General features: G+C 46.7%; 59 protein-coding genes and 1 pseudogene. 32 read left to right on the top strand and 28 right to left on the bottom strand.

The genetic code is table 11. The features are described 5' to 3' along the window. Positions 1-68 precede the first annotated feature (68 nt). Both A4R26_RS24150 and A4R26_RS24145 read left to right on the top strand, forming a co-directional pair. The gene (locus A4R26_RS24150) at positions 69-620 is read left to right on the top strand and encodes a M23 family metallopeptidase (RefSeq protein WP_081169104.1); all 552 of its coding nucleotides are present in this window, start codon (positions 69-71) and stop codon (positions 618-620) included. Between the two features lie 371 nt (positions 621-991). Next, positions 992-2,239: a sialidase family protein gene (locus A4R26_RS24145; protein ID WP_081169103.1), complete on the top strand. Its 1,248-nt coding sequence runs from the start codon at positions 992-994 to the stop codon at positions 2,237-2,239. Positions 2,240-2,378: 139 nt separating this feature from the next. Here A4R26_RS24145 and A4R26_RS24140 read toward each other — a convergent pair whose 3' ends face one another. The 3 genes from A4R26_RS24140 to A4R26_RS24130 all read right to left on the bottom strand — a co-directional run bounded on the left by A4R26_RS24140 (position 2,379) and on the right by A4R26_RS24130 (position 6,241). Continuing rightward, positions 2,379-3,128 (bottom strand): DUF542 domain-containing protein, encoded by a 750-nt coding sequence (locus A4R26_RS24140; RefSeq protein ID WP_081169102.1) that lies wholly within the window; start codon positions 3,126-3,128, stop codon positions 2,379-2,381. A 78-nt stretch (positions 3,129-3,206) separates the two neighbouring features. Next, on the bottom strand, positions 3,207-5,417 hold the full coding sequence (locus A4R26_RS24135) for a sensor histidine kinase (protein ID WP_165760398.1): 2,211 nt from the start codon (positions 5,415-5,417) through the stop codon (positions 3,207-3,209). A gap of 272 nt (positions 5,418-5,689) precedes the next feature. Further along, positions 5,690-6,241 (bottom strand): GNAT family N-acetyltransferase, encoded by a 552-nt coding sequence (locus A4R26_RS24130; RefSeq protein WP_081169100.1) that lies wholly within the window; start codon positions 6,239-6,241, stop codon positions 5,690-5,692. A gap of 337 nt (positions 6,242-6,578) precedes the next feature. Between A4R26_RS24130 and A4R26_RS24125 the strand changes: the two genes are divergently transcribed. From A4R26_RS24125 to A4R26_RS24095, 6 genes are all read left to right on the top strand, one after another. Continuing rightward, positions 6,579-9,644 (top strand): SusC/RagA family TonB-linked outer membrane protein, encoded by a 3,066-nt coding sequence (locus A4R26_RS24125; protein WP_081169109.1) that lies wholly within the window; start codon positions 6,579-6,581, stop codon positions 9,642-9,644. Positions 9,645-9,678: 34 nt separating this feature from the next. Then, on the top strand, positions 9,679-11,085 hold the full coding sequence (locus A4R26_RS24120; RefSeq protein ID WP_081169099.1) for a SusD/RagB family nutrient-binding outer membrane lipoprotein: 1,407 nt from the start codon (positions 9,679-9,681) through the stop codon (positions 11,083-11,085). 669 nt (positions 11,086-11,754) lie between these two features. Then, positions 11,755-12,339: an RNA polymerase sigma factor gene (locus A4R26_RS24110; protein WP_081169098.1), complete on the top strand. Its 585-nt coding sequence runs from the start codon at positions 11,755-11,757 to the stop codon at positions 12,337-12,339. Between the two features lie 64 nt (positions 12,340-12,403). Then, complete coding sequence (locus A4R26_RS24105; RefSeq protein WP_081169097.1) at positions 12,404-12,742, top strand: hypothetical protein; 339 nt, start codon at positions 12,404-12,406, stop codon at positions 12,740-12,742. Beyond that, positions 12,739-13,248, top strand: coding sequence for a periplasmic heavy metal sensor (locus A4R26_RS24100; RefSeq protein ID WP_081169096.1), 510 nt, complete (start codon positions 12,739-12,741; stop codon positions 13,246-13,248). The genes A4R26_RS24105 and A4R26_RS24100 overlap by 4 nt, the downstream gene beginning before the upstream one ends. Before the next feature lie 236 nt (positions 13,249-13,484). Further along, the gene (locus A4R26_RS24095; RefSeq protein ID WP_133054763.1) at positions 13,485-14,165 is read left to right on the top strand and encodes a TapB family protein; all 681 of its coding nucleotides are present in this window, start codon (positions 13,485-13,487) and stop codon (positions 14,163-14,165) included. A gap of 331 nt (positions 14,166-14,496) precedes the next feature. Here the strand turns inward: A4R26_RS24095 and A4R26_RS24090 are convergent, their stop codons facing one another. The 7 genes from A4R26_RS24090 to A4R26_RS24060 all read right to left on the bottom strand — a co-directional run bounded on the left by A4R26_RS24090 (position 14,497) and on the right by A4R26_RS24060 (position 24,571). Further along, entirely contained in the window at positions 14,497-17,955 is a 3,459-nt protein-coding gene (locus A4R26_RS24090) for a T9SS type A sorting domain-containing protein (protein ID WP_081169094.1), read from the bottom strand. Positions 17,956-18,292: 337 nt separating this feature from the next. Further along, the gene (gene rfbD / locus A4R26_RS24085; RefSeq protein WP_081169093.1) at positions 18,293-19,171 is read right to left on the bottom strand and encodes a dTDP-4-dehydrorhamnose reductase; all 879 of its coding nucleotides are present in this window, start codon (positions 19,169-19,171) and stop codon (positions 18,293-18,295) included. Between the two features lie 9 nt (positions 19,172-19,180). Beyond that, entirely contained in the window at positions 19,181-19,741 is a 561-nt protein-coding gene (rfbC, locus tag A4R26_RS24080) for a dTDP-4-dehydrorhamnose 3,5-epimerase (RefSeq protein WP_081169092.1), read from the bottom strand. A gap of 167 nt (positions 19,742-19,908) precedes the next feature. After that, positions 19,909-20,982, bottom strand: coding sequence for a dTDP-glucose 4,6-dehydratase (rfbB, locus tag A4R26_RS24075; RefSeq protein WP_242675003.1), 1,074 nt, complete (start codon positions 20,980-20,982; stop codon positions 19,909-19,911). Positions 20,983-21,072: 90 nt separating this feature from the next. After that, positions 21,073-22,056: a UDP-glucuronic acid decarboxylase family protein gene (locus A4R26_RS24070; RefSeq protein WP_081169090.1), complete on the bottom strand. Its 984-nt coding sequence runs from the start codon at positions 22,054-22,056 to the stop codon at positions 21,073-21,075. 14 nt (positions 22,057-22,070) lie between these two features. Then, the gene (locus tag A4R26_RS24065; protein ID WP_081169089.1) at positions 22,071-23,399 is read right to left on the bottom strand and encodes a UDP-glucose dehydrogenase family protein; all 1,329 of its coding nucleotides are present in this window, start codon (positions 23,397-23,399) and stop codon (positions 22,071-22,073) included. Between the two features lie 38 nt (positions 23,400-23,437). Then, entirely contained in the window at positions 23,438-24,571 is a 1,134-nt protein-coding gene (locus tag A4R26_RS24060; protein WP_081169108.1) for a DegT/DnrJ/EryC1/StrS family aminotransferase, read from the bottom strand. A 291-nt stretch (positions 24,572-24,862) separates the two neighbouring features. On the opposite strand from A4R26_RS24060, the gene A4R26_RS24055 reads away from it, so the two are divergent. After that, the gene (locus A4R26_RS24055) at positions 24,863-26,314 is read left to right on the top strand and encodes a 3-deoxy-D-manno-octulosonic acid transferase (protein WP_081169088.1); all 1,452 of its coding nucleotides are present in this window, start codon (positions 24,863-24,865) and stop codon (positions 26,312-26,314) included. Here the strand turns inward: A4R26_RS24055 and A4R26_RS24050 are convergent. Continuing rightward, positions 26,287-27,135: a DUF8457 domain-containing protein gene (locus A4R26_RS24050; protein WP_133054762.1), complete on the bottom strand. Its 849-nt coding sequence runs from the start codon at positions 27,133-27,135 to the stop codon at positions 26,287-26,289. The two genes, A4R26_RS24055 and A4R26_RS24050, sit on opposite strands and share 28 nt — an antisense overlap. 72 nt (positions 27,136-27,207) lie before the next feature. Here A4R26_RS24050 and A4R26_RS24045 point away from each other — a divergent pair, with 72 nt between their 5' ends. From A4R26_RS24045 to A4R26_RS24020, 6 genes are all read left to right on the top strand, one after another. Continuing rightward, positions 27,208-27,780, top strand: coding sequence for a thymidine kinase (locus A4R26_RS24045; RefSeq protein ID WP_081169086.1), 573 nt, complete (start codon positions 27,208-27,210; stop codon positions 27,778-27,780). Positions 27,781-27,902: 122 nt separating this feature from the next. Beyond that, positions 27,903-28,553, top strand: a complete 651-nt coding sequence (locus tag A4R26_RS24040) for a heme exporter protein CcmB (RefSeq protein WP_081169085.1) — start codon at positions 27,903-27,905, stop codon at positions 28,551-28,553. A 167-nt stretch (positions 28,554-28,720) separates the two neighbouring features. Continuing rightward, positions 28,721-29,407, top strand: a complete 687-nt coding sequence (gene ccsA, locus A4R26_RS24035) for a cytochrome c biogenesis protein CcsA (protein WP_081169084.1) — start codon at positions 28,721-28,723, stop codon at positions 29,405-29,407. A gap of 8 nt (positions 29,408-29,415) precedes the next feature. Beyond that, entirely contained in the window at positions 29,416-29,628 is a 213-nt protein-coding gene (locus tag A4R26_RS24030; protein ID WP_081169083.1) for a CcmD family protein, read from the top strand. Positions 29,629-29,812: 184 nt separating this feature from the next. Beyond that, positions 29,813-31,222 (top strand): Glu/Leu/Phe/Val family dehydrogenase, encoded by a 1,410-nt coding sequence (locus A4R26_RS24025; protein WP_081169082.1) that lies wholly within the window; start codon positions 29,813-29,815, stop codon positions 31,220-31,222. 307 nt (positions 31,223-31,529) lie between these two features. Next, the gene (locus tag A4R26_RS24020) at positions 31,530-32,057 is read left to right on the top strand and encodes a 3'-5' exonuclease (RefSeq protein ID WP_207625807.1); all 528 of its coding nucleotides are present in this window, start codon (positions 31,530-31,532) and stop codon (positions 32,055-32,057) included. A gap of 25 nt (positions 32,058-32,082) precedes the next feature. Here A4R26_RS24020 and A4R26_RS24015 read toward each other — a convergent pair whose 3' ends face one another. Further along, positions 32,083-34,422 carry a DUF2339 domain-containing protein gene (locus A4R26_RS24015; protein WP_081169080.1) on the bottom strand — a complete coding sequence of 780 codons (2,340 nt, stop codon included), beginning with the start codon at positions 34,420-34,422 and terminating at the stop codon, positions 32,083-32,085. A gap of 51 nt (positions 34,423-34,473) precedes the next feature. Then, a complete protein-coding gene (locus A4R26_RS24010; protein WP_081169079.1) occupies positions 34,474-34,914 on the bottom strand; it encodes a type I restriction enzyme HsdR N-terminal domain-containing protein in 441 nt (146 codons plus the stop codon). A 200-nt stretch (positions 34,915-35,114) separates the two neighbouring features. Between A4R26_RS24010 and A4R26_RS24005 the strand changes: the two genes are divergently transcribed. Then, the gene (locus A4R26_RS24005; protein ID WP_081169078.1) at positions 35,115-35,885 is read left to right on the top strand and encodes an AMP nucleosidase; all 771 of its coding nucleotides are present in this window, start codon (positions 35,115-35,117) and stop codon (positions 35,883-35,885) included. 117 nt (positions 35,886-36,002) lie between these two features. Here A4R26_RS24005 and A4R26_RS24000 read toward each other — a convergent pair whose 3' ends face one another. The 3 genes from A4R26_RS24000 to A4R26_RS35135 all read right to left on the bottom strand — a co-directional run bounded on the left by A4R26_RS24000 (position 36,003) and on the right by A4R26_RS35135 (position 38,466). Next, on the bottom strand, positions 36,003-37,718 hold the full coding sequence (locus tag A4R26_RS24000; protein ID WP_081169077.1) for a M14 family metallopeptidase: 1,716 nt from the start codon (positions 37,716-37,718) through the stop codon (positions 36,003-36,005). Between the two features lie 253 nt (positions 37,719-37,971). Continuing rightward, positions 37,972-38,229, bottom strand: a complete 258-nt coding sequence (gene rpsT / locus A4R26_RS23995) for a 30S ribosomal protein S20 (RefSeq protein WP_081169076.1) — start codon at positions 38,227-38,229, stop codon at positions 37,972-37,974. 87 nt (positions 38,230-38,316) lie between these two features. Then, positions 38,317-38,466 carry a hypothetical protein gene (locus A4R26_RS35135; RefSeq protein WP_165760397.1) on the bottom strand — a complete coding sequence of 50 codons (150 nt, stop codon included), beginning with the start codon at positions 38,464-38,466 and terminating at the stop codon, positions 38,317-38,319. Between the two features lie 75 nt (positions 38,467-38,541). Here A4R26_RS35135 and A4R26_RS23990 point away from each other — a divergent pair, with 75 nt between their 5' ends. Both A4R26_RS23990 and odhB read left to right on the top strand, forming a co-directional pair. Continuing rightward, entirely contained in the window at positions 38,542-41,298 is a 2,757-nt protein-coding gene (locus A4R26_RS23990; protein ID WP_081169075.1) for a 2-oxoglutarate dehydrogenase E1 component, read from the top strand. Between the two features lie 213 nt (positions 41,299-41,511). Then, positions 41,512-42,753 carry a 2-oxoglutarate dehydrogenase complex dihydrolipoyllysine-residue succinyltransferase gene (gene odhB / locus A4R26_RS23985; protein WP_081169074.1) on the top strand — a complete coding sequence of 414 codons (1,242 nt, stop codon included), beginning with the start codon at positions 41,512-41,514 and terminating at the stop codon, positions 42,751-42,753. A 127-nt stretch (positions 42,754-42,880) separates the two neighbouring features. On the opposite strand, the gene A4R26_RS23980 is transcribed toward odhB, so the two are convergent. Both A4R26_RS23980 and A4R26_RS23975 read right to left on the bottom strand, forming a co-directional pair. After that, positions 42,881-43,507 carry a response regulator transcription factor gene (locus tag A4R26_RS23980; RefSeq protein WP_081169073.1) on the bottom strand — a complete coding sequence of 209 codons (627 nt, stop codon included), beginning with the start codon at positions 43,505-43,507 and terminating at the stop codon, positions 42,881-42,883. 120 nt (positions 43,508-43,627) lie between these two features. Beyond that, the gene (locus A4R26_RS23975; RefSeq protein ID WP_165760396.1) at positions 43,628-46,714 is read right to left on the bottom strand and encodes a ligand-binding sensor domain-containing protein; all 3,087 of its coding nucleotides are present in this window, start codon (positions 46,712-46,714) and stop codon (positions 43,628-43,630) included. Positions 46,715-46,880: 166 nt separating this feature from the next. Here A4R26_RS23975 and A4R26_RS23970 point away from each other — a divergent pair, with 166 nt between their 5' ends. Then, positions 46,881-48,065 (top strand): RsmB/NOP family class I SAM-dependent RNA methyltransferase, encoded by a 1,185-nt coding sequence (locus tag A4R26_RS23970; RefSeq protein ID WP_081169071.1) that lies wholly within the window; start codon positions 46,881-46,883, stop codon positions 48,063-48,065. 8 nt (positions 48,066-48,073) lie between these two features. Here the strand turns inward: A4R26_RS23970 and A4R26_RS23965 are convergent, their stop codons facing one another. From A4R26_RS23965 to mnmA, 3 genes are all read right to left on the bottom strand, one after another. Beyond that, on the bottom strand, positions 48,074-50,035 hold the full coding sequence (locus A4R26_RS23965) for a S8 family peptidase (RefSeq protein WP_081169070.1): 1,962 nt from the start codon (positions 50,033-50,035) through the stop codon (positions 48,074-48,076). A 14-nt stretch (positions 50,036-50,049) separates the two neighbouring features. Next, positions 50,050-50,823, bottom strand: coding sequence for a hypothetical protein (locus tag A4R26_RS23960; RefSeq protein WP_081169069.1), 774 nt, complete (start codon positions 50,821-50,823; stop codon positions 50,050-50,052). 140 nt (positions 50,824-50,963) lie between these two features. After that, entirely contained in the window at positions 50,964-52,058 is a 1,095-nt protein-coding gene (gene mnmA / locus A4R26_RS23955) for a tRNA 2-thiouridine(34) synthase MnmA (RefSeq protein WP_081169068.1), read from the bottom strand. Positions 52,059-52,471: 413 nt separating this feature from the next. On the opposite strand from mnmA, the gene A4R26_RS23950 reads away from it, so the two are divergent. Continuing rightward, complete coding sequence (locus tag A4R26_RS23950) at positions 52,472-55,060, top strand: M14 metallopeptidase family protein (protein WP_081169067.1); 2,589 nt, start codon at positions 52,472-52,474, stop codon at positions 55,058-55,060. 181 nt (positions 55,061-55,241) lie between these two features. Next, a complete protein-coding gene (locus tag A4R26_RS23945) occupies positions 55,242-55,691 on the top strand; it encodes a single-stranded DNA-binding protein (RefSeq protein WP_081169066.1) in 450 nt (149 codons plus the stop codon). A gap of 216 nt (positions 55,692-55,907) precedes the next feature. Here the strand turns inward: A4R26_RS23945 and A4R26_RS23940 are convergent, their stop codons facing one another. Next, on the bottom strand, positions 55,908-57,224 hold the full coding sequence (locus A4R26_RS23940; protein WP_081169065.1) for a hypothetical protein: 1,317 nt from the start codon (positions 57,222-57,224) through the stop codon (positions 55,908-55,910). 334 nt (positions 57,225-57,558) lie between these two features. Here A4R26_RS23940 and A4R26_RS23935 point away from each other — a divergent pair, with 334 nt between their 5' ends. From A4R26_RS23935 to A4R26_RS23925, 3 genes are all read left to right on the top strand, one after another. Continuing rightward, a complete protein-coding gene (locus A4R26_RS23935; protein WP_081169107.1) occupies positions 57,559-58,968 on the top strand; it encodes a Gfo/Idh/MocA family protein in 1,410 nt (469 codons plus the stop codon). A gap of 672 nt (positions 58,969-59,640) precedes the next feature. Further along, positions 59,641-60,720 (top strand): Ldh family oxidoreductase, encoded by a 1,080-nt coding sequence (locus A4R26_RS23930; RefSeq protein ID WP_081169064.1) that lies wholly within the window; start codon positions 59,641-59,643, stop codon positions 60,718-60,720. Between the two features lie 411 nt (positions 60,721-61,131). Next, on the top strand, positions 61,132-62,457 hold the full coding sequence (locus tag A4R26_RS23925; RefSeq protein ID WP_081169063.1) for an aspartate kinase: 1,326 nt from the start codon (positions 61,132-61,134) through the stop codon (positions 62,455-62,457). A 186-nt stretch (positions 62,458-62,643) separates the two neighbouring features. Here the strand turns inward: A4R26_RS23925 and A4R26_RS23920 are convergent, their stop codons facing one another. Then, positions 62,644-63,561 carry an alpha/beta hydrolase gene (locus A4R26_RS23920; RefSeq protein WP_081169062.1) on the bottom strand — a complete coding sequence of 306 codons (918 nt, stop codon included), beginning with the start codon at positions 63,559-63,561 and terminating at the stop codon, positions 62,644-62,646. Positions 63,562-63,782: 221 nt separating this feature from the next. Here A4R26_RS23920 and A4R26_RS23915 point away from each other — a divergent pair, with 221 nt between their 5' ends. After that, complete coding sequence (locus A4R26_RS23915; protein ID WP_081169061.1) at positions 63,783-64,205, top strand: hypothetical protein; 423 nt, start codon at positions 63,783-63,785, stop codon at positions 64,203-64,205. A 140-nt stretch (positions 64,206-64,345) separates the two neighbouring features. Here the strand turns inward: A4R26_RS23915 and queA are convergent, their stop codons facing one another. Beyond that, positions 64,346-65,395 carry a tRNA preQ1(34) S-adenosylmethionine ribosyltransferase-isomerase QueA gene (gene queA, locus A4R26_RS23910; RefSeq protein WP_081169060.1) on the bottom strand — a complete coding sequence of 350 codons (1,050 nt, stop codon included), beginning with the start codon at positions 65,393-65,395 and terminating at the stop codon, positions 64,346-64,348. Positions 65,396-65,964: 569 nt separating this feature from the next. Between queA and A4R26_RS23905 the strand changes: the two genes are divergently transcribed. Next, a complete protein-coding gene (locus A4R26_RS23905; protein ID WP_081169059.1) occupies positions 65,965-69,861 on the top strand; it encodes a TraB/GumN family protein in 3,897 nt (1,298 codons plus the stop codon). 126 nt (positions 69,862-69,987) lie between these two features. Beyond that, positions 69,988-70,530, top strand: a complete 543-nt coding sequence (locus A4R26_RS23900) for a DUF1415 domain-containing protein (protein ID WP_081169058.1) — start codon at positions 69,988-69,990, stop codon at positions 70,528-70,530. A 127-nt stretch (positions 70,531-70,657) separates the two neighbouring features. Here the strand turns inward: A4R26_RS23900 and A4R26_RS23895 are convergent, their stop codons facing one another. Continuing rightward, positions 70,658-72,376 (bottom strand): ABC transporter ATP-binding protein, encoded by a 1,719-nt coding sequence (locus tag A4R26_RS23895; protein WP_081169106.1) that lies wholly within the window; start codon positions 72,374-72,376, stop codon positions 70,658-70,660. Positions 72,377-72,463: 87 nt separating this feature from the next. Then, a complete protein-coding gene (locus A4R26_RS23890) occupies positions 72,464-77,887 on the bottom strand; it encodes an alpha-2-macroglobulin family protein (RefSeq protein WP_081169057.1) in 5,424 nt (1,807 codons plus the stop codon). Positions 77,888-78,143: 256 nt separating this feature from the next. Between A4R26_RS23890 and pbpC the strand changes: the two genes are divergently transcribed. Beyond that, positions 78,144-80,534 (top strand): penicillin-binding protein 1C, encoded by a 2,391-nt coding sequence (gene pbpC, locus A4R26_RS23885; RefSeq protein WP_081169056.1) that lies wholly within the window; start codon positions 78,144-78,146, stop codon positions 80,532-80,534. A 72-nt stretch (positions 80,535-80,606) separates the two neighbouring features. Here pbpC and A4R26_RS23880 read toward each other — a convergent pair whose 3' ends face one another. Continuing rightward, positions 80,607-81,329, bottom strand: coding sequence for a head GIN domain-containing protein (locus tag A4R26_RS23880; RefSeq protein ID WP_081169055.1), 723 nt, complete (start codon positions 81,327-81,329; stop codon positions 80,607-80,609). 28 nt (positions 81,330-81,357) lie between these two features. Further along, positions 81,358-82,080 carry a head GIN domain-containing protein gene (locus A4R26_RS23875; protein WP_081169054.1) on the bottom strand — a complete coding sequence of 241 codons (723 nt, stop codon included), beginning with the start codon at positions 82,078-82,080 and terminating at the stop codon, positions 81,358-81,360. 817 nt (positions 82,081-82,897) lie between these two features. On the opposite strand from A4R26_RS23875, the gene A4R26_RS23865 reads away from it, so the two are divergent. The 4 genes and pseudogenes from A4R26_RS23865 to A4R26_RS23855 all read left to right on the top strand — a co-directional run bounded on the left by A4R26_RS23865 (position 82,898) and on the right by A4R26_RS23855 (position 84,577). Then, complete coding sequence (locus A4R26_RS23865; RefSeq protein ID WP_081169052.1) at positions 82,898-83,734, top strand: hypothetical protein; 837 nt, start codon at positions 82,898-82,900, stop codon at positions 83,732-83,734. A gap of 88 nt (positions 83,735-83,822) precedes the next feature. Continuing rightward, positions 83,823-84,178, top strand: a pseudogene (locus A4R26_RS36305) (pyocin-S2/colicin E7-DNase domain-containing protein); the annotation flags it as partial. A gap of 47 nt (positions 84,179-84,225) precedes the next feature. Then, positions 84,226-84,384, top strand: coding sequence for a pyocin-S2/colicin E7-DNase domain-containing protein (locus A4R26_RS36300; RefSeq protein WP_369332940.1), 159 nt, complete (start codon positions 84,226-84,228; stop codon positions 84,382-84,384). After that, entirely contained in the window at positions 84,368-84,577 is a 210-nt protein-coding gene (locus tag A4R26_RS23855) for a bacteriocin immunity protein (protein WP_081169105.1), read from the top strand. Before A4R26_RS36300 ends, A4R26_RS23855 begins: the two co-directional genes overlap by 17 nt. Positions 84,578-85,157 lie beyond the last annotated feature (580 nt).

The raw sequence follows: 85,157 nt of genomic DNA, 5'->3' as shown, positions 1-85,157 counted from the left end.
AGCAAAAAATTATTAATAGTGAAATAGCGAGGAGGTCTCTAAAATCAAAATAAACTAAACAAACAACTATGAAAAGAAACACCACAGGCAAACTGTTTTCAGGTCTGTTATTATTAGCAGTACTCTCTTGTAACAAAGCAGAGAATTCAACAACCACACCGGGCGCCAATGATTCAGAACCGGAACAAACACCGGTTACCGCACCCGTAGAAGAAGCAACCGCCGCAGCAGCAGCCCGGGTAGCGTCACCGGTTCCCGGTTATACGGTAACCTATCCCTATGGCATAAAAAATCCACGGTATGCGGCAGGTTACCATACCGGCGATGATTATGCCGCACCTACCGGCGCCAAAGTAGTAGCCGTGCTGGGTGGCACCATTGTATGGTCGAACAATAACGGCGGCGCCTACGGCCGCTGGATCGGTTTGCGCGCCACCAATGGCCGCGATTATGTGTATTGCCATCTTTCGGTTCGCTCTGTAAGCACGGGAACCAAAGTAGTGGCCGGACAAAAAATAGGTGAAGTAGGCGCTACCGGTAATGTTACCGGCCCACACCTGCATTTTGAAGACAGGCCGAAAGGTGGTGGATACGGACAGGTAAGGAAGCCTACATGGTAGTTGGGGAAAACCGCTGCAAGCTGCAAGCTGCAAGCAAATACAGCCTAAGGCCGAAAGCTTAAAGCCTAAGGCGAATACAGAAATACAGCTTAAAACCCAACAGGCGTTCCTAAATTTCAGCATTCGATATTGGGAGTTTAATATTCATCTGTTTTCTGTATTCCCTTTCTTATTATTCATTTTTAATTTTTCATTTCTCATTTTCCGTCCGCCGCCGGTTGGCGGCGGCAGGGCAAACAACCGATATAAGGGATTCACCAGTGCTCTTTTAACCGGTTTGTTTCAAAGGAAGCTATGTTCATTAAACATGTGTTCGGTTTGTTCGCCGGGAACGCCGGACACATATGCTTCATAACATTAAAACCTAACAAATGAAACAAACAACATCCCGGGGCGCAACATGCGCCAACAGATCACACGGCCTTATTACACTGGCTGCCTTTGTACTTTTATCAGCTACGGCCTGCAAAAAAGGAACCGCCGATCAGCCGGCATCCACCAATGAAGAACGGCAGCCTGTTACGGAAGCCACACAAACCCACACGTATGTAAAGATCTTCGATGGCGGCAGCGATGGCTACCATTCCTTCCGTATTCCTTCCATCGTTCGCACCAATGCCAATACGCTGCTTGCTTTTGTAGAAGGGCGTATGAGCATGAACAAAGACCATGGCAATATCAATGTAGAATACAAACGAAGCACCGACAATGGATCTACGTGGTCGTCGATGCTGGAAGTAGTGGGCGCAGGCCAGGGCACCTGGGGTAACCCCACGGCCGTGGTTGACCGCAATACCGGCCGCATTTGGGTATTTATGAACTGGAACTCCGCCACCAAGAATATTGGCGGTACCGATGGTTACGACAAAATAGATACCTGGGGCGATCGAAAAGTATATTATTCCTACAGCGATAATGACGGACTTACTTTTTCTACCCCAACCGATATGACCAGTACGCTGCTGCCGCCCAATTATACCTGGGACGCCATCGGGCCCGGTGTTGGCATTCAAACCAGCAACGGCACCCTGGTCATTCCCGCACAGGGCAGAAATATCTATAGCACCGATCATGGCGCTACCTGGCAATACAAACTGATACCCGGCGGAACCAGCGAAGGCGCCATTGTAGAACTGAACGATGGCCGGCTTATGCGCAACGACCGTGCTACCAGTACGGTTTGGGCTAATGCCAAACGCCGGCATGTATCACGGGGCACACTTACCGGCAGCTTCAGCGCTTTTGCCCCCGACAATGTATTGCTCGACCCTGCCTGCCAGGGTTCAATAGTACGGTATACCGGTTCACCCGACCGTATTATGGTATTGAATTCGGCCAGCACGGAAACACGCTGTAAAATGCGCGTGCGCATTAGTTATGATGGCGGGGTAACCTGGCCCATCAGCCGTAAGATATATGACTGGTTAACCGACAGTGAGGCTTTTGCACAAGGCAAGGGTGGTTATTCAAGCATGGTGAAAACAGCCGACTACACCATCGGCGCGCTTATTGAAATAAATGAGAATACCGGCGACAGCGGTAACAGCCATCGCTCGATTGAGTTCCATAAATTCAATTTGCCGTGGATGACAAGCGGCGGTGCAGAACCGATACCTTAATTAGTTAATTAGTTAATGTGATAATGTGATAATGAAATGCTAATACAGTTCGAAAGATAATCTAATATTGCGCTATTGAGGCCTTGCCGTTTTTTGAGGCTTTGGAAATACAGCCTGCCGCACAGCATGCATTATCACATTATCTCAATTTCAATTCATTTTCTATCAGCAGCACACGCGGCAGCATCACTGCTTTTTCGAGGTACAGGTGCTGTACGAGATCATTATCAAGCTCGCGCAACTTCATGAACACCACATAATGGCTGCGGCAGGCGTTGGCCGGCAGCGTGTAATTATCGGTAAGCGCACGCATTCGCCGCAATACTTCCGTTACCAGCTGGTGCTCCTGTTCAATTACTTTTTCAACCGGTTTGCGTAAAGTGCGGGTGTATAAACCGGCCAGGGAATCATTTGAGGTATATGCCCGGTGTGTTTGTTTTATATAGGGGAATATGCTTTCTTCTTCCTGGATCATCAGCAACAGCATTTGCGTATGCAGCAGTTTGAATTGTTGCCCGAGCTCATCGAGCCACGGAAATTTTTTCCGGTGTTCGGCTATAAAGTGAGTGAGATGATTGTCCAATGCCGGCAGCGTGCTACGCAAATAAGCATGATGAACATGTATAATATAATCGGTCAGAAAATCGAGCGGCCAACGGTCAAAAGGCAATGAGGTTGAAATATGTACGGTACGGGTAGCTTCTTCCAGCTCCTGCTTTACAACGGCGGTATCGAGGCCGCGCAGCTCGCAGGCTGTTTGCAAAGGCCAGCGGGCCCCGCAGCAATAATCAATATTATACTTTTTGAAGATATCGGCAGTGCGGTAATCTCCCATCAGGATCTCTGTCACCAATGCCTGCTCATCAATTTTTTTTAGCGGATTCATCATACTCCCGGGCTTTCTTATTTGTGCTAATCAATTAGCGACAAATAAAACCCTTTGTAAGCACATTCTACCTGATTTTCGTCATGCCACCGGGATCTGCACCAATAAACGGCAGCCACCTCCCTGCCTGGAGTCGATTGAAAGGGTTCCGCCCAGCGTTTCGGCGCGGTTCAGAATGTTCAGCAAACCAATGCCTTTTGTTTGTTTTTTGGCATCGAACCCTTTTCCGTTATCCTGGATCAGCAGGGTCAGTTGATTGCCAATTTGTTCAATGGCAATTCGTACATAACCGGCTTCGGCATACCGCATAATATTGTTGGTTTGCTCCTGTATGATGCGGTAGATCATCAGCTGCACATCGTGCGACAGTTCGTCTTCCAGGGCCGGGTCGCATTCAAAGTCAACCGTAACAGGGCGTACCAACTGCATGTTCTTGATAATATCTTCTACGGGGTCAATTAAACCCACTTCCCTGATGATGGATGAGTTCAGTGATTTTGAGATCTTACGTATTTCCTGGATGGCCAGGTCGATGTACTGCGTGGTTTTATCTATCAGAAATTCTTTATCATCGGTATTTCCGCGGGCGGTAGACAACATGATCATGGCCGATGACAGGATCTGGTTCACATTATCGTGTAACTCTTTCGAAATTTCATTGCGCTCATATTCCTGACCGGTGATCATGGCCTGGTTAATGCGGATGCGCTCTTTCTCCTTTTGCTGCGCCAGCTCTTCTTCCAGTTTTCTTTTTTCGGTAAGGTCCTGTATGGCGCCAATGGCCCGTACAGCAACTCCATCTTTATAAATGATATAGCCCTTATCGGATAAATATTTATAGCTGCCATCGGCGCAACGGAAACGGTATTCATCGTGCCAGTAATTATTGCGCGCCATTAAACAGGCATTGATATGCTGCATCACCCGCTGGCGGTCGTCGATATGAATTTTTTCAAGCAGCCAGTACAGGTCGTTCTCCATATCGTTTTGCAAATACCCTGTCAGCTGGCTGAAGGGTTCGCTGCGGTAGATGGTACCGTTCTCTATGTTCCAGTCCCAGATATAATCTGATGTGGCCTTGGTTGTATAATAAAAACGTTCGTTCACTTTTTCAATTTCCTGCCGGGCCCTTTTCTCTTCGGTGATATCGATCGACTGGCCGCCGATAAGTTTCTTTGGCGTTGAGGTTTGCAGCAGGAACTTGAACACCAGGTATACGCCGGGCGTGCCATCGCGGCGCAGGGAATTTTCTATAGTGATCAGCGGCTGGCCCGAATCGAGTACACGGCGGTTGTTGTTCATATACTGTTCTACCATGTGCTGCGGCATAAGGTCGCGCATATTGCTGTACAGGTGGCTGTCGTTCAGGTTCCACACGCTTTTGAAAATATCATTCATGTAAATGATAAAGCCGTCCTCGTCGATGATCCAGGCGGGACTATGGGTATTGTTCATGAACGATTGAAAGATGTACTCACTTTCAGATAACCGCGACTCTGCCTCCCGGCAGGCAGTGATGTCATTAAAAGTTACCGCTATCAGTCCGGGCACCGCGCCATTGAACTCTTCCAGCAAACAGGTATTTACCGATAACCAAATAAGTTTTCCTTTGGCATTTATTAAACCTACAATCGATTGCCGGAATACCACGCCGGTTTTCAGGGTTATCATCGCCGGGTATTCATTCACCGACATAGGCGATCCGTCTTCCCTGAACGCTTTCACGCCTAACTCGGTAAGGTTTTTACCTATGATCCGTTCATGGGTAATACCGATAATATCGCAGGCTTTGTTATTAGCGGAGATGATGGTGCCCTGGTCGCCCTGCATCAGCATTACCCCTTCTTCGAGGGAGTTGAGCAGGGTTTTATATAAGATGCCGGGTTTTATATCTTTTTTGCGGTGAATGGCGGCCTGCAGATCGCGCAGGATGATCACCACATCGAGCAGGTATTGTGTGCCGGGGAACTTATGCGTATAACATGAAATGCGAAATGTGCGGTCGTCGGGTGTGGAAACAAAAATATCTTCTACCTGTTCATCGAGCGAGATGGCCCTTTGCAGCTGCGAATGCACTTCTACATGCCCCGGGAACAGTTGGTATATAAAATCGATGATATTTTTTTTGGCAGGCCTTTTAGGTTGTCTGAACCACAATTCTTCTGCTGATACATTCCAGTGTACGAGGTTAAAATGCCTGTCGGTAATAAATACGGCGTCCTGGCAGTCGTTGAGTATTGCTTCCAGCCAGGGGGCCATTTCACGGTAATTGGTTGTAAAGGACGAGTTCATAGGGCTCTCAAATATATTATGGTCAGGGAAACGATTCATGCTTTATTACCCGAAACTGTGCCAATATGTAATGTCTTTACAATCAACGCTAATCGAATCAGGCACCGGGTTTTTATTCCCACAAATAGAAAAACGTTCCCATGTATTAGTATCTTATATAGCGCCCTTGTTTGTGCATAAAATTTTGTTTGTTATACAATTACATAGTTCTACTTATAAGTATATACATAAAAGTTCACCAGGTATAGACAAATGTCAAACTGCAAAGAAGGTTAGCGCCGGCTCTCCCACTCTTCCTTTAGCAGGGAATAAACATACAGATCAACAAACTGGTTGTTCACGAACTCGCCCTGCCGTATTATTCCTTCCCTGGTAAAACCCAGCCTTACGGGAATGGCCTGGCTTTTAAAATTCTCTACAGCGGCCCTTATTTCTATGCGGTTCAGGCGCAGGCGTTTGAACCCGTCATCGATCATTGCTTTACAACTGCGGGTGATAATTCCTTTGCCCAGCCATTGCTTATCGAGCCAGTAACCTATAGAGGCGCTCTTATTCACAGGATCGATATTGTAAAAACCTATACGCCCTATCATGACGTGATTGACCAGGATAACATAACCCGTTTCGGTATGATTGGTATAGCGCTGTTTTGAGTTGTTGATATATTTTTTGAAATCTTCCACTGTGCGCATGTGATCGACCCAGGGAAGCCATTCACGCAGGTGCAGCCGGTTGATTTTCACCAGCTGGTACATCATTTCGGCATGATGATAATCTATCAGTTCGAGTACAATTGTGTCGTCGACTTTTATTTTAACCGTCATACGCAATAACCGATTTTGAGATTTTGGGATTTAGTGATTACCTCTTCGAGACAAATTGAATTTACTGATTTATTGGAGGGCACAAATATTTAATTCTCAAAATCGCGAAATCCCGAAATCAGAAATTCAAATCAATATCTGTAAACAAGTCGTCAAGAACCATCAACACATTCTTCATCCATAAATATAAATTCGTACACTAAGGGAATGCACATACGCGCATTCCGAGAACGTCTCCCCAAAAGCCTGGTCCTGTACTCTAACGATTGTACAAACCATTCGGATAACCGAAATGCCCGCCGTAGTTTTTTACGACACAAACCAAAACATCACAACAATGCAATCAAAACTGCTAAGTATCATCGCATTTACGGTAACGCTGTTCATTCATTCCGGTGCATGGGCGCAGAACAAACTGGTAAAGGGCAAGGTGCAGGATGAGAACGGGGCGCCTTTACCCAAAGCCTCCGTTCTTGTAAAAGGCTCACAAACCGGCACCAGCAGCGGCGACGACGGCTCCTTCGAGCTGAGCGTTCCGGCCAAAGCCACGCTGGTAATCTCTGCCATCGGTTACAACAAAAGCGAAGTAAAAACGGGTACGCAGGATTTCCTGACCATTACTTTAACTGCCGACAACAGGTCGTTGAACGAAGTGGTGGTTACAGCCCTCGGCGTAAAACGCGAAAAAAGAAACCTAACCTTCAGCTCGCAGGAATTAAAAGCCGATGAACTGGTAAGGGCTAAAGAACCGAACGTACTCAATGCCATGACGGGTAAAGTAGCCGGGGTACAGATCACCAGCTCTTCCGGTACACCAGGTTCTTCGAGCCGCATCGTGATCAGGGGCGTTACTTCCATTATTGGCAATAATGAAGCGTTGATCGTTGTTGACGGAATCCCTATCAACAACTCCGAAACCGGCGCGGTGAACAGCGGCCCCGGCAGTAACCGCCTTATCGATATCGATCCGTCCATTATAGAAAGCATGAACGTTTTAAAAGGCGCCGCCGCTACGGCCCTGTATGGTTCAGCAGGCGCCCGGGGCGTGGTTATGATCACCACCAAAAGCGGCGCTAACAGTAAAAAACCGGCGATAACGCTTTCGCAGGACCTGTCGTTCGAAAGCGGCATCTTTCCTGAAATACAAAGCAAATACGCACAGGGCGACCGGAAAGAGATCGGCGGCGTTGTTTATGACAATGTATATTATGATGGCGATATAGACAAAGCCAGCAGCTCCTGGGGACCATTAATGGATACGCTGCGGGTGAACGGAGCACCGGTGCAAAAGCGCAACCAGGTGAAAGATTTTTTTCAAACCGGGGTAACAAGCAACAGTACTATCAGCTTTTCGGGCTCGAACCATGCAGGCTCCAATTATTTTGCATCCTATTCTTATTTCGATCAAAAAGGGATCGTTCCTACCACCTCGTTGAAAAGGCATTCGGTCTTTACCAAGTTCACAACAAAACTTACCGACAAGATCACCGGCACTTTTCAATTCAATTATGCCAACAGCCGCACCAATCGCATGCCCGAAGGGTATATCCTGGAAAGCCCTATCTGGACCATTTATTCAGCACCCGTATCCTGGAACCCGCATCCTTATGTTAACCCCGACGGCTCGCAACGTGTTTTCCGGTTCTCGCGAAACAATCCCTACTGGGTACTTGACAATATTTATACGAAGGGTACCGTCAACCGCTTTATTCCAGTAATCACTTTAACATACTCGCCTTTCAGCTGGCTGAACATTACCGAAAGAATGGGCCTCGATACATACAACGAGCAGGTGAAATACTATGAGGCCCGCGGGTCGGCAGCCAACCTGAATGGTGTGGTGGTCGATCGCGTAAACACGTTCAGGCAATACAATCACGATCTTATTATCGACGCCCATAAACAGTTCAATAAATTCAATGTGCAGTTGTTATTGGGAAACAACGTTCTTTCAACCTATTCGCAAAATGTAGAAGGCCGGGGTGTAGGGTTATCTATAACCGGCGGCTATGATAACGTAGCGAACGCTTCTACCCAAACCTATAGCGAAAAAAATTACCTTACCCGTAAAACAGGTTTCTACGCCCAGGCGAATATAGAATACAACCGTTTCCTCAACCTGGCGCTGACAGGCCGGTATGATGGCAGTTCGGTGCTGGCAAAAAACAATAACTTCTATCCTTACGGTTCTGCAGCCGCGGGTTTTGTATTCTCTGAACTGCTTTCACCCAACATCACAAACATTATCAACTTTGGTAAACTACGCGTTTCCTACGCTACCGTTGGCAATGACAATGTGAATGCCTATTCCTTAACAACCCCTTATTTAAGTATAAGCTCCACAAACGGCAATACGATTGCCGGTATTTCATTTCCTTTCAAAGAGCAGAACGGTTTTCTGTTGAACCAGGTACTGGGCAACCCCTTTCTGAAGAACGAGCTGGTGAGCGAATTTGAGACGGGCATCGAGTTGAAAGCATTGAACAACCGCATCGGCGCCGAGATCTCATGGTTCTACAAAAAAGTAAAAGACGGATTGATACCGGTTACCATATCGCCCGCTACCGGTTACAATCAAACCACCATCAATACGGCGCGCATGCAAACAAAAGGAATTGAAATACTTTTGAACGCAAACCCCATCAGAAGCGGAAAATTCAACTGGGACCTGGTATTCAGCTTTACAAAACTCAACAACAAAGTGCTGGCCCTGCGCGATGACCTGAAAAGCGTGAGCGTTGGCTTCACGCAGGCGATCGTTGGTGAACCCTATGGCGTTAAGTTCGGCAACCGTTTTGCCCGCGACAGCGCAACCGGTCAGTTACTGATCAATGCAAGCGGTGTTCCTTTCACCGCTACCCAACAAGGCATACTTGGCAATATTTCGCCCGACTGGCTGGCCGGGCTAACCAACAACCTGAGCTATGGCCCGTTCAGCCTTAGTTTCTTTTTTGATATGCGCAAAGGCGGTGTTACAGAAAATAACGTCGATGGCTACGGTTATTTTTATGGCACGCCAAAAGTTACGGAAGACCGCGAGGTGCGCGTAGTACAGGGCATCAGCACCGTTGACGGTAAAGCCAATACCGTTCCGGTAAAAGGGCAGGATTACTGGCGTGCGGTTTCCGGCGTTGTGGAATCTGTTATCCAGGACGCTACCTATCTCAAACTTCGTAACGTAAGCATCGGTTATGTACTGCCGTCAAAACTTATTGAGAAAACCCCGCTAAAGTCGGCTTCATTGACACTTACCGGCAGGAACCTGTGGATCCATAGTCCGCACTTTACCGGTGGCGATCCCGAAACCAATTCATTTGGTTCATCGAACGGGTCGCTGGGGATCTACTCTTTCTCTACCCCCACCGCCCGCTCGTTCAATATCAGTTTGAAAGTCGGATTATAAAATGCTCATCGTTCTAACAACTAAAAAAGAAATCATGCGCACATTATCATATATCCTGTTTGTCGCCATCTGCATTATACACATCAGCGGGTGTAAAAAGTTCATCGATGTAAATAACGATCCTAATAACCCGCTCACCGTGCAGGAGGCGCTGATACTGGCCCCCGTTGAACTAAATATATCCTCTGTAATTGCAGGCGGCGCGGGCGATAACGGTATGGCCGGCATATTGATAAACCACTTTATGCAAAATGTGGCACTGAACCAGCCCGTACCCAACCATGGCACTTACTGGATCTTCAATGCCGACCTCGACGGCTCGTGGCGGAATATTTATGTAACCAGCCTCAACAACCTGAAGGTGATGAACGATAAAGCCGATCTCAACGGCAATCATAATTATTCGGGGATTGCAAAAATACTGACCGCGCTTTGTTTAGGCGTTGCAACCGATTACTGGGGCGATGTTCCCTACAGCGATGCCTTTAACGGCAGCAGCCAACTGCAACCAGCATACGATTCACAGGAAAACATTTACAAATCGATACAACAACTGCTCGATGACGGCATTGCCGCCATTGACAGGAACGCCGTTATAAAACCCGGCGATGATGATTATTTCTATAAGGGAAATATGGACAAATGGAAAAGGCTGGCCTATACGCTGAAGGCGCGGTATTATATGCATCTTACCAACGCCCCGGGTTATACACCAACCGGCCAGGCCGAGCTGGCATTAACGGCTTTACAAAATGGGATGACCGATAACAGTGACGATATGAAGCTGGAATACCCGGGCGGGGCCGGTGAGGAAAGTCCTTGGTTTATGAATACACGCCCGGTATCGACGCTGGTGTTATCATCGGCCTGTATAGATACGCTGGTAGTGCGTAATGATCCCCGCCTGCCGAAGTTAATAGCACCGGCCAAACAAACGGGTATGTACAATGGCCGGCCGATAGGTTCGGTAAATATCAGTGGCAGCCTCGATGTATATTCGCTGGCCGGACCAGCCATTGGCAATACCAGTTCACCCATGTATGTTTTTAATTATTCGGAAGCCCTGTTCCTGAAAGCGGAAGCTACATTGATAAAATCAGGCTTTGCGGCAGCGGAGCCGGTTTACCAGGATGCCATAAAATCGCACATGAGCAAACTGGGCGTCGATAATGCCGATGTAAATGCTTACCTCGCCAGCAGGGGCACGCTTACCGCAGCCAATGCATTGCAGCGGATCATGGAAGAAAAGAAGATCGCGAACTTTTTATCGATAGAGAATTTCAATGACTGGCGGCGGACGGGTTATCCGCAGCTGACAAAAGTGCCAAATGCGCTTTCGGAGATCCCGCGCCGGTTGTTGTACCCGCAGGTGGAGATCACGTCGAACCCGCAGAGCGTGCAGTCGGCAAGATTGACCGACAGGGTTTGGTGGGATAGATAACACCTGGAAATGAAAAATGAGGAATGAGAATGGGAATACAGAAGAATATTGAATATCGAATGCCGATGAAGCTCCGCCTGCCGGGTCTGATGAGTATCAGACTCCGTCAGAGATGCCGACCGAAGCGTCGGCATGTAAAACTTTAAATGTAGAAGTGGAAGAAGTTTGAGCCAGGCTTCGCTACGCCCGGCGGCGAATTGCCGATTGCCGTTTGCCGATTTACGATTTTAGGCAGTTGGTAATTACATGGCAGCGTTTGCGGTGGGCCTCTTAAGGCTCACCGTTTTTTATTTCGGCCCGGTTTTTCGTTCAGCCGCCGCTTTCCCAGCCTAAATATTCTTTTTTTGCTGCCATCGAGATTATTTCTAAATTTGTACCCGCCTTTTTACAAAAGGTGTGGTCTTATAAAATTGCCCGATAGTATAACGGTAGTACCGCAGATTCTGGTTCTGCTTGTCTTGGTTCGAATCCAGGTCGGGTAACAAAAGCCTCGCACGTAAGTGCGGGGCTTTTTTATTTGGCAGCGACCCGGGCCTGCCCCTTTACCGTCCTTATGTGAAAACCGGTAGTTTAATCAAGCCATTTGTCCGGTCTGTCTGCTTTTATATTTACATATCGCAGGATTTCGTAAGTTGTAGGCTCAAATTCAAACATTAAACGGCCGTTTTTTTGAACGAACTGGAACTGATACAACAACTCCGGGCAGGAGACGAACAGGCATTCAAATCATTGGTAACGAACTATCAGGACCTGGTATATAACACCGCATTGGGTGTTGTTCAAAACAGTGAGGACGCCGAAGACGTTGCGCAGGAGGTATTTATTCAGGTATTCAGGTCAATTGACCAGTTCAAGGGGGATGCCCGGCTTTCCACCTGGATCTATCGCATTACCACCACCAAGGCCCTCGATCACATCCGCAGCCGCAAACGGAAAAAACGTTTCGCCTTTATAACCAGCCTTTTCGGGCCAAATGACGAACTGGTGCATGATCCCGTTGATTTTCAACACCCGGGCGTAGCGCTCGACAGAAAGGAACAGGCGGCGCTGCTTTTCCAAATGATAAATCAACTACCTGAAAATCAGAAAGTAGCATTTACATTACACAAAACGGAGGAGTTGAGTTACCAGGAAATTGCCGATGTTATGGAATTGTCGGTATCGGCGGTGGAATCCCTGTTGTTCAGAGCGCGGCAAAACCTGCGGAAACTGCTTGAAAAACATTATCAACAGAATAATTCACAAGACAAGTAAAGCATACGAAGGATTTGTGAATTATTAGCGTCAAATGTATAAGTTTACATCGTAAATTAGATTTATGTCAACCGATCCAAATAACGACTCCCGGATAGATGCGGTGCTGAATAGCCTGGAGGGCATACAGCGGGCCAAAGCGCCTGACTTTATGTATACCCGGCTCAAAGGCAGAATGGAGCAGGAGTTTGATCAGGGCGGCCCGCTTGGCCGCTTGCTTACCAGGCCCATACTGGCTTTAACGATTGCCGCAATCATAATTATTGCAAACGCCACCACCGTTGTGAAAATGTGGGAGCAAAACAACCATTCCAATAGTAATATTGAATCAGGACAAATAGTTGCCGCCGAATACCCGGCCGGTGTGTACCCTGTATATAATGAAAATTTTCTGGAACCATGATCAGGCCCCCCCGTCAAAAATGGCTGTTGGTACTTGTAGCGATCTTACTGTTAACCAATATAGCCACCCTTTCTATTTACTGGTTTAAAAAACCCGCGCATTATGGCGGTTCCGGCCGCGATGGCGGCCACCGGGAAAAACGGATGGGACAATTCCTGGTTGACCAGATGCAATTCGATGCCGGCCAGGAAGCCGCTTACTGGAAGCTGCGCGATTCAATGATCGCCATTCAAAAGCCGGTGATGGATTCCATTCGCAGCACAAAAAAAAGATTCTTCGATCTGTTGAATCACGCCGAAACAACAGATTCCACGCTTATAGCTCACAGCAACGAAATTGCCGAAATGCAGAAAAAACTCGACCTCGTCACTTTCCGTCATTTCCAAAAAGTACGCGCCATCTGCCGGCCCGACCAGTTGCAAAAATTCGATACGGTCATTAAAGAGATCGTAAACAGAATGACAATGTTCCGCCGCAAACTGGGCGATTCTACGTTTAAGAAGTAAAAAGAATGGCAATGAGCAGCTCAATGAACTACACTTATGCGCTGCCTCATAAGCTTCAACTACGCTCTAATAAATAGAGGATCGCTCAGGTACTAAATCATTTAAGCAGATTTATTCTACCCAAACCCGCCACCGCCGGGGTGTTGAGCGGGCATAATTTTACCACGAAAAGGGTATAACGCGATACTATTTTTGGTTGTTACTTTGCTCTTTCCTGTAACACCAAAAAATTGTTTATGCGAGCAACTCTTCTAACGACTGTTTTTATTGGCCTGCTTTCAACCGCCAGCTTTGGCCAGGATTGCAACTCATACTACTTCCTGCAAGAGAACAAGACAATTGAAATGACCATCTACAATAAAAAGGGCAAGCCCGATGGCAAGCAGGTGTATACAGTATCGAATGTTTCGAAGAACGGCGGCAACACTACAGCTACCGTCAATACAGAAATGTTCAGCGAAAAAGGAAAATCAATTGCAAAGGGTCTTAGCGAAATTGCCTGCAGCGGCGGCGTTATGATGGTCGATATGAAAATGAAATTACCCCAAATGCAACAGGAGCAGTTTTCAAAAGCCGATGTAAAAGCCGATAAGATCTATATAGAATACCCCGCTAACATGAAAGCGGGCGATAAATTAAAAGATGCCACTTTAGATATGACCATAGACAACTCTGGCATGAAACAGAACGTAAATATGGTGACCAGCGACCGCACCGTGGCAGGCAAAGAAACTGTTACGACTTCTGCAGGCACCTGGGATTGTTTCAAGATCACGTATAAGAGCAAGATCACAATAAAAACAATGGGCATTGGAATGCCATTCAACATCGAAGGAACAGAATGGTTTGCACCCGGGTTCGGCATTGTTAAAACAGACAGCAAACATGGCGGCACGGCCATAACGGCCATCAAATAAGTAATATCCTCAGTACGGAAACCAGGTCCCGCTTCACTAAGCGGGATTTTTTTATCCCCCAGCCCCTTAAAGGGAATTATAAATGAGAAATAAGGAGTTTAAAAATCAGAAAGTAAATACAAATACAATACAGTAATAACACGTGCAATTACCCGATCCTGCTCCATTCGAAATTCATTGACTGATATTCATCTGTTTTTGTATTCCCTTTTTTACTTCTCATTTCCCTAAAAACAAACAGGGCCATAAAAATGGCCCCGTGTTGTATTTGTGTATGTATGAATTGTTAACTGAACTGTGGGTAAGGGACCACTTTCCCTCATATAACCGATTATAGTTTCGACATCTTCAACCCGAAATGCTTGCTTCCCTGCTGTATGTTTACATAATACATACCTGCAGCAAGTTGTTGCACATTCACTGGTTGCAGGTGACGCACGATCTGTTTGTGCACCAATATTCCGGCGGCATTATAAATAGTCATTGTTGCGTTTTGCGAATTATCGGGCAATTGAATGCGGAAGCTTTGCTGAACCGGGTTGGGTTGTATACGCGCTGCCGTTTCAGCTGCGGTTTGAACAGTCACTATTTTTGAATAACTATATGAACCGTCTTTATCTGTTTGTTTCAACCGGTAATACATTTTCTGCTCAACGGGAACAACTTCAGTAAAACTGTAATGCTGATCAACGGTGCTGTTCTCCCTCGCAGCAACCCTTCCTGCCTCCATAAAGTCAATGCCATTTGAACTTCTTTCTACAATAAACCAGGCGCTGTTCATTTCTGCCGAAGTTCCCCAGGTGAGCACTACCCTATCACTCTTTTGGGTGGCATTGAAGTACAACCAGGTCACAGGCAATGTTCCGGTGGCTATGCTACCACTCAACACAGCAGCAGTATTGTATACCGGCGCTGTTGAACCATTGTATTCAAAAACCTTGTAGTAATACACATCGCCTGCGGTTAAACCGGTTACAGTAACATTGTTACCGGCGCCTGCATATACCACATATTCGTCGATGGCAATTTGTGATCCTGACTTAAAGATCGCATTGGCTGGGTATACCCCCAGGTTGGCGGGTGAAGCCATTATATCACTTCCTTTCTTTACAACAACCAGCCGGTTCTCTCCATTACCATTGGTCCAGTTAAGGGTGATGCTGGTGGTGGTTGAAGAAGCAACCGCATTGCTTGCCGCTACAGTAGGAACAGCAGCGGTAGCGGCGGTGGCAGCCAGTACGCTGCTGGTGAGGTATCGTTGTAATGTACCGGTACCATTGTATTCAAAAACGGTAAGGTGATAAGTTGTTGCCGGTTGCAGACCGGTAATGGAAACTGTGTTACCTGTTCCATTATACACCACATACTGATCGCTGCCGAGGTTGGCGCCGCTGCCAAATGAAGCATTGGCGGTGTAATTGGTGGCGCTGGCCGGTGTAAAGCTCACCGCACTGCCGGCACGCATCACTACAATGCGGCCAGCTCCGTTCCCGCCGGTGAATTTAAAAGTGAACTTATTGCCATCCACAGCTGAAATAACCGGTGCAGCAGCCGCTACGGTTGGCGTGGTAGCGCCGGGCACATCGGTAGTGGTAAAACTATACGTGCTGCCAGGCTCCAGGTAAGCTGGCGCCGATGAACCGTTGTATTCCCATGCCGATACATAATAGGTTGTATTTGGCGCCAGGTTGGTTACAGTGAAATTGCCGCTGGCTCCAGAACTGCGATATACCAAATAGTTGCCGGTGCTTCCTACCTGTACGCCGCCATACGAAGTGCTATAACCTGCGTATACCGATATATCCTGCGGGAAAGCATCAACCGGTGTATTGGCTTTCATAAAGAACAACCTGTTGCTGCCATTACCAACTACATAGCTGATAGTAGCCTGTGTTCCCTGAATACCCGTTGCGTTCAACCCGCTTGTTTGTACCGTTGGCCACGGCAAGGTAGCGGCATTACCGGTTAAAAAGGCAGTTGTTAAATAATCATTGTCGCCGGCATCGGAGGTATTGTATTCATACACGGCGAAGTGGTAAGTAGTGTTCGTTTCCAAACCGGTCAAATCGAAATAATAACCCGAACCATCGTATACCACATATTCACCTGTAGCTACTTCTGTACCCGTACCGAAAATGCTATTGGCGGTATGACTGCTGCCGTCGGCCGGTTTATAGGTAACCGCCTGGTCTTTGCGCGCAACTATTATTCTTTTACCGCCGTTGCCGCTTGTCCACAATACCCGCATGCGGTCGCCATCTCTCGATTGTTGCGATAATGCGGTGGCCGCCTGCGTTGGTTCTAAAGGAATGGAAAAACTGATAGTGGCCGGTGTTTTATTATAAACGGGGTAATTGGTTCCATTGTAATCAAAAATAGCTATGTGATAGGTTTTACCGGCCTTGAGCGAGTTAAGAGAGAAAGCACCTCCATTCATTTGTCCGGCTATAGAATAATTACCGGGTGATAACTGGGTACCCTGCCCGAAATTCGAATTGCCGGGATATAATATCAGGTCCTGCGGAATGGCATCTACCGCACTTCCTTCTTTTATCACCGCCATATGGTAACTGCTGCCGCCGGGTGTATAACTTACAGAGGCCGTTGAACCGGTAATATTCTTTACAACCAGGTTGGTTGCGGTGGTAACCGGTGCAACAGCGGTGCTTCTGTTGCCATCCCTGGGCGTGTTTAAATAATAGGGATAGTTATCGCTGGTGATATCATATTCAATGAGCCGGAAATAATAAACGGTGGCGGGCTCAAGGTTTGTAACTGTAAAGTTGCTGCCGCCATTGCTGCCAACAACAAATTCACCGGGTTGTATTTCGGCGCCGGAACCAAATGCGGCATTTGCGGTATACACCGTTCCGTTTACCGGTAAAGCCGTTACGGGCGCTCCCTTACGGGCAATAAGCATTCGCCGGCTGCCATTACCAATACTGCTTCCCACCGTTAACCTGTTTCCTTCAATAGAAGAGAAAACCATGGTTTGGGTTGGTTTCGTTGGTCCCGCATTGGTAGTAACGTTTGCGGTAGCGGCCGGTTTCAAATACACCGGGGTTGAATTACCATTGTATTCAAAGAAGGCAAAATGATAACTGGTATTGGGTTCCAGTTTCGAGATGATTACGCCTGAACCTGTACTTTTGTATACAGTATAGTTGTCGCCATTAACGACGGTGCTTGTTCCAAACTCACCGTTGTTATAAGGCTGGTAAAATTTCAGGTCTTCCGGTTCTGCATTTACCGCGGTTGCTTTACGTGCAAAGATCAACCGGCCGGCGCCGTTACCATTCGTCCAGTTTAGTTTGGCGGTATTACCTGTAATTTCTGAAAAAACGCCGTTGCTGGCTTGTACTGTTGGCGCCACTACCGTAGCCTTTTCGCCGTTCAATGGAATGGCCAGGTATTTGGTGTTTACGCCGGTACCGTTGTATTCAAACACCGCCACATGATAAGTGGTGCCGGGTTTTAGTTTACTTACCGAAACAGAGTTCCAGTTATTCTTCTGCACTACATATTCGCCGGGAACCGAAAATTCAGAACCTGCTGTTGCGAAGTTTGAACTGGAGGTATAATCTTTTCCATTCTCGGGTAAACCGGTAACCGCACTTCCTTCTTTTATCACAACAAGATGATTGGTGCCATTACCTACATCGAAACCGACGGTGAAACTGCTGCCATCGACAGATGTAAAGCGGATGTTGCTGGCCGGCACCGTAGGGGTTGTTTGTGCATTTGCCAATACACTGAATAGCACAAACAGGAGTGTACACATTTGTTTCATGGGTCAACTATAATTGTATAATAAATGATTGATCGCGCCCTGGTACGGGGCAATGCATGAATTGTTCGGTGTAATCTGCGCAGGATCACATAGCGGCTTACCGCATCTTACTGATGGTAGCCATAACCGGTATGTGGAAGCAAATGTAGCGGGTTACACAGGGCTTAATACAGCCTTGATGATGGAATGTAAAAAAGGAGTATTGAATTGTGTGAGGGAGCGATTGGAATGGGTTGATAATTGAAATCGGTGATAAAGAAAATACATAAAGGCCCGGCGACAACTGGCCGCACCAGTGCAACCAATCTCAATTTACCAGGCATTAGAACTGAACAACTCAATAACTCAACAACTTTATACACTGCTGCAGCGAATCTTTCCAGTCAGGAATGGTACAATGAAATGTCTTTTGAATTTTGTTCGTATCGAGAATTGAAAACGCGGGCCGTTTTGCGGGTGTGGGATATTGCTCGGAAGGAATGGGATTCACCATGCAGGCGCTGCCGGTGAGTTCTTTTATGGCAACGGCAAATTCATACCAGCTTATGCGGCCCTGGTTGCTGTAGTGATATATTCCGGGCAACCAATTAGCAGTTGACAACTGGCAATTGGCAATTATCTGCATCATACATTCTGCCAGATCGGCTGCATAGGTGGGCGCGCCCACCTGGTCGCTCACGACGTTGATGGCCGTACGGTCGTGCATCAGCTTCACCATGGTCTTTACGAAGTTTTTGCCAAATGAAGAATAAACCCAGGCCGTTCTGATAATGATGGCTTCGGGGTTATGCTGCAAACACAACTGCTCGCCTTTTAATTTGGAAGCACCGTACAGGTTCACCGGGTCGGTTGGCGCATCTTCTGTATAAGGCGCCGGCGACTGACCATTGAATACATAGTCGGTTGAAATATGAATAAAGCGGGTATTGAAAGTTTTACATGCAGCAGCCAGGATGCGGGCTCCTTCAGCATTCACCTGGTAGGCGATGTCCTGTTCCGATTCTGCTTTATCAACAGCCGTATAGGCAGCGCAGTTGATACAATAAACAGGTTGGTGTGCGGCAAATACCTTTTGTACTGCAGCCTCATCATTTACCGGCATATTATCATGCGAAGTGAAAACGAACTCAAATGTGGGATACGATGCCGCCAACGCACGTAATTCCTGTCCTACCTGTCCATTGGCGCCGGTTACCACAATCACTGGTTGCGACATACTGCAATATTATCCTTTGTATTCAAATGGGTTTACACAATGGGCAAAATCAGGAAGCATCAGGTCTTTATCCGATACGATGGCTTTATCGAGAGGCACCTGCCAGTCGATGTTCAAAGCGGGATCATTATATATAATGCCATGTTCACTGGCCTTGCTGTAGAACTGATCGCATTTGTACAATACTTCAGCCACTTCGCTCAAAACGGAAAAGCCGTGCGCGAAACCGGCCGGAAGGAATAACTGCTTTTTATTGGCTTCGGATAGTTCAATTGAAAACACTTTACCGAATGTGGGCGAGCCTTTTCTGATATCAACCGCAACATCGAGAATGGAACCTGATAATGCCCTTATTAGTTTTGCCTGAACAAAGGGAGCAACCTGATAATGCAATCCCCTGATGACACCATAGGTTGAGCGGGATTGATTATCCTGTACAAACTGGTTTTCAATTCCTGCCCCGCCAAAGATCTTTTGATTATATGCTTCGTAAAAAAATCCCCGGCTATCGTCAAATACAACAGGTTCAAAAACCAACAGCCCCTGAATTCCTGTTTCAATAAAAGGCACTATAATATATTTTGAGATTTTGTGATTTAGCGATTTTGAGATGTTCTCAAAACCACTAAATCAAAACTTGTATTTATCGCTTTGAAATTTATTGATTTTGAAACTAAAGGGATTATCGAATGTTTTGAAATCCCGAAATCCCAAAATCCCGAAATCAGAAATTGTATTTATCTCTTAGCGTATTGCTCCTGGTAGTAATGCTGATAATCGCCCGAAGTTACGTGTTTTATCCAGTCGCCGTTTTGGAGGTACCAGTCAACCGTTTTCTCAAGGCCTTCTTCAAACTGAAGTGAAGGTTTCCAACCCAGTTCCCTGTTCAGTTTGGAAGCATCGATGGCATACCGCATATCATGCCCGGGGCGGTCGGTTACATAGGTGATCAGTTTGGCCGAAGTGCCTTCGGGGCGGCCCAGTTTGGCATCCATGATCTTACATAACAAATGCACCAGGTCGATATTCTTCCACTCGTTAAAACCGCCCACATTGTACTTCTCGCCCGTTCTTCCATTATGAAAGATCACATCGATGGCGCGGGCATGATCTTCAACAAACAGCCAGTCGCGCACATTTTCGCCTTTGCCATATACGGGAAGCGATTTGTTATTTACGATGTTGTTGATCATTAAAGGAATGAGCTTTTCGGGGAAATGGTAAGAACCGTAGTTATTGCTGCAGTTACTCATTACCACCGGCAATTTATAGGTATGATACCAGGCCATTACAAAATGGTCTGACGATGCTTTGGATGCAGAGTAAGGAGAGCGGGGGTCATAAGCGGTTTCTTCGGTAAAGAAACCTTCTTCGCCAAGTGAACCATACACTTCATCGGTTGAAACGTGCATAAAACGTTTTCCTTCCATTTTGGTTTCGCTGTTTGCCCAATACCTGCGGGCGATATTCAACAGGTTGACAGTACCCAGTACGTTTGTTTTTACAAATGCCAGCGGATCTATGATCGATCTGTCTACATGGCTTTCCGCAGCGAGGTGAATAACCGCATCAAATGCATATTTTTCGAATAAAGCTTCTATAGCGGCGGCATCGGTGATATCGGCTTTTTCAAAACGGTAATTGGCTGCTTTTTCAACATCTTTCAAATTCTCGAGGTTGCCGGCATAGGTCAACGCATCGGCATTCACAACCAGGTAAGATGAGTATGTATTTACAAACAACCGCACCACGTGTGAGCCTATAAAACCTGCCCCACCGGTGATCATGATCGTTCTTGTGTGTTTACTCATAGTATATTATTAATGCTGAACGCCGAACGCAAAACGCTCAGTAAATCTGCTGCGTTAAGCGTTCAGCGTCGGACTTTTAGCGTTTGGGATCTATTTCTTAGCCACAAACTCTTTTGGCTGTTTGAACCATTCTTCTTTAGGCAAGGATTTAAAATACTCGTACGTCACTTTCAACCCGTCTTTACGGCTTACTTTGGGCGACCAGCCAAGTACTTCTTTTGCCCGGGTAATATCGGGCTGCCGTTGTTTTGGATCATCAACAGGCAACGGTTTATATACGATCTGTTGTGTAGTGGCGGTAAGCGCAATGATCTCTTCGGCAAAATCTTTCAGTGAAATTTCATCGGGGTTGCCCACATTCACCGGCTGGGCATAATCGCTCATCAGCAAACGGTATATACCCTCAATAAGATCATCTACAAAACAAAAACTGCGTGTTTGTGAACCGTCGCCAAATACTGTCAGGTCTTCACCACGTAAGGCCTGGCCAATAAATGCCGGCAGGGCGCGGCCGTCGTTCAACCGCATGCGCGGGCCGTATGTATTGAAGATACGTACAATACGGGTTTCAACGCCATGGAATGTATGATAGGCCATGGTCATCGCTTCCTGAAAACGTTTGGCCTCGTCGTATACGCCGCGTGGACCAACCGGGTTTACATTACCCCAGTACTCTTCATTTTGCGGGTGCACCAGCGGATCGCCATAGATCTCGGAAGTGGATGCAACCAGAATACGGGCATTTTTCGCTTTTGCCAACCCAAGGCAGTTATGGGTACCCAACGATCCCACTTTCAGGGTTTGAATAGGGATCTTCAGATAATCGATAGGACTGGCGGGTGAAGCAAAGTGTAAGATATAGTGCAGTTCGCCGGGAACATGAATGAATTTCGATACATCGTGATGATAGAATTCAAAATGCTCCAGCTTGAACAAATGTTCAATATTGCGCAGATCGCCGGTGATGAGGTTGTCCATACCAATAACATGGAAACCTTCTTTTATAAAGCGGTCGCATAAGTGTGAACCAAGGAAACCGGCAGCTCCGGTAATAAGTACTCTTTTCTTTGACATGGGAAAAAGGTTGTTTATTTATGTTTATCTGCCGGATCAGCTACAGCACGGCCCACACTTTCATAATAAAATCCTAATTCTTTAATGGCGTCTGCTTCAAACAGGTTGCGGCCATCGAAGATCACTTTATTCTTTAACGCAGTTACAATTTTCAGGAAGTTCGGCGTACGGAACTCATTCCATTCGGTGGCGATAATGAGTGCGTCGGCGCCATACAGGCAATCGTACTGACTTTCGGCATATTCAATTTTATTGCCTACCAGTGCACGTACGTTATTCATTGCTTCGGGGTCATACGCACAAACAAGCGCTCCTTCCTTTACCAGCTCGTCGATGATATATAAAGCCGGAGCCTCGCGAATATCGTCGGTATTAGGTTTGAAGGCCAGCCCCCACAATGCAAAACGTTTTCCTTTCAGGTTGTCTTTGAAATATCTTTTTATTTTGGGGAGCAGGTGCAGCTTTTGTTTTTCATTCACATCCATAACGGCATTCAGGATCTGGAAATCGTATCCTGCTTCATTCGAGGATTTTACCAGTGCCTGCACGTCTTTGGGGAAACAGCTTCCGCCATACCCGATGCCCGGGAACAGGAAGCGTTTGCCAATGCGTTCGTCGCTGCCGATACCTCTGCGCACCATGTCAACATCGGCGCCGAGCCGTTCGCACAACTGGGCAACCTCATTCATAAAGGAGATCTTGGTTGCCAGGAATGAGTTGGCGGCATATTTGGTAAGCTCGGCAGAGCGAACATCCATATAAATAACAGGGTTGCCTGAACGTACGAACGGAGCATACAGTTCACCCATTACCTTGCGGGCTCTTTCAGAAGAAGCGCCGATAACCACGCGGTCGGGTTTCATAAAATCGTCAACAGCAACCCCTTCACGTAAGAATTCGGGGTTTGAAACCACATCGAAATCGCCCACATAGGTTTTGGCAATTGCGGTATATACTTTTTCGGCGGTACCTACGGGAACGGTGCTTTTATCAACGATCACTTTATAGTCGGTCATCAGTTCGCCCAGGTCTTTGGCAACACCAAGAATATATTTAAGATCAGCACTGCCGTCTTCACCGGGCGGTGTAGGCAACGCGAGAAAAACGATCTCGGCATCTTTTACGCCCTCATACAAACTGGTGGTAAAGCGCAGGCGCTCTTCCTTTACATTACGTAAGAACAATTTTTCAAGGCCTGGCTCATAAATAGTGATCTGGCCGGAAGAAAGTTTTTCAACCTTCTTTTTATCGATATCTACGCAGGTAACATCATTACCAGTTTCGGCAAAACAGGTTCCGGTTACCAGTCCAACGTAGCCTGTGCCTACTACAGCAATTTTCATTTTTAGGATGTTTTAATAGTGCCCTTTAGTAAATAAGGTTACTGTTTATTAATAAACTCCAATACTTTACTGGTAATAAACTGGAGCTGTTCATTACTCAGTTCGGTATGCATAGGCAGGGATATTACACGTTCGGTAAGCCAGTCTGTAGTTTTCAACTCGAAATTTGCACCGCCGAAAGTTGCAAACATTTTCTGGCGATGGGCCGGAACGGGGTAATAGATCATAGACGGGATACCCTCACCAGCAAGGAACTGGTTCAGGCCATCGCGGTCAACTCCTTCAAGCAACAGCGTGTATTGATGAAATACGTGGTTGCTGTAAGAAGCCCTGTATGGCACGGTGATCTTTGGATTTCCGGCAAAAGCCTTATCGTAAAAATCAGCTGCGCTGCGACGTGCCGCAATATATTCATCCAAATGAGGGAGCTTTACGTTAAGAACGGCGGCCTGTATGGTATCGAGCCGGCTGTTACAGCCAACGCGATCGTGGTAATATCTTTTAGCACCACCATGATTGGCTATCATTTTAAGAGCTACAGCCAACGCATCGTCGTTGGTAAAAATAGCGCCGCCATCTCCAAAGCAACCCAGGTTCTTCGAAGGGAAAAAAGATGTGGTTCCAATTGTACCCAGTGTGCCTGTTTTCTTTACGGTTCCATTGCTCAACTGAATATCGCCACCAATAGCCTGCGCATTGTCCTCTATTACGGGGATGTTATGGCGGTTGGCTATTTCCATAATGGCTTCCATATTGGCAGCGTGGCCGTATAAGTGTACGGGGATAATTGCTTTTGTTTTAGGCGTAATGGCCTTTTCTATAGCAACAGGATCGATGCAGAAGGTTTTTGGATCAACTTCTACAAAAACGGGGGTCAATCGCAACAGGGCGATCACTTCGGTTGTTGCGATAAAGGTAAAAGAAGGGGTTATCACCTCATCGCCCGGTTGCAGGTCGAGCGCCATTAAAGCTATCTGCAGGGCATCGGTACCGTTGGCGCAGGGGATAACGTGTTTAACATCGAGGTATTTACCCAGCCCGGCAGCAAAGTCCTGCACCGCTTTACCTGCTATGAAGGCGGTACTGTTTATAACTTCCTGAACTGCTAAATCTACTTCAGATTTGATTTTTGCATATTGCTGCTTTAAATCAACCATTTGTATGGGCTGCATACCTATTCCTTTTTTATTAAAACGGGCACAAACGTACAGTAAAAAAATGGTGTTAGCAAGCGGATAAGTCAGCACTGCACCCCAAAACCCATGCACAACAACCATATTTAAATATTTTGTGGTGTAAAACCGGTGCCCGCCGGTTGCAACATCAAATACCGGCAAATTGCGGCAGGTAAAAATGATGCATTAAACACACAATAAAAACATATTTTAAACCGCTAATTTGCGCTATTTGACAATTCTCGTTATAAAAACGACATTTGTTTTTTTTGAATTCAATTTATTACCGTGCACCTGTTCATTTACAATATCTTTTTGTTTCTATATTCTGTAGGTATCCGTATTACATCACTATGGAACCCCAAGGCCCGTAAATGGCGTGAAGGGCGGCTGCATATTTGGGAAGAAATACAATCGGCAATCGGCAATCGGCAAACGGCAGGGCCTGCTGCGAACAGATCGCAGAAAGTGGTAATAGCGCCAAAACGCGGCAAGGCAGGCGCTGAAACCGGCGAGCAGAAACAGGATGAGACCAATTCATCCCGCCTTCGCGATGCTACTGACGCGCAAGCATTGACCATTGACCATTCACCACTGGTTTGGATGCACTGCTCTTCGCTTGGCGAATTTGAACAGGGCCGGCCGGTAATGGAAGCCATCAGGCAACAATATCCACAGGCAAAGATCCTGCTTACCTTCTTCTCCCCCAGCGGTTATGAAGTACGAAAAAACAACTCCGGCGCCGATTATGTGATGTACCTGCCGATGGATTCAAAAGCCAATGCCCGTAAATTCATAAGCCTGGTTCAACCCAGCCTGGTTATCTGGATCAAGTATGAATACTGGTTCTATTATCTCACCGAACTGAAGAAAAAACAAATACCCCTGTTGCTGGTATCGGGCATTTTCCGGCAGGATCAGCCTTTCTTCAAATGGTATGGCCGCCTGCACTGGTATATGCTGGAGAGCTTTAATCACCTGTTTGTTCAAACTCCAAGATCAAAACAATTACTGGGCACTATCGGGTTCAACAACAACGTAACCATTAGCGGTGATACGCGGTTCGACCGGGTGGTGCAGATAGCCGAACAATTTCAGCCCATAGATAAGATAGCCCATTTTTGCGGCAATAGCGTTGTGGTCGTTGCCGGCAGCACCTGGCCCGAAGATGAAGAAGAGATGGACCATTATGCCAATACGCATCCGGAAATAAAATTCATTATAGCCCCGCATGAAATAAATGAAGATCACCTGAAGGAGATAGAGAAGTTATTCAAACATACCGTGCGCTTTTCGCGGCTGCCCGACAACCCCGAGGCGCCAAGGCCCGTGCCCCGCAACCGGCAGCCAGAAAGCAGCGCGCAAAAGCCCAATGTGCTGATCATCGACAATATTGGCATGTTATCGAAACTGTACAAATACGCCACTATAACCTATGTGGGCGGTGGTTTTGGCGATGATGGCGTACATAATGTGCTGGAAGCTGCGGTTTATGGCAAACCGGTAGTATTCGGGCCCGTATACGATAAATACATTGAAGCGGTTGAACTGGTTGAACAGGGAGGCGGCTGGGTTATCGATACCGCCCTTGAACTGGAAAAAGTCTTTACTCACTTAATAGAAGATACGAGCGCCTGGCAGAAAAGCTGTGAGGCGGCCCGTAACTATGTATATAATAATAAAGGAGCAACAAACAGTGTGATGCAGTACATTCAGGAGAACCGTCTTTTAACCAGTTGATAAAAGTGGCGGGTGCTTTCTTTGTTTTCATCCCAACCCAGTTTTACCTTCAACTCCCTTTCGATCCAGTACTGGGCTTCGGGTAGTATGCGAAAACTGTTGATGGTCTTTATACTGCGTTCGTACATTACTTCGTCGTTGCGGAAAAGTTCGCTGATAAAAACAAAACGGTCGTTTATGCCAATGGCCCTGCGCAGGTCGCGTACAGGCGCATCATTGAGCACGTGAGCCACTTCTTTTACTTCAGCTTTTAACTTTTCATTAAGGGAAGCTTCTTTTGAAGCCATCACCTCGTTAAGTTCTTTTACCGCCTGCTGATGGGCCAGCGTAGGAATTTCACGCAAAGGATCGATATTCCAACCATTGTTTTCCGTATGTTCTACATGGTGGCCATTTCCATTTTTTTCCACATGCCCATTAATGCCATTCACTTCAACTACCGGGGAAGTTACAACGGCCGGTTCTGTTTCCGGCGCCTTTTCAACCACAACAGGAGGAGCTTCTACAACAACCGGGGGCGCCTCAACCTCTGCTGCAGGCGGAGCTTCCGCCACAACGGGCTTATTTACCACTTTGGCAGGTGTTTGGGTAGTTACCTCTTCCTTTATATGTCGATTGTGCTGATAGCCATGACCATTAGCCGCCGTAGCCGCAGGCATCATAACTGCCACTTTTGAGGTGTGAACAGTTCGATGTGTGGACGTAGACATCTGTACCAATTCTGTTTCAATTAATTGGGTAGTAACTAATAGTTGAAACGGATCGGCGTTTTGTGCAAATTGTTCATTTAATTTGCCAATAAGTTGTGCTAAACGTTCCATAATAAGCGGGTACTTTTTTATGGTTAGAGTTAATTGCTAAAGTTAACAATTATTGTACCTATTTCCGTTAACATGTTTATAGAACCTAATATATCGGGTGAACGCCGGGGCAGTATTGAAGTAATTTGCGGGTCTATGTTTTCCGGAAAAACGGAGGAACTGATCCGGAGACTAAAACGGGCAAAGATCGCCAACCTGCGGGTAGAAATCTTTAAGCCGAAGCTGGATGTGCGGTATGATGTTCAGAACATCGTATCACACGATACAAACGCCATTCTGAGCTCTCCTATTGATAACTCCCAAACCATATTATTATTGCACGGCGAAGCCGACGTAATTGGTATTGACGAAGCGCAGTTCTTCGACGATCAGCTGCCCGAGGTTTGCGATCAGCTGGCATTAAAAGGCATACGCGTAATAGTGGCGGGGCTCGATATGGATTTTACCGGAAAACCGTTTGGACAAATACCCTTTCTGTTAGCCAAAGCCGATTATATAACCAAGCTGCATGCCATTTGCGTAAAATGCGGCCATATTGCCAATTATTCGTACCGCAGGCAACAGCACAATAGTGCGCAGTTCCTGCTGGGTGAAAAAGACCTGTACGAACCCCGGTGCCGGAAGTGTTATTATGAAAAGGCATAAAGGCAACAGGGCAACGAGGCATAAGGATATAGTGAGTCTGGGAAATTAGAACCACAAACGATAAACCACAAACCATAAACAGTCCATTCTATGTATGGGCAAACAAATCAAAAACACAATCTTTGAATCACATTCTTGCACTTATAAAGAAAGACCTGCTGCTTGAAATAAGGCAACAATACACGTTCTACGGGATCGTATTGTATGTAGCGTCGACCATCTTTGTTCTATACCTGGCCATGGGCCAGCCTGAAGAAAAAGTGTGGAACGGTTTGTTCTGGATGATACAGTTATTCATTTGTGTGAATGCGGTAGCCAAAAGTTTTTTGCAGGAAAGCCAGGGCCGCATGTTATATTTTTATACCGTTGCCGGCGCCCGCGATTTTATTCTATCCAAATTACTGTTCAATGCCGGCTTAATGATCCTCATGAGCATCGTGAGCCTGTTGTTGTTTCAATTGCTGATGGGCAATCCCCTGCAGAATCCTTTCCGGTTCATTGGTTTTGTTTGCCTTGGCGGATGCAGTCTGAGCCTGGTATTCACTTTTCTGGCAGCCATTGCCGCCCGTGCCCGCCAGGGAGCGGCGCTGATGGCCATACTGGGTTTTCCGCTGATCATTCCGCAGGTTTTGTTGCTGATGAAAATGTCGAATACCGCTTTTGCCGATGTGATCCAGGCCAGTCTTACCCAGATAATACTGTTGCTGGTGGCGCTTGATGCACTGGTTATTGCGCTGGCAGTCATCCTGTTCCCCTTTCTGTGGAAAGATTGAGCAGGGGCCCGCTTACCAGATGCCGGTAACAGGGTGCTGGTAACTGGTTACCGGAAACCGGTAACTATTTCCCTCCTTTCCCCTAATTTTGCCCCACCTATTTTGGATCATTGGGTCATTCGATCGCTTTCAGGTACCAATGATCATTCAACAAACTACAGCACGCTATGCGCCGGCACTGGTGGAAAATACTGTGTATTATATTACTGATCTATACTTTTATTGCAGGTCTTTTGATTCCGCTTCCCTATGAAACAGCCTATGTGAACAGCAACCTGTATGAAACCATGCGCAATTTCTTCTTTCATGTGCCCATGTGGTTCAGCCAGCTGGCATTGATCTCTGTTTCACTTTACTACTCTATCAGGTACCTGCGCTCACCCAATCCCGTTTACGACATTTACGCCACGGAATTTGCCCGTACGGCTACGGTTTTGGGATGTTTGGGCCTTGTTACCGGTTCTATTTGGGCCAACTATACCTGGGGTACCTGGTGGAGCAACGATCCCAAACAAACAGGCGCCGCCATCGCCCTGCTTATTTACGTTGCCTATTTTGTACTTCGCAATTCAATGCCCGATCTTGATAAAAGAGCAAGGGTAGCTTCGGTTTATAACATATTCGCGTATTTTATTTACATACCCATGATACTTATATTACCCCGGTTAACAGAATCACTGCACCCCGGTGGTAAAGGGTCTGAAGGTAATCCCGGTCTTGGGGGCAGCAGTCTCGATGCTACCATGCGACTTGTTTTCTGGCCCGGGGTTTTGGGCTGGTGCCTGTTAGGCACATGGATCTCTACCCTCAGGCTGCGCGTTCGATTACTGGAAGAGAAAAAACATTCTGCATAATTTTTAGTATGAAGCAACTAATTCTAACCCTGATCGTTTTATTTGTCCAATTACTGGCCAAAGCCCAGGATACAACGAACCATGCGGGGCAAACGCCAACCGGTTTACATGTTGGCAACAAGATCTACGTAGTGCTGGTAGTGGCGGTAACGATCCTGATCGGTTTATTCCTGTATGTAATCCGGCTCGACAGAAAGATCTCAAAGCTTGAAAAAAGCTAGTGATTAGTGGCGAGTGGCAAGCAGGTATCTCCACTGCCATTCACTATTGACAACTAGCCGTATTTTGAATTTTAACAGCTGGTTTTACGTGGAAAGATCCGGAGGAGTATTCCCCACTGGCCATTTAACACCAGCTACCAGCTTGCCATATACTGCTCAATACATAAACAAAAACAGCTTAGTCATGTCAGATTACAGTTTTTTTGGCGCGGTGGAAAAGAGTTTCGATAAAGCCGCGCAATTCACTACCTGGGATCCCGGTATCCTGGAACAGATCAAACAGTGCAATGCCGTTTACCGCATGCATTTCCCGGTTAAGATAGGCGATAAGATAGAGGTCATCAAAGCTTATCGCGTACAACACTCACATCATAAACTGCCCTGTAAAGGCGGTATCCGTTTCGCCCTTTCGGTTAACCTCGATGAGGTAATGGCCCTTGCCGCCCTCATGACCTACAAATGCGCCATCGTAAACGTTCCGTTTGCCGGCGCCAAAGGCGGTATCACCATCGACCCCAAAAAGTATACGCCCTACGAACTCGAAAAGATCACCCGGCGCTATACATCAGAACTGATCAAAAAGAACTTCATTGGCCCCGGCATCGATGTACCCGCACCTGATTATGGTACCGGCGAACGCGAAATGGCCTGGATAGTGGATACTTATGCCAGCATGCGCCCCGGCGAAATAGACGCACTGGGTTGCGTAACCGGAAAACCCGTAACGCAGGGTGGCGTTCGCGGCCGGCGCGAGGCAACCGGCCTGGGCGTTTTCTATGGCTTACGCGAAGTATTGTCGATGAAAGATGTAATGGATAAACTCGGTTTACCGGTTGGCGTGGAAGGCAAACGCGTAGTGGTGCAGGGCCTCGGTAACGTGGGTTACCATACCGCAAAATTCTTCCAGGAACATGGCGCCAAAGTCGTAGGCCTGAGCGAATATGAAGGCGCTATTTACAATATGGACGGTCTGGATATTGAAAAAGTAGTTGAACATCGCAAAACAAAAGGTTCCATCCTGAACTTCCCCGGCAGCACCAACTTCGCCAAAAATACCGATGCGCTGGAAATGGAATGCGATATCCTCATCCCTGCCGCACTGGAGAATGTGGTGAACGGGCAAAACGCGCCCAACGTAAAAGCAAAGATCATTGGCGAAGCAGCCAACGGCCCGCTGACCCCCGAAGCCGATGAAATATTTGCCAAAAGAGGCATCCTGGTTGTGCCTGATATGTACCTCAATGCAGGCGGTGTAACGGTATCATATTTCGAATGGCTTAAAAACCTTAGCCATGTGCGTTACGGCCGTATGGAAAAACGCTTTACAGAAAACCTGAACACACATATACTGGGACAAATTGAATCGCTTACCGGCAAAAAAGTAAACGGTAAGGATAAAGAACTGATCCTGCATGGCCCCGAAGAGGTTGACCTGGTACGCAGTGGTTTGGAAGAAACCATGATCACCGCTACCCGTGAGATCATGGATGTATGGAAGAAAAATCCGCAGATCCCCGACATGCGTACGGCCGCTTATGTGGTAGCCATCAATAAAGTTGGTACCAGCTATGCCGAGTTGGGTATATTCCCATAGGCCTGGTTATAAATTTTAACTGAATCCCTCCGGCGCAACCGGGGGGATTTTTTTTATACCTGCCTGCTATTTAAAACTCTTTTATCTGTACGCATTTCCTACCTTAAAAGAAAGCAGGAATTTTGTAAACCAACTGTTTTCAGTAAGGCTTAACCCTGCTATGTTTTTAAGTACTTCCAGTCCTTTAAGCCTGATCACTTCGGGCAAATTAACGGAACAGCAAATTAATTTTATTAAAGACAATCAGAGAATCATCCTGCTTTTCCATGGTTCATTGTCACCGATATGGCAATTGCATACCACCCGTATGGATGAAATCATGAGCCTCGAAGTGCTTTTTGACGAATTCATAGAGCATAATAAAGTAACATTCCAAATCAAACAGGAAGATCACAATAAGGAGTTGAAAGAATACCAAAAACTGAAATTACACATACAACATGCCTGCTCACCGCTGAAGTTGAAAAGTTTACTGGAAACCTATGTTACGCAATACAGGGTTTATAAAGAATCTGACCTGCTGTTGGGCAATGAACAGGTGATCGTTTCAACAGTTCATAAAGCAAAGGGGCTCGAATTTGATAATGTTATAGTAGCAGAGTGCATTGGCGATAACTATCCCTTTTTTAATTCAAGAACGGAAGACGAGATCCGGGAAGACGCCAGGACCCTGTATGTAGCTATTACCAGAGCCAAAAGAAGGTTGTGCATAACCAGCCATACTTTTTATTACACCCCCAATGGTGACAGATATAACAAATCAAGATCGCCCTTTCTTCACGGCATAGCTTCCCGATTTGAATGCTATCCTGTTAAAAGGGTGAGCAACAACTAACCAAATATAACCATGAGGGGATGAATCACAATTCATCTTTTGGCTCCCCGTTGCCGAACAACACATCCTTATACTTATTGTACAGGAACGATACCACCAACAACAACACTCCAAGCGAAATGAACGATATGGTTTTGGTAATGGTACCGGCGCCGGCGAGGTCGTAAATAAACAGTTTTATCAGCGTTACCATAAACAACACAATGCCGGCCAGCCGCAGGTGTTTTTGCTTTTTCCAGATGCCCAACACCACCAGCATCATGGCATACAATCCCCATAAAATGCTCAACCCTAATTTATACTGATTGTCAGAACCGCGCATGGTGGTCCAGCACAAATATTCTGCACTTAGAAACCCAAGAGCAACCATATGCACCATCAACAACCAACCCCTTTGCGCCCAGGGTTCGGGAAAGAATGCTTTTACGCTTTGCCGGCTGGTATATAACATAAGAGCGGTAACTGCTATCACCACATACCTTATCGCAAACTCAAACGAACCAAAATAAGCGTAGCCTTTTTCAAAATATGCGATCGTTAATTCGTTTAGCAGTTGTAGCACGCCGGTGAGTAACGCCACCATCATCAAAGCAATGGCGGCTGCCGAAAATGCAGCCAGCGTTTTATTACGCACCCATCGCCGGTTCACCAGCATACAACCAATAGTGAATACCATGGTGTACAACAGCAACACTACAAAACCGAATGCACCGACTCCGGTATCATAGAAAATATTACCTGAACCGCCATGTTGTTGCGAGCTGAATTGCCTGAAATAGCCGTTTATCTCTACCTGGAAAACAAAATATAACGTAATCAGGAAGATACCCGGGAACACATAATTATAAAAAATGAGGACCGGGCTTCCTGCCTCCAGGCCCGTTCGATACTTGCTGTTCCGGTTGATATAAATGATGGCGGCATAGGCTGCTGCAATCAACAAACCTGAGGCAAACACGATATTGATAAACGGATGCACTCTCCCGCTTTCAGGAAACGTGAACCGGTCGGCATGGTTGAACCAGTCATGCACAAGGCTTAAAAAACTCAACAATGATAATCCCACGCTCAGTTTTTCATAAGCCGGCGCCTGCCTGGTGCGGCCAATCCAGAAAACCAGCACCGCTTCTGCCGTCCATAACAATGTAACCCAGTTACCATCTAACTGAACGGGAACCGCAATGGTACAAAATACGATCACCAACCCCAGCAGCAGGTAATACAGCGATCTGTCGGCCAGTTGCAGCCGCCTGATCACCTGGCTTACCGTCAAATGAATGGCTGCATTGATGATCGTAAACAGGCCTGCATAATTGGCCGGCTCATGATCTGCCAGCTTAAATCCCAACAGGTAAAATATAAATGCATTGCTCAACAGTACAAATACATCGTGCAGGCCATACTGTTCTTTTTTAATGATCTTATAGGCCAGAAAGGTGATATAAAATATCAGGAAGTAGCTTCCCAGGTAGCTCCAGGCTATGAACTTATGCTGATAGTAATTGAAACTGAAAACAAACCATGATATATATATTATCCAGGTGAGCGCAAAGGCCGTATAATATAACGACTTCCAGTATTTGCGCAACGACACCACCAGTATACCTGTATTGATAATGGCAATGTACCCGAAGAATACAGCATAGCGGCCTGAATTATCGCTTAGTAAAAAAGGGATGGCATAGGCGCCTATCAGCGCAAGGTGGGCAATGATAACACGGTCATATAACAGGGCTGCGTATACGGTACCCGCGGTAAACACCAGCATCATGCCAAAGGCCGCGCCCGGCGGCATCATATGATAATAGCTGTAGGCGATAAATGTGATAAAGTATAATACCGCCAGTCCGCCCCCCATTAACACGCTGCTATAGGCCTCGTATTTCTTTTTCAACCAAATGGCTACCCCTATCAGTGCGGCGCCGCAAACATAACCGTTGATGACCCGAACAAGCGGGCTTACCAGGTCATGATCGATGGCGTATTTGGCGCCGATAAAGATGCCTATAATGGTAACCAGGATACCCACTTTGCTGGCTACGTTCTTTCCAACAAATTCTTCAAATGAGGAAGATGTGCGGGAAGCAGTTGCAGGCCTTGTTGCCTGTTTGGCCACCGGAGTTGGCGGCGCCGCGAAGCGGGTTGGCGCTTCAATTACCTCTTTCACTTCAACCGTTTTTACCGGTTGTTCTATGGATTGCTGTGTTACCGGTGTAGTGACTATAGCGCCGGCGGCCTGTTGTTTCAGTGCCTCGATCTCATTGATCAATTGCACCAGTTGGTTGCTGATGGTGGTTTGCTGTTGGGCAAGCTGCTGAACACGGCGGGTTAGTGCTTCTATCTTCTCAGAGATAGCATTATCCATAAACAGGTTGTTGGTTAAGCTAAAGAACGCATAAAAAGCGTTAACAACAACTTAAATTCCAAATTCAGGCAAGGCTTCAAGCAGTTGAAGCTGGTTATTTTTTCTAATATAAGCGAAACAGGATGTGCCATTGGTGATAACCAGGTAAGGAACGGGAACGGCTATGTTATAACGCAGCACCTGTTGCAGCACGGCATCGTTCAACGCTATTTCCATACCCTTGCACTCAACCATCAACCAGGGTTGATGTTGTTTATCGTATACCAGGATATCGAAACGCTTTTTCAACTCCCCCAGCCTGATCTCCTTTTCCACAGCCGTTAGCGAAGCGGGGTATTTCAACACCTGTAACAGGTATTGCAGCAAATTCTGCCTTACCCACTCTTCAGATGTAAGCCTTAACCAAAGCCGGCGGTGCTCATCAAAAATAAATTCTTTCCCTTCTTCCTCTTTCATCCGAAAGGGAAAGCGGGGATATTCGATCCTGATCATAGCGTCAAAACTACTATCCGTAACTAAAAAACAACAGCTTTTGCTTAAAATAAACGAAATTTATTGACTATCTTAAACCTTATCGCTGCTGACCGGCCAGGTACATACTTCGCGTGCCGTAGCCTTTGGCGCAGGCGGGCTTACCCTCACGGCAATTCCCTACCGGGATAACGATTGACCCAATTAAAAAGAAGAAACAGATGAAAACAAAAGAAGAAATAGTCAAAAACTGGCTACCCCGCTACACAGGAGAAACCCTGGATAATTTCGGTGAATATATCCTCCTCACCAATTTCAGCGGTTATGTGAAAATGTTCGCTGAATGGAACAACGTTCCTGTTACCGGCATCGACCGGCCCATGCAATGCGCTACCGCGGAAAATATCACCATCGTAAATTTCGGCATGGGCAGCCCTACCGCTGCCACCGTTATGGACCTGCTCACAGCCATCGAGCCCAGGGCCACGCTGTTCCTGGGTAAATGCGGCGGACTGAAAAAACGCAACAATATCGGCGATCTTATTCTTCCCATTGCAGCCATTCGTGGTGAAGGTACTTCCAACGACTACTTTCCGCCCGAGGTGCCTGCCCTGCCCGCATTCGCCCTTCAAAAAGCGGTTTCCACCACCATCCGCGATTATGGCGTCGATTACTGGACCGGCACCGTTTACTCAACCAACCGCCGCGTATGGGAACATGATGAAAACTTTAAAGAGTACCTGCAAAAGATCCGCGCCATGGCCATCGACATGGAAACAGCCACCATCTTCTCGGTAGGGTTCTATAACAAAATACCTACCGGTGCGCTGCTGCTGGTAAGCGACTCGCCCATGATCCCTGAAGGGGTAAAAACCGAGGAAAGCGACAAAAAGGTTACCGCCAACTTTGTTGAACGGCATGTGCGCATCGGCATCGATTCGCTGAAACAATTGATCAATGACGGGTTAACGGTAAGGCATCTTAAATTTTAAGATTCGCTATAATCCGCGATATTTCCGGGTATCAGTTGTTCAGTTATTCAGTTGTTCAGTTATTCAGTTGTTCAGTTCTTAGTTTTCCATTGACTGAATAATTCACAAACTGAATAACTAAGGAACGCGGTACACCGGATACCTCAGATAGTCCGGTTCAAAATACGGGGAGTTCCGGTAAATGAAATCCAGTTGGGCCGATGCGCTTTTGGCAAAAGCGGTATCGCTTGCGCGGCGCGCGGTTAGCTGCGCTTTAAGTTCCGGATGTTCATTCAGATATTGCGCCGCCAGGTCTTCAAACGCATACGGACTATACCCTTCCTTTCTGCCCAAAATGCCATCGAAATAATTCCAGGCAAAATAAGAATCATCGCCCTGCGGCTCCAGCACTTCTACCAAAAACCGGTTGGCCGGCTGATTCAATGGGATATAATAATCACCCTTACGAAAACGCACCACCTGTTTTCGGCTACTCACTGTAACACCGGTATTCAAATGATGCATTTCATACTGCCGGGGCATGGTTTTGTAATCATCTATCCGGTAAACCTCCACTTCAATGCTGGTATCTTTTGCCAGCGCCTGCATATTCACCTTATTGATCTTCAACAGGTCGATCACCGTCCACCAGCCCTGCGGAATAATATAGGCCGCCGGTTTATCGATGGCGATGCGGGGCGCATAAGTGTTGAAATACCTGATCTGTTTTTCATACGGTTTGCTGCGGTCATAATACAACCGGGGCAATCCTGAGATCTCGCTGGGTTTATACCCCGCCTCGTACCCTTTGAACCGCACCTGCTCTACCTGCGTGGTATCGAGCTTCCAGCTTACCGGAAAGCTGGATTGTTTTTTTACGCTTTCTTTGGTTTGCCGGCGTAACTGGTGAATAATGGCGCTGTTCTTTGAGGTAAAGGCAATCATCGATTCCATAAGCGCCAGGGTGGCGGCCACCCGTTGCCCGTAGGGTTTCAGCATATGGGTTTCGGGCACAAATGCAAAGCTGTGCCACAAGGTGGCGTAACCGCTGCTGTACCGGGCGCCATCGAAATAAGCCGTCATGCCGCTTTCGGGAGTATTACCGGCAAAATCAACATACGGCACCAGATCGAACCCTTTTTCCTTCATCAGTTTATACAGGGCCGGCTCAAACTCGTTGTGCAGGTATTTGCCCATTACACCGCCCAGTTTGCTGTGCTGACTGGTGAGCAGGGTCATTATATGCTGGTAATCGGCCCCATTGCTTACGTGGTTATCTATAAATATGTCGGCATCGCACTGGTGAAAGATGGCCGCAAAGGAGCGGGCTTCTTTTGAATTGCATTTTATAAAGTCGCGGTTCAGGTCGAGGTTCTGCGAATTGCCGCGGGAACCAAAATCGGCCGGACCGTTCTGATCGGCACGGTACCAGGGGCTACGGTTGAGGCAGCCGCCGATATTATATACCGGAATAATGGCCAGCACCACGTTATCGGGCAGTTTTGATTTGCGAACGGCAATGTCGCGCACCAGCAGCATGCTGGCGTCGATACCGTCGGGTTCGCCGGGGTGAATACCGTTATTAATAAGTATGATGCGTTTGTTCTTGCGGCGTAAACCGGCCAGATCGAAATCGCCGTCGTTCGAAACCACCACCAGGTGCAGCGGGTAACCGGCATCGGTTGGCCCCATGGTGAGCATTTTAATGGCGGGAAAGCGGGCGTCCATCATTTTCCACCAGGTAATAATTTCGTGGTAAGTAGGCGTTTCCTTTGCCTGGCTTTGCTCGAATTTGGTGGTAATTGACTGGCTGAACAGGGATAAGGGCAATAATAAAAGAAGCAATATTCTCATAGTGTGACTGTTGGAGCCTAAAAATAATGTAGAATATTGAATGTTGAATATCGAATGTAGAAGGGGAAAGGCAGGAAATGAAAAATGAGAAATGAGAAAGTAAAAGGCAGGTTGATGGCGACAATGAACCCCTCGATGCCTGGTTGCCTTGATGCCTTCTTTCAAATAAAAAAACCTCCCGCGTAAACGGGAGGAAAAAACAAAAAAAATAATCTTATAGTCGCACTATCAAATGATTTGATAGCAATTCAACTTATTTCGCCAGGGTATTGATCTTCTTAGCCAGCTTGCTTTTCAGGTTAGCGGCTTTGTTCTTATGGATAATACCTCTTTTTGCTAATTTGTCGATCATAGAAGCTACATCAGGAAACTCTTTCGTAGCTTCAGCGCCAGTCTTAATAGCTTTCAGATCACGAATAGCATTACGGGTGGTTTTACCGTAATACTTATTTCTTTCACGTCTTTTAGCGGCTTGACGCACGTCTTTTTTGGTAGCTTTATGATTTGCCATTTCGTTCCTAGTTTAGACCCGAATAATTTTCGGGGATGCAAAGGTAGGGATTTGCATCATAAAATGAAAAATAAAACCCGAAAAATCTTATTCCGGTTCGGCAAGGTATGAAAAACAATCAATTAACCTTTCTTTTTTCCACCAATTTACCATAGAATGCACGCCCCTTGCAGGTTTTAGCCGCCCCCCGGCATAAATGAGCTCAAAAAACACAAAATGAAGTAATTTGGCTTTCATTCCTACCTTTTTTGACCGATATTTGTACCCCGATTTTAAATAACTCAATACACTTTAAGTTTCAATTGCATCCTCATGAAGGATTTTTCGTATATCACCAATTCCCACCCGGCCTTTATTGAAAACCTGTATCAGGATTTCTTACAAGACCCAAACAGTGTTGATCCCGACCTTAAAAAATTTTTTGAAGGATTTGACTTTGCCGTGGGACAAGGCATAAATGGGACAAACGGTACCGCAGCAAACAGTGAAACAGCCGGTGCACCCGCTGAAAGTTTCGACTGGAAAAAAGAAGTGGGCGCCTACCGGCTTATTTTGGGTTACCGCAACAAAGGCCATCTGATCGCTAAAACCAACCCCATCCGCCAGCGTAAAGACCGTGGCGCCAATCTCGATCTTGGGTTCTTTGGTTTTACCGAGGCTGATCTCGACAAAACTTACCATGCCGGTAATATGATCGGGCTGGGTACCACTACCCTGCGCAAAATTCTCGATCACCTGCAAAAAACCTACGCTGCGCACGTTGGTATCGAATTCAAATACATCAGCGATCAAAAAAGGGTTGACTGGCTCACCAACGAAATGGAACGCAACTTCACCAGGCCGTTAGCCATCAACAAGAAAAAACGCATCCTGGAAAAACTCAACCAGGGCGTGATCTTCGAAAAGTTCCTCCATACCAAGTATATCGGTCAAAAACGTTTCTCCCTCGAAGGCGGAGAAACCACTATTGCCGCCCTCGACGAGATCATTACCACCGCCGCCAATAACGACGTGCAGGAAGTAGTGATAGGTATGGCGCACCGCGGCCGCCTGAACGTGCTGGCCAACGTCATGGGTAAAACCTATGAGCAGATCTTCACTGAATTCGAAGGCACTGCAACGCCCGACCAAACCATGGGCAGCGGCGACGTAAAATACCACAAAGGCTACGGCAGTGAAGTGCAAACAGCCGATAACAAAACCATTCACCTGAAACTGTTGCCCAACCCTTCGCACCTCGAAGCGGTTGACCCGGTTGTGGTTGGTTTTGCCCGCGCAAAAGCCGACGTACTGTACAATAGCGATTTCGATAAAATATTGCCCATCCTCATTCACGGCGACGCTTCTGTGGCCGGACAGGGCGTTGTATACGAAGTACTGCAAATGAGCGACCTCGATGGTTACTATACCGGCGGTACCATTCACTTCGTGATCAACAACCAGATCGGTTTCACTACCGATTTCGAAGACGCCCGCAGCTCCGATTACTGTACATCCCTGGCATCCATGATCCAGGCGCCTGTGCTGCACGTAAACGGCGACGATGCCGAAGCGGTAGTTAAATGTGTTGAAATAGCCACCCGCTACCGTCAGGAGTTCAATTCAGATGTGTTCATCGATATGGTTTGTTACCGCAAACACGGCCATAACGAAGGCGACGATCCGAAATTCACCCAGCCCCAACTGTACGCACTGATCGAAAAACACGCTAACCCGCGTGAAGTGTATACCAACTATTTGCTGGAGAACGGGGAATCGGATGCAAAGGACCTGGCAAAGGAAATGGAAAAGAAATTCTGGGCCGACCTTCAGGAACGCCTCGATGATGTGAAGCAGAAACCACTGCCCTACCATTACCAGCAGCCTGAAATTGCCTGGAAGAACCTGCGCCAGGCTACCGACGAAGACTTCGACAGATCACCTGCCACAGCAGTAAGCGAAGGCGATTTCAAAAAAGTGTTCGAAGCCCTCATGAAATGGCCCGCCGATTTCAAACCATTGAAAAAGGTAGAAAAGATCATCAACGATAAAGTAAAACTCTATAACGAAGAAGGTAAAATTGACTGGGCAACCGGTGAACTGCTGGCTTACGGCAGCCTGTTGCTCGACGGAAAAGATGTGCGTATGAGCGGACAGGACGTTCGCCGCGGCACCTTCTCGCACCGCCATGCTGTTTTGCGCGATGAGAACAACGACAAAGCATACAGCAGGCTGAGCCAGATCCCCGATGCAAGCGGTAAGTTCAGGATCTACAACTCACTGCTCAGCGAATACGGTGTACTGGGCTTTGAATACGGTTATGCAATGGCTAACCCCGATGCCCTGGTATTATGGGAAGCCCAGTTTGGCGACTTCTGTAACGGCGCTCAAACCATGATCGACCAGTTCATTTCGGCCGGCGAACAAAAATGGCAGCGCATGAACGGCGTAACCATGTTGTTACCGCACGGTTATGAAGGGCAGGGACCCGAACATAGCAGCGCCCGTATGGAACGCTTCTTACAAATGTGCGCAGAGAACAATATGGTGATCACCAATATCACCACGGCCGCCAACTTCTTCCACGCCCTGCGCCGTCAGCTCGCATGGCCTTTCCGCAAACCGCTGATCAACTTCGCACCCAAAGCCAACCTGCGCCACGTGGGAACTTACTCACCAACACAGGAATTCGTGAACGGCGGCTTTAAAGAAGTGATCGACGATACATATGCAGATGATGCTTCACGTGTACGTAAAGTATTGTTCTGCAGCGGTAAAGTGTACTTCGACCTCGCAGAACGCCAGCAAAAAGAGAATAAGAAAGATACCGCCATTATACGGCTCGAACAGTTATATCCTTTACCTGTTAAACAACTGGAAGAACTGTATCGCAAATACAGCAAAGCCACCTGGTTCTGGGTACAGGAAGAGCCGCTGAACATGGGCGCCGCCTCTTTCCTCCAAATGAACCTGAAGAGCATCAACTATGGCGTTATCAGCCGTCAGCCAAGCGCTGCCACCGCTACCGGTTACGCCAAAGTACATGCACAGGAACAGGCAGAAATTATAGATACGGCTTTTTCAATCTGATGATTGAATGTGGATGATCGGGGTGCGAAACAGGAAGCGAGATCTAATTTCTGATTTTGAGATTTATAGATTTTGAGATTTACTTAGGTGCAAACTTTATTACAAATCTTAAATCTCTAAATCGCAAAATTCCAAAATTTCACCATTGACCATTCACCATTGACGATTGACCATTGCCCATTCACCATTCACGTTAAATAAGAAACGTTTTTTATGATAGATATAAAAGTTCCGACAGTTGGAGAATCCATAAGCGAGGTTACTTTATTAAAATGGGTAAAGAACAGCGGAGATTATGTAGAACGTGATGAAGTGATCGCTGAACTGGAAAGCGAAAAAGCCACTTTTGAAGTAAACGCCGAAAAGGCAGGCATCCTGCAACAATCAGCCAAGGAAGGTGATATCCTCAACATTGGCGACACACTGGCTTCTATTGATGAAACAGCAGCCAAACCCGAAAAAGCAGCAGGCTCCAACGGAACGCCGGAGAAAGAAGAAAAAGCGGAACCGAAAAAAGAAACCGCTCCCGCACAAACTTCGCAAGCTCCTGTAACAGCTGTATCGAACGATATTAAAGCCACACCCGTTGCAGCAGCGATCATCGCCGATAAAAAAGTAGACCCCAAATCAGTTACTCCCAGCGGGGTGAACAGCAAGATCATAAAAAGCGATGTACTGGCGGCCTTATCGAACCCCGGCAAAGTAACCGGCGGCAAACCACTGTTCAGCCGTGAAGAAAGAAGGGAGAAAATGAGCCAGCTGCGCAAAACCATCAGCCGCCGACTGGTAGAAAGCAAGAACACCACTGCGATGCTCACTACCTTTAACGAGGTTGATATGACGCGCATTATGGATATTCGCAAACAACATAAAGACAAGTTCAAGGAATCGCATGGTGTGAACCTCGGTTTCATGAGCTTTTTCGCCAAAGCCTGCGCCATCGCCTTACATGAATGGCCTGCGGTTAATGCGAATATCGATGGCGACCAGCTGGTATATCATGATTATATCGATATCTCCGTTGCCGTTTCTACCCCACGCGGTTTAACCGTTCCGGTTATTCGCAATGTAGAAAGCCTGAGCATGGCCGATATTGAAAAGAAAGTGATAGAGCTGGCCGGCAAAGCAAGAGATAACAAATTATCGATGGATGAGCTCACCGGTGGCACCTTCACCATCACCAATGGCGGTGTGTTTGGTTCACTGATGAGCACGCCGATCATCAACCTGCCACAAAGCGCCATCCTCGGTATGCACAAAATTCAGGAACGCCCCATGGCCATCAACGGACAGGTAGTTATAAAACCAATGATGTACCTGGCATTAAGCTACGATCACCGTATCATCGATGGCCGAGAATCGGTAAGTTTCCTCGTACGCGTGAAAGAATTACTGGAGAACCCCGAGCTGTTGTTGTTCGGAAGAGATCCGGTGAAAGCGTTGCTGGAATTATAATCAATTGGCAATAAGCAATTGACAATTGGCAAAAATACAAAGGCCGCTGTTTTAAACAGGGGCCTTTTTTTATGTAAAAGCTTGTCTGGCAATTTTTGCCTATTGCTTATTGTCTATTGTCTATTGTTTAAACAATCCGCTCACTCAACGCTTTCGCAATAGCCTCCTTGCCACAGTTCACATGTAATTTCTGATAGATGTTTTTCAGGTGTGAACGCACGGTATCGAACGCAAGCTTCATTTCCGCCGCTATGATCTTAATGCTATAGCCCTTAATAAGCCATTGGAGCACTTCTATTTCGCGGGGCGATAAATTATACTTATTGGAGGTTTCCTTTACCTGGAAGGTGTTCAGCACCTTGCGGGCAATCACCGGGCTCATGGGGGCGCCGCCTTCCAGCACTTCCTGTATGGCATCGAACAGTTTCGCCGGCGGGGTTTTCTTCAACAGATAACCATTTGCACCGGCGCAAAGGCATTCAAATAATTTCTCATCATCTTCAAACACGGTGTACATGATCACCGAGGTTTGCGGACGCGCCTCTTTGATCCAACGCACCCCTTTTATGCCATTATCGCCGGGCATGTCTATATCCATCAGCACCACATCGGGCACGTATACCCGGGCTATGTTCGCCGCATCGGAACACTGGTTGTAATCCCCCACCACCTCGTACCCGTTCATTTTCAGCAAATAGGCCAGCGACTCACGCAAGCGGTCATTATCTTCGAACAAAACGATTTTTATTGGCATATACAAATGTAATTATGTTCTTCCACTAAGTTATATCGCTCATTTGGGGTAAGGAGGGCCGGTGTCACTTAAGTGTGCCACACTTGCTTTCAGCGACGCCAGGAAAGTGTGGCACACTTCTTACGTCAGCGGAAAACTGACCTTCGTCACCGTTCCCTCGCCTTTTACCGAACTCATAGTGATGCTCCCGTTCCATTTTTCGATGCGGTTATTGATGTTCCTGATGCCGTTGCGATGCGTAATGGTGGTTGTATCAAAACCTTTTCCATCATCACAAATGTTCATATACAAATGCCCTTTCTCTATCCATACTTTTATTTCAACCCGTTTGGCATTGGCATGTTTGTAAATATTATTGATGGCTTCCTTAAAGATCAGAAAACAATCCCGCCGCTGTTCCATGTTCAGCTTGTACTTTTCAAACTGCTCTTCGAGCTGTAACGAATAAACAATATTGGCGGCATCGAACACTTCGGCTGCATACCGGCGCATGCGCGCCACGGTTTGCTCCAGCGTATCGTTTCTCGTATTGATACTCCACACAATATCATCGAGGGCCTGGCTTGAGTTATGCACCTCCTCTGCAATACGATCGAGAAAAGTGCCGGCCTCTTCTTTTTGTAATAATTTCTTTTTACTTAACTCGGAAAGGATACTGATGTTGGTAAGCGTGGTGCCAATATCATCGTGCAGATCGGTCGCTATTCTGTTACGTACTTTTTGCAGGCTCAATAACTGGTTTATCCGGTACCGGTAAATGGCATACAGGATACCGGCAAGCGCCAGTACGCATAAAACAAGGAACCAGGCCGTTCGCCAGAATGGCGGATTGATAATGATCACCAGTTCGGTGACCGGGCTGTTATCAGGCAATTGAAGGGCCGCCTTTACTTTAAACACATAGCGGCCCGGCGGCAGGTTGGTGTAGGCCACATAGTTTCTGTTGCCGGCATCGATCCATTTGGTATCGTAACCCGCTAACTGGTAGTAATAGTTGAAACGGCGCGGGGCCACAAAATCAAGCGCCGAGAAATTAAAGGAAACCGCGTTTTGGCTAAATGGCAAATGCAGGACCTTTTTATAGGCCATACCGGTATCGCTCACCAGCGGCTGGTTATTCACCATGGCCTGGGTAATTACCACCCGGGCAGATAAATTCGAAAGTACTATTTGTTCGGGGTGAAAAATGGTAAGCCCGTTAATACCACCAAACATTAACCTGCCATCGGCTGCTTTATGATAAGCGCCGGTATTGAACTCATTACTTTGCAAACCATCCTGCGCAAGAAAAACCGTAAAATTCGACCGGTTCACCGTTTTCAGATCAGCAGGCGGAACAAAACGGCAGATGCCCCTGTTGGTGCTTAACCACAAATAATTCTTTTCATCGGGCAGAATGCCATATACCGTATTGTTTGGCAAACCCTTTTGATCATCGATCGTATAAGTTTCGCCGGTATTCATATTACAGCCAACCATACCCCGCCCCAGCGTCCCTATCCATAACATGGGATACCGGTACCAGGTGCATTTGAAAATGGTTCCGCCTGCGATCAAACTATCGATCGCCGGGTTCGGTTTTACAAACAAATTACCGGTATTCATATTCAGGAACTGAATACCCTTTTTTTCAAAACCAATGCAAAGGGTGGAATCATCGATGAGGGTAAGCGAGCGTACATTGTTCTCGAGCGTGCGGTTACCTGACCTGTAGTTTGAATAAATTTTTACCAGTCCATTTTGTTTATCAATCAAACACAAACCGCTGTTTCGGGTACCGGCCCATACCTGGTTGCCTGGTGCCGGCAATATACACCAGATGGTATGATCGGGAATAAAGCGCCTCTTATCGCCATCAGGGTAGAACCGGGTCTTTACTTTTTTGGTAACCCCATCTATTACCAGCAATCCATTACCCTGGGTTCCTACCCATACATCGCCCTCTGTATCGGTATACAGCGACACCACGCGGTCGTAATTACCCTGCGCATTCGGCGCCGGCGGAAAGTGCCGGGTTTCAAATGAATTGTTTCGGCTGTTGGCAAAAGTTAGCCCGGTGCTGCTGGTGCCGATCCAAACACCGCCCTGCCGGTCGGTGGTAATGGCCCTTACCTGTTCAATAGAAATATCATCGGGCACATTGCTATTGGTAAGCATGGCGAAATTGTTCAGCCGTTTATCGTAATGGCTTACACCGCCGCCATCGGTCCCTATCCAGATACCGCCCTGTTTATCTTCCCTGATGCACAACACATCATTATAACTCAGTGAGAACGGATCTTTTTTATTGACCACATAATGCGTGATCGTTGCTTTTTCCTGATCTATCACATACAACCCGTTCCCATAGGTACCCACCCAAACCTGGCCTGCCGCGCCGGCCTTTACCGATTCAATCACCAGGTTGGCTGGTAACTTCGTCTGCTCATTATAGCCGGTGAAGGATACAAACTTTTTTTCACCTTTCTTTTTTGTATACAACCCGTTCCCATAGGTACCCAACCATAAGGTATGTGACTTATCCTCGTCGATAGTGCTGCACGACACATCTGTAAGACCGGTTTCAATGCCCCCTGACGGATGCACGTCGCCGTTTTCCGGCGCGCCCACATCGAACCGGCCGTTCTTCATTCTTACAGTCGCATATCCTCTCTTCGTAAGCAACCAGAACAGGTTATCACTGTCTTTAAAAATACCCTGCACAGAGTGCATCAGTGCGCCGTTTACTTTATTGGTATTGAGATCGTAACAGTACAACCTGTCGTTTTCGACGGCAATCAATAACACGTTCGATGAATCGTGATATACACAACTTACAGGGGGAAGCTGAATGCTATCGGCGCCGATGCTGCGAAAAGGAGTAAACGTTTCATTATAGAGATCAAGTTTTTCGAGGCGGCCGCCACTGGTTATCAGCCACAGGGAATTATTCAGTCCGTTCACGATCTTTCCCAGGCGGCTGCCGGTTGTAAGGGTAATATCGTCGAAGTTCTTTTTAAAGATCACCAGTTCGCGCCCATCGTACCGGTTGAGGCCGTCCTGCGTAGCAAGCCAAAGAAAACCCGCATCATCGGTGGCAATATCGACCACACTGCTTTGAGAAAGCCCTTCATTGATGCTCAGGTTGCGGAAAGAAAAAGGAACAGCCTGGCCATGCACCAATAGATGCATTATAAGCACATATGATATAAGTAAGCACTTGCGCATAGCAGCAGAGGAGTTGGATAAGTAAGTTATTATTTTTTTAGGAGAATGCGGATCGTGAATCGTGAATGGCGCCATAGCCTGGCGAAGGCGAATTGCCGATTGACGATTCCGATGAACGCCGCGACGAAGTTTGCCGTTTGCCGTTTCACGATTAACTTGCATCCCTATGAAATATTTCTCCCATCTGAACACCGCGGTGCAGCTGTTGCAACAATACAACGGAACACAGCCATTTGGGAGTTTTATAAAACAGTTCTTCAGCCAGCATAAAAAATACGGGTCAAAAGACAGGAAGAATATTGCGCATTTATGTTACGCATTTTTCAGGCTGGGAAAAGCATTACCACAACTACCGGCAGAAGAACGGATACTAACCGGGCTTTTTCTTTGCAGCCACGAACCCAACGAACTGCTGCAATACCTGCAACCGGAGTGGAACGATAAAACCCGTTTTTCCCTGCAAGAAAAACTTTCGGAGTTAAACCATCCCTTTAATATTCACGAGCTGTTTCCCTGGAAAAATGAACTTAGCAACGGCATCGATCACGAAGCGTTATGTTCATCTTTTCTAACCCAACCCGATCTGTTCCTGCGTCTGCGGCCGGGTAAGGAAACAATGGTAAAAAATAAACTGCAACAGGCAGGCATCACATTCCGTGAAACCGCGCCTTCCTGCCTGGCATTACCCAATGCTTCAAAGATCGATACTATCATTGAAGTTGATAAGGAAGCGGTGATCCAGGATCATAGTTCGCAACGGATCGGCGAGTTGATGGAATTGATTCGCACTTCTTCTTACGCAAGGCATACGGCCAACAAAACGCCCGACATCTGGGACGCCTGCGCTGCCAGCGGCGGTAAATCAATTCTTGCTTTCGATATCTTCAAAAACATTAACCTCACCGTTTCGGATGTCAGAAAAACCATTCTGATAAATCTTGAAAAGCGTTTTGCAGCAGCAGGCATCAGCCATTATCATGCTTTTGCAGGCGACCTTTCCATTTCAGCCTTCAACATTCAACAGTCATTATTCGATATTGTCATAACCGATGTGCCCTGCAGCGGCTCCGGTACCTGGAGCCGTACCCCCGAACAATTGTATTATTTCGATCCCCAACAAATTAACCGGTACAGCATGCTGCAAAAAAAGATAACAGACAATGCCATCACAATGCTAAAACCGGGTGGGTTTCTTCTGTACTGCACCTGTTCTGTATTTAAGCAGGAAAACGAAGAAGTGGTGGAACATATTCAGCAACAGCATTCGCTGCAGTTGCACCGGTGGGCACTGATGACCGGTTATAACCTGAAAGCAGATACTTTGTTTGGAGCGGTATTTCAAAAACTATAAAGCCACCACTATTTCCTCAACACTTTGCGGTCGTACAATCTCTTATTGCCGTTGTACACAGTTATCTCGTAAATACCGGCGTTCCAGCTTCCGGTGTATACTGTAGTGCTGTAATAACCGGCCGGTTTATCGGCCTTTTTTGCATACACTACGCGGCCCATCATATCGGTTATTTTAATACCCATATTACCGATGGCTTCAGGCAAATTCACCACTATCGACAATTGTTGATCGAATGGACTGGGCAAAGCCATCATGGTATTATCGGGAAAACAAACAGTGTTGATGGCCTGCTGCAGGCTGGCGATCTCGAAGGTGGTATCGGCCGAGCGATTGGTTTGTATTATCCGGTATTGAGCGGTACCGTTACCGGCAACGCGCATGGTATCGTTGAACATATAACTGTTGGCCTGGAACGATACTGAAGAAGAGTTGATTTGGCCAATGGTGGCAAAACCGCTTTCACCGGGCATTTTCTTTTGCACGGTATAGGTTGTGCTGGTATCGTCCTTACTTTTCCAGCTTATTGAAACAATACAGTTATTGAAGGAAGTACCTGCAGTTGCATATTTTTTGGTAAGCAATGCCACGGCTTTTTTGAAATCAGGAACGCCATGACCGAACCGGAAGTCGGGAGTATTATACTGGTCGGCGCTTTGCTGAATGACATCTATAAGCTGCATATTCGTAACCTCTGGAAACGCTTCCCATAAACAGGCAACCAACCCGGCGAGGTTGGGGCAGGCAAAGGAAGTACCACTGCCCGTTGCGGGGTTACCGGTTGATGAATTGGCGATAACCGCGTTCAGCCCAACAGAAACCACGTTGGGCTTTAACAGTCCGGCCCCGTTGGGCCCCCAACTGCTGGTTGATGCTATATTCCGGTTTATATCTATTGAACCGATGGTAAAGGCGCTATCGGCATCGGCCGGACAACCAATAAATTTTCCGTCGCCCGAACTGTTCCCACTGTTGCCACCGGCCACAATTACGAGGATCCCCTTTTTTGCAGCCATGTTGGCGGCAATGGAGATCATGGCCGTTTTACCGTTGCGTTGCGGGTAAGAATAATTAAATATAGAATTATCGAAATCGGCATATCCCAGTGAGGAAGAGATCATATCAACGCCTGCGCTATCGGCAAATTCAGCGCCTACGGCCCAGTGTTGTTCTTCAACCGGGTATTCGCTGTTGGTATCTTCCGTTTTCAATAACCAGTAGCTGGCATGTGGGGCAGAACCTACCAGCACACCCGGCCGGTTTGATGCCAGCAGGGAAAAAACACTGGCGCCATGTACATTGTCTTCATTCACACTGGCCTCATTGTTCACATAATCCCAGGTGCCCAACAACCTTCCCTGCAACCGCACACTATCAAAAACCGGGTTGGTGAGGTAATTCAGAAAGCCGGCATCGAGCACGGCAATGGTCATACCACGACCTGTAAAACCCAGCTTATGTAAATAATCGCCGTTGTGTATATGGATCTGGTTATACATGCTGCCGTAGTCAAAGGCAGTAGTGCCTGTTAACCCATTGACATTGTTAGCCGAAACCGGCCCTTCACCGGCCTGTTCGCCCGAAAGGCCATTGCTGCGGCCAATACGGGGAGCTATGGTGCCTGACCTTTTTACAAATGGTAATGCGTTGATGGTGGTTACAGCATTCGGATCGGAGGTTCTTATGAGCACCTGGTTCAACCACTTTGAAGTGCTGATGACGGTAACATTGGGGATATTGCGAATGCTTTCTATATAGGCCGGGTTTACCGGCAGATCGGTTGAATCGATTGCCAATTGCTGGCTTGTTCTGCGGGCAATTGATTTTGCCGATAAATAAGCCGACGGGTTCGAGAGCGTATATGGCGTTCCTTTTTTATCGGTGAACTGAACAATATAACGGCTGAACTGCGCTTGCGTTAATCCGGTAGTGGCGATCAGCAAAAGTACCAGCGTAGGTATTCTTTTCATGGAGCAGTAGTTGGCTAATTATGATCTATAATAGTCAATTTCAAGCCATATCCGTGCCGGTATCCTGAAACGGATGTTGGCGGCTGGTATTCCCATATCTCAACTTCTTTATATACAAGGCCTACGCCTTTGGCATATTTTTCAATCCAATAGGTTTTGGAAGCAGGCACATTGGCCTGGATGGGCAAATTGGCCGAATCGGCTATCTGCAGCACAGAGATGGTGGTATCGTATGTCTTATTGTTAAAGGTAAGCGGCGTGTGAACATCCTGGTAGGTGTAGTCCCACTCCTGAATATCTTCATCGTTGCTGAATTCGTACAGGTCCTGGTAAGGATTGTTGGGCAGGTAGCCATTGCCCCGCCAGCTGCGGCCATCCCTTACAGGGGTGGTTAGCTTTATATAGCGGAAATTGTTTTCGCTCAGTTCAATGGAATTGCCTGAAGGAATAACACTATAGGTCATCATGGGGCGCCAGTCGTTATCATTAGTGCTGTTAAAATCGCGCAAATACCGCACTATGCGCCAGCCGGAGCGGTTCATGCCATCGGTATAGGCTTCTTCAACAATGTCTTTCGCCTGGTACGATATAATGGTGTCTTTCTGCCCAAAATTGGTGAACCGCATAGAGTCGAGGCGGTACAGGATATATTTACCTGGTTGCAGCTGCATGTAATCAGTAACCGCATCGGAGGTAAAACCATCGTCTTTTTTATCGCAGCCGGCCAACTGAATAAGACTAACAAACAGGATACCGGCGGCGATCACGGAGATAAAACATTTCTTCATACAACAATTTGTAAAACAGCGACTTTGTTACAGACAACCCCGGGGGTGTTTTTGTTGCTTTATAAAAAAAACCGTTCCGGAACACCGGAACGGTTGGTAACGTTGATAAACAATTATTTATTGCCTGAAAATCAGGCTTATTATCCGCGCTGTATCACTCCGCCACCAATTACATCATCCCCTTCGTAGAACACGGCGCTTTGTCCGGGTGCAATGCCTTTGGCATAATGCGAAAATTGTACATGCACCCCGTTGGGATGGTTATGTAAGCTGGCCAATGCGCCTTTATCTTTATAACGGATCTTTGTAATGGCTTCGGTTCCGTCGGTTATACCGTCGTATTTGATCCAGTTGATCTTGCTTACCACCATTTCCTGGCGGTTGAGATCATCTTCTTCGCCCAGCATTACCGTATTGGTTTCGGGAATGATATTGGTAACATACACCGGTTTGCCAAAGGTGATATCCAACCCTTTACGCTGGCCGATGGTGTAGAAAGGATATCCTTTATGTTTCCCCAACACTTTACCCGTTTTATCTACAAAGAAGCCGCCGGTTACTTTTTCTTCCAGCCCTTCTACCCTTCTTTTCAGAAACCCGCGGTAATCGTTATCGGGCACAAAACAGATCTCATAGCTTTCGCTCTTTTTTGCCAGCTCGGGGTACCCGTAGTCAAGCGCCATCTGGCGGATGGCCGTTTTATGATAGGTTCCCAACGGCAACAGGGTGCGGCTCAACAGGTCCTGCTGCAGGCCCCAAAGCACATAGCTCTGGTCCTTGGTTTCATCAACGCCTTTGCTTAGGTAAAACCGGCCGTTCTCATGCTGGTGTACATTGGCATAATGGCCGGTAGCGATAAATTCGCACCCCAGGGCATCGGCCCGTTTCAGCAGCGCCCGCCATTTGATATGTGTATTACACATAACGCAGGGATTGGGCGTGCGGCCTGCCAGGTATTCATCTACAAAATTCTCGATCACAAAATCGCCGAATTCGTCGCGAATATCCAGAATATAGTGCGGGAACCCGTGCTGAACTGCCGCCATACGGGCATCGTTGAAAGAATCGATATTACAACAGCCGGTTTCCTTCTTGCTGCCGCCGCTGGCTGCATAGTCCCATGTTTTCATGGTAATACCCACCACTTCATATCCCTGATCGTTGAGCATCAGGGCCGTAACGGTACTGTCGATACCGCCGCTCATTGCCACCAAAACTTTTCCTTTCCGGCTCATATACTAATAAAATAAGGGTGCAAATATACAATTAATGGTCCAAAGGGGGTGTTTATGCTCACACCGGCCGGTCTCCTTACCGGTGCTACCAGGCACAATAACACAAAAGCCGTTAAATTGTTGAAAGACGCTGCGGTTGAACGCCCGTTGCGGTAACGAAGTCCTTACGGAAATATACCAGTTATGAGTTCGGTAAAACCGATCTGCTCCTTTTTGTCCCAGGCGTTAATACTCACAAGTTGAAACTGATCGCCGCCGTATGTCTTTTGCAATGTGGGTACAGAATGACCGTTGCTTTGGCTGCACTCTTACATTATTACCTGCGGTTTCCCATCAGAAATCTCCAAATTATTTTTCTTCCATTTGTCTTATCTTTCCCCGTCACTCTAAACAACCAAACCTTAAGCGTCATTATGAGAAAACCCGATTCCTGTAAACGGGCATGGGCAATTCTGTCCTGCTTCCTCTTCATTTTTCATATTGCTTCATCTCAAAACCTTGATTATTACCTGCCCGATAGCGTCACTTATAACCCTTCCATTCCAAAACCCGGGGAGATCATCTATCACGAACCTGGCGAATGGCATGTAACGCACGACCGGCTGGTGAATTATATGCAGGTTATTGCGGCTGCAGCCCCCAACCGCGTAAAACTGGAAGTGATGGGCTTTACCTATGAAAGCCGTCCGCAGGTGCTGCTGATCATTACCTCACCGCAAAATCACCAGCGGCTGGAAGCCATCAGGGAACAGCATGTTCAGTTATGCAACCCGCAGCGATCCGCTTCCGTAGATATAAACAACATGCCCATCGTGGTGTACATCGGTCATTCCATTCATGGCAATGAATCGAGCGGCTCCAATGCCGCCCTTGTAAGCGCTTATTACCTCGCCGCGGCACAGGGTAAACAAATTGACGAACTGCTCGAAAATACGGTGATCCTTTTCGATCCTTCCTTCAATCCCGATGGCTTGCAACGCTTCAGCACCTGGGTAAACCAGCACAAAAGCAAAACACTGGTTACCGATCCCGACAGCCGCGAATTTCACGAAGTATGGCCCGGCGGCCGGTTCAACCATTACTGGTTCGATCTTAACCGCGACTGGCTGCCGCTGGTACATGTTGAAAGCCGTAACAGACTGCAATGGTTCCATAAATGGAAACCCAATATTTTAACCGATCACCACGAACAGGGCGTTAATGCCACCTTCTTTTTTCAGCCCGGCGTGCCTTCGCGGGTGAACCCGCTTACCCCTGCCGGCAACCAGGAGCTTACCGGCAAACTGGGCGCTTATCATGCCGCCTTTCTCGACCGCATAGGTTCCCTTTATTTTACCAAAGAGAACTACGATGACTTTTATTATGGAAAAGGTTCTACCTACCCCGATATCAATGGCGCCATAGGTATTTTGTTTGAACAGGCTTCATCGCGCGGTCATGCGCAAAAAACGGAACATGGCATCCTGCGTTTTCCGTTCACCATTAAAAATCAATTCACCGCTACCCTTTCAACTCTCGAAGGCGCCAAAGCATTGCGAAAAGAATTCCTTACCTACCAACGGGATTTTTACAAAAATGTATTCACAGAAGCTGCCGCCGCACCGGTAAAAGGATATGTGTTCGGAAGTGCAAACGATAAAAGCAAGACAGCCTTGTTTATTGAGATGTTACGGCGCCAGCAGATAGATGTATATGAACTGAGCACTTCCATGCAGGCCGATGGTTTTACTTTCGAAAAAGGCAATGCATATGTAGTGCCGGCCGGTCAAACCCAGCATAAAGTGATCAGGGCCATTTTTGATAAAACCCTCAGTTTTAAGGATAGCCTTTTCTACGACATTACCGCCTGGACGCTGCCCCTGGCCTTTGGCCTTCCTTATGCAGAATTGAACGCCATTCGTTTTGCGCCCGCACTGATGGGCGCAAAGATCGATAAAGCCGTTCAGCCAGCCGGAACCGTAGCCGGTGGTAAAAGCAGTTATGCCTACCTGTTTGAGTGGGATGAGTTTTATGCACCCCGGGCATTGTATGCTTTACAGGAAGCAGGCATACTTACCCGTACGGCATCCGCGCCATTTGAGATCGCTGTACACAACGGCGTGCACAAGTTCAATTATGGCACTATTTTTATCCCGGTAAAAACACAAACCGCCGATACCGATCAATTATATCAGCAGGTAAAAAATATTGCAGAAAAAAATGGAATTACGGTGTTTGCCATCAATACCGGTAATGCCATCAGCGGCAGTGATTTGGGCAGTCACAGAATGCGCCTGGTGCCGAAACCATCTATTGCCATGCTTACCGGCACCGGTGTAAATGCAACTGATGCCGGTGAGATCTGGTTCCTGCTCGATCAGCGGTTCAACATTCCATCAACCCACCTCGAAGTGCCGGCGTTCAACCGCATCGACCTGAGTAAATACAATACCCTTATTATGGTGGGTGGCAATTACAATGGTCTCGATAAAGAAAAGCTGCGCAACTGGATCCAGGGCGGCGGCACTTTTATTGTTACCGAAGAAGCGGTGCAATGGGCAGCGCAGAACGGCATTACCAATGTTGGGTTCAAAAAGGTAAAAGAAGACACCACCAAACAGATCGCTTATATTGAACGCGAATACCGGCTTGGCGCGCAAAAAATGAACGGCGCCATTTTCAGGGCTATTACCGACCTGAGCCATCCGCTGGCTTACGGCTACAACTATCCGTTCGTTGATCTTTTCAAAGCGAATGCAGTGTATCCTGAAAGAAATAAAAACCCGTATTCCAACCCGCTCGTGTATGGCGATAAACCTTTGCAAAGCGGCTTTGTGACAAAAGAAAATTATGAGGCCATTAAGAACTCGGCGGCGGTACTGGTTAACACAGTGGGCAACGGCCGGGTTATTTCTATTGCAGACAATCCCAACTTCAGGGCTTTCTGGCTGGGCGGAACAAAACTGTTCATGAATGCGATCTTCTTTGGGCGACTGATTGAACCGGGATCGGGGAAAAATTAGCTAGTTAGCTAATGTGCTAATATGCTAATGGGAAACCACTAACATTTAAGCTCGCTACAATGCGTAAGGACTACTTAAATATGATATTTTTTATTAGCTAATTAGCACATTAGCTAATTAGCATATTATTCTTAAATTGCCTCACCAAACAATATTAAGTACGAAGCTAAATTTATTAAGTATGATTAAGTTACAAGTAATCGGCAACCTGGGTAAAGATTGTGTTACCAATAATGTGAATGGAAAAACTGTAATGAATTTTACAGTAGCGCATACAGAAAGGTTTCGTGACGCCCAGGGTAACCAGAAGGACAAAACCATTTGGGTTGATTGTGCTTACTGGAGCGACCGTACGGGTATTGCGCCTTACCTGCGCAAAGGAACCCAGGTTTATGTGGAAGGAAATCCTGAAGTAAGAACGTTTACCAAACAAGACGGAACATATGGCGCTTCACTCACCCTGCGGGTGCTTTCAATACAATTATTAGGCGGTCGTCCTGAAGGCAGCGGCGGCGGTGGCGATTACAGCGGCGGCAGCAATCAATATGCAGCACCTGCGCAAAAAACAAGTGCGCCGGCATCATCGGGCGGCAGCGGATTCAATGAGCCGGTTGATGATCTTCCATTCTAATCTTGAGATCGTGAAATAATAAAGAAGCCGCTGTGAATAACGGGGGCTTTTTTATTGGAAATAAAAAATTAAAAATGAAGAACAGAGAAATGAAAAAATATCGAATACCGAATGTTGAATTCTCAATGTAGAAGGGAAAACAAAATCAGCCACATTGAACTGAACAACTCAATAACTGAACAACTTAATAACTGAACAACTCAATAACTGAACAACTCAATAACTGGCTTTCACTCTTCCTGCTTCAAACTCCTTCACCAGTTTCTCCACTTCCCACCTGCTTACCGCCTTCCTTTGATCATCTATATCTATCACATACAAATAGCCCCGGCTGCCGGCTGTGGAAATAAATGCGCTCATGAGGTTGTACTGATCGCTTACCAGCAGCTTTCCGTTCGACACATTCCATAATTCTTTCGCACACAAACAACCCATGGTAGGCGTAAGCGGGTACCAGGGTTTGTTTTTGAAATATTCGGGGTCAATGGTAGTGCCATGCGCAATGATGGAATTGCGGCCGAGTTTGCCGGCATAAAAGGCTTCAGTAAATGAACTTCTATTGCGAAGTGAAGGCGGCAGCAATTGCAGGTACGACCACAATGCATCATAACCCGGTTGCCACACCGCTGTATCGCTTAAATGAAAATAGGTTGTCCATTTTCTTTCATACGGCATTACCAGTTGCAGGTTGGGTGTGGGCCCTATCAGTTTATTATAGGTGGTTGCCGTACCCTGTATGCTGTATATTCCCTGCGGGGTGTTGCCATCGGGAATAAAATAAGGCAGTCCCGATGCAGAGCGGGCCAGTTGTTCAAATACCATCAGGCGGCCATCGGAATAACGCATGAATGTACCGTCGGCATTTTGCACTATCGCCATGCCGGGGTAATCGCGGTTATGACGCTGCAAGGAATAAATAACTTTTTTCTTTATCACCTGCTGATGGCGGAACAATTCAATAAGATCACTGGCAGTGGGCGCTTTGTAGCGGGTATATCCGGTTAAGTATTTTTCCAGTTCCTGCAGTACCGTAATGTTGCTGTAATTCGGGAATTGTTCTTTGATCCTTTTTCTGACCGTAGCGGCATTGGTGGCAGATGAATCGTACCGCAAACTGTACGCAGCAGCTATGGCAAACAGCATGGGATTGGTTTCCCTGGCCAGCAGTAGTTGCATGCTTTGAATGTATTGCTCGGGGTACATCCCATACACCGTTTCAAGCATGGCGCGTTTGGTATCGTATTGTAAGGTTTCGTACTGAACGAACATTTGGGTAAGCCCCAGTTGCGTGGTATCATTATCGAGCATGAACTGAACAATGGCGCGGCAGGCGGCTTCGTACCGGTATTCCGTATTGCTATCGAGAGGGGCTAAAAAGGCTTTGCCAACAACATTTTCGTGCAGGTCTTTCAACAGTAACAGCCGCTTATTATATAAAACAAAATCGCTATAAATATCTTCCCGGCGCGGCTGCGCATCTGTTACATATTGTAAAAAAAACAGTAAACATAGAAGTACGGCCCTAACCTTCATAAGTTGTCAAATATACTTTACCCGCTGAAAAAAAATCTTTAATTATCTGTAACTTGAGAATGCTGTTTTTGGCTACAAAGCTTACAGGCGGGTACTCAGCAAGAAACGTGCAGTTATTAATTTATTTAGTATAAGCGGGAAAATTTGTTTGTGGTTTGGTTTTTGCACAATGCCCATGCTCACCGAAGGCTCAGGCTTTAGCCATACCCTTTTGAACACCCCTGTTACCGGGGCTTTATGCCTCGTTGCCTTTATGCCTTGTTGCCTCGTTGCCTTTTATCATGCCCCGATATCGCCAGTTGGAGATAAAGGGTTACACCTTAATTCTTATAATATGAAAAAAGACTACGCATCAACCCGCCGTAAATTCCTACAACAGTTAACCGCCACTACAGCCATGCTGGCGGCAGGCCCGTTCGCCTCTATAGCCAAAGAAAATGAGGAGCAACTCGAAGAACGCATCATTCGTTATGAACGGCCCATCAGCCCCAACGACGCCATTCGCATTGGAATTATCGGTACCGGCATTATGGGCCACCACGACCTGCAAACCGCATTGAAAGTGCCCGGTGTTGAACTGGCCGGCGCCTGCGATCTGTACACCGGCCGCCTCGAAAGAATGAAAGAATTATATGGCACCACATTATATACTACCCAGGACTATCGCGAACTGCTGAACAAAAAAGACATCGATGCAGTGATCATTGCTACCAGCGATAACTGGCATGCCCGGATCGCCACCGATGCCTTTCGCAAAAACAAACACGTGTATTGCGAAAAACCCATGGTGCACAAATTATGGGAGGGTTTACCATTGATAGGCGCCCAGCGGCTGAGCAAAAAAGTGATGCAGGTAGGCAGCCAGCGGGTAAGCAGCGTTGCATATATAAAAGCAAAGGAATTATATAAGGCCGGCGAAATCGGTCAGCTCAATTGCGTGGAAGCAACCTACGACCGGCAAAGCGCCATTGGCGCCTGGGAATACACGATGCCCACCGATGCCTCGCCGAAAACCGTTGACTGGCGCCGGTACATAAGCGGCCAGCCGTTGACAGCCTTCGACCCCAAGAAATTTTTCTGGTGGCGCAATTACAAACAATTCGGTACCGGTATGGCCGGCGATCTGTTCGTGCATTTATTATCGGGCATTCATCTGATCACCGACTCGTATGGCCCTACGCGTATTGTATCGAGCGGACAACTTTCCTACTGGAAAGACGGCCGCGATGTTCCCGATGTAATGACGGCCATAATGGATTACCCGACAACAAAGGCGCACCCGGCCTTTCAGGTAATGTTACGCGTGAACTTCATCAGCGGCGGCGGCAATAAAAGCGCCATCCGTTTGTATGGAACAGAAGGGATGATAGAACTGGAAGGCAATGGTTTTACCGTTACCCATAGTATGCTGCCCAAAGCGCCGGGCATTGGCGGTTACGATGCGCTCAACACCTACCCTGCCGCCATGCAGGAAGAGCTGAAAAAACAATACAACGAACGCTGGACGAAGGACGATCATAAGCGCCCTGAAAAAGCGCCGGTGAAATACAAAATGCACGATGGCTATAGCGATCACCTCGATCATTTCACGAACTTCTTCGACGCTATTCGCAATGGCACCATGGCCAATGAAGGGCCCGAATTTGCATTTCGCGCCGCAGCGCCCTGCCTCGCAGCCAATGACAGTTATTTTCAGAAAAGGATCATTCACTGGGACCCGGTGAATATGCGGCTCAAGGCGTAGTTGGTTGGTGGTTTATGGTTTGGTGTATGTGGTTGGTTGTTTGTGGTTGGTTCGCCTAAAACGGAGCTCACGACAACCTGCCGGACCTTCGCTGGAATACGAAAATTTTATAGCTGGAAATGGTACGTTTCCAGCTTTTTTTATGCATGTAACGGTTAAAAAGGTGCGCTCCCGATTATAAACATCCCTTTTCCGTTTGCCTTGATAGATTTTCTGATAGCGCGAACACCGCGCTGACAGATTTCGCTCATTTTCTGTTAGCGCAGACTCCGCGCTGACAGATTTCATTCATTATCTGTTAGCGCGAACACCGCGCTAACAGATTTTCATGCCGCGCTGACAGATTTCGCTCATTTTCTGTTAGCGCAGACTCCGCGCTGACAGATTTCACTCATTATCTGTTAGCGCGAACACCGCGCTAACAGATTTTCATGCCGCGCTAACAGATTTCGCCGATTTTCTGCCTGCGCAGCTGAGCCCTAACGGGTTTCGTTATGCACTACCAGATTTTACCCTCTTTCCAGCAGAAAACGGTAAGCCACAAACAATTAAAACTCCTTTGTCAACAACAATTGGCACGCTACAAGCTAACAACACCACGTTTCAACTGGCACCCGGGCACCTTAAAATGAACTGTGCACTGAAAACCACGAACTTTTGTTTCTTTGCACCATGCCAGAAAAAATATACTCGTACCAGCATCTCTTCAATTTCACCACCCAGGTTTTCAAACAAATGGGCTGTCCGGCCGAACAGGCTGAGCTGGCAGCGGAAGTGCTTTTGAGCGCCGATCTGCGTGGTATTGATTCTCATGGAGTTGCCCGTCTCAGCGGTTATGTTCGCCTGTGGGAAGCCAACCGGGTGAACGCCAAACCCATTATCAGGATCATTCACGAAACCCCGTCCACCGCCGTTGTTGATGGCGATAGCGGTCTGGGCCTCGTAGTGGCCCCCTTTGCCATGCAGGTAGCTATAGAAAAAGCGAAACAAGCAGGCACCGGCTGGGTTAGCGTACAGAACAGTAACCATTTCGGCATTGCCGGCTACCACGCCATGATGGCCCTCGAATATGAAATGATCGGCATGGCCATGACGAATGCCAGTCCGCTCGTAGCCCCCACATTTTCAACCGAACGCCTGCTGGGCACCAACCCCATTTGCGTAAGCATACCGGCCGGGGAAGAACCGGCATTTGTTGCCGACCTGGCCACCACCACTGCCGCTAATGGCAAGCTGGAAATTCTGCAAAGAAAGAACCTGGAAGCTCCCCTGGGCTGGATCCAGGATAAAGAAGGAAACCCTTCTACCAACGCTCATGAGTTAAAGACCGGCGGCGCCCTGCTGCCGCTGGGAGGCGACCGCGAACATGGCAGCCATAAAGGTTACGCGTTGGGCGCCGTTGTCGATATTTTTTCCGCAGTGCTGAGCGGCGCCAATTATGGCCCCTGGGTTCCGCCTTTTCCGGCCTATGTACCTATGCCTACCGGCATGCCGGGCAAAGGCATCGGCCATTTCTTTGGCGCCATGCGTGTAGATGCGTTTCGCCCGGCCAGCGATTTCAAACAACATATGGATAACTGGATCCGCCGGTTCAGAAGCGCCAAACCTGTTGAGGGTGAGGAGAAAGTACTTATTCCCGGTGATCCCGAACGTGAAATGGAAGCCCTGCGGATGCAAGATGGCATCCCGCTGCTCGATGCGGTGGTTACAGATCTTGAAGCAGTGGGGGCAAAGTTTGGAGTTACACTTTAAGAAAAGTTGCCGTTACAGGGTGCAGGCGTTGCCAGTTACCAGATACCGGGCGTCAAATTCGTAGTGGCTGATCAATAGTAAACAGCCTGAAAACTTAAAGCCCCGGAAACAGGAAACCGGAAACCAGTGCCTCCACAACCATCCTGCCGCGTCCTGCATTGCAGGCCCGCAGCAGGAAACCGGTATTCCCCGGAAACGGCAACCGGCATCTGATAAAGAGGCAGTCGCTTAACAACAAACCAGAAACTACAAACCACAAACAAGAAACTGTACCTTATCTTTGCAGCCCTTAATAAATAAATATTCCCAGATGAAACGAGCCAGGCCAAAATTTTTATTAATCATAAAAAACAATGAAAATTTTGGCCTGGTGAGTGCCATCAGGCAAAAACAAAAAATTAATATTTTCTGATGAAAATCATGAAGTTTGGCGGTACCTCGGTTGGCAAACCCGACAGGATGCACCAGGTAGCGCAACTGATAACCAAAGACGAGCGTGAGCCCCGCATTGTTGTGTTGAGCGCATTGAGCGGCACAACCAACTCACTCGTAGCCATTGGCGACGCCATGGCAGCCGGTCAACGCGACCAGGCCAAAGAAGCGATAGATAAACTGGAAGCCCATTACCAGTCATTTATAAAGGAACTGGTGAAGACCGATAAGGCCTACGCCAAAGCGAAAAGCATCGTATCTGAGCATTTCGAATTCCTGAACATCATTTTGAAGATCTCATTCAGCGAAGCCCTTAGCAAAGACATTCTTGCACAGGGTGAATTGCTGAGCACCAAATTATTCAGCGTATACCTCGAAGAAAAAGGCATCGATCATATGCTGCTGCCGGCGCTGGAATTCATGACCATCGACGCACAGGACGAACCTCAGCTGAGCACCATCAAGGTAAAGCTGGGCCGTATTCTGCAACAGAACAGCGATAAAAAATTATTCATTACGCAGGGTTATATCTGCCGTAACTCACGCGGCGAGGTTGATAACCTGAAACGTGGCGGCAGCGACTATACCGCATCACTGGTGGCAGCAGCCGTAAATGCTTCTGTTTGCGAGATCTGGACCGATATCGACGGCATGCACAATAACGACCCCCGTATCGTTAAAAAAACGCTGCCTATTGAACAACTGAGCTTTGAAGAAGCAGCCGAGCTGGCCTACTTCGGCGCCAAGATCTTACACCCTACCTGCATCTGGCCCGCACAACAACAAAAAGTACCGGTGAAACTGCTGAACACCATGCAGCCCGAAGCACTGGGCACTACCATTACGCAGGAAGCAGGTTCTGTTGGTGTTAAAGCCGTTGCCGCAAAAGATGGCATCATTGTAATAAATATCAAGAGCAGCCGTATGCTGCTGGCTTATGGCTTCTTAAGAAAGATATTCGAAGTGTTCGAAAAGTACCGCACGTCAATCGATATGATCACCACTTCTGAAGTGGCAGTATCGGTAACCATCGACCATGGCGGCAACCTCACTTCTATTGTGAAAGAGCTGGAACCGTTCGGTACCATCACAGTGGAAGACAACAACACCATTATTTCTGTAGTGGGAAATGAAATTGCACAAACAAAAGATATCCTGAGCAAACTGTTCGAAGCCCTGATTCCCATACCGGTGCGTATGGTAAGCTATGGCGGCAGCAAACACAACGTATCGATGCTTGTTCCTTCTTCTTACAAAACCCAAACCCTGCAGTTGCTGAATAAAGGGTTGTTTGGTTTGGAATAAGGTCAATTAGCTAATGTGCTGATTAGCTAATTAAATACAGTTTCATGATCAGGAACATTAATAACAAAGCCGGTATCGTTGCAGGACATTACCGGCTTTTCCATTGTATTCCATTATCGAATTATCACATTATCGAATTATCACAGTGTAACCAATTTGCAACTTTTACAAAAGCATCACAAGTATTTATTTAATCCAATTATTCTTAACCATCCACTCCTGCACCAGGTCCATCCACTTCACCTCACTGGTAGGATTGTTCATTCCAAAACCATGGCCGCCATTTTCGTAGAGGTAAAAATCGAACGGCACTTTATACTTCTGCAGGGCGGAAGCAAACAACAGCATGTTCTGCACCTTTACCGTTTTATCATCCTCGGCATGCACCAGGTAGGTAGGCGGTGTTTTTTTGCTAACCTGTAATTCATTAGAGAAAGCCGCTTTTCTTTCGGCAGAAGGATCTTTTCCCAACAGGTTATCGCGCGAGCCCATATGCGTAATACTGTCTGCAAAACTGATAACGGGGTAAACAAGGATCATAAAATCGGGCCGCAGGTTCACCTTTCTTCCCACTTTGATATAGGCATGGTTGAAATGAGTGCCTGCGGTGGAGGCCAAATGTCCGCCGGCCGAAAAACCAATAATGCCAACGCGGTCTTTATCGATGTCCCATTCTTTTGCTTTCTCCCGCACCAGCTGAATAGCGCGTTGCGCATCCTGAACGGGGCCAATTTCTTTATTGATCATGGTAACGTCGCCAGGCAGCCGGTATTTTAAAACAAATGCGGTAACGCCCATTTCATTAAAACGTTTGGCCACATCGCTTCCCTCGTGCGTAGATGCCTGTACCCGGTAACCACCACCGGGTATTACTATGACTGCGGTACCGTTCGCTTTTTCTTTCGGCGGCAGATAAACAGTAAGAGCTGGCCGGCTCACTTTGCTGATGGTTATATACCCCTTGTCGTTTGTTTCCGATTTCTCTTCATCGGGCACCGGTTTCGAATTGGGAATTGAATCGGGGTATAACGGAATAACGTTTTGTGCGCAGGTGATCAAAGCGAAACATGTTAATGTTACAGAAAGAGTGAGTAGTTTTTTCATACACGGCTACTTATAACCAAATTTACTTGTTTGCGGTAAAAGTTACCGTCCTTCTTTTTACCCCGCAACAAATTATCGGGAACCGCCACAGGTGTGACACACGTTCGAAGTGTGGCACACCTTGCGCTTTTTAGCTGAATTTTAAGTTAAATGCAGGCGCGTCCACCTTTTAAAGCCCGGTAATACAGCCATTTTTGTAATACCACCAAACGCACTATTATATGAAAAAAATTTACCTTGCTTGTATCCCCGCTCTTCTCCTCATCACTTCATGCAGCAAAGACTTTCTGAAATCGTACGACCGGCGCCTGACCGGCGGTACCTGGGAATTATATGATGTAAATAATTTCGGGCTGGGCAGCCGTTACAATTCGCCTTTCACCAGCGGCAAATTTACTTTTGAATCATCGGGCGATGCCACGTATGTGAACGACCAGGGCGATGTGTATACCGGCAGTTGGGACATCAGGAATTCCTGGCAGGGCGATGAGCGGCAGCAAACGTTATTTGTAAGTGTGCTGAACTTTCAAACCCAGGATATGATCACGGAGTATTTCGACGATATGCAGTTCACCGGCACCAACCGGTTCAAGGCTTTTGTGTATTCGGGGGGGAGAACGTATACTTTTAAGTTCAAAAGATAGTTATAAGTAGTAAGTTATAAGTCGTAAGTGCTTGCCGCGGTTTTAATTTTTACGAAAAAGCCGGTAGCCTCATAGTGAAGTTACCGGCTTTTTATTATCTATAAAGTTGGGCGGCCCAACTTAAAACGTAGAACTTATAACTAAATAACTAACATGGCGTCGCCATAGCTGAAGAAACGGTATTTATCCTTGATGGCTTTTTTGTAAGCTTCCATCGCCAGGTCGTAACCGGCAAATGCGCAAACCATGATCAGCAGGCTGGTCTTGGGCAGGTGCAGGTTGGTTACCAGTGAATCGGCTATATTGAACTGGTATGGCGGATGAATAAAGATGTTGGTCCAGCCTTCGGAAGGCTTCAACAGCTTTTCAGCCGTATAAGAGCTTTCAATAGCCCGCATGGTAGTGGTACCGATAGAGCAAATGCGGTGTTTGCCTTCGATGGCCTTGTTCACGATCTTGCACGACAGGTCGTCGATCTTATAGTACTCGGCATCCATTTTATGTTTGCTGAGGTCTTCCACTTCAATCGGGCGGAAGGTGCCGAGACCGGTATGCAGGGTTACTTCGGCAAAACGAACGCCTTTAATTTCAAGGCGTTTGATCAGTTCTATGCTGAAGTGTAAACCGGCGGTAGGCGCGGCTACTGCTCCTTCATGTTTTGCATAAACCGTTTGGTAACGTTCTTTATCTTCTGCTTCGGGTTTGCGTTTGATGTATTTGGGCAGCGGTGTTTCACCCAAAAATTCCAGCATATTGCGGAACTCTTCGTCGGTGCCATCCCACAGGAAACGAATGGTACGACCACGGCTGGTGGTATTGTCGATGACTTCGGCGATCAGCTCATCGTTCTCACCAAAATAGAGTTTATTACCTACACGAATTTTTCGGGCCGGGTCTACGATCACATCCCACAGCCGGTTTGGTTTATTTAATTCACGTAACAGGAAAACTTCAATTTTGGCCCCGGTCTTTTCTTTGCGTCCGTACATTCTTGCGGGGAATACTTTGGTGTTATTTACAACGAACACGTCCTTGTCATCGAAGTAATCCATGATGTCGCGGAAATGTTTATTCTCGATCTGGCCGGTGCTGCGATGCACTACCATTAAACGAGCGTCTTCACGTCTTTTTGTAGGGTGTTGGGCAATAAGGTTAAGTGGTAAATCGAACCGGAACTGTGAAAGTTTCATGTGTATTTTTAACTGTTTATAAAAGCCACATGATTCGAACATGGAGGGAGTAAGATCAGGGTACATCGGGGTCTATTCCGATACAAACGAGGTCTTACGGCACCAGGTTTGATATCATGTAAGCTAAAATTCGAGCGGGCAAAGGTAATAAAAAAAGGGGCCGAACCCAAATTTAAAAATCGGTAATATGACAGAATTGTCGCCGGCTACAGGGAAGTGCTTATTGGGGGATCCGGAATTGGTGGTTGGGAATAAGGAATTGGGAATTTGGAATTGGGGAGTTGGAGGTAGCTGGAAACTTCGACAGGTGGGAATCGTTGGTACGCGGAACAGGAATTGGGAATTGGGGAGTTGGAAGTAATTGGTAGCGAGCCCCGAACCAGGAACTATGAACTATGAACTTCCCATCGCGAACCCAACAACAAACCACAAACAACAAACTATAAATATCGACTATTATTACGAAATTTATAGAAGGGAAAGTGAACCACCGCCAATATCTCTCATCGCGCCTTTAAAATAGCCTGGAATCTGATTTACACTTACCGGTCATTAATTATTGAACAAGTATGAGAAAACGTATTGCCCTGATGCCTGTCCTGCTGTTTGCGATCGTTATGCCATCCCTGGCCCAACGGCCCGCTCCCAGGCCCAAACAGGCTCCCCCACACCCCATCGTTCGGGTAACGCCGAAGTCAACCCCCAAAAAATATCCCAGCCTGTTATGGGAGATCAGCGGCAATGGCCTTAATAAGCCCTCCTATCTTTTCGGCACCATGCACGTGAGCGATAAGCTGGCCTTTCACCTGGGCGACTCATTTTATACCGCCATCAAAAGCGCCGATGTGGTGGCGCTTGAAACCAATCCCGAAAGCTGGCAGGACGATTACAGTCAATCCGTTTTCTTCCGTGGCCGCCGAAGTGGCAACAACATGTTGAATCCAAACGCCAACCGGTGGGAATGGCCTTCCGATCATATGCGCATAACCTCTTTTGCCATCGACCGTTATGAAGAAGCCGTGAAAGCAGCACTGGCGGTAGAACCCTCCATGATCAATGGCATGCTGTACCGCACCTACGGCCGGCAGGCGGAAGATTTTGAAGAAGATACGTTCCTCGACATGTACATTTTTCAGATCGGAAAAAAGCTCGGAAAACGGGTAAGCGGGGTAGAAAATTTCCAGGAAAGCGAACGGCTGGTAATGGAAGCCTACAAAGCCATGCTGCGCGATCAGCATAAAAAAAGAAGAAGCTACGATTACGAAGGCATGATGACCAACCCTAAGAAAGTAGAAGACGCCTATCGCAAAGGCGATCTCGATCTGCTCGACTCACTGGAAAGCCTCACCGTTTTTTCAGATGCCTTCCAGGAGAAATTCCTATACAAACGAAATGAAATACAGGCGAACAATATAGATTCCATTATAAGAAAAATGTCGCTCTTCGTAGGCGTGGGCGCCGCCCACCTGCCCGGCAAACGCGGCGTCATCGAGTTGCTGCGGCAGAAAGGCTATACCATGCGCCCGGTGCGCATGGACGATCGCAACAGCCTGCAAAAAGAAACGGTTGACAGGATCAGGATCAACAACCCCTTCACCACCCAATCGGGCGACGATGGTTTTTATACGGTCTCCATCCCCGGCAAAAAATTCTATCGCTTTACCGACTGGAACGGGATGGACGTTGTACAGTATGCCGATCTGGTGAACGGCGCTTACTACATGGTTACCCGCATAAAAACAAACAGTCTTTCGTGGGGACATAACAGCGACCAGGTGTTCAAAAAGATCGACAGCCTGTTATACGAGAACATTCCCGGAAAGATCCTGAAGAAAACACCCATATCAAAGAACGGGTACAAAGGGCTCGATGTCATTAACCGCACACGCCGTGGCGATCACCAGCATTACCAGATCTTCATTACCCCCTTCGAGGTCATCCTGTTCAAAATGAGCGGCAATGGCGATTATATAAACACCGGCAATGAGGCCCACGAGTTTTTCGGTTCTATAAAACTGAAAGAATATACCACAGCCAACTGGCAAACCTGGCAACCGCCCACCGGCGGGTTCAGCATACAGGTACCTCATGCGCCTTCCCTGTTAATAGACAACGGCTTTGGTACCGACCGGCTCGAATATGCCGCTCGCGACGAATCAACCGGCAACAGCTATCTCGTTATGAAGGCTAACCTGCATAACTACACTTTCATCGAGGAAGACAGCTTCGAACTGAACCTGATGGACGAAAGTTATGCCTACTCGGAGTTCATCGATAAACAACTTAGCCGCAGGTTCGTCACCGTTAACGGTTACCCCGCCCTTGATAGCAAATTCAAACACAGGGACGGCAGCTTCAGCAGCGTAAAATATGTGATCCAGGGCCCCTTGTATTATGTTGTTATAGCCAATCATAAAAACGACAACGCGAACGCACAGCGTTTCCTGCAGTCATTTGCCATTACGCCCTTCGTATATTCGGCGCCAAAACCACGCACCGATACCATCCTGCACATTTCCGTTACCTCGCCCGTATATGCAGAAGACGACGAGAAAAACGACGGCGCAGATATGGAAGAATGGGCGCAATTATCGCGCGGGCTGGTCGATGACGATGGAGACGATCTCAGTATGCCCTCATTCGGTACACGGCTGATAGGCAACGATACCATTGGAGAAAAAATACTGGTTACGCATTTCAGGGTGCCGCAATACAGTTACAAAAGCGATAGTTCAACACTTTGGAAGAACGCCTCCGTAAGTACCTGGTTTGGCGACAGCACTTTCATTATAAAACAAAACAAACAATACACGCTGCCCAATGGCATGAACTGCCGCGATGTGCAACTGACCGATACCAATAGCAGCCGGCTTATTATCGCGAGGCTGTTCTATCGAAACGGGCATTTCTTCAGCATTTCAACGCTTACCGATACGCTGAGCACACATAGCGCTTTGCTTTCCGGCTTCTTCAATAGTTTTAAACCGGCCGACACGCTGAAAGGCGAATCGCTTTTTGTGCGCAAATCGGAACGGTTTGTAAAAGACCTGTTCAGCAATGACTCCATAACAGTAAAAAGAGCAAGAAAATCAATATACCAGGTAGCCTTCGACTCGCTGGATGTACCGCTGCTGAAAAAAGCGATCGACTCGCTCAACTGGAAAATGAAAGATTACCTGGTGTTGAAAAGATTTTTTATTGAAAACCTCGGCCGGCAGAAAGACAGCAGCATTACGCCTTACCTCGCCACCCTGTACTGGAAGGTGAAAGATACGGCCGACTGGCAGTCGGCTATTTTGAACGCATTGCTCAACCAGCGAACAAAGGCTGCGTTCCTCACTTTCAAAGAACTGGTATTGCAGGAACCGCCCATTATGGACGAAGATTATTCGTACGCCCGTCCATTGAGGATGCCATCGGTGTATGTCGACTACACCAACGCAGGCCGAAGCAAAAGAAGCGCTTATTATGGCCGCTGGTCGCCCCTGTTCGATACCTTATCTCTTACCAGGGTCGTATTCCCCGATATTTTACAACTAATGGATATCGACGACTACCGCAACGAAGTCAGGAACCTGCTGGTGACGATGGTAGATAGCGGTTATTTGAAAACGGCTGACTATGAAACCAGCTTTCCCAAAATATATCTCGAGGCCAAACAGTTATTGAAAAAACAACTCGCCAAAGAGAACAAGGCAAAATTGGAAAAAGCAGCCCGCAGGGATGCCTCACCCACCATGTCAATTTTTCCCGGTTATGAGGAAGACGAAGACCAGGTTTCCGATGCCGGCAATGCCGAGCTCGACCGATACGCCATTTTGTTGTTACCGTTCTATAATAAAAATACCGGCGTTCAAAGCTTTTTTGAGCAACTGCAAACCACGCAGGACAGGCGGCTGCTTTACAACACCTTTATACTTTTACTGCGCAACAGGCATCGGGTGCCCGATTCCCTGTTCACCCAATATGCGAAGCTCGATGAATACCGAAGCGAGCTGTATACAGATCTGGAAACAATCGGGATGACCGATAAATTTCCGAAACAATACAGGAACCAGCTCGACATTTCAAGAAGCCTCATTGTAAAATCATTTACCAATTACGATAAGATCGACACGCTGATCTTCATCGACAAACTACCGGTAATATACGAACAGAAAAAAGGCTATGTATACTTCTTCAAATACAAACGCATGCGCGACGATATTACCTGGCAGGTAGCCACCGCCGGTATGCAACCCGAAAAAACAGATGCCATCGATGTAAAGAATAATGATTTCACCTCGGTGGAAGAAGAACGAAAGCTCGACCCACACAAACCGGTTAAAGAGCAGCTGCAAAAAATGCTTAAAGAAATGTTGTATGCCCGGCGCAGTAGCGCTTCGGTATTCTACGATGCGCGCTCATTCAGTTTATACAGGAATTACTTATCGGAGATGGTGAAGAGTCAGCGGTACCGGGACTAGTTGAAAAGTTGATAAAGTTAATAAGTTGATAGAGTTCGAAGGACCCGTAGCGGGTCCTTTGTCTTTTATTTTATTTCCTTTATCACCTTTATCAACGCTGTCAACTTATAAACTTACCTTCGTCCCATGGGAAATGACCAACAGATCATAGAACAAACGAAAAACTGGATACAAAAAATTGTAATAGGACTAAACTTCTGCCCCTTTGCCAACCGGGAATTTAAGAACAATGCCATTCATTACCAGGTTGAGCACAGCGCCAAACGCACCGATGCGCGCGATGCAATATTGAAAGAATGCAAACGGCTCTACCGCGATAAAAACATCGCTACTACCCTGCTGATCTTTCCCAATGCTTTCCACGAGTTCGACGACTACCTGCAATTAATTGCATTTGCCGAAAAGCTGTTACAGCAAAAAGGTTATGATGGCGTTTACCAACTGGCCACGTTTCATCCGTTATACCAGTTCGAAGGCAGCGCCCCCGATGATCCGGCCAATTACACCAACCGGTCAATTTACCCCATGTTACATTTTTTACGTGAAGATCAGATTCGCAAAGCCGTGCAGTTCTATGGCAATGCCGAAGAAATACCCAAACGAAATATTCAGTTTGCAAGAGAAAAAGGAGAAGTATATATGAAAATGCTGAGAGATAGTTGCTTTTAGCAGTTTGTGGTTTATGGTTTGTAGTTTGTTGTTCAACTCGCGCTTTTTTATACCAGCGGATCAATGGCGGCAGTGTATATAGTCAGCAGGCAATTGATCAGAGGTTCCGAATAAAACGACAACAAACTTATCTTCCCTTTGGAATTGACGCGATCAACTGCCTTGTATATTCTTTTTGCGGCTTGAAATACACCTGCTCCGCATCTCCTATTTCTTCGATCTTTCCTTTATTCATCACCATAATGCGGTCGCTTATATATCGTACTACCGACAGGTCGTGTGAAATAAAGACGATGGTAAAACCCATTTCCGCTTTCAGATCGTTCAGCAGGTTCAGCACCTGCGCCTGTACGCTTACATCCAGGGCCGATACCGATTCATCACAAACAATAAAGGAAGGATTTAACGCCAATGCACGCGCAATAACGATCCGTTGCCGCTGACCGCCCGAAAACTCATGCGGGTAGCGATTGAAGTGCTCCGCCTTCAGGTTCACTTTTTCAAGCAACTCCACAACCTTGTCCTTCCGCTGCATACTGCCATTTATGATACTATGCACCTTTAGCGGTTCTGCAATGGCCGAACCGATCGTTAACCGGGGATTCAGTGAAGAATACGGATCCTGGAAAATGATCTGAATGTCTTTACGCATTTCCTTCATGGTACCGGCATCGATCTTCGACAGATCGGTACCGTCATAATACACCGAGCCGGAAGTTGGCTGAATAAGCCCCAGCAGTGTTCTGCCCAGCGTTGTTTTACCGCAGCCCGACTCACCCACCAGCCCCAGCGTTTCGCCTTTGTATATTTCAAAACGGATATTATCGATCGCCTTTACATATTCAAGCGGTTTGCCCAACAGGTTTTTCTTAGAAGGGAACCAAACGTTCAGCCGCGATACCTGAATAAAGGGCGGCTTAACAACATCAGGTTGTTTCTCAACAACCGGTTGAACAGCAGCCTGGGAATAACGGTGCAAGTCAAACGTTCGGTTATTTTCGAGGAAGTCGCTGACAATGGGCAGTCTTTCACCCCTGGGATGCAAAACCGGGCGGCAGGCCAGCAATCCTTTTGTATAGGGATGTTGCGGGTTGGTGAAAAGATCCGCTACCCGGCCCGATTCAACAATTTCACCGCGGTACATCACCACTGCCCTGTCGGCCACTTCAGCTACCACCCCAAGGTCATGTGTAATAAAAATAACGCCCATCTGCCGCTTTTGCTGTAACTCTTTTATCAACTGCAGAATAGTCTTTTGCACTGTAACATCGAGCGCTGTAGTTGGCTCATCACAGATCAGTAAGGAAGGCTCGCAGCTCATCGCCATCGCGATCATCACCCGTTGCTTTTGTCCGCCGCTCAATTGATGTGGATACCGGCGGTATAACATTTCGGGATTGGGCAACTGCACCTGTTTGAACAGTTCGATCGTTTTTTGCTTTGCTTCTTTTTTGGCAATCTTCAAATGCAGCCGCAACGCCTCCTGCACCTGGTGCCCGCAGGTAAATACGGGGTTCAGGGAGGTCATTGGCTCCTGAAAGATCATCGCTATGTGGTTACCGCGAATGGCGCGCATTTGTTCAGCTGTTTGCGTTAACAGGTTTACCGGTTCTTCGCCATTTACAGAAAAAAGAATTTCGCCGGTGGTATAACGCGCCGGTGGTTTTGGCAACAGTTGCAGCACCGACAATGAGGTAACCGATTTACCAGAACCTGATTCGCCTACTATGGCCACAATTTCGCCACGGTTCACAGTGAGTGAAATATTGTTCACCGCCGTTGTGGTGCCGATCTCAGTGACAAAGTCTACCTGCAGGTTATTTATTTGAAGTAAAGGCGCTGGCATTTTTGTGGTATGGGTATCAACAAATATCGTGAAAAAAGAAGTGCCATCCGCAGCTGCAGACAGCACTTCCAAATTTAAACTTACATACTACTTCTTACTCACCCTGATCACTCCGGCTCCATTATAAGAATGATATTCTCCATTATACATGGCCTCGGCGCTTACGGGGCCCATGCGGTAGTTACCCGGCGAAACCGCCCGCACGGCATAATAATAAACCTGCCTGTTATACCTCAGATCATCAAACAAATTAATACGATCATCACGTACATCGAGCGCCACCGGCGTTGCTGCATCTTTTATCCAGTCCATACCCGGGATCTCTTTTGTGCGCGGGTTCTCGATCTCGAACCCTGCCGGTAAAATGTCTGTGATCACCACATTATCTACCGAACCACTATAGTTTTTGTCTACCGTAATCTGCACGATCACCAGGTCGTTCTGCATAAATGAATTTCCATCTATAGTACGGCCATAACGATCGAAGAAATGACGGCGCACTTTAATATAGTTATCTTCTTCCTTATAAGCTCCGCTGGCGCTGATGCCTTCGCTTTGCCAGTAATAATACAAAAGGCCTTCGCCTTTCGAAGCGATCTCGATATTGGTTCCATTCAGTTGTTTGGCGGTGAGTTTTAGCGAACTGGTCGATACGCTTCCAACCGTTCTGCCACCCACTTTTACGTCGGCAGAAACCGTTGCCTTATTGGCGGCGCGCGCCATTTTACCCATGGCCAGGAAACTGAACGAACATTCCTGTGTGCTGTACCACTGGCGTTGTTTTAATTTATTGCTCACATGTGTGGCCATTACAGGTACCTGCGCATTGGAAGGATCGGCATCGAGCAACGCGTTCAGCGAAATGGCTTCATCGCGGATATCTGAATAGAAACTGCCGCCGGTTTGCGCTACCGATACTTCACCGCTGAATGAACCGGGCAACAACTCGCGGAACTTCGCTTTGTCGCCGGCTACAGCATAAGCCACGCTCAACAGGTATTTACAATCGAGGCTCAGCAGTGCCGCATTCGATTTGTAATAGTTCATGGCGCTTATATTAGGTTTGCCCGCCAATGCCAGCACATACAAACTGTACGCAACTTCTTTCGGCGCTATCTTTTTGTTCTGGCTTTGATTATAATAATAAAGAACCGTTTCCTTATTCTTCAACCGGTTGTTCAGGTAGTTGAGAATTCCGTTCAGCACACTCTTGTCAACTTCGAATCCGGCCTTCTGCGCTTCCAGTAAGAAATGCCCTGCATACACGGTTGCCCACCAATGCTCTGAGCCTTCTCCATCCCACAGGGTAACGGCGCCATTGTACAACTGCCGCATTTTTATTTTACGAATGGCTTCCAGCACATTCCAGTTGGCGCTGGCCTTGCCCGATTTATTGGTTTGCATTTGATCAACCAGGTCGCCATAATACAATTGCGGGAAGGCAGTTGAAATGGTTTGCTCGGTACAACCATGCGGGTAAGAAACCAGGTAACGCAACTGTTTACCCAATTCCAGCGCGGGGTTTCGGCTTACCACCAGTTGATAATCGGTGCTGTTGGGAAGGAAATCATTCAACGGAATATTTACACGTTGTACATTGCCGCCGGTAAACGAACCGCTGCCCGTTACCACCTGCAACGGCGAAGCCGGACGAATGCTGATCTCCGTTTCATCGGTAAATTGCTCGCCCAGTCCCTTTACTTCCACTTTTATTTTGCCCGTATTAACAGCAGGCGCCGCTACCACCTGGAAGATGGCCTGCCCTTCGCTGTTACTATTGATAGAGAGCGATTGTTCTTTATCACCCAGCACACTCAACGGACCGCTCACATGTAGCGAAGCCGTGGCCGATGCCGTGTTCTTTGTTGTATTGGTTATAGTGATGGGCACATTCACCGTATCGCCCGGACTTAAAAACCTTGGCAATGCCGTGCTCAGCACCAGCGGGTCGGCAACGGTCATGGTGGTTTCGCTGCTACCGAAACATTCATCTTTGAACGCAACGGCCATCAACCGCACTTCACCACTGAACTGCGGAATATCAAACTCAAACGCTGCATCGCCGCTCAAACCTGTTTTGGTAGTACCGCTCCAGTAAGAAACGACCTTGAAACGTTTGGCCGGCATGGGGTTGGTACGTTTGCTCATTTCCAGATCACCATCACCACCCGTACTGCTCAGCGTAGCCTTCAGTTCGGGAAATAACAGCGGATACAGATCATAACCATTTACTTCAAGCGCTTTGGCAGCATAAAAGTGATCGTAAGGATCAGGCGTATCGAAATCAGTTATCTGCAACACCCCGTTATCAACCGCCGCCAGCGTTACATAACTGTTAGCCGCGGCCTTTACGGTTACTTTCTGGTGCGTACGTGAACGAACCGATTTCTGCGCTACTATTTCTACATTGATCTTCCGGTTCTTCTCTTCTACTTTCAGGCTCTTGTAACCATGCGCTACAGTTAACGGAACCTCACTTACATCATGTGGTTTTATCAACGTGGCCGTAACATACACGTTTGGTAAATGTTCGGCTGTAACTTTAAGATCAACCGAGGCAGTGCGGTTCTCTACATTTACATACTGGTACGACACCACTTTATCGGTTTCCATAGTTACCAGCATGCGGCCGCTGAACGGCGTTTTGAACAACAGCCTGGCGCTCTCGCCTGCTTCATACGTGGTTTTATCTGCAGCGATATCTATATTACCTTCTGTATTCACTTCAAATGAAGCATTATCGCCACCCCAGAAACCATAACTGTAAAATCTTTTGCTCACATAACTGGTAGCACCGGGGATACTTACGCGTATCTCATATTCACCGGGTGAACGGGGAACAAATGGATAAAAAGCGCTTTCACCGCTGATGGTGATATGCTGGTCAGCCACTACCTTATCGTCCTTTTGCGATTCATACCTGAAATAACTACCCGATTTGGTAAGCACGGTACGGTATTCATGTTTTATCACTTTTACCTCGGCCCTGGCGCCATTGAGCACATGCTCGTCTTTATCGAGCGCAATCAACGGGAATTTCACTGCCTGGTTCAGCGGATAATACCAGTATCCATCGCTGCCGATACCAAAGAACACTTTTTGGGTATAGATATTGGCAGAAGCGCTACGGCTTACCGGGCGGCCGGTTTCATCGAACACCGTAGCATAAAATGTCGTTTTCAATAACCCTTTATTCGCAAACAAAGCCGGCACCTCGAAGGTCTGTTTTGCATTACCATTCTCATCGGTACTGCCTTCCTTCACCACTTTGTCGAACGACATGCCCTGGTTCACGATGCCAAAATCAAAGCCGCTGTATCTTTTCGCACCGAAATAAGCAGCGCTTGTTTGTATTTCAGTTTCGTAACTTCTATTGGCAGCAGGCGGCCCAAAGAAGTTGACCGCGTTTACCGAGAAGTTGGCGGTTTGTCCGGGTTCGAGCGCTGTTTTATCGAGTTGCGCTGTCACCTTAATACGATCGGGCACAAATTCCTCGATGCTGAAATTCTTGCTTGCCAGCAATACATCGTTCGAGGTATACACTTCCAGCGTATAACTACCGGTAATAGCCGCTTCTGAAATATCTACATCGCCGTCTGTAGCGCCCTGAGCATTCAATGTTTTGCGGAAGTTCTTCAACTCTTTACCGTTGGGCAGCAGGAACTTCATCTTCACCGGCAGTTCGCCCGGCGATTTCCATTGCCTGTCGCGCAGGATAACGGCGAAATTCACTTTCTCCCCGGGACGGTAAATATCGCGTTCGGCATAAATGAACGCGTCGAAGCCCGTACTGTTGGCCCGTTTCCCGCCTACTTCAAACCTCGATGTATTTACTTTGGTACTGCTGAAAGGCAGGTAGTTGAAGTCATCGGCGGTTTTCGCAATGATCATCGACGGCTTGAAGCCGGCAAAATCTTTACGCGAGAAAACCACTTCTGCCACCCCATCGGCATTGGTAGCGCCGGTACCCAGCACCTGGTTATTGTTACCATACACCACCACGTTCATCCCGTTCACCGGTTGTGCGGTGTGGATGGAATTGGCAAATACAAACAGTTTATCTTTTCCTTCGCGGGCAATTAAACCGATATCTGATTTTGAAATAAACCGGCTGTCGCTGATCCAGTAATCGGTAGCCGAGCGGATCTTTATATGATAAATTCCTTTAAAATCGGGCAGTCGGTCTTCCACATTGAAAGTAAATAACCGGCTGCTGCCGTATTTGGGTAATGAACGCGTATCTATTTCCTGTTCGTAGATCACATCGCCGAACGAAACATCGCTGTTATTATAATAATAGCCGCCATAATATTCTTCTCCATCCTCTTCGCCCGATGACCCTCTTTCATCTTTGGGACTGTATCCATAACGTTGAGCGGCCAGCAGGTTGCTTTCGTAAATTTTTGAAATGATCACTTTTACCCGGGGTATGTTGGTAACGCGTACTTCAATATTCTGATTGCCGAGCGCGCTCAGGTAAACGGCTTTGCTGTTACCGAAACGTAAGGAAGGCTCCAATTCGCCAAACGCAACATTATTATCATATTGCTCGCGCAGTTCACCGCCGATCCGGCCTTTCAGTCCTTTGGCAATGGTAAACACATAACTTTTGTCGGCATCGAATTTATCACTGCTTATACTGAAACCATCATCAGTTTGTTCAACCGTAAATTTTACAGCAGGGTTAAACTTTATCAGCGAGGCCACATTGTTCATGATCACCTGCTGGCTGGTACGCACATATACGGTACCGTTCAACCCGTCATGTTCGGCATGAACATCGTTGATGGTAAGATTAAATGGCGAAGGAATGAACACTTTATTCTCGATGGCTTCTTTGGTACCGTTAACCCCGCCATCGGGCACCAGCCCTTTCTCGAAACTCACTTTGGCATCCAGGTCCTTATCTTCCACTTTCAACCCTGAAATACGTAAAGAAACCCTGCTATCGGCGCCTTCAGTTATTATTTTATAGGTAAGCGGTTTACCATTCAGCTCCAGCTTCATTTTATCTTTTATTACTGCCGGACTGATAGCATAGTTAAAGTACAGGTCAACCTGTGGATAGTGGGTAGTGGAATGCTGGTCGGCCAGCATCCAGGTTACATTGGCATTATCCAGTTGCAGGTAGGGTGTGAAAAAACTGATAGCTTCGCTTTTATCGAGCTTGCCGTATTTGCTGTGGTCGAGCAGGTCGCCGCGAAGCGAGGCCTGGTAACTGGTAGCGGGCGACAATGGCTGCGCCGGCGAGAACACCAGTTCATCGGGATGTTCCCAGCGGAAACGCCCGGGGATCTTTGGTTCAAATGAAATATATTCAGTGGAATCCCATTGATTTAACAGCGAATCGGGTACAAGGGATTTATCGAAACGGAAAACCAGGTTACCGAGGGATTGCACTTCACCTTTGGCATTGGTATAACTCAGAGAAACAGCACTACGATTACAGGCGGCTATTATGAACACAACAGACACCCCTATTGTAATCAGCGCGAACAGGGACTTACGCATATAGGGTTAAAGTATTTGGCGTGATTATTCCCACCTTTACCGATCAACAATTCAGGCGGGGTATTGGGCGTTAAAATACAAAGAAGGAATTAAATATTATACTGTTCCTTTTGTTGATAGAAAGAAAACCGGAAATTAGCAGGGAAACTAAGGAGGAAGGCTTGACAAAGCCATAGAATTGAAATTGTAGCGGAAAGTTACAATCAATTTATTCACCCGGTCTGTTAATTTGTTATTAAAGTAAAGCAAGCAGAATATGCGCACAAAAGCGCAATGGCGCGAAAAAATACATACCTGGTACGATCGCGTAGCAACCTGGAGCCGCAGTAAACCCGCCACCAGAAAAACGCTTAAATACGGCAAACGCCTGCTGATAACCGTAGCAGCGACGTGTATAATATTTTTCACACTTAACTGGGTATTTCCGGTTCCGGATAAAATTGAATACTCCACAATTATCACCGACAGCAAAGGCGAAGTAGTGCATGCTTATCTTACCGCCGATCAGAAATGGCGAATGAAGACCGAACTGGAAGAAATTTCTCCCCTGTTACGTAAAACCATTATCGAAAAAGAAGACAGGTACTTTTACTCGCATCCCGGTGTGAACGCCCTGGCCATCGTGCGCGCTTTTGGCAAAAACATTTTTCGCCTTAAACGCACATCCGGCGCCTCCACCATAACCATGCAGGTAGCCCGGGCGCTGGAACCAAAGAACCGCACCTACGTAAATAAACTGGTTGAAATGTTCCGCGCATTGCAACTGGAATTAAAATACAGTAAGAATGAGATCCTGCAACTGTACCTGAACCTGGTACCCTACGGCGGCAATATCGAAGGCGTAAAATCGGCTTCCATTCTTTATTTCAAAAAGAATCCCGATCACCTTTCCCTTGCCGAGATCACCGCACTGTCAATTATTCCCAACCGCCCCTCCTCGCTGGTAATGGGAAAACACAACGACCGCATCGTTCGGGAACGCAACCGCTGGCTGCAACAGTTTGCGAAAGACAAAGTGTTCACCCAAAAAGAAATTGCCGATGCGTTGAGCGAACCGCTGACCGCTACCCGCGGCGAAGTGCCGAAGCTAATTCCGCACCTAGCCTGGAAACTGAAACAACAGGGCGGCAACACCATAAAAACCAATATTGAATTAAATACCCAGTTAAAAACTGAAAAGCTGGTAGCCGATTATGCCCGCATTCTCACGTTGAAAAATATTCGCAATGCGGCGGTGATCATAATCGATAATCAAACGCATAATGTGATCACCTACGTTGGCTCGGCCAGTTTCACCGACACCATCGATGCCGGACAGGTGAACGGCGCCAAAGCCATTCGCCAGCCCGGCAGTACGTTGAAACCACTATTGTACGGGTTGTGCATCGACGAAGGCTTTATGACGCCAAAGGCCATCATCACCGACGTAGCCGTGAACTATAACGGCTATGCGCCGGAGAATTACGATAAACAGTTCAATGGGTATGTGACCATGGAATATGCGCTGGAACATTCGCTCAATATTCCTGCGGTAAAGGGGTTACAGTGGCTGGGCAAAGATCCATTTGTAGACAAACTGGCTGCCTGTAATTTTCAACAGATAAAAAAAGACCAGCGTAAACTCGGTTTGTCGCTGATCCTCGGCGGCTGCGGCGCTACCCTTGAAGAACTGACCGGACTGTATTCGATCTTCGCCAATAACGGCCGCTTTGTTTCGCCCCGGTACACGCAGGATACCTTTCAGCAACGCGGCCAGGGTGAAAAGATATTGACGCCTGCTGCCAACTTCATGATCAATGAGATCTTATCAAAAGTTAACCGGCCCGATTTTCCTTTGAACTGGCAAAGCACAGAGCACATGCCCAAGATCGCCTGGAAAACCGGCACATCTTATGGCCGCCGCGATGCCTGGAGCATTGGCTATAATAGAAAATATACGGTAGGTATCTGGACGGGCAATTTCTCGGCCCTTGGCATTCCCGAGTTAAGCGGCGCCAATATAGCCACTCCGTTATTATTCAAAATTTTCAATACCATCGATTACGACAGCGATGAAGAATGGTTTACCCAGCCAAAAGACTGCGACATCAGGATGGTATGTTCCGAAACGGGTATGCCCCCCGGCGAACATTGTAAGAATACCGTAACCGATTATTTTATTCCATTGATCTCAACCAGTCAGTTATGCGATAACATGCAGGAGGTGGCACTGTCGGCCGATGATAAAATGTCGTATTGCAAAACCTGTCAGCCGGGCAATGGATATAAAAAGAAATGGTTCCGCACCGTATCGCCCGAAATGCAGCGCTATTATGAAGAAAGGCATATTGTATATGAAAAGATGCCGCCGCATAACCCGGCCTGTGAGCGCGTATTCAAAGAAGGCGGGCCGGCCATTACTTCACCCCGCAACGGTTCGGAATATTTCATCAGCAAAAAACACCCTGAGCCTTTGCAGCTTTCCTGTAATGTTGGCAATGATGTACATAAGGTGTACTGGTATGTAAACAACCAGTTCTATAAAGCCGGGGAAGCGCGCAACCGCCAGTTCTTTATTCCAGAGGAAGGACCGGTTAAAATTTCATGTACCGATGACAAGGGTAGAAACCGGGACATTTGGATAAGAGTGAAATATGTGGATCTATAAGTTATTCAGTTATGTAGTTTTTAGCTAGTAAGCTTTAAAACTGAATAACTGAATAACTGTATAACTGAATAACTAATCAACTTTCTTCAGATCGCCGCTGCCGGAAATACTTTTAGATACGATCTCTGCGCCGCCTTTATAACGGATATCGCCACTGCCCGTGATGCTGGCAGCCATTTTCACACTGGAATACACATCGGCATTTCCGCTGCCGGTTAACTCCACATTCGATTCTTCAGCCAGTAAATTCATGGCCCTGATATCGCCGCTGCCGGTAATATCGGCAGTGAACTTTTGGGTTTCACCTGAAAGTTTTACATTACCGCTGCCGGTTACACTGGCTTTCACTTCAGGCGCATCCAGGTCGAGGTTTAGATCGCCGCTGCCGGTTACGTCGATATTTATTCGTGAATCGCTCGATAATTTTGTCTGGCTGGTAATATTGCCCGAACCGGTATTCTCTATCCGGTTGAAAGAAGGCGAGGTAACGAATATTTTTATCTTTCTTTTCGGCCGCAGCCAAACGTTGTCTTCCGTTTCAATATTCACAACCCCATTCACAACATGCAGGTCTATATATTGAATAAGATTCTCTTCAGCTTCTATTTTTACGTTCGACGGACTGCCTTCGGAAAGGATCACATCAAAAGAAGAATGCAGTTCTACCCCATTGATATCGCCAATGGGCCTGCTTTGAGACGTTAATTTACCATTCCCTCTAACCCTGCGGCCATGCCATATACAGGAGGCGCCGAGAATGGTTATGGCTAATATAACAGCAGTGATCTTCTTCATAACTGGTTTCGGTTATATGGTTATGTAATTATTGTACCTGTTTGATATTCCCATTACCGGTAATATGGGTAGAAGGCTGCGCGTTCCCTTTATAACGAACATTGCCATTACCGCCAATAGTTACATCGAGTTTTACACTGGCATACACTTCCGCATCGCCGTTGCCAAGGATGTTCACTGTTGTTTCTTCGGCCATCAGACCGAATGCTTTCACATTTCCATTGCCCTGTACCTTACATTCAAAATCTTTCGACTGGCCATTTAGTTTAATACTGCCATTGCCGGTGAGCACCGTCAACACTTCCGGGGCGTCAACATCCAGTTCTATGCGGCCATTGCCTCTTACCTGCAGATCGAGTTTGGTAGAATCGGCAACGGGTGTTTCGCCGATGATAGCTCCCGAACCTATGGAATATATTTTTCCGAACCGGGGAGCGGTAATAAATACTTTAACCGGTTTTTCAGTACTCAGCCATACGCCCTTTTTCGATTGAATGCGCAGGGAATTATCGTCATCAATATAAGTCTCGATATAAGGCAAAATATTACTTTCCCCTTCAATTTTTACGGAGGTGGTGTTGCCTACAGACACATATACATCAAAAGACCCATGCGACGAAACGCCGGCAAAGCTGCCGGTATTCCGGTTTTCGGTAGATATTTGCCCGTTTCCTTTGATGCGTTTACCGGCAAAACCGCAGCTGGCTGCCAGCATAGAGGAGATTACAATAAAAAGCGCCCATTTTCTCATATTGACTGTTTAAGGTTTGTTATCTATTACAAATTAACCGGTTTTTGTTTCATTTGACGCAGCAGCCGCGAAAATGTTACAGTAAAGGGTTGACAAATAAAGGATTAATTTAATAGAACAAGGCAACGAGGCAACGAGGAAACGAGGCATTGAGGAACGAGGAATTGAGGGGCTCGCTGTTTTTAAATCGGGTTACGACGATTCTAAGTTTTCGTTTTCTTCTCTTGATGGACAGATTACGGCCAATTCACTGACTATCTCTAAAAAGGACTGGATTCTTAAGAATGTAGATTTTGATGCTAATACTATAAAATATACAAAGGAATTACAGGCAAATGTATTTTTTGTAGATAAGTCGTCAAAGAACTTTACCGGTAACAGTTTTTTAAAGGACCTTTTCGAGGGTAAATTAGCCCAAACAGAAAACAATACTGTATACAGGAATCTGAAAGTTGTTTTGTTGATCTCTGATGAAACCACTTCTGACGAAGATAGTATAGCATTTACAAAGTTTACTTCCAAAACCCATGTGGTTGTAAGTATATACTACAAACAGAATAGGCCTCATGTTACCGTTAAATATCCCACAACGGAAATTAGTGATGCGTGTCTTGGATTTGTCAATGCAATAGATCCACGAACATTCTGGCAGGGATTCTCTGATAAGTTGCAAGGTATTGGCCAGGAATTTTACGTAACGCTATATGATGGATTAGATTTTCTGGCAAAGGGTATTGGTAAGGCGAAAATTCCCAGTTGGGTTTGGAATTGTTGAGATCCAGAGTATGAGCCTCAATATGAGGCTATATTCAAGTATGTGCTATTACCTTTAAACATACTCACTCCCCTCATTGATCAACTATTCCAAAATGGATATGGGATTTCAGGTTGTACTCAATTTACGGCGAGCAGGGGCACATTTGCGTTTAACATAGGTATTTACAATGGATTAGTAGATGTGATAGAAGGTATTCCTACCGCACTTAAATTAGTGTTTTCAGCCGGTATAAAGCCTGAGCAACAAAAAGATCCTAAAACTGGTGAGGCCATCAGGAATGACTGGGGATTATTGAGTGACAGTATTAACGCGCATGGCGGGGGCATGATGGGTTTTATAAGGGTAGTTGGCAAAAGCCTTAAAGAAATGCATGATCCATCAAAGCCATGTCTATTTTATCATTCGGTGGGTAATGACATTCTTACCATTATTGCTGCTATTATTACAGGCGGGGAATCTCTTGCAGCAAGCGGTGCCGGTTCTTTGCTACGAACAATGTTTGTCACTCTTGATAGATTGGATCTGGTATCAAAGGCGATTGGTGGTTTGGTTAAGGGTACTAAGTATATCGTAAGTCCTGTGTTAACACCTGTATCAAATGCCGTTAAACAAAGTCTTCGAATTGTATGGAAGGACGTTAGTAATTATTCTGGGGCTGTTTTTGAGATCGTAGTCGAAGGAACAGTATCAAAGACTAATACAATTATTCGAATTTGGGATGCAGCAGCAGGTGTTTTTAAAGATTTTGATTGGACTCTTGCAAAGGAAGCGATAGCAAAAGTTAGAGCTATTAATGGAGGGACAGTAGAAGTTGGAATAGGCTTGCCTAATTTAATTGTAAATCCGAAATCATTGCCTGAGATCTTTTTCGTTTAGGAATAATTTAATACTTGAAATAAAAGGAGTTGTAAAAAATCAAGACGGGTCAGTTTTAACGAATGCTGAAGGTCAAGGTTTCGCAATTTTGAGAAGAGAAGGAGGAGATGCTGGTGAAGAAATAATTGGAGTTATAGACGATGTAAATTCAGTTGCGAACGGAGTTGTAGATTTATCTAATGAGCTTACCGTTTTTGCTCACGGCGGTGAAGATGCAGTAACATTAGCAAGTAGAAGAAATAGACCCGGGACTGCTGCTGGCAATGGCAAAGAAATAACAGGAAGATGGCTAAAAGGATCGCATGGAAATGCGGGATTAGTCCCAAAATCAGTAGCGGATAGGTTGAGAGGGAGAAATTTTAATAATTTTGATGATTTTAGAGAGGCTTTTGGAAAGCAGTGGCTGAAGATCCTAATTTGGCAAATCAATTTTCAGAAAGTAATATAACAAAAATGAGAAACGGTTTAGCCCCAACTCCTGTTAAGGCACAATGCTGGGAAAGGCAAAAACTTATGTTTTACACCATAGGACACCAATATATTTGGGAGGTGGTGTTTATGATGTGGATAATCTTTATATTGTTACACCAAGATTTCATAAAGAAATATTAACTCCACAATATCATTATGGGTATGGATACGCCGAATAACAAACAAGAATTAATTGTGCTTGTTCAAAAGATTATGTCTGCAAAGGGTACGCAAGAAGAAATTGATGAATGGATTGAAGAGTTAGAATCTAAGGTATTACACCCAAGAGTTGCTGATTTGATATACCATGAAAATTTAACTGCAGAAGAAGTAGTTGAAAAAGCCCTGGCTTACAAACCTTTTAATTTGTAATAGCCAATTTTTTTACACAATGATTTAAACGAAATTTAACTGTTGTGGTATCTTTTGCAATACCTTAACCGTGAAGAAAAAAAACCTAATACTCCTGCTTTTTGTAACCCTCGCCGCCTGCCACCGCACCATCACAGAGGTTACGGTAACGGCCGACTTTACCTATGAGGTACTGGATAATGATTAATAAAAAACAAGTATAAAAGTTTGTTTTCCAAAAAATGACTATGAAGCATTTAACACACTTTCAGGAAAGTCTTTTTTGCTTCAAAGGGATATTTATACAAAAGATGATTTTATTGAAGCTGTTGATAATATAAACAGTACATTTTATTATTTCGTTCAAATTCATTAGCTATGTTCTTTTTGAATTCACAAATTCCAAATGTTAAAGATTATATACTATCAAAGTATGGATTGGTGCTTATAACTGGGATGCATCCAACTTTCAATTTGAATATACGCGGAGAGCTCATTGATACGTATACTATAGACAACCCGAATCCCATATATATCGAATTTGAGGATTCTATTGTTTATTCCGGAATTTGTAGGCTCCCCCCAAATTCGGCCAGTTAAA

It is taken from the genome of Niastella populi (assembly GCF_002078015.1).
GTDB lineage: Bacteria > Bacteroidota > Bacteroidia > Chitinophagales > Chitinophagaceae > Niastella > Niastella populi.
Note: the sequence above shows the minus strand (reverse complement) of the source record. Positions and strands in the feature narration are given on the sequence as shown.

Excerpts from the sequence above, each read along its gene's own strand:
- A4R26_RS24150 (WP_081169104.1), top strand. The coding sequence starts at position 69 with ATGAAAAGAAACACCACAGGCAAACTGTTTTCAGGTCTGTTATTATTA.
- A4R26_RS24145 (WP_081169103.1), top strand. The coding sequence starts at position 992 with ATGAAACAAACAACATCCCGGGGCGCAACATGCGCCAACAGATCACAC.
- A4R26_RS24140 (WP_081169102.1), bottom strand. The coding sequence starts at position 3,128 with ATGATGAATCCGCTAAAAAAAATTGATGAGCAGGCATTGGTGACAGAG.
- A4R26_RS24135 (WP_165760398.1), bottom strand. The coding sequence starts at position 5,417 with ATGAACTCGTCCTTTACAACCAATTACCGTGAAATGGCCCCCTGGCTG.
- A4R26_RS24130 (WP_081169100.1), bottom strand. The coding sequence starts at position 6,241 with ATGACGGTTAAAATAAAAGTCGACGACACAATTGTACTCGAACTGATA.
- A4R26_RS24125 (WP_081169109.1), top strand. The coding sequence starts at position 6,579 with ATGCAATCAAAACTGCTAAGTATCATCGCATTTACGGTAACGCTGTTC.
- A4R26_RS24120 (WP_081169099.1), top strand. The coding sequence starts at position 9,679 with ATGCGCACATTATCATATATCCTGTTTGTCGCCATCTGCATTATACAC.
- A4R26_RS24105 (WP_081169097.1), top strand. The coding sequence starts at position 12,404 with ATGTCAACCGATCCAAATAACGACTCCCGGATAGATGCGGTGCTGAAT.
- A4R26_RS24100 (WP_081169096.1), top strand. The coding sequence starts at position 12,739 with ATGATCAGGCCCCCCCGTCAAAAATGGCTGTTGGTACTTGTAGCGATC.
- A4R26_RS24095 (WP_133054763.1), top strand. The coding sequence starts at position 13,485 with ATGCGAGCAACTCTTCTAACGACTGTTTTTATTGGCCTGCTTTCAACC.
- A4R26_RS24090 (WP_081169094.1), bottom strand. The coding sequence starts at position 17,955 with ATGAAACAAATGTGTACACTCCTGTTTGTGCTATTCAGTGTATTGGCA.
- rfbD (WP_081169093.1), bottom strand. The coding sequence starts at position 19,171 with ATGTCGCAACCAGTGATTGTGGTAACCGGCGCCAATGGACAGGTAGGA.
- rfbB (WP_242675003.1), bottom strand. The coding sequence starts at position 20,982 with ATGAGTAAACACACAAGAACGATCATGATCACCGGTGGGGCAGGTTTT.
- A4R26_RS24070 (WP_081169090.1), bottom strand. The coding sequence starts at position 22,056 with ATGTCAAAGAAAAGAGTACTTATTACCGGAGCTGCCGGTTTCCTTGGT.
- A4R26_RS24065 (WP_081169089.1), bottom strand. The coding sequence starts at position 23,399 with ATGAAAATTGCTGTAGTAGGCACAGGCTACGTTGGACTGGTAACCGGA.
- A4R26_RS24060 (WP_081169108.1), bottom strand. The coding sequence starts at position 24,571 with ATGCAGCCCATACAAATGGTTGATTTAAAGCAGCAATATGCAAAAATC.
- A4R26_RS24050 (WP_133054762.1), bottom strand. The coding sequence starts at position 27,135 with ATGGAACGTTTAGCACAACTTATTGGCAAATTAAATGAACAATTTGCA.
- A4R26_RS24045 (WP_081169086.1), top strand. The coding sequence starts at position 27,208 with ATGTTTATAGAACCTAATATATCGGGTGAACGCCGGGGCAGTATTGAA.
- ccsA (WP_081169084.1), top strand. The coding sequence starts at position 28,721 with ATGCGCCGGCACTGGTGGAAAATACTGTGTATTATATTACTGATCTAT.
- A4R26_RS24030 (WP_081169083.1), top strand. The coding sequence starts at position 29,416 with ATGAAGCAACTAATTCTAACCCTGATCGTTTTATTTGTCCAATTACTG.
- A4R26_RS24025 (WP_081169082.1), top strand. The coding sequence starts at position 29,813 with ATGTCAGATTACAGTTTTTTTGGCGCGGTGGAAAAGAGTTTCGATAAA.
- A4R26_RS24020 (WP_207625807.1), top strand. The coding sequence starts at position 31,530 with ATGGATGAAATCATGAGCCTCGAAGTGCTTTTTGACGAATTCATAGAG.
- A4R26_RS24015 (WP_081169080.1), bottom strand. The coding sequence starts at position 34,422 with ATGGATAATGCTATCTCTGAGAAGATAGAAGCACTAACCCGCCGTGTT.
- A4R26_RS24010 (WP_081169079.1), bottom strand. The coding sequence starts at position 34,914 with ATGATCAGGATCGAATATCCCCGCTTTCCCTTTCGGATGAAAGAGGAA.
- A4R26_RS24005 (WP_081169078.1), top strand. The coding sequence starts at position 35,115 with ATGAAAACAAAAGAAGAAATAGTCAAAAACTGGCTACCCCGCTACACA.
- A4R26_RS24000 (WP_081169077.1), bottom strand. The coding sequence starts at position 37,718 with ATGAGAATATTGCTTCTTTTATTATTGCCCTTATCCCTGTTCAGCCAG.
- rpsT (WP_081169076.1), bottom strand. The coding sequence starts at position 38,229 with ATGGCAAATCATAAAGCTACCAAAAAAGACGTGCGTCAAGCCGCTAAA.
- A4R26_RS35135 (WP_165760397.1), bottom strand. The coding sequence starts at position 38,466 with ATGAAAGCCAAATTACTTCATTTTGTGTTTTTTGAGCTCATTTATGCC.
- A4R26_RS23990 (WP_081169075.1), top strand. The coding sequence starts at position 38,542 with ATGAAGGATTTTTCGTATATCACCAATTCCCACCCGGCCTTTATTGAA.
- odhB (WP_081169074.1), top strand. The coding sequence starts at position 41,512 with ATGATAGATATAAAAGTTCCGACAGTTGGAGAATCCATAAGCGAGGTT.
- A4R26_RS23980 (WP_081169073.1), bottom strand. The coding sequence starts at position 43,507 with ATGCCAATAAAAATCGTTTTGTTCGAAGATAATGACCGCTTGCGTGAG.
- A4R26_RS23975 (WP_165760396.1), bottom strand. The coding sequence starts at position 46,714 with ATGCGCAAGTGCTTACTTATATCATATGTGCTTATAATGCATCTATTG.
- A4R26_RS23970 (WP_081169071.1), top strand. The coding sequence starts at position 46,881 with ATGAAATATTTCTCCCATCTGAACACCGCGGTGCAGCTGTTGCAACAA.
- A4R26_RS23965 (WP_081169070.1), bottom strand. The coding sequence starts at position 50,035 with ATGAAAAGAATACCTACGCTGGTACTTTTGCTGATCGCCACTACCGGA.
- A4R26_RS23960 (WP_081169069.1), bottom strand. The coding sequence starts at position 50,823 with ATGAAGAAATGTTTTATCTCCGTGATCGCCGCCGGTATCCTGTTTGTT.
- mnmA (WP_081169068.1), bottom strand. The coding sequence starts at position 52,058 with ATGAGCCGGAAAGGAAAAGTTTTGGTGGCAATGAGCGGCGGTATCGAC.
- A4R26_RS23950 (WP_081169067.1), top strand. The coding sequence starts at position 52,472 with ATGAGAAAACCCGATTCCTGTAAACGGGCATGGGCAATTCTGTCCTGC.
- A4R26_RS23945 (WP_081169066.1), top strand. The coding sequence starts at position 55,242 with ATGATTAAGTTACAAGTAATCGGCAACCTGGGTAAAGATTGTGTTACC.
- A4R26_RS23940 (WP_081169065.1), bottom strand. The coding sequence starts at position 57,224 with ATGAAGGTTAGGGCCGTACTTCTATGTTTACTGTTTTTTTTACAATAT.
- A4R26_RS23935 (WP_081169107.1), top strand. The coding sequence starts at position 57,559 with ATGAAAAAAGACTACGCATCAACCCGCCGTAAATTCCTACAACAGTTA.
- A4R26_RS23930 (WP_081169064.1), top strand. The coding sequence starts at position 59,641 with ATGCCAGAAAAAATATACTCGTACCAGCATCTCTTCAATTTCACCACC.
- A4R26_RS23925 (WP_081169063.1), top strand. The coding sequence starts at position 61,132 with ATGAAAATCATGAAGTTTGGCGGTACCTCGGTTGGCAAACCCGACAGG.
- A4R26_RS23920 (WP_081169062.1), bottom strand. The coding sequence starts at position 63,561 with ATGAAAAAACTACTCACTCTTTCTGTAACATTAACATGTTTCGCTTTG.
- A4R26_RS23915 (WP_081169061.1), top strand. The coding sequence starts at position 63,783 with ATGAAAAAAATTTACCTTGCTTGTATCCCCGCTCTTCTCCTCATCACT.
- queA (WP_081169060.1), bottom strand. The coding sequence starts at position 65,395 with ATGAAACTTTCACAGTTCCGGTTCGATTTACCACTTAACCTTATTGCC.
- A4R26_RS23905 (WP_081169059.1), top strand. The coding sequence starts at position 65,965 with ATGAGAAAACGTATTGCCCTGATGCCTGTCCTGCTGTTTGCGATCGTT.
- A4R26_RS23900 (WP_081169058.1), top strand. The coding sequence starts at position 69,988 with ATGGGAAATGACCAACAGATCATAGAACAAACGAAAAACTGGATACAA.
- A4R26_RS23895 (WP_081169106.1), bottom strand. The coding sequence starts at position 72,376 with ATGCCAGCGCCTTTACTTCAAATAAATAACCTGCAGGTAGACTTTGTC.
- A4R26_RS23890 (WP_081169057.1), bottom strand. The coding sequence starts at position 77,887 with ATGCGTAAGTCCCTGTTCGCGCTGATTACAATAGGGGTGTCTGTTGTG.
- pbpC (WP_081169056.1), top strand. The coding sequence starts at position 78,144 with ATGCGCACAAAAGCGCAATGGCGCGAAAAAATACATACCTGGTACGAT.
- A4R26_RS23880 (WP_081169055.1), bottom strand. The coding sequence starts at position 81,329 with ATGAAGAAGATCACTGCTGTTATATTAGCCATAACCATTCTCGGCGCC.
- A4R26_RS23875 (WP_081169054.1), bottom strand. The coding sequence starts at position 82,080 with ATGAGAAAATGGGCGCTTTTTATTGTAATCTCCTCTATGCTGGCAGCC.
- A4R26_RS36300 (WP_369332940.1), top strand. The coding sequence starts at position 84,226 with ATGCTGGGAAAGGCAAAAACTTATGTTTTACACCATAGGACACCAATA.
- A4R26_RS23855 (WP_081169105.1), top strand. The coding sequence starts at position 84,368 with ATGGATACGCCGAATAACAAACAAGAATTAATTGTGCTTGTTCAAAAG.